Below are 114,083 nucleotides of genomic sequence, written 5' to 3'. Positions count from 1 at the left end.
CCGTCACGAACCCCGGACGAATCAGACGGATCGGCCCGCGAAACGGGACACCACCTGCCAAACGGGACAAGCCCGCCCCACCGCCCACCCCGCCCGCCCTCGCCGCGGGAACGACCCCGATAGACTGGAGGCGCCCCGCCGGCCCCTTCCCTTGGAGTGCGCGTGACCACCCCGAACACCCCCACCGTCCACGTCCCCGACTCGGTCGAGAACGCTGAAGCGACTCCCGAGAAGGAGCAGCCGTACGCGGCGCTCGGGCTCAAGGACGACGAGTACGCGCGCATCCGGGAGATCCTCGGACGCCGTCCCACCAGCGGCGAGCTGGCCATGTACTCGGTGATGTGGTCGGAGCACTGCTCCTACAAGTCGTCGAAGAACTATCTGCGCCGCTTCGGCCAGAAGGTCTCGGACGAGATGAAGCAGCGCCTCATGGTGGGCATGGGGCAGAATGCCGGCGTCATCGACGTGGGCGAGGGGTGGGCGGTCACCTTCAAGGCCGAGTCGCACAACCACCCGTCCTACATCGAGCCGTTCCAGGGCGCCGCCACCGGCGTGGGCGGCATCGTGCGCGACATCATCTCGATGGGCGCCCGCCCGGTCGCCGTCATGGACGCGCTGCGCTTCGGCGCGATCGACCACCCCGACACCCCGCGCGTGGTGCACGGCGTCACCGCGGGCATCAGCTTCTACGGCAACTGCCTCGGCCTGCCCAACATCGGCGGCGAGACCGTGTTCGACGCGGTGTACCAGGCGAACCCCCTCGTCAACGCCCTCGCGGTCGGCGTGCTGCGCCACGAGGACCTCAAGCTCGCGAACGCGACCGGCGTCGGCAACAAGGTCGTGCTGTTCGGCGCCCGCACGGGCGGCGACGGCATCGGCGGCGCCAGCATCCTCGCCTCCGACTCGTTCGACGACGGCGGCCCCACCAAGCGTCCCGCGGTGCAGGTCGGCGACCCCTTCGCCGAGAAGGTGCTCATCGAGTGCTGTCTGGAGCTCTACCGCGGCGAGCTCGTCGAGGCGATCCAGGACCTCGGCGCCGCCGGCATCTCGTGCGCCACGAGCGAGCTCGCCGCCAACGGCGACTCGGGCATGCACGTCTCGCTCGACAACGTGCTGCTCCGCGACCCCACCCTGACCGCTGAGGAGATCCTCATGTCGGAGTCGCAGGAGCGGATGATGGCGATCGTCGCCCCCGAGAAGCTCGACGCCTTCATGGCCGTGGTGGACAAGTGGGAGGTCGAGACCTCCGTGCTCGGCGAGGTCACCGGCGACGGACGCCTGGTGATCGACTGGCAGGGCGAGCGCATCGTCGACGTCGACCCGTCGACCGTCGCCGTCGACGGGCCGGTGTACGACCGTCCGGTCGCCTACCCGGTCTGGATCGACGCGCTGCAGGCCGACGCCGCGGAGGATCTCCCCCGCGACAACAGCCCGGAGGGACTGCGTGCGCAGTTCCTGCAGCTCGTCGCCTCGCCGAACCTCGCCGACACGAGCTGGATCACCAACCAGTACGACTACTACGTGCTCGGCAACACGGCCCTGAGCTTCCCCGACGACGCCGGCATGATCCGCGTCGATGAGGAGTCCGGCCTCGGCTTCGCGATCGCCACCGACGCGAACGGCCGCTACAGCCAGCTCGACCCCTACGCGGGCGCGCAGCTCGCCCTCGCCGAGGCGTACCGCAACGTGGCCGTCACCGGCGCGACCCCCACGGCGATCACCGACTGCCTCAACTTCGGCTCCCCGGAGAACCCCGAGGTCATGTGGCAGTTCGGACAGACCGTCGACGGCCTCGCCGACGGATGCTACGCACTGGGCACGCCCGTCACCGGCGGCAACGTCTCGTTCTACAACCAGACGGGCGACGTGCCGATCCACCCGACCCCCCTGGTCGGCGTGCTCGGCATCATCGACGACGTCGCCCGCCGCATCCCCTCCGGCTGGCAGGACGTCGGCGAGAACATCTACCTCCTCGGCGTGACCTCCACCGAGCTGTCCGGCTCCGCCTGGGCGGGCACGGTGCACGACCACCTCGGCGGACGCCCGCCGGCGGTCGACCTCGACGCCGAGAAGCGCCTCGCGCAGCTGATCGCCGCAGGTGCCGAGGAGTCGCTGATCTCGTCGGCGCACGATCTCTCCGAGGGGGGTCTCGCCCAGTCGCTCGCCGAGGCCGTCATGCGCTTCGGCATCGGAGCCCGTGTGTGGCTCACCGAGCTCATGGAGCGCGACGGCGTCGACGCGGTGTCCGCGCTCTTCTCCGAGTCGACCGGCCGAGTGATCGTCACGGTTCCGCGCGAGGACGACGTGAAGTTCCGCGGCCTGTGCGAGGGCCGCGGTTACCCGGTGCTGCGCATCGGCGTCACGGACAGCGAGCCGACCCTCGAGGTGCAGGACGTGTTCCAGGTCACCGTCGAGGAGTTGAGGGCCACGTCGCAGGCGACCCTGCCCGCCGTCTTCGGCCCGACCGTCGCCGAGCCCGCCGCACGCTGAGCGAGAGCGCACGGCGAGGAGACACATGGCCCAGGACAACGACGACGACTACGGCGATCTCGGCGAGCGCCGTCGCCGACGCATCCGCATGGTCGCATGGGTGACGATCGTGGCGATGCTGCTCGCCGGCGGGGGCTCGGTCGCCGTCTCCCTGCTGCTCGGCTGACCCCCGGGCACCCCGCCGCGCCCTCCCCGCACACCCCGTCTATTCGTCGCAAAGTCCCGCTTTCCGGCCTGGATAACGGGACTTTGCGACGAATAGACGGACCGGAAGCACCGGGATGCGAAGACCGGAAGCACCGGACCGTGAAAAGCACCGGACCCCGAAAGCACGAGCCCCGGAGTCAGAGCGCGTGCACGGCCTCCTCGGCAGTCAGCATCCTCTCGGCGCCGGTGAGCTGATCGGCGAACAGACAGCGCACCGCTCCCGCACCGGCCGCCTCGAGCCCCGGCACCGTGTCGGCGCAGGGCAGCGACGGGTCGAGCCGCGGCAGCGGGCAGCGCGGGTGGAAGCGGCACCCCGACGGCGGGTTCATCGGATCGGCGGTGTCGCCGGCCGGAAGCCAGCTGCCGCTCACGGCGGATCCGCTCACCGCGGTCGGGATCGAGGCGATCAGACCCCGGGTGTAGGGGTGCACGGGCCGCCCGGTGACCGCTTCCGCTGCCCCCTGCTCGACGACCTCTCCGCAGTACATCACCAGCACCCGATCGCTCATGTGCCGCACGACGGCGAGGTCGTGCGAGATGAACAGGATGCTGAGCCCGAGCTCGCGCTGCAGCCGGCGCAGCAGGTTGAGGATCGATCCCTGCACCGAGACGTCGAGCGCCGAGGTGACCTCGTCGGCGAGGATCACCGCCGGTCGCGCGGCGATCGCCCGGGCGATGGCGATGCGCTGCCGCTGACCTCCGGACAGCTCGCCGGGTGCGCGCTCCGCCACCGCGGCGTCGAGCGACACGAGGTCGAGGAGCTCCTCCACCCGGCGGCGGGTCTGCGCCGACCCGATCCTCCCGCCCTCGCCGGCGATCACGCCCTCGCCGATCGACTCGCCGACCGTCATCCGCGGGTCGAGCGAGGCGTACGGGTTCTGGAAGATCATCTGCACGCCGCGACGGCCGTCACCGCCGTCGATCTGCACGGTCCCGCGGGCGGGCCGGACGATCCCGGCGATCGCCCTCGCGAGGGTCGACTTCCCCGACCCCGACTCCCCGACCAGGCCGAGGGTCGTCCCGCGGGGGAGGTCGAGGTCCACGCCGCGGACGGCGAGCAGACGCCCGCGCGGTGTGCGGTACTCCACGTCCAGTCCGCGTACCGACAGCACATCATCGCTCATCGCGCGACCTCCTCGATCGTCACGTCGGTCGTCTCCGCGGAGACGGGATGGTGGCAGGCGACCCGTCGCCCGCCGTCGCCCCCGAGACGAGGCGCCGTGCGGCAGATCTCCGTCGCGAACGGACAGCGCGCCGCGAATGCGCAGCCCTCCACCGCCCCCGGGTCGACGGGCGGCCGCCCAGGGATGGACGCCAGCTCCTCGGTGCGCTCTGCGGCGAGCGACGGCGTGGCCGCGAGCAGCGCCCGCGTGTAGGGGTGCCGGGCGGAGGCCAGGTCGCCGACCGCGAGCTCCTCGACGATCTCCCCCGCATACATGACCAGCACGCGGTCGCACAGCTCGCCGATCACACCGATGTCGTGGGAGATCAGCACGATCGCGACGCCGTCGTCGTCGCGGATGCCGCGCAGGGTGCGCAGCACCTGACTCTGCACGGTGACGTCGAGCGCGGTGGTGGGCTCGTCGGCGATCAGCAGGCGTGGTCGGTTCATCAGCGCCATCGCGATCATCGCGCGCTGGCGCATGCCGCCGGACAGCTCGTGCGGATACTGCCCCGCCCGGCGCGCCGGTGCGCTGATCCCCACCTGGTGCAGCTGGGCCACGGCATCCTTCGAGGCGGCACGGCGGTCGATCCCGCGATGCGCGACCGGCCCCTCGCTCAGCTGGGTGCCGACCCGCAGCGCGGGGTTCATGTAAGACATCGGATCCTGGAACACGTAGGCGACCTCCCGACCGAGCAGGTCGCGCTGCGCCTTCGCGGCGAGCGCGGAGAGCGCCGACCCGGCGAGCGAGATCGATCCGAAGCGCACATCGGCGGCCAGGGGCTGCAGTCCCGTGAGGCTCAGCGCGGTGATGCTCTTCCCCGATCCGCTCTCGCCGACGATGCCGACGATCTCGCGCTCGCGGATGTCGAGGTCGATGCCGCGGACCACCTGCCGCGCGCCGGCCGGGGTCTCGACCGAGACCCTCAGGTCCCGCACCGAGAGCACGGTGTCCCCCTCGACGCGGGTCGCCTCGTCCACCGAGGCGGCGGGCACGATGCCGCGCCGCACGCGGCGGGCGAGCTGAGGCCGGCGGGCGAGCCGCTTCGCCAGGCTCTCGCCGAGGAAGTTGAAGGTCACGCCGGCGAAGACGAGGAAGGCGGCAGGGCCGAGTGCGGCGGCCGGGCTGATGTAGATCGAGTCGAGCCCGGTCGAGAGCAGCTTGCCCCAGTCGTAGTCAGGCTGCTGCACGCCGAGGCCGAGGAAGGAGAGCGCGGCGAACGCGAGCAGCGCGCTGCCGATCGCGGACGCTCCGTTGAGCAACAGCGTCTCCCCGACATTCGGGAACACGTGCCGCGCGAGCAGACGCCAGCGACGGACGCCCAGCATCCGGGACGCGGAGATGTAGTCGGCGTCGGCCACCTGCGAGGCGAGGTTGCGGGCGAGCCGCGCGAAGTACGGCGCGTAGGCGGCGCCGATCGCGATCACCGCCGAGTGCGCGCCGAGCCCGAAGATCACCGCGAGCACGATCGACAGCAGCAACGGCGGGAAGGCCACGAGCGTGTCGATCACGCGGGCCAGGGCTGCCGCGGCCCGCGCGGGGAGCAGAGCCGTCACTGCACCGAGGGGCACGCCGACGCCGAACCCGAGCAGCACGGCCGACACCGCGAGCAGGAGGGAGAGCCGCGTGGCCGTGACCACCCGGGCGAAGATGTCGCGCCCCAGGGCATCGGTGCCGAACCAGTGCTCGGCGGATGCGGCGAGGTTGGCGGCGTGCACGTCCGTCCGGGCGGCCGCGGCGCCGAGCACCATCGGGCCGAGGACCGCGAGCAGCACGAGGACGAGCAGCATCGTCAACGAGACGACGGTCATCGCGGTGCGCCGACGGCGCCGCACCGCAGGCACCGCGCGGGTGCGGGGCGTGAGGATCGTCTGCGTGGTCATGAGAGGCGCGCCTCCGGGTTGAAGCGCGCGATCACCAGGTCGACGGCGAGGTTCACCGTGAGGACGATCGCGCCGAGGGTCAGCACCAGCCCCTGGATGAGCCGGTAGTCGTTCATGAGGATCGAGTTGACGATCGCGGTGCCGAGCCCGGGCAGTGCGAACACGTTCTCGATCACCACCGTGCCGGAGAGCATGCCGCTGAACTGCAGGCCGGCGATCGACAGGGCGGCGGTCAGCACGTTGGGCAGCGCATGCCGCAGATAGATCACCGGGGTCCACAGCCGCTTGGCACGCGCGGTCTTCATGTAGTCCTGGTCGAGCACCCGCAGGGTCTCCACGCGCACCACGCGGGACAGACCGGCGATACCGCCGATGCACAGCGCCGCGATCGGAAGGATCAGGGATGCCGGAGAGGCGGCGCCGGCCACCGGGAGCAGCTTCATGCTCACCGCGAAGGCGAAGACGAGGACGACGCCGAGGACGAACTCGGGGATCGAGTGGATGAACCCCGTGATGGCCGCGAAGACGATCTCCACCCGCGGGCGCTGCCCGCCCTCGGTGAGCGCGGCGACGAGGAAGCCGATCGCGAGCGCGACGGCGAAGACGACGACGATCGACGTGCAGGTGAGCAGGAGCGTCATCGGCGCCCGCTGCACGATCACGTCGAGCACGGGGAGGCGCAGCGTCGACGACTGCCCGAGGTCGCCCCGGAACAGCTCGACGATGAAACGGCCGTACTGCTTCCAGAGCGGGAGGTCGAGACCGAGCTCCGCGCGCCCGGCGGCGATCGCCTCGGGAGAGGCGTGCTCGCCGAGCGCGGTGCGCACGGGATCGCCGGGGATGAGCCGGATCAGCAGGAACGCCGCGGTGGCCAGCACCCAGAGCGAGACGACGAAGGAGAGCAGCCGCCGCCCGGCGTACCGGGCGAGGGCCGCGCCGCGGGAGAGGGCGCGTGCGCCCCCGCCCGCGGCCACGGGCGTCTCGACGGAGGTCGCGACAGCAGTCACTTGGCCATCCTGATGGACCAGGGTGCGATCGAGCCGCGCACGACGTCGGCGGTGACGCCGCGCGTGAAGATCGGCACGCGCGTGGTCTGGAACGGCACGACGTCGACCTGGTCGATCAGCGTCGACTCCGCCTCGTTCCACTCCGGGCATCCCTCGGTGCCGGCCTTCTTCAGAGCGGCGGCGACGAGCGCGTCGTGCTGCTCGTTCTTGATGGAGCCGAAGTTCTGCCCGCCGTCACGCGGGTTCGCGCCGCGCACCAGCGGGGCGAGCAGCCGCGGGTTGTCCATCGTGAACGGGCTCCACGCGATGTCGAAGTCGCCGGTCTTGAAGAGCGTCTCGCTCATCGCCGGGGCGTCGAGTACACGCACCGAGGCATCGACTCCGAAGGCCTTGAGGTTCTCGGTCATCAGCTCGGCGGCATCCGCCATCGGCTGCCCCCACTTGCTCGGATAGACCATGTTGATGCTCAGCGTCTTGCCGTCGCGGGCGTAGACGCCCGACGCGTTCTTCCGCCAGCCCTCCGACTCGAGGGCGGCGGCGGCCGCGGTGAGATCATGCTTCGGCAGCCTGTCGCCGATGACGTCGGCCGGGCAGGCGACGGGCTCGAGGGTGATCATCGACTTCGGGCGGCTGCCCTTGCCGGAGGACACCACGGGGGCGAGCTCGTCGAGGTTCGCCGCCTCGGAGAGGGCTCGGCGCACCTTCTCGGACTGCGCCACCCGGCCCTGGTCCTGGTTGAACCAGAACTCGCCGATCACGACCTCGTAGTCCTGCGAGGGGATCTTGGCCGCCTCGACGCGGGCGCGATCCGGCCCTTGGATCATCGCGATGTTCAGCTCTCCGGAGAGCAGCAGGTTGGCTGCGGTCGTCTCGTTCCCGACGATCCTGAGGACCATGTTCGCGGGGAACCCGTCCACATCGCTGGTCATCCCGCCCGGGCCCCAGGTGTAGCCCTCGCGCTTCACGAGGCGGTACTCGGTGCCCGACACCGTCTTGTCGAGGATGAAGGGACCGGTGCCGAACGACTTCGTCGCGAGCGCCTTGCGGTCTTCCAGTCCGGCCTTGCACACGATCGGCACACCGCCGACGCTGCGGAGGAAGAACGGGTAGTCGGTCTTGGTGGAGAGGATGACGTCCTTGCCCTCGACCTCCACCGTGAGGTCGGCGGGGACCGAGATCCCCTTGAACGGCGACGTGCTGTCCGGGGCCACGAGCTGGCGGTAGTTCTCGGCGACGACGTCGGCGTCGATCACCGACCCGTCGTCGCACTTCGCGTTGCTGTCGATCGTGAACCGGGCGCTGTGCAGGTCTTCCTTCCACGCCGTCGCCAGCCACTTCTCGATGTCGCCGGTCTCGGCGTTCTCGTTGATGAGCCGGTCGTACGTGAGGTTCTTGAACTGCGTGAGGTCGTTCGAGGTCTGGGACTGCGGATCCAGGTTTCCGATGTCCGACGTGATCGCCATCACGACCGTGTCGCCGCCGGCGTCGGCGTCGCCGGTGAACGAGACGCAGCCGGACAGCAGGACCGTGGCGGCGCCCATCGCGCCGATCGCCAAGGGGATGCGTGACTTCATTGCGGGTTTCTCCTCTTCATTGAGTGTGTGGTGCTGCAGGACGGCTCGTCAGGACCGGGTCCAGCCCAGCGGAGCCTGATCGGGGCGGACGCGCAGGGGCGCCCGGTCGATCGCGAGTCGCGCCGTCACGCCGTGGACGAGCGCGGCGGAGGGTGCCGCCGATCCGGACTCGCGGTCGTGCCAGCCGAGCACGTCCCAGATCGGGAAGTTGCTGCCGCCGAGGTACAGCCGCAGCCGGTGACCGGGCGCGAACTCATGCGCGACCGGCCCGAGCGCGACGGTCGCCGTCGACCGCGCGCCGTCGTGGACGATCCGGGAGCCGTTCGCGGACACGCGCACCGGGATGCCCGCCTCATCGACGTCGGCGAGCCAGACGCACCAGTCGCGCGTTCCGTCCGCCTCCGCCTCGATCTCGACCTCGACCACGCCGCTGACCAGCAGCGGCTCCTCCTGCACGTCGCCGGTGAGGGCGAGGACGTGCGGATGCCGGTCCAGGGCCAGCAGGGAGTTCGCCGCCGCGATGTCGGAGTATTCGAGCGTGCGATGCGCGGCCACCGGGTCGGCCGGATCGTGGACGAGCTCCAGCGGGAGGTCGCGCTCGGCCGAGAGCCCGCCGTCCTCGCCGAGCCGCAGCTCGACGATCTCCCCCGCCGCCGGCCACTGCGGATAGGCGGCCCACTGCGAGCGACCGCCGATGAACACCGCGGCGCGATGGTCGTCGCCGACCGCTTCGCCGTCGCCGCGCAGCCATCGGTCGAACCAGGCGAGGTAGACGGCGTGCATGTCGACGACCGCTTCGTCCCCGTGGTCGCGGCCGCGCGTCACCCTCTGGGGGTTGCGCGTGCCCGGATGGTCCCACGGACCGACGAGCAGGTACTGACCGGGGCTGCCGGATGCCACCGCACGGGTGTACACGTCGGTCTGCCCCGGCTCGTCCTCCCAGCCGGAGATGTGCAGGGTCGGCACGTCGATCCGCACCTCCGCGCCCGTGTGCACAGGATCCGAGGCGCGGAGGGCCGGGTCGCCCATCCACTCCCGCCACAGCGCCGCGACCTCGCCGAGATCGTCGCCCGCGGCCTCGAGGGGCTGGCGGCGCAGCACCTCCTCCCAGTCGACGTCGTCGATGGGACGCATGTTGCGATGCGACATCTGATGCAGCCAGGTCAGCGCACGGGGCATCCGGAAGTCCCGATCGCGCCCGTACGCCTGCATGAGCTGCAGGTGCGACGAGGTGACGATCATCGTCGCGAGCGACGGCGGCCTGGTGGACTCCGCGGCGAGCTGCACCCAGCCGCTGTACGACCCGCCGAGCGTGCCCACACGGCCGTCGCTGAACGGCTGGGCCGCCAGCCACTCGATCGTGTCGTACCCGTCGACGGCCTCGGAGGCGTGCGCCCGCCACTCGCCCTCGGAGTCGTTGCGTCCGCGGGTCTCGACGACGACCGCCGCATAGCCCTCGCGGGCCAGCGCGGTCGCCGCGTCGACGTAGCTCGGCCAATTGCGGTCGTAGCAGGTGCGTTGCAGCACGACCGGCTGCGGAGTCGTCCGCGACGGATCGAGCGTGTAGCGGTCGGCGGCGAGGGTGACGCCGTCACGCATCGGGATGCGGAACGGGACCCGGAACACCTTCTTCTGCGTCATGACGGCCTCAGGCCACGAAGTCGCCGAGCAGCCGCTCGACGTGCGCGTAGGGGATGTCGATGCCGTGGTCGTCGACGCCGAGCCCGACCGCTGCGGCGAGGATCTCCTCGCGGCGCTCGGAGGCCGCGGCGACCGCGACGACGTTCTCCTCGATGGTGCCGGGGCGCGTCGCGCCGAAGAGCACCGAGGCGGTGACGTCGTTCGCGAGGCAGAAGGCGAGGGAGAACTGCGCGGGCGTGAGCCCGAGCGATCCGGACGCCTCGACGATCTGCGGCACGCGGGCGCGGATCTGGTCGCGGATGTTCCCCACGTCGATGCCGATGTTCCGCTCGGGGTTGAGGCGTCCGGCCAGGATTCCGCCCTCCATCGTGTCGGAGGCGTGCAGCGAGATCCCGGCCTCACGGAGGATCGGGGCGTAGGCGTCCTCGATGACGTTCCGGCGCACCAGGCTGTACTTCAGCTGCGCGAGCGAGGGGGCGGCCACGCCGAGGTCGGCGGCGAGCGCCACGGCGGCCGCGATGTCCTCGGGCCGCCAGTTGAGCATGCCCCAGGTGCGGGTCTTGCCCGCGGCCACCAGGTCGCCGGCCGCCTGCACGATCGCGGCGACGTCCATGCCTTCGCGGGGGTGCTCGAGGATGATGACGTCGACGTACTCCTCGTCGACGCGGCGCAGCATCGCGTCCATCTGCACGGCGAGGGGCTCGTTCGGGTAGTCGAAGTACCAGAGCTTCTCGGAGAGCAGGTAGTCGTCCCTCTTCAGCCCCGCACCGCGGATGAGGCGGCTCCAGAGCACCTCGGTGTGCGGCTTGTCCCGGTAGTACGCCACGTCGAAGAAGCTGATCCCGGCGTCCACCGCCGTGCGGACCAGGTCGACCCCGGCCTCATACGTCAGGCGCGAGTACGTGTTCCACGATCCCAGCGAAAGTACCGGTACTTCGATCCCACTGCGTCCAAGCTGTCGAAACTCCATCGTTCCCTCTCCGCAGCGCGGCTCCGCACTGCTCCATCGTCGTCCATCGACCGATCTGATGGAATAGACCATATTTGAACTATCGGAATAGTTCAAGCTTGTTCTAAATTGGATCCGAAAGGATCGACGGCCTGTCCTGCGCACATCCCGCGATAGGGCATGATCGATCCGAGGGACGGACGGGGAGCCCATGAACATGCCGACACCGAGGTCGGAGACCGATGAACTCGACTTCTGGACGTTCGCGGCGTTCGCGCACGCCCACACCGGGGAGCTCTGGCCGGGGCTCGACGTCGAGGCGTCCTACCTCGTCATGTCGCTGCACCGCGCGACCGATGTGATGTTCTTCGACGCCCGCCAGTCCGGCGACGAGTTCCGCCTCTCCACCGCCGGGCAGCGCATCATGTTCGTACTCTCCCTCTGCGGACCGCTGCCCATGCTGCGTCTCGCCGAGCTCGCCGGCATGAGCAAGGCGGCCACGTGGTCGGCCGTACGCACGCTCGTCGCCGACGGGTTCGTCGACCGCAACCGGTCGCCCGAGGACCGCCGCTCGAACGTGGTGTCGATCACGGAGGAGGGGGGCGAGGTCTTCGACCGGGCCTTCCGGGCGCGGAACGTCCGCGAGGCGCGCTGGGCGTCGGTGCTCAGCGACGAGGAGAAGTCGCAGCTGCACGCGATCCTCGGCAAGCTCATGGACTACGCCGGCGAGCACGCCCGCCGCCGCGACTCGGTGTCCTGACCGCGCCTCCGTCTCCGCGAGGGCGTCCGCGACGGCGTCTATTCGTCGCAAAGTCCCGTTATCCGGCCTCGATAACGGGACTTTGCGACGAATAGACGGGCCGGGAGCACCGGACTCCACGGGCCGGAAACACCGGACCCCGGAAACACCGGAGCCCGGAAACACCAGACCCCGGAAACACCGGAGGGACGCCGCCTCAGGCGACGCCCCTCCGGTGCGGGCCCGGGCTCAGCCGAGCGCGGCGGCGAGCTTCGGCAACAGCCGCACGAGCGTCTCCGGGCCACGACGGAAGTGGTCCATCGGCAGCCACTCGTTCGGCGCGTGCTTGTTCTCGTCGGGGCATCCGAAACCGAGCAGCAGCGTCGGGAGGCGGAACCTCGACTGCAGCGTGGCGACCGCGGGGATCGTGCCGCCGTCGCGGATCAGATACGGCGTGCTCCGCCAGGTCTCCTCGAGCGCCTCCAGCGCCGCCGTCATCGCGGGGGTGTCGGTCGGCGTCAGCACCGGCTTCGACGCGGTGTCGCTCCAGGTCTCGATCGTCACCGACGGCGGGGCGATCTCCTTCAGGTGCGCGATGAGCAGCTGCGCCACCTCATCGGGGTCCTGGTCCGTGACGAGGCGCATCGACAGCTTCGCGGTCGCCTCCGCGGGGACGATCGTCTTCGGCCCGGGGCCGGTGTGCCCGCCGAACACGCCGTTGACCTCGAGGGTCGGACGACCCCAGGTGCGCTCCAGCGCGGAGAAGCCCTCCTCGCCGACGCCGCACAGCGCGCCGATCGTGGACAGCCACCCCGCCTCGTCGAAGGGCAGCGCGGCGAGGCGCTCGCGCTCCTCCGCGGTGAGCTCCACGACCCGGTCGTAGAACCCTGGCACGGTCACCCGCCCCTCGGCGTCGTGCAGCCCGGCGATCATCCGTGCGAGCAGGTCGGCCGCGTTCGGGACGGCACCGCCGAACTGCCCGGAGTGCAGATCGTTCGAGAGCGCCCGGACGGTCACCTCGACATACGCCATGCCCCGCAGCGAGTATCCGACCGCGGGCAGGTTCAGGCCCAGGGCCGGCGAGTCGCTGACCAGAGCGACCGACGCCTCCGAGAGCCAGGGGTTCGCGTCGAGGACCGCATCGAGACTCGGGGAACCGATCTCCTCCTCGGCGTCGATCAGCACGATGATGTTCACCGGCACCTCTCCCCCGGCGGCGCGCACGGCCTCGACGGCGCGCGTGTACATCAGCACCTGGCCCTTGTCGTCGGTCACGCCGCGGCCCCAGAGGCGATCGTCGCGGCGGTCGACCGAGAACGGCGCCGACTTCCACTGGTCCAGCGGCTCGACCGGCTGCACGTCCACGTGACCGTAGACGAGCACGGTGGGGGCGCCCTCGACGGGCGACGCGTATCGGGCGGTCAGCGCCGGATTGGTGTCGGTCTCGTGGATGCGGATGTCCCCGAATCCCACGCGCTCCAGCTCGTCCTTCATCCACATCACCGACTCGCGGACGGCACCGAGCCGCGCGGGGTCGGATGCCACCGACTCGATGGCCACCAGCTCGGCGAGGCGGTCGATGTCCGCCTCCTCGTTCTCCTGCAGCCAGGCCAGCGCCCCGCTCGTCACGTCGTTCATGTCTCTCCTTGTTCGTAGGGGTCTTCGCGGTCAGGCCGAGGGATCGGGGCGGACCGCGGGGTCGGCACGGACCTCGGCCTCCCACTCATCGACGATGAGCGGGACGAGCGAGAGGGGCGGAGACCCCTGGGCCAGCAGCCGGTCGTGGAAGCCGCGCTGGTCGAAGGCGGTGCCGAGCCGCTTCTCCGCATCGGCCCGGGCACGACGCAGCTCGAGCAGCCCGGTCATGTAGGCGAGGGCCTGACCGGGGTTCCCGATGTAGCGGTCGACCTCGCCCTCGGCGTTCTCGAGCGTGGTCGCGGTGTTCGCCATCAGGTACTCCACCGCGCGGCGCCGGCTCCAGCCCTTGGCATGCAGCCCGGTGTCGACGACGAGCCGGGCGGCCCGCCAGGACTGCGACGACCACATGCCCAGCTGGGACAGCTCGTCGGTGAACAGCCCGAGTCCGGCCGCGTTGCGCTCGCAATACAGCGCCCACCCCTCGATGAACGCGGTGGTCGGCGTGAGGTTGCGGTAGCGCGACTGCCGCACCTCGCGCGCCATCGACCACTGCACGTGGTGCCCGGGCACCGACTCGTGGGCGGCGAGCGTCTCGAGCTCGTACCGCGTCGGTCCGCGGCCCAGGTCGGTGTTCACCCAGAACACCCCCGGCTTGCCGGTCGCGAGATCGCCGGGACGGTAGTAGGCCTGCATCATCTGCGCCGCCTCGACCGCGGGCATCGGATGCACCTCGCACGCGGTCTCGGGCAGGCGGCCGATGAAGCCCGGCAGGATCTCCTGGCCACGCTCGAACGCCGCACGCGCCGCGGCGAGGATGTCCTCGCTGCGCGTGAACCGCAACGAGGGGTCGTCGCGCAGCCGCGTGATCGCGGCGTCGAGGTCGCCGTCCCCGAACGCGCCCGCGGCGAGTGCGCGTCCCTCGTCGGCCAGCTCGGCGACGACCCGGAGGCCGAGGTCGTGCACCTCGTCGGGCGTGAGCGCGGTGGTGGTGTGCTCCGCGACGGATGCCGCGTAGGCGGCCTCCCCGTCGGGGATCCAGCCCATGCCGGGCCGTTCGTCGCTGCGCGCGTGCGGCAGCGCCTCCTCCTCCAGCATCCGGCGCATCTCGCCGAGCGCGGCGCGGACGGGTCCCCCGGTGACGTCGGCGAGGCGCTCGCGCCAGGCCGGGTCCTCGCGGAACGACGGGTCGATCCGGACGGCGCCGAGCGTGGCCTCCGGACCTCCTCTGCCCTCGATGCCGTCGACGAGCGTGAGCACGCCCTCGACGAGACGCCGCACCGGGGTGCGGCCCGAGGACAGACCGCGGCGGAGACCGTCGACGGCCCCGGCGAGCGCGGCGGGAAGCGCACCGCAGCGCTCGAGGTACGCGTCGGCCTCCGCCGCGGTCTGGATCAGGGTCTTCGGCATCACGCTGTTCATCGCGGTCGGCAGCGACCACGCCTTGTAACGCGACACCGTGTACTCCTCACGGCGGCTGTCGAGGATGCGGGGCCACAGCTCCGCATGCCACTGCGCCATCCGCACGGTGAGCCGATCGGAGAAGCCCAGCTCCTCCACGGGGATCGCGGCGAGCGCGGCGCCCACCTCGACGTAGCCGGCGCGCAGCCTCTCGACAGCCTCGGGCGAGTCGTCGGGCACGAGCGGCGCGGCCTCGGGGATGCCGACGGCGCTCGCGAGGAACGGGTCCCAGGCGACGTTGAGCGCGAGCAGGCGGTCGGCGCAGACCGCGACCTGTTCGGCGGCCGTCATGCGATCACCTCCGGAGCGGCGGCACGGGTGTCGAGCCCGCGGAAGGTCTCCACGAACTCCGTGACGTAGTCGGCCATGGCGGCGAACAGCGCTTCGCCCTTCTGGGCCGACGCCTCGGTCGGGTCGGCCCACCCGGCGGTGGGCGACACCTCCTCGAGCTCGAGGTAGAGGTTCACCCTGCTCGCCCCGAAGCGCACCTCGGTGGGGGTGATGACCTCCAGCCCCTGGAAGTCGCTCTTCGGGCGGCGCTCCGCGTGCGTCAGGTCGACGGCGCCGGGGCGGAGGTGCATCAGCAGCGAGACACCGGGTTCGGAGCCGTGCCCGATCGCCGGGTTGCCGCCGTCGAAGAGCGTGCCGCGCAGGTCGCCGGACAGCTGGGCCGGGTTGACGGAGGCGACCAGCACACCCGTGTCGCGGCGGATCCGGCGGCAGGCGTACTCCACCGGGAACTGGTTGGGTCCGTGGTTGGTGACCAGCAGGATGTGGTCGAAGCCGGCGCGGATGAGGGAGCGCACCACGGCGTCCACCTGCACGGCGAGGTGCTCGGGCGGCATCGTGATCGTGCCCGGGAACCCGTCCAGCGCCTCGGAGACGCCATAGGCGAGCGAGGGCAGCCACAGCGATCCGGTGCGCTCCGCGACGGTCTTCGCCAGCTCCTCCGAGACGACGTAGTCGAAGCCCATCGGAGTGAGCGGTCCGTTCGCGTCGACCGTGCCGATCGGCAGGATCGCCACGCGCCCCGCGGCGGCGGCCTCAGCGGCCTCGGTCCAGGTGAGGTCGGGGTAGAAGGTCTTCATCGGTGTCCTCTCTTCGTGCGCGATCACGCCGTGGCGGTGGATCGGGCCCATTCGGTCATGCGCGCGCGCATCGTCGCCAGCGGCATCGCGCCGTCGCGCAGCAGGTGGTCGTGGAAGCGGCCCAGGTCGAAGGCGGCTCCGAGAGCGGCCTCGGCCTCGGCGCGGGCGGCGGCGATCTGACGGCCGCCGAACGCGAAGATCGGCCCCTCGCCCGGCATCGCGATGAGCCGCGAGAGCTCGGTCTCCGCGTCGCGCTGCGAGAGCGCGGTGTGGGCGATCAGGTAGCCGAGCGCGGCGTCGCGCGTCCACCCCTTCGCGTGCACGCCGGTGTCGACCACCTGGCGCGCCGCGTTGACGGCCTGCTTCGCCCAGAACCCGAGCTCTTCGAGGGGATCGGAGAACTGTCCCATCTCGAGCGCCAGCCGGCCGCCGTACGACGCCCAGCCCTTCACGAACGCGGGCACGAACGCCACCCGGCGGAACGCCGGCACGTCGGCCGCGAAGGCGTACGACCAGAACACGTGGGACCCGGGGACGGCGCCGCCGGTGACCATGCCGCGCACCTCGTGGCGGAACCGGGTGCCGGTGGTGTTGATGTAGAACACCCCGGAGCGGCTGCCGTCGGCGGCGCCGGGCATGTACTGCCCGCCGCCGTAGTGCTTCGCGGTCGCCGCGGGCATCGCCGCGACCTCGCAGTGCGGCAGCTCGCGCGCGAAGAACCCCGGCAGGGCCGCCTCGACGTCGGCCATGCTCGCCGCGGCGGCGGCCAGGGCGTCCTCGCCGGAGGTGTAGGCGAGCGACAGGTCGCTGCGCAGCCGTTCGACGATCGCGGCCGGATCGGACTCGCCGAGCACGGCCCTCCCGAGCCGCGACAGCTCGGCGCCGATCTCCGCCATCGTGGCGAGGCCCTCCTCGTGGAGGCGCAGCGGATCGACGGGCAGCGTGATCTCCTCACGGAGGAAGGCCGCGTAGGCCTCCTCCCCCCGCGGGATCCAGCAGAGTCCCGGACGGTCGTCGCCGCGGGCCTCGGGGAGCACCGCCTGCCGCACCCGGCTGGTGAACCGCGCGAGAGCCGGGCGCACGATCTCCGCGACCACGCGCTCGGCCGCGTCGCGCCACGCGGCGGCGCCGTCCCACTCGCCGCGCAGCACGCCCAGCAGCGGGTCGTCCCCGAGCTCCGTGGACAGGTGCCCGTCCAGCTCGGCGAGGGTCACCTCGAGCGGACGCCGCAGCGGAGCGCGCCCCTCGGCGACGCCCCGGTCGAGCAGGCCGAGGTCGGTGTCGAGGAACGCCGGGAGCTGGCGCAGACGGGCGAGGTAGGCGAGCCCGGACTGCTCGTCCACGACCGCGGTCTTGGTCATCCCGCGCACCACCGATGCGGCGCTGAACTCGCGCGGCAGGTTCACCGTGAACACCTCGGTGTCGGCGGCCATCAGCTGCGCGGCCGATTCCGACTGCTCGATGAGGATCTCCCGGGTGAGGCGGCGCTGCGGGTCGAGCCCCTCCTCGCTCACCGCCCGCGCCTGCGCGGCGAGCGAGGTGAGCGCATGCCGCCGGCGCTCCACCGCGGACTCCCCGTACTGGGGGAGCAGCCGGGCCGCCGCGGGGTAGCCGAACGGCGCGGCGCGGAACGGATCGCGCTCCTGCCACAGCTCGAGCATCGACTCGGACAGCAGGTCGACGGCGGCAGCCGCCTCGGTGTGCGAAGGCATGGGGGTACTCCTCGAATGGTCGGACGGGAAATGCGGAGGGGTCAGCGACGGGTCTTCTCGTGCGGATCGAGGCGATCGCGCATCCAGTCGCCGAGCACGTTGACGCTCATGATGAACGCGGCGATCACCACGCCGGGCACGACGACCGGCCACCACACTCCGGCGGTGAGGCCCTCCTGGCCGGCGGAGATCATCGCGCCGAGCGTGGGCGTGGGCGGCGGGACCCCGAGGCCGAGGTATCCCAGGGACGACTCCGCGATGATGAGCGTCGCGATCTCGAACGTGGCGATCACCAGCAGCGGACCGCTGATGTTCGGCAGCAGGTGCCGCAGCAGGATGCGCATGTCGTTCGCCCCGAGGCCCCGCGCCGCGAGGACGACGTCCCGCTCGCGCAGCGACAGCGTCTCGGCGCGGGCGACGCGGGCGAACAGCACCCAGGCCGAGAGCGCGAGCACGAAGATGATCGAGGCGAGGCTCGGCCGCAGCACCGTGACGATGGTCAGCACGAGGAGGATGTTGGGGATCGACATCTGGATGTCGCTGATCCTCATGATGACCTCGTCGACCCAGCCGCGGTAGAAGCCGGCGATCATGCCGACGAGCACCCCGAAGGCGCCGCCGACGAGGGTCGCCACCACGGAGGTGAGCAACGAGGTGCGGATGCCGACGGCCGCCCGTGCGAGCTCGTCGCGGCCGAGGTGGTCGGTGCCCAGGAGGTGCTCGGGCGAGCCGCCCGCCATCCACGCCGGCGGCTGCAGCGCGCTGGACAGCTGCTGCACCGCGGGGTCCGGGAGGAAGAGCGGGCCGATCACGCCGCCGAGCACCAGCAGGATCAGCGTGCCGACAGCGATCGCCGCGGGGACGTTGCGTCCGCGACGCCGCACCGGCGGGATCCGCGAGGGTCCGACGCGCACCGTCGGCCGGCTCTGCGGGTTGGTCACGATGGTCGCCGTGCTGTCGGCGGGAGAAGTACGTCTCATCACTTCAGTCCGATCCGTGGGTCCAGCAGGGAGTAGGCGATGTCGGTGATCAGGTTGATGAGCACCACGCCGGCGGCCGTGATGATCACGATCGTCTGCGCCAGCGCGAAGTCGGAGTTGATCAGGGCGTCCTTCGCGAGGCTGCCGATCCCCGGCCAGCCGAACACGGCCTCCACGATCACCGCGCCGCCGATCATCGACGTCAGCTGCAGGGCGATCACGGTCGCGACCGCGAGCAGCGCGTTGCGGAAGGCATGCCGCATGATCACGACGCCCTCGCGCTGCCCCTTGGCCCGCGCGGTGGTGACGTAGTCGGCGCCGAGCACCTCGATCATGCTGGTGCGCACCAGGCGCATCACCCGCGACATCGGGAACAGCGCGAGCGTCACCGCCGGCAGCACGATCGCCATCGGCGATCCGGCACCGGCGACGGGGAACCAGCGCAGCCCCACCGCGAAGACCAGGATGAGCAGCGGGCCCACCACGAACGAGGGCACCGACTGGCCGAAGGCGGCGAGACCGATGACGATGCGATCGGTCGCCCGGCCGCGGCGGACCGCCGCGAGGATGCCGAGCGGCACCGCGACCACGATCGTGAGCAGCAGCGCGACGCCGGCGAGGGAGAGCGTGTACGGCAGCCGCTGCATGGTGAGGACGAGGCTGTCCTGACCGTATTGCAGGGAGTTGCCGAACCTCCCCTGGAACATCCCGCCGATGAACGAGCCGAACTGCTCCAGGAGCGGGCGGTCGTAGCCGAGCTCGTGCTTGATGCGTGCGATGTCGTCGGCCGAGGCGCCAGAACCGAGCAGGGCGACGCCGATCGGGTCGCCGGTGAGGTGCAGCACGAAGAACACCACCGCGATGACCGCGAGCATCACGAAGAGCGCCAGGCCCGTGCGCCGGAGGAGGAACCGGATCATGACGCGCCGCCTTCCGCGACGCCGCCCGTCGCCGGAGCCTCGCCGGCGCGGATCTCCGCCCAGAAGTGGCAGGCGACCGTGCGTCCGGGCGCCGCCTCCTGCAGCTCGGGGCGGGACGTGCGGCACAGCTCCTGCGCGAACGGGCACCGCGTGCTGAACCGGCAGCCGGACGGCGGGTTCGCCGGGCTCGGCAGGTCGCCGCCGAGCACGATGCGTTCCCGGCCGCGCTCCTCGGCGCGGATCCGCGGCACCGCCGAGATCAGCGCCCGGGTGTAGGGATGCAGCGGATCGGCGACGATCTCGTCGCGCTCCCCCGCCTCGACGATGCCGCCGAGGTACATCACCGCGATGCGGTGCGAGACGTGTCGCACCGCGGCCAGATCGTGTGCGATGAAGAGGTATGCCAGGCCGTAGCGCTCCTGCAGGTCGTCGAAGAGGTTGAGCACCTGGGCCTGCACGGAGACGTCGAGCGCGGAGATCGGCTCGTCACAGATGAGCAGATCGGGGTCGACGGCGAGGGCCCGTGCGATCGCGATGCGCTGCCGCTGCCCTCCGGAGAACTCGTGCGGGTAGCGCTCCGCCGCCGAGGCGGGGAGGCCGACCGAGTCGAGCAGTTCCTTCACCTTCGCGGCGACCGCCGGGCCGGAGGCGAGGCGGTGGATCCGCAGCGGCTCGGCGAGGGCGTCGGCCACCGTCATCCGGGGATCGAGGCTGGAGTAGGGGTCCTGGAAGACCATCTGCATACGCCGCCGGGTGCGGCGCACCTCACGGGCGCCGAGCGCGGTCAGCTCCACCCCGTCGAGGCGCACGGATCCGCCGGTGGGGCGGGTGAGCTGGAGCACGGCGCGACCGGTGGTGCTCTTCCCGCACCCCGATTCGCCGACGAGGCCCAGGGTCTCGCCGCGGTCGAGGGCGAACGAGACGCCGTCGACGGCCTTGACGCGGCTCTTCCCGCCGGCGAACCGGGAGCCGGCGCTGAAGTGCACGCGCAGGTCCTCGACCTCGAGCAGGGGCGTCGTCGCCGTCATCGCAGCGCTCCGATCGTCAGGGGCGCCCGCACGTGGCAGGCGGCTTCGTGTCCGTCGCCGACCGGCGACAGCGCGGGGTTGCTGTCGCGGCAGACGTCCTCGGCGAGCGCGCACCGCTCCCGGAAGGGGCATTCGAGCGCCGGCCCCATCAATGCGGGGGCGGCGCCGGGGATCGCACGGAGGCGTTCGGGGCGGGCGCCGTCGATCTCGGTGCGCGACGCGATGAGCCCCTCGGTGTAGGGGTGGGTGCTGCGATCGAGCACGTCGGCCGTGCGGCCGGTCTCGATCACATAGCCGCCGTAGACGACCATCACCCGGTCGGCGATGCCGGCGACGACGCCGAGGTCGTGGCTGATCAGCACGATCGCCATGCCGAGCTCGTCGCGCAGCCGGGCCAGCAGCTCGACGACCTGGGCCTGCACCGTGACGTCGAGCGCCGTGGTGGGCTCGTCCGCGACGAGCACCGCAGGGTCGCAGCTGATCGCCATCGCGATGCCGGCCCGCTGGCGCATGCCGCCGGAGAGCTGATGAGGGTAGGCGCCGAGGCGGCCGACCGGATCGGGGATGCCGACCAGCCGCAGCAGCTCCGCCGCCCGCGCCTCGGCCTTCCGGCCGCGCAGGCGGGTGTGGATGGTGAGCGACTCGATGATCTGCGCGCCGATCGTCATGACCGGGTTGAGCGAGGACATCGGGTCCTGGAAGATCATGGCGATGCGCCGCCCGCGCAGCGAGCGCATCCGATCGCCCCGCAGCGTGGTGAGTTCCTCGCCCTCGAGGCGGATGGATCCGCCCACGATCCGGCCCGGGTCGGGGACGAGCCCCATCAGCGCCCTGCCGATCGTGGACTTCCCGCATCCGGACTCGCCGACCACGCCCAGGGTCTCACCCCGGTGCAGGTCGAAGGAGACGCCGTTCACGGCGTGCAGCACGCTCCGCGCGCCCGGGAACGCGACCTCGAGGTCGCGCACCCGGAGCAGCGGCTCGGCGTCATTCGCGGCGGGCATCTGCCAGGTACTCCTTCGCCGCGCGACCGAAGAGGCCGCTGTTGCTGCAGGCGATCAGCCGGTGCCCGGCCTCCGCGGAACGACGCGCGCCCGCGGCGTCGCCGACCGATGAGGAGACGATCTTGCCCGCGGCGATGATCGCGTCGGAGGCCGCGGAGACGCGCCGGGTGACCTCGGGGTCGTCGTACCGACCGGGGATCCCCAGCGAGCCGGAGAGGTCTCCGGAGCCGAGGCAGAAGATGTCGAGCCCGTCGATCGCCAGCAGCGCGTCGAGGTCGTCGTAGGCGCTGACGTCTTCGAGGAGCGCGGCGGGGAGCGCGTGCGCACCGTCGGCGAAGTACTGCGAGGGCGTCTGCGTGAGGCCGTAGTTCGCGGCACGGGACCCGGAGCCCAGGCCGCGGGTGCCGCGCGGCGGGTAGCTGAGCGACGACACCAGCGCCTCGCCGGCGGCCGCGGAGTCGACGTGCGGGGCGATGATCGAGTTGGCGCCGGTCTCCGCGTAGGCGAGCAGCAGCTCCGGGCGGTTCGCGGGGGCGCGCACCACGGTGCCGAGGCCCACCGCGTCGGCGGCGATGACCAGCTCGTAGGCCTGGTCGACGGTGAGGCCGTCGTGCTCGGCGTCGAGCAGCACCCAGTCGAATCCGGCGTGACCGACGAACTCCACCTGGCGGGCGGTCGCGAAGTTCATGAAGATCCCGAACAGCGGGCGGTCGCTCTCGGCGAGCATCTCCTTCAGGCGGTTGACTCGCATCACGCATCCTCTCCTTCGAAGCGGCACCCTGCCGCCAGAACCCTGCTCCTGCTGTCGGTGAGGCCGAAGATCTCGCCCCTCGCGACCTCGTCGGCCCAGCCCTCGTGCACGTCGAGCAGCTTCGCCGCCTTGTCGAGCACGACCGGGACCGCGGCCGGCGGGATCGCGACGATGCCGCCCTCGTCGGCGATGATCGCGTCACCGGGCTCCACGACGATGCCGCCGCACGCGACCGGCACGTTCACCTCTCCCGGTGCGGTGAGCGCGGCGCCGTTCGTCGTGGTCGAACGTGCGAACACGGGGAGGCCGTTCTCGCGCATCTCGTGCGCGTCGCGCACCGCGCCGTCCACGACGACCCCGGCGACCCCGCGGTTGACGAGCGCGGTGCTCATGTAGCCGCCGAGCACCGCCTGGGTCGTGATGCCGCGGGCGTTGATGACGAGCACGTCGCCGGGCCCGCAGATCTCCAGGGCCACGCGCAGCATGTCGATGTTGGGCACGCTGACGCTGAGGGTCACGGCCGTGCCGGCGATGCGACGGGTGGACGGGTAGACCGAGCGGATGCCGAACATCGTGCGCGCGTGGCGCATCGTGTCGGCGAGGTCGGCGACGTCGTAGCGGGCGAGCTCGTCGAGCGCCGTCTGGTCGATCCGGGGGGTTCGGGGGAGGACGCGGTAGCCGAGGTCCATGGGGACTCCTTCGTCGTAGGGGTGTGCGGTGCGGGACGAGGGACGTCGCCCCGCACCGGGAGGGGGGTCAGCGGAACGAGGCGTTCTCGAAGTAGAAGCGGTTGTCGGGGACCGGCTTCCAGTCGAGGCCCTCGACCATCGCGTAGCCGTTCTGGTAGTTGAACATCGGCACCCAGAGCGCCTCGTCCATCACCCTCTTGGCCGCCTGCTCGTAGAGGTCCTGGCGCTCCTTCTCGTCCGAGGTGGTCAGCGCCTTGTCGGACAGCGCGGTGAGGGTGTCGTCGGTCTTGGTCCAGACCGTCCCGTAGACGGCGTCGGGGTGGAAGTACGCCTTGTTGAACAGGAAGCTGCTGTCGGGGTAGACCGGGCCGAAGGTCATCGTGTAGATCCCGGACGACTTGCCCGGCTCGCGCCAGGTGGGCTGGAGGGTGGCGAACGCACCGCCCTTCATGTTCACCGTGAAGCCGACGGCCTCGAGCATGGCTTGCAGCGCCTCGCCGACCTTCTGGTCCTGCACCGAGGTGCCGATCGTGTAGTTGAGGTCGATCGCGACGCCGTTCGGGTAGCCCGCCTCGGCGAGCAGCTGCTTCGCCTTCTCGGGGTCGTAGGGGTACTCGTCGAGGTCGGGGTCGTAGCCGAGCTCCCCCTTGACGATCGGGCTGGAGATCGGGGTGGCGTGGCCGCCGAAGAGCGACTTGGCCAGCGACTCCTTGTCGACGGCGTAGTTGATCGCCTGCCGGACCAGGAGGTTGTCGGTCGGCGCCGTGTTGGTGTTGAGGACCAGGGTCGAGCGGGTGTCGCTCGCGCCCCACTTCACGGTGGTGCCGGGGATGCCCTCGGCGCGCTTGATCATGTCGGGCGTGATGTCGGACACGAGGTCGGCGGCGCCGGTCTCGAGCATGCCGACACGGGTGGCGGCGTCGGGGACGGTCTGCACCGTCACCTTCTTGATCGCCGGCTTCTCGCCCCAGTAGTCGGGATTCGCCTTGAGGGTGACCGAGATGCCCTTCTTCCACTCGTCGAGCATGTAGGGGCCGGTGCCGATGGGGGCGTCCCCGAAGGCGGCCTCGGTCATCGACCCGCGGTACTCCGGCGGGAGGACGGCCATCCAGGTCATCTGCACCGGGAGCGATCCGAGGTTCGACTCCTCGGTGACGACGTCGAACGTCATCTCGTCGACGACGTTGATCTGGACGTTCTTCATGATCGTCGTGACCTTGCCCGCCGGATCCTGCCGGTACTGCTCGAGCGTGCTCTTGAAGGCGGCCGCGGTGAGCTTCTCGCCGTTGGTGAACGTGACGTCGGGGCGCACCGTGAAGCGCCAGGTGTGCTCGTCCTTCTGCTCCCACGACTCGGCGAGACCGGGGACGAGCTTCGGCTTGTCGCCGTCGAAGGTGATCTTCACGGCGGCCTCGTTGATCTCGCCGGCGACACGGGACGCGGTGCGCTGAGACGCGATGTTCGTGCTGAGGCTCGCGATGTCCGCCTGCTGGACGACGATGATCGAGTCCTTCTTCTTCCCGCCGTCGGCGTCCGGCGACGCCGCGCAGCCGGCGATCGTCGCGAGCACGGCGGCGGCGAGCCCGATGGCGAGACCGCGGCGCCAGGTGGATTCCTTCACGATTACTCCTTCGTAATGCCTAGAAAGCCGGGATCCGGTGGCCGCGCGATGGTCGGGAACGAACGCGGGGGACGCACCGGGGGGCGGAACTCCTTCGCTCCGCCCTGTGTTTCACTTCGATGTTCTATTTTTGGAAATCTTTATTCAGGAATCAGCCTAGAGGGGCATCCGATGCTCGTCAAGCACCAAATGCCCCTCCACGGGACTCAGCCCGTCACGGCGTCGAGAGCGCCCTGCAGCACGGCCGCATCCTGAGCCCCGGTGCCTCCGCTCGCGCCGATCGCGCCGACGACGACGCCGTCGAGGACGATCGGGAACCCTCCGGGCGCAGGGACGAGGTCCCCCGAGTTCTGCGCGATCAGCGCCGTGGCGAAGAGCGGGGCGCCCGCCCACCGCTCGGCCAGCTCAGCAGTGGAGGAGCCGAAGGCCACGGCCGCCCTGGCCTTGCCCTGCGCGAGCCCGACGGTCACCCACCCCGCACCGGCCAGGCGCTCGAACGACGTCAGATGACCCGCCGTGTCCACGATCGCGAAGCCCATCGGCACCCCGATCCGCGCGGACTGCACCGCGGCCTCCTCGAGCAGCCTCTTCGCGACGTCCGACGGCACACGCGTCTCACTCATGATGTTTCCCCTACTCTGGATGAACTCTCGGTCTCGACGAAGATGTGGAGACTCAGAGGCCATTATTAGATAATCTGATCCAAAAGAGAACCAGTAGACCGGATCAGACGGGGGAGACACGACATGGACGGTGAGACTTCCGCCGTCGCCGCCGAGGCGGCGACCCCTGCGCGCGCCGACGACCTCTCCGACGGCGCGGCGAAGCCCGTGCTCGGCACCAGCGCGCTGCTCCGCTCGTTCTCCGTACTCGAGGTGCTCGCCGACGCCGCCCGCAGCATGACCCTCGACGAGCTCGTCGAGGCGAGCGGACTGCCCAAGGCCACGCTCACGCGCATCGTCGCGACCTTCGCCCGCAAGGGGTACCTCCTCGTCGAGGACGGCGATCGGCTGACCCTCGGACCGCGGCTCATCCACCTCGGCGCCACGGCCAGCCTTCAGCTGCACAGCTGGGCGCGCCCGCATCTGGAGCGCCTCGTCGACGAGACCGGCGTGACCGCGAGCATCGCCGTGCTGGACAGCGACGAGGTGGTCTACCTGGGCCAGGTCGTCTCCGGCCACACCCTGGGGACCTTCGCCGAGGTGGGGCGCCGTGTCGCGCCGCACTCCACCGCGATGGGCAAGGCGCTACTCGGGCAGCTTCCCGACGACAAGGTGCGAGACACCCTGCTGCGCACCGGGATGCCGCAGCAGACCGATCGCACGATCACCGACCTCGAGGCGTTCATGGCGCAGCTCACCGTGGTGCGCCGGCAGAGCTACGCCTTCGACGACGGAGAGCAGGACGTCGGCGTGCGCTGCATCGCCGTGCCGGTGCTCACCGCGCCCCGCGTGCTCTCCATGTCGCTCAGCGCCCCGGAGAGCCGGATGTCGATCTCCGACGCGATCGGCTATCTGCCCGCGCTGGAGCGCACCGCCGCGGAGTTCTCGGCCGCCCTCCGGGCGCGCTGACGGTCACGGAGCGCCCGGCATCGAGGCTCCCGCCCGCCCGCCTCCGCAGGAATCGGGTCGGCGGCGGCTCCGGAGCGCACGCCGCTCGGCATCGGCGCCCCACCCGCCGAGGAGCCGCCCGATGCGAGCGACCTCGGCCGGCTCAGTGGCGGGTGGCCTCGACCTCCAGTCGCGCCACGACGTCCTGCATGGTCGGCACCTGGGCGAGGATGCCCTCGGTGGACAAGCGGGTGTCCGGCCCCGATACCGCGACGGCCATCGGGCGCTCGCCGCGCACCGGCATCGCGAACGCACGGACGCCGAGCTCGTGCTCGCCGTCCTCCACCGCGAAGCCCTTCTCGCGCACCACGGCGAGCTCGTCGACGAACTGCGCCGGGTCGACGATCGTGCGCCGTGTGAGGGGCTCGACGGGATGCCGCGCGAAGAGGTCCGCGACCTGCTCGTCGTCGAGCAGCGAGAGCAGTGCCTTGCCCGCCGCGGTGCTCGCCGCCGGGATGCGCCGGCCGAGCTGGGTGAGCATCCGGAGGTTGTGCGGCGAAGGCACCTGGGCGATGTAGACGATGTCCGCGCCGTCGAGCAGCGAGAGCGTCGCCGTCTCGCCGGTCGCTTCGACGAGGGCGTTGAGGATGGGTCGCGACCAGCTGCCGAGCAGTCGTCCGCTCATGCCTCCGACGCGGATGAGCGTGGGGCCGAGCGCGTAGAGGCGGGTGTCCGGATCCTGCCGGACGTACCCCTGCTGCGCGAGCGCCTGCAGCATGCGGTGCACCGTGCCCAGGGGGATGCCGGTGCGGTCGACGAGCTGGGTGAGGCTGGACTGCCCGCCGGCCGCCGCCAGTCCTTCGAGGACGTCCGACGCGGTGAGCGCGGCCTGCACCGGTTTCGGCGTCCGCGGCGCGGACGCGACGCCCTTCGATGCCTGTCCTGCCATGTGGTCCTCGTCGATCCTGGAATGCGCGTTCCCCCAATTCTGCCCGATCGCCGCGCCTCCGCGTCCCATCCACATCCCTGCGCACCCATCCGCACCCCTGCGTATCCGCGTCTATTCGTCGCAAAGTCTCGGAATTCGACGCGGATAGCGGGACTTTGTGACGAATAGACGCGCGGCGCGGACGCGACCCGCGGTGGATGCGCGGTGGATGCCCACCTTTCGATGGATCCCACGGGCCCACCGGAGGAGCAGAATCTCCCCATGGGCACGGACGACCTCACCGGGATCCCCGCGCTGCTGCGCCGGGTGGACCGCATCGCCGCCGGGCGCCGGCAGCGCGACCTCCGCGCGCCCCGCGACCTGGTCGCGGCGCCGAAGGTGCGGGGCGGGTTCCGGGCGATCCGATGGATCCTCACCGCCGAGATCCTGGTCGGCCTCGCCGCGCTCGTGATCGCACTGGTCAACCTCCTGAGCGGCCGGCCCGACAGCGTCGCGGTGTGGCTGCGCGGCGTCGTCGTACTGGGTCTCACGCTCGGACTCGGCTACTTCGCGCTGCGCGCCGGCGAGGGCTGGTACTGGGCGTACCAGCGGCTGCGGCTGTTCTCGCGGATCTTCCCCACCGTCACGCTGGTGATCGCCGCGATCCCGGGCCTGTATCCGTTCTGGATGGTGATCGAGCAGATCGTCTTCTCCCTCCTCATGATCGGCGTCGGCGACATCGCGACATCGGACGCCATGCGGACGGCCTTCGCGAAGGCGGCCCTGCGACGGGCCGAGCCGTACGAGCGCTGAAGCACGGCCGGATGCGGGAGGCCGGGGCTATGGTGACGGCATGATCGACCAGCGGAGGAGGCGGATGCTGCGCACGCTGCGCGAGGAGGCGGCGACGCGGGCGGACGCGTCCGCTGAGGCACTCGATGCCCTCGTGCACGACCGGGAGGGCTCGAACGACGATGACGAGCACGACCCGGAGGGCGTCACGCTGTCCTCGGAGTGGTCCCGGCTCAGCGGGCTGGCCGAGGCCGCGCGGGCGGAGCTCCGGCAGATCGACGACGCCCTCGCCCGGCTCGAGGCGGGCTCCTACGGCGTGTGCGTCTCGTGCGGCCGGCCGATCCCGGACGGACGCCTCGACGTACGGCCGTTCGCCGACCGCTGCGTCGCGTGCGCTTCCGCCCAGCGGTGAACGCGACGCGGGCTTAGGCTGAGGTCACTATGGATCCGATTCCGCAGGTCCTCTCGTGGTTCGGCGACCACTGGTGGATCATCTTCCCGCTGATGGGTGCCGCCGGCGGGATCGCCAAGGCGTGGGAGCGCGGTGCCCGCCGCCGCCACGAGCGCCGCCTCGAGACGCTGCGCCTGAAGGGCGAGCTGAAGGCCGCCCAGATGGCCGCCCGCGGCGGCCGCGCGCCCCTGCCGAGGACTCCGGCGAAGCAGCAGGCCGCCTCGCAGAAGGAGCTGCTGGAGCGACTCTTCGCCGAGCACGACGAGATCACCGCGCGCTGGCTCGACTACGAGCTCGATGTCGCGAAGCTCATCGCGTTCCCGGCGATGAGCGACGGCCGGCAGCCTCTCACCGCCGCCTTCCTGCGGGCGAAGAAGGCCGCCGATGCGCTGCGGCCCTCCTCCTCCGAAGCCAAGGTCGACGAGCAGCAGATCACCGAGTACCTCGATGCCGTCGGCAACTACGCGGTCGCCTTCGAGGTCGCCGAGAAGGATGCCCGGCGGCTGCGCGACTCGACCTTCACGGAGGCCGAGCGCAAACGGCTCGACCGCGCCCAGCAGCTGCTCAAGGTGGCCGTCGACGAGTCGGCGACGCAGGCCGAGCGCAACGTGGCCTACAAGCGCGTGCGCGAAGAGCTCGACGGCCTCATCGTGCTCTCCGACCAGGCGGTCACGGTGCTGGAGAAGAAGGTCGCGCAGGCCCTCCCGTCCCGGCCCGCCGCGGTCCCGGAGCCCGACCCTGAGCCGGAGCCCGTCGCCGATCCGCAGCCGATGCCCCTCCGTCATCCCGAGCCCTGACCCGGCGCGCCTCCCCTCCTCCCCGCCCCCCTCTCCCGTCTATTCGTCGCAAAGTGCCGGAATCCGGGTCGGATAACGGCACTTTGCGACGAATGGACGGACCGGGAACAGAACGGACCGGGAACAGAACGGACCGGGAACAGAACGGACCGGGAACGGACGAACGGGCCGGAGGGTCAGCCGCGGGTGGTCTCGCGGAGCTCCAGCACGCCCGCGACCTCGATCCGGGTGTCGGCCTCGACCTCGTCCGCGACGATGAGCGCCATCGCAGCCCGCACGCCCTCCGTGAAGGGCAGGCGGATCGTCGACATCCGCGGATGCGTCTGAATCGGGAGGGCATCGTCGCACCCGAGCAGCGACATCTTCTCGGGCACGCGCACGTGCGCGACGAGCAGCCCGTCGAGCACGCCGTGCGCGACCACGTCGTCGAAGGCGATCACCGCATCAGCGCCCGAGGCGAGCACCGACTTCGCGAGCGCCCGCGCCTCGGCATAGGTGCCCGACTCGTCGCGCAGATAGTGGGCCTCGAGGCCCAGAGCGGCCGCGCTCTCGCGCACGGCTCCCCGACGCTCCCCCTCCGACCACGAGCGCGCCGGGCCGCCGACGTAGCAGAGGCGCCGCGCGCCCTGTGCCGCGAGGTGTCCGATGCCCTCGCGCAGGGCGCTGCCGGAGCTGAGCAGCACCCGGGACAGGCCCGGAGTGTCGTTGTTGATGAACACCACCCGCGTGCGCTGCGCGATGAGGCGCAGCTCGTCGTCGGGCAGCCGCGACGACGCCACGATCACACCCTCGGTCTGCGGCGCCATGGTGGCGATCTGCCGCCGCTCCTTCTCGGGGTCGTAGCCGGTCTCGGCGACGAACATCGAGAGGCCGCGCTGCTCGGCCGAGCGCTGGGCGGCGCGGACCAGTTTCGGGAAGAACGGGTTCGTGATGTCGGGCACGATGAGCCCGATCGCCCCGGTGCGTCCGGTGATCAGCGCCCGCGCGTGACGGTTCGGCACGTACCCGAGCCGCTCCGCCGCCTCCTGCACCGCCGCCACGGTCTCGGGACGCAGCCGGTCGGGGTGGTTGAACGCCCGCGACACGGTCGAGGGCGCGATGCCGAGCGCCCGCGCGACGTCGACGACCGAGGCGCGGGCGACGGTCACCGGCGCAGTCCCGCCAGCAGCGTCTCCGCGGCGGACACCACCCGCTCGAGCGATCCCCGGGCGAACGGCGCGGGCATCGCGTAGTAGCGGTGCGCGTCGGCGACCTCGTAGCCGCCGTGGGCGTACTCGGCCTCGTCGGGGAGATAGCCGGGGACGCCGTCGCAGTACCCCAGCACGATCATGGGGCCATCATGACATGCACGCAGCCGGTCGGCCGCCACGAGGAACGGCTCCCCCGGGAGCGCGACGATCCGCAGCGAGCCGCAGGCGATCACCGACACCCGGCCCGTCCACGACGCGGCCGGATCCGCGGGGAGCTCGTCCGCCCAGCGCAGCCACTCTTCCAGCAGCGCGGTCCGCGCGGTGCCCGACGCGAGCTCGGCCCGCCAGGCGCGCACATCGCGGGCGATCCCGCCGGCGGAGACGCGCTCCAGGTCGAGGTGCACCTCCGCGGCGGCGAAGCGCGGCTCGTCGGCCGTCACCGCGACGCCCTCCGCAGCCAGCAGGGCCTCGGCGAGCACGCCGGCCACCCGCGCGGCCTCGTCGAAGGTGCGTCCCTCTCCCCCCGCCACGAACGAGGCCTCCGCGCTGTGCCCGGTGTTCACGTCTCCGGCGGCGCCGGTCAGGAACATGCATACGCCGCCCGCGCGCCCCGCCTCGACACGATCGCGCAGCGGCGCGACGAAGTCGCCGCTGATCAGGGTGTTCGAGGCATCGAGCACGACCGGATGGCAGGGATACGAGACGAGGGTCGCGAGACGACGGCCCTCGTGATCGAAGCCGATCTCCTGCACCGGAGGGTCGATCTCGCGGTCGAGATGCCGCCGGTTGCGGGCGACCCCGGTGCCCCCTGCCTCTGTGAAGGAGAGCGTGCACGGCAGGAGGGCGTCGACGGCCTCGCGCACGGCCTCGAGGATCGCCCGGCCGACGGCCTCGCGCACGGCGGGCGCGTCGATGCCGAGGCGCTCCCGGGAGATGCAGGGCCCGGCATGCGTGTGGGTCGCGTGGAGCACCGTCTCGGCGACGACGCCCTCGGCGCGCAGCCCGGTCCGCACCTCCTCGCAGGTCCGCTCATGCAGTGCGCAGCAGTCCACCGCCACCAGGGCGATGCCGCCGATCACGAGCGCGCGCACGGTGAGCGGGTCGTGCACGCCGGCGCTGCCCGAGGTGCGGGCCGCGAAACCCGACATCGGGGTCCCGTCCGGCACCTCCACTGTGCGGAGCGCGACACCCGCGAGCACCGTGCCGCTCATCCGACCGTCTCCCCCGCGACGATCGCCTCGCGCAGCGCGCCGTCGTCGTCAAGCAGCGCGAGGTCGGCACGCGCACCCGGGGCGATTCGGCCGGCCTCGAAGCCGCCGCCGGTGAGATCGCGGATGATGCGGCCGGGGTTCTCGGTCGCGAGACGCACCGCGGTGTCGAGGCCGAGGGGCGTCCTGGTGGCGACCCAGTGCACGCAGTCGGCGAGGCTCACCGCCGAGCCCGCCAGATACCCCGTGTCGGGGTAGGACAGCCGGCCGTCGTCGGTGAGGATCACCTCCCCGCCCACCGTGGTGCGATAGCGGCCGGGGGCGGACCCGGCCAGCTCGACGGCGTCGGAGACGAGGAAGCCGCGATCCGGACCGAGGGCCCGGGCCATCGCGGTGAAGGTCTCGGGCGGCAGATGATGGCCGTCGCCGATCAGCCCGCAGCGCAGCCGGTCGTCGGCCAGCTGGGTCCAGATCGGGTTGGGATGCCGCGGGAGCTCGGCGGAGATCCCGTTGCCGAGATGCGTCGACAGCGAGGCCCCGGCGTCGACGGCGTGTGCGATCCGCTCCGGGGCGGCGTGGGTGTGCCCGATGGCGACCGCGACGCCTCCGGCGACGATCCGGGCGATCTGCGCGGGGGCGTCGTCGTCGTGCGGCGAGACGGTCACGTAGCCGATCCGCCCGTGAGCGGTCCAGCGACGCACCTCCTCGGCGTCGATCGGACGGATCGCGGCGCGGTCGTGCACGCCCCGCGGCCCGTCGATCGGCGAGAGGAACGGCCCCTCGACGTGCACGAACGGCACCGCGGCGGCCACCGCCGGGTCGCCCAGGGCGGCTGCGGTCACCGCGGCGATCCTGGCGCAGATCTCCTCCTCCGTCCCGGTGATCACCGTGGGCGTCCACGTGGTCACGCCGCGGGCGGCGAGCGCGGCGGTGATCGCCGAGATCCTCTCGGGGGAGGGCTCGGCGGCGTTCACGTCGTCACCCCCGTAGCCGTTGACCTGGAGGTCGACGAGCCCCGGGGCGATCCACGGCCCCTTCCCCTCCCCGTCGCGTTCGACGGCGATGATCCGCGCATCCTCGATCCGCACCCGGATGCCCCCGCCCGTGCGGGGATCGCGGCCTGCGACGACGCGCGCGCCGGTCACAGCCAGGCCACCCGATCCGCAAAGCGCTCGATGAAGCGGGCGTTCGCCTCGTCGCCTCCGGGCGCGTTGCCCGAGCGCCACATCGGCACCTCCTCGCCGGTCGCACCCAGGAGCGCGAGCGTCTCCAGCATGAGCCAGTTGAGGGTGAACGCGTTCGCGAACGTCGAGGTGGCGCCCGAGGGCTCGAGCGCGCCGGGCACCTGGATCACGGCGTCCCCGACCGGCACCTTCGTGTCGATGTGCACGTCGACGACGTCGTGGAGGTCGGATCGGGACGGATGCCGCGCCGGATGCCCCGGGGCGGTCTGCTCGGCATGCGACCGGGACGAGACGCCGATCACGGTGGCGCCGCGCTCGCGGGCCGTGAGGGCGGCGTCGATGAGCGCGGAGTTGATGCCATAGGCGTTCACGAGGATCAGCACGTCCTCGGCGCCGATGCCGGCGCGCTCGATCACGATGCGGCCGTACCCGGGCAGGCGCTCGATCGCCATGGAGCGCAGCGCCCCGGACGACAGCAGAGTGCCCTCGTCGAGGATCGCCGAGACGTGCATGAGCCCTCCGGCGCGGAAGAAGACCTCCTGGCTGGCCAGGTTCGAGTGCCCGCCGGGGCCGTAGACGTGCACCAGGCGGTCCCGTCCGATCTGCGCGGCGAGCACGGCTGCCGCAGCGGCGACGGCCTCCCCCTCCTCCGCGCGGATGCGGGCCATCAGCCCCGTGACGGCGTCGAAGTACTCGTCGGCGAGCTCACTCATCGTCGCGTCCCTCCGGAGCCGAGTCGGCGTCCACGTAGAGATGGACGTCGGGGTGCGTGTGCAGTGCGGTGCCGGGGTGCATCGGGTCGGGGTCGCGCGTCAGCGTGTCGACCACCGCCTGACGCTTCTGCGCCCCCGGCACGCTGCAGATCACGTGACGGGTGTCGAGCAGCCGCGGGATGGTGACCGTGATCGCCTGGGCGGGCACGGCGTCGAAGCCGGGGAAGTGCCCCTCGTCGACCTGCTGCTGCCGCGACGTGTCGTCGAGGTTCACCGGCCGGGCGGCGAGCGGGTCGGCGAAGTCTGCGGGCGGGTCGTTGAACGCGAGATGGCCGTTGACCCCGAGGCCGCAGAGGGTGACGTCGAAGGGCTCGTCGCCCATGACCTCCGCATAGGACGCCGCACTGTCGGCGGCCGGACGCGAAGGGTCGATGCGGTGGAACACCGGCCTCGCCGGCAGGCGGGAGAGGAACCCGGCCTCCAGCCAGTTGCCGAAGCCCTGCGGGGCGTCGGCGGGCAGCCCGATGTAGTCGTCCATGTGGAAGAAGGTCACGCGGGAGAAGTCGAGGTCGGCCTCGGCCAGGCGGTCGAGCGTCGCGGACTGCGAGGGGGCGGCGGCGAGCATCACCCGCGCCGCGCCCCGGGCGGCGACCGCCTCCGCGATCAGCGCGGCGGCATGGGCGCCCGCCGCCCGGCCGAGCTCTGCCGGGTCGGCGTGACGGTGCACGGTGAGGGGGTGAAGGGTCATCTCGGTCATTCTCCTGTGTTCGTTCTCTTCGAGGCGGTGTCCGTGGCGGCGAGGCGGTGGAGCAGCAGCAGGCTGCGGGCGATGTGGAACGGGTCCTTCACCGGCAGCGCGACGACCTCGTCGAGAGGTGCGCCGTCGCGGTCGCGGATCTGCAGCCACTCGGCGCCGCCGGGATCGGGGAAGGTGCGGAAGACGTAGTCGTCGATCCGCTCCGCCGCCGCCCGCAGGGCCTCGTCGCCGGTGCGCTCGGCGAGCAGGGCGCACGCGTACAGCGACTCGACGTGCACCCACCAGAGCTTGGTGTCCCACGTGCGCTCCACCAGTTCCTCGTACCGTTCCGGCCGCGACGACCGGATGCCGTCCGGGCGTCCGCCGTCGCCGTCCACGTAACGGAGGACCCCGCCCCGGTCGCGGTCCTCGCCGATGTCGATCGCCCGCCGCGCGAGGGAGGCGAGCCGATCGGGGGCGAACGGCGGGGTGCCCCCGATGTCGGCCCGGCCGCGCGCCTCGTCCCCGGAGTGCAGCAGCATCCAGGCGAGCTCGAGCAGATGACCGGGCGTGCGGTGGCGCGCGAGCAGCGTCCCGGCGTCGGCCGGGTCGGCGGGACGGAACTCCCACCACGCGTCCGTCTGCAGGAAGTCCGCGTCGAGGCGTGCCCAGGCGCGATCGCGCACCCCACGGGCCATGGCGCTGTCCGGTGCGGCCCGGAGCAGCTCCGAGGCGGTGTGCACCAGGCTCATCGGCGCCGGGAGGTCGGCGTATCCGGCGGGCACCGGATAGGGCTCGCTGAGCGCCGTGCCGGCCTGCGTGGAGTTCTCGGCCGTCTCGAGCAGCAGCTCGGCCTGACGCCGCCACTCCGCGCGGCGAGGGTCCCCCGCGTCCAGCATCCGGATGCCGCCGGCGAGACCGAGAGCCGCGAAGAGATCGGCGAACACGCTGGTCGCGAGCTCGCCGGAGGGGCCGCTCGGCAGCTGCTCTCCCCCGGCGCCCAGCCGGAACGCGACCGTGCCGTCACCGAGCAGGGCATGCTCGTTCACGAGGTCGGCGGTCTCGATCGCGCGGCGCCGCCAGAGAGCCGCGTCGACGTCCAGCCGGCCGGCCTCCGCCTCGGCGGCGAGCTCGGCGGCGAGCCAAGCCCACCGCCCCTGGGACCAGGTGTAGAGGTCGTCGCTCACGCGCACGCCGTCGTTCGAGTAGCAGGTGAACACGCCGCCGCCGGGCCGCACGGCGCGCTCCCACCAGGGGAGCACCGTCGTGACGAGGTGCTCCCCCCAGTGCGCACCGGACTCAGGCATCCGCGGCACCCGCGATCCGCGGCGCCCGCACCGGCGCCTCGTCCGGAGCATCCGTCTCGATCGACGCGATCAGCTCGTCGGTCTCGGCGGATGCCTCCGAGCGGATGAACCCGATCAGGATGAACGAGACGAGGGAGACGACGACCGGGGTCGCGACCGTCCAGGCCTGGCCGTTGACGCCCAGCGACTCGATCCAGCCGGGCCACGCCCAGCGGTTCAGCGCGAAGGTGAGCAGGCCGAGCGCCGTCGAGATCAGCGCCGCGGCCGACCCCGACCGGCGGAACCAGGGCAGCATGCCCAGCAGCATCGGCACGGCGACCGGGCCGACGAGGGCGCCGAACCAGAGGATCAGCAGGCCGAGCACGCCGCCGAACGACTCGCTGGTGAGTGCGATGACCATCGATCCGGTGATGAACAGGAACGTGATGAACCTGCTGAACCAGAGCTCGGTCTTCGAGGGCAGGAAGCTGCGGCCCTTGCGGAACAGCGGGATGATGTCGCGCACCACCACCGAGGCGATCGCGTTGGAGTCGGACGACGTCATCGCCATCGTGTGGCTGAACATGCCGACCAGCACGAGCCCGACGAGGCCCGTGGGGAGCAGGTTGTCCACGAGCAGGGCGTACGACTGGCTCGGATCCTTCAGCCCGGGCAGCAGCAGCGGCGCCGCCCACATCGGGAAGAACAGCACCAGCGGCCACACCAGGTAGAGCACGCCCGAGAAGATCATCGAGCGGCGGGCCTCTCGGCCGTTCGGGGTCGAGATCATCCGCATCGCGAGGTTCCAGGTGCCGCCGTTGTAGGACAGCGTCGAGATGAGGATGTACGCGAGGAAGAACGGCACGGTGAGGGTGCCGGCGAACGGGTCGGAGTGACCGGCGGGGAGGTCCTGCCACATCGTCCAGATCGTGGGGATGCCGTCGAGGTGCACCATCACGGCGACGGCGAGCGCGATCGCGGCGACCAGCTGGATGAGGAACTGCCCGAAGTCGGTGAGCACATCGGCCCAGACCCCGCCGATGGTCGAGTAGATCATCGTGACGCCGCCGACCAGCAGGATGCCCCAGCCGATCGGGACGCCCGCGAAGACCTGCAGCAGGATCGCCGAGGCGCTCCACTTCGCGGCCACGTCGAACACCTTCAGGCCGACGCCCGACCAGGCGAGCACCTGCTCCGTCGGCACGTTGAACCGCTTGGCGACGTACTCCAGCGGGGAGATGATGCCGAGCCGCTGACGCAGGCGCGGCCAGCGGGGTGCGAAGAGCCACGCGCCCAGCCCACACGCGATGGTGATGCTCAGCGCCCACCAGACGTAGACCGAGAAACCGGTCGTATAGGCCAGGGCCGCGTACCCGACGAAGACCGCCGCCGAGTATCCGGACATGTGATGGGAGATCCCGGTGAGCCACCAGGGGATCTTGCCGCCGGCCACGAAGAAGTCGGCGGCGTCTTTGATACGCGATTTGGCGTAGACGCCGATCGCGATCATCACGAGGAAGTACAGCGCGACGACGATCCAGTCGAGCACACCCATGTTCGAGACTCCTTCAGACGCCATTGTGTGAGTTCGGTCACCCGGCGCAGGGATCGCCGGGTTGTCTGGGCGATGCTCGCATGCAAACGTTTGCACTGCAAGGCCTCCGCTCCCTCCCTTCCCACCCCTCGCTTTTCCACGCTTCCCGCAGAGCCCACGCAGGGCGGCCTCGCAGGGTGGTCAGTTTCGGCAGGTTTCCGGGGCACGCCCTGCAGGGTGGTCAGTTTCGGCAGGTTTTCGGGCGAATTCCTGCCGAAACTGACCACCCTGTGCTGTCACACGGGCCAGGGGCACCACAGGGCGCGGGAGCACCGCGGCGCAACCACGCCCCGGCCCCTAGAGGCGGAAGGTGGCGCGCGGGATGTCGTCGACGAGGCGACGGGCGAGGGTGTGCGCGGCGTCCTCGTCGAGGCGATGCTCGGCGACCAGCGTCGCCAGGTAGCCGGCGTCGACGCGGCGGGACATGTCGTGCCGCGCGGGGATCGAGCAGAACGCCCGCGTGTCGTCGATGAACCCGCTCGTCTTCGTGAATCCGGCGCTGTCGGTCACCGCACGGCGGAAGCGCGCGATCGCGTCGGGGGTGTCGATGAACCACCACGGCGCGCCGGCGTACACGCTGGGGTAGAACCCCGCGAGCGGACCGATCTCGCGGCTGAACGAGGTCTCGTCGACGGTGAACAGCACCAGCCGGAACGTCTCGTCGGTGCCGAAGTCGTTGAGGATCGGGGTGAGCGGCCGCGTGTAGGCGGCGACGTCGGGCAGGTCGTGCCCCGAGTCGGGGCCGAACCGCTCGAGGGTGGGGACGTGGTGGTTGCGGATCACCCCGGGATGCAGCTGCATCACCAGCCCGTCCTCCGCGGACATCTCCGCGAGCCGGTAGAGCATGTCGCGGCGGTAGGCCGTCGCGTCGTCGACCGACACCTCGCCGCGCAGCCCCGCGGCGTGGATGCGCTCGGCCTCGGCGGCCGGGAGCGGCTGCGACCCCGCATCGAGCACCCCGGTGTCGGTGGCGGTCCCGCCCGCGGCGCGGAACGCCTCGCGGCGCGCGCACAGGGCGGCCAGGAGACCGGCGCGGTCCCCCGTGTCGATCCCCGCCGTCTCCGCGAGCTCGCCGAGGAAACCCGCCCACCCCGGAGCCGAGGGATCCATGTACCGGTCGGCGCGGAAGGTCGGCAGCACGCGTCCCGAGAACGAGGGGTCGTCGCGCAGGCGGGCGTGCGCCTCCAGGTCGGATGCGGGGTCGTCGGTCGTCGCGAGCACCTCGATGCCGAAGCGGTCGAACAGGGCCCGGGGGCGGAACTCCGGGGTGCGCAGCAGCGCGTCGATGTGGTCGTACAGCTCATCGGCGTTGGCGGCGCTCGGCTGCTCGGTCACGCCGAACACCTCGGAGAGGCTGGTCTCGAACCAGTACCGGACGGGCGTGCCGAGGAACACGTCCCACCCCGCGCAGAACGCCCGCCACACGTCGCGCGGATCCGCCGGGCCCTCGCCCCGGCCGAGCTCGCCGAGCCCCACGCCCGTGGCGTGCAGCAGCCGCAGCACGTAGTGGTCTGGCGTGATGAGGAGGGTGGCCGGATCGGGGAACGGCAGGTCGTCGGCCAGCAGCGCCGCCTCGACGTGGCCGTGCGGCGAGAGGATCGGCGCATCCGCGACCGACCGGTACAGCTCGCGGGCGAGACGCCGCACGCCGGGATCGGCGGGCAGCAGCCGGTCGGGGTGCGGGGCGAGGGGTGCGGGGGTCATGCTTCTCCTTCGAAGGGGGTCATCCGGGGCGGACCGGGCCGGTCGACGCGCGCACGGTCAGGTGGGCGGCGAGCACGGCCACCTTGCGCTGCGCGCTCCCCGGCGCACCGGCTCCACCCGCGCGGTCGTGCTTGATGTGGTCGAGCAGCACCGACACCGACTTCCGCGCCGCCTGCTCGACCGGCGCAGTCAGGGTGGTCAGCGGGGGGCTGCAGAAGTCCGCGCCGAAGATGTCGTCGCATCCGACGATGCTCATGTCGTCGGGCACCCGCACACCGCGCTCGCCGAGCCGCACGAGCATCCCGATCGCGATGAGGTCGTTGAACACCACGCAGGCGGTCGCCCCGGTGTTCAGCGCTGCGTCGGCGGCGGCGGCACCCGCGCTCTTGCGCGGCGCGAACGGCCCCACGCGCACGCATTCCATGCCGAGCCGCTTCGCCGCCGCGGTCACCGCGCGCCAGCGGAGGTTGTCCGCCCAGCTGGTCGGCGGGCCCGCGACGTAGCAGATGCGCTTGTGCCCCAGGGACGCCAGGTGCTCGACCGCCTGGTCGAAGCCGCGGGGCGTGTCGATGAACACCGAGGGGACGCCGGGCACCGCGCGGTTGAGGGCGACGATCGGGATCTCCGCCGACAGCTCGGCCAGACGCTGGTCGGAGAGGCGCGAGGCGGCGAGGATGGCGCCGTCGTACGACCCGCGCAGCTCGGCGAGGGAGCTCTCCTCCATCTCGTCCGACTCCTCCGTGTGCACGAGCAGCTGCGAGTAGCCGGCCACCCGCAGCGCCTGCTGCGTGCCCCGGATGATGCCGAAGTAGAAGGGGTTGGTCACGTCGGAGACGAGCACCGCGACCATGCGGGTGCGCTCGCGCGGCGCACCGTGGGAGGCGGATGCCGGCACGTATCCGAGCCGCTCCGCGATGCGGACGATCCGCTCCCTCGTCTCGCGGTTGCCGCGGCCCGGTGTCGCGAGCGCGCGGGAGACGGTCGACGGCGCGACGCCGGCCGCCTCGGCGACGTCGGCCAGGGTCGCCCGCCGTACGGGCTCGTCGTTGTGCTCGGACATGGCATCAGAGAAGCACAGGTGGCAAATCATGGCAAGTGATTGCAAGGGTTTGCCATTCCTGCCTACCTTTGCCACACCAGCACTCACTTACTCAAGGGAGAGTTCGATGAAGTCCCGACGTATCCTCGGCATCGCCGCGGCGGTCTCGGCCACGGCGATCGTGCTCGCCGGCTGCTCCGGATCCACTGACGACAAAGGCGGCACGGACGGCGGCGCCGTCGACGGCAAGGGCAAGACGCTCACCGTCATGATGGCCGCCAACGGTCTGTACCCCGAGCAGCAGAAGGAGTGGTTCACGAAGGTGTCCGACGCCTTCGAGAAGAAGACCGGGGCGAAGGTCAGCTTCGAGACCTTCGCCACCGCCAACGACGAGCTGACCAAGATCCAGACCTCGGTGCTGTCCAATCAGGGCCCCGACGTCTACGGTCTCGGCACCACGTTCACCCCGACCGCGTATGCGACCGGAGCCTTCGTGAAGCTCACCGACGCCGAGTGGAAGAAGGTCGGCGGACGCGACCGGTTCGTCCCCTCGCTGCTCGGCATCTCCGGACCCAGCGAGAAGGACGAGGTCGGCATCCCGTTCGCCAGCCGCCCGTTCGTGATGGCCTACAACAAGGACCTCCTCGCGGCGGCGGGCGTGACCGACGTCCCCACCACCTGGGACGAGCTGACCGAGGCCGCCAAGAAGACCACCCAGGGCGACGTGCACGGCCTCGCGATCGGCTACGCCGACAACTACGACCCGTGGAAGTTCATCTGGGGCATGTCCGTGCAGGCCGGCAACCCCCTGATCGACGTCAAGGCCAAGAAGTCGGAGCTCGACGACAAGACGGTCACCGCCGCCTACGACACCTACTTCGGGTGGTACCAGCAGGGCCTGGTCGACCCGGCGTCGGTCGGATGGAAGAACGCACAGGCCGTCGCCGCCTTCGCGGAGGGCAAGGCCGCGTTCCTGCCGATGACCTCGGCGGTCTCGAAGGCCACGCTGTCCACCTCCGCGGTGGCGGACAAGTATGCCTACGCCGTGATGCCCACCGTGCCCCCGGGGGAGACCTCGCGTCCCTCCGACGGGAAGGAGGCCGCCAGCATCCTCTCCGGCGACAACCTCGTCGTCGCGCAGTACTCGCCCAACCAGGACCTCGCGTTCGCCCTCATCGAGATGATCACGAGCCCGGAGTGGCAGGCCGACTACTTCGCCACCTTCGGCGAGCTGCCGACCGGCGCCGAGGCCTCGGCGAAGGTCGAGAAGGACAACCCCGAGCTGGCCGCGAACGTGCAGGCCGCGGCCAAGTCGATCGCGACGCCCTTCACCGGCGCCTGGGGGGACACGCAGCTCGCGCTGACCAACGTCGTCGTGCAGTCGCTCCCCGCCCTGCAGTCCGGCAAGCTCACCCCCGACGCCATCGCGAAGGCCGTCAAGGACGCCGCGGCCGCCTCGCAGTCGGCGCTCGACAAGTCGAAGTGACGCGATCACGATGACCACCCTCACCGACAGCGGGAAGGAGGCTCCGGCGCGCATCGCGCACGCCGGGGCCTCCGCCCCGAGCCGGAACGGCACCCCGCCGAGCGAGCGCCCGCGCCCGCTGTGGATGCTGGTGCCCGGCGGCCTGCTGATGACGCTGCTCATCGTCGTGCCGCTGTTCCTCGCCATCTGGATCTCGCTGCTCGACCTCGACCAGTACACGATCCGGCAATGGCTGCAGGCGCCGTTCCTCGCACTCGGGAACTTCGTCGAGGCGATCACGGAGTCGCGCCTCCTGCACGGCGTCTGGCTGAGCGTCAGCTACGCCCTGATCGTCGCGATCGCCTCCGTGCCGATCGGCGTCGTCGCCGCCCTCGCCACGCAGAACGCCTTCCGCGGCCGCGGGCTGGTGCGCTCGGTCTACCTGATCCCCTACGTGCTGCCGGCCTTCGTGGTGGCGACCGTGTTCCGCGCGATGTTCCAGCCCGAGGGCGCCGTCGACGGGTTCTTCGGGCTGTTCGGCGTGAACCCGGGCCTCTGGCTCAACGGGCCGCAGAGCTACTGGACCCTCGTGATCGCGCAGCTCTGGGTGAGCTGGCCGTTCGTCTACCTCCTCACCCTCGCCGGGCTGCAGGCCGTCGACGCCGAGGTGCACGAAGCGGCCGCGCTCGACGGAGCCGGCTGGTGGATCAAGCTGCGCAAGGTCGTCCTCCCCTATCTGCGGGGCTCGATCCTGCTGGCCTTCATCCTCACCTTCCTGCACAGCCTCAACGCCTTCACGATGCCGTTCGTGCTGTTCGGCATCCCCGCGCCGGTCGACGTCGAGGTGCTGCCGGTGCTGACCTACACCACCGCGTTCCAGAGCTTCCGCTTCGGGCTGTCGGCGGCGATGGCGGTCGCCTCGCTGGTCATCGTCGCGATCCCGCTGTTCGTGTACCTGCGCGCCGTGCGCCTCGACACCGGAGAGGACGCGAAGCGATGAGCACCACGACGACGATCACCACCGTCAACCCGCGCCGCCGCACCGCCGGAACCTCCCACATCACGCGGCTGCTGCCCCGGCCGCTGCTGATCGCCATGAACGTGCTGCTGTGCCTGCTCGTCGCGGGGCCGGTCTCGTACATGCTGTTCGCCTCGGTGAACTCCGACGTCGCGGTCGCCAAGGGCGAGTACTGGCCCAGCGAGCTGCGCCTGGACAACTACCTCAAGGTGTGGAGCACGATCGACCTCGGCACCGGGCTGATCAACAGCCTGCTGATCTGCGGCGCCGTCGCGATCGTGTGCGCCGCGGTCGCGGTCTCGATGGCGTGGGTGCTCGTGCGCTTCACCTTCGTCGGACGCGTCACGATCCTGCGCGGCCTGCTGGGCCTGCAGTCGGTGCCCGGCACCCTCATGCTGCTTCCGGTCTTCGTGATGTTCTCCACGCTGTCCGCCACGCTGCGGATCCCCACGATCGGCACGCACTGGTCGGTGTTCATCACCTACCTGACCTTCGCGCTGCCGTTCTCCACCTGGGTGATGGTGACCTACATCCGCGGACTGCCGCGCGAGCTCGAGGAGGCCGCCCGCATGGACGGCGCCTCGAACTTCCGGGTGCTGACCCGCATCGTGCTGCCGCTCAGCTGGCCGGGCATCGTCGTGTCGGCGATCTTCGCCTTCCTGCAGGGCTGGAACGACGTGCTGTTCGCCTCGGTGATGACCAACCGCGAGAGCCGCACCGCGGCCGTCGCACTGCAGATCTTCGGTGCCACGCAGGAGACCGGCACCGTTCCCCTCTACGGGCAGATGATGGCGGCCTCCCTCATCTGCGCCGTACCCGTGGTGGTGCTGTACCTGGTGTTCCAGCGCTACCTCGTCGGAGGCCTGACCGCAGGAGGAGTGAAGTGATGGGACCCGTGTGGACCCTGTCCGGATTCGGCGACGAGATCGACGCCGACCCGATCGTGCAGATCGCGGTGCTGCAGGCGCTCGGCGCCGCGCACATCGAGGTCCGCAGCGCCTGGGGGGTGAACATCGTCGACCTCGACGACGAGCAGCTCGCCCGGCTCGCCGAGATCCTGCGCGATCGGGGGATGGGGACCTCGGCGATCGCGTCGCCCATCGGCAAGGTGGACGTGTCGCTGCCCGTCGAGCACGAGCTCGCCCGGCTCGACCGCGCGATCGCCGCCGCCCGGGCGCTGGAGACGGAGCACATCCGGATCTTCTCCTTCTTCCGCGCCGAGGAGCTCGCCGCGGATGACGTGCGCGACGAGGTGCTCGTGCGCATGGCGGCCCTCGCCCGCGCCGCCGAGGCCGCCGGCGTGACCCTGGTGCACGAGAACGAGAAGGAGATCTACGGCGACACCCCCGAGCGGGTGCTCGACGTGATCGAGTCGGTGGGGTCGGACCGGCTGCGCGTCGCGTGGGACAACGCCAACTTCGTGCAGGTCGGCGTGCGTCCGTTCACCGACGGCTACGGGATGCTGCGCCCGCACCTCGAGTACCTGCAGCTGAAGGACGCGGTCGCCGAGACGGGTGCGGTCGTCCCGGTCGGCGAGGGCGACGGCGAGCTGCGCGAGACGCTCACGGCGCTCCGCGACTCCGGGTACTCCGGCTACGCGTCGCTCGAGCCGCACCTCACCGACTACAACGCGCTGGGCGGATTCTCCGGCCCCGCCGCGTTCGGCCGCGCCGGCCGCGCACTGCGCACGCTCACCGATGAGATCGGAGTCTCGCTGTCATGACCTCCTCCCCCGTCCTGGACGTGGCCGTCGTCGGATGCGGCATCATCGGCGTCAACCATGCACGTGCGATCGCCCGCACCCCCGGGCTGCGCCTCGCCGCGGTCGTCGACGACGTGCCCGAGGCCGCGCAGAGCCTCGCCGACCTCGCCGCCGCGGAGCTCGGCACCCCGCGCCCCGCGGTGCACCCCGACATCGAGTCGCTGCCCGACGGCATCCGGATCGTCGCGATCTGCACGCCGAGCGGCACGCACGTGGAGCTCGCCGAGCGCGCGCTCGCGACCGGCAGGCACGTGGTGCTGGAGAAGCCCCTCGACGTCTCGATGGACCGCGGCCGCCGTCTCGCGGCGATCGCGGAGGACGCCGCGACCCGCGGCCTCAGCGTCTCGGTGATCAGCCAGCACCGCTACGACCCCGGCGCGATGGCGGTGGCCGACGCCGCGCACTCCGGGCGCTTCGGCCGTGTCACCAGCGCGGTCGCCTCGGTGCCGTGGTGGCGCACGCAGGAGTACTACGACTCCGGCGCCTGGCGCGGCACCTGGGAGCTCGACGGCGGCGGCGCCCTGATGAACCAGGGCGTGCACACCGTCGACCTGCTGCTCTGGTATCTCGGCACGCCCGTCGAGCTCTACGCCCAGACCGCGCTGCTCGCGCACGACCGTGTCGAGGTGGAGGACGTGGCCGTCGCCACGCTCCGGTTCGAGTCCGGCGCGCTCGCGGTGCTGCACGCCACGACGGCCGCGAACCCCGACCAGAAGGTACGGCTCGCGGTGTACGGCTCAGCCGGTTCCGGCATCGTGGAGTCCGACCAGCTCGCGCTGCTCGCGGTCGACGGAGACCCCGCCGACCGCCGCGCCGAGGCCGTTCCGGAGGGCCATCGCTTCGGCGACCCCAAGCCCGGGGACGACTTCATCCTCGGGCACGCGCGCCAGTACGCGGACATCGCCGAGGCGGTGACCACCGGGCGCGCCCCGAAGGTCGGCGTGCCGGAGGCCCTGCTCGCCCTCGCGGTCGTGCGCGGCGTCTACGTGTCGGCCAGCACCGGCGCACCGGTGCGGATCGCCGACGTGCTCGACGGCTCCGCCTCGGACGCCGCCGTGCGGACGGGAGGAGCAGCATGAGGTTCTCGGTCTTCACGGCGGCGACGCCGGAGTGGGAGCCCGCGGAGGCCGCGGCGCAGATCGCGGCCATCGGCTGGGACGGTATCGAGTGGCGGATCACCGACCAGGAGCCCGCCGACCCTCCCGGATTCTGGGCCGGGAACCGCGCCACCTGGCCGATGACGGGCCTGGAGGAGCGGATCCCCGAGATCGCGCGGATCACCCGCGAGGCCGGACTGGAGTTCAGCGGCATCGGCGGCTACGCGATGGCCGAGGACCACGACGACGTGCTGCGCACGCTCCGCGCCACCGCCGAGCTCGGTGCCCGGCAGGTGCGGGTGCGGATGCCGGAGCCGGGGGCCGCCGACTACCGCACTCTCGCCGCGCGCACCCGGGAGCACCTCGCGTGGGCCGTCGAGCAGGCGACCGTGCTCGGGGTGAAAGTGCTCGTGGAGCTGCACCATCGCACGATCTCCGCTTCGGCCTCGGCCGCGTTCCGGCTCGTCGACGGACTCGACCCCGCGCACGTCGGGGTGATCCACGACCTCGGCAACCTCGTGATCGAGGGGCAGGAGGACGCGCTCGCGGGCATGCAGATCCTCGGAGAGTACCTCGCCCACGTGCACGTGAAGAACGCCGCCTGGCGGCGCACCGGCGAGGTGGGCCCCGAGGGCGACGTGCGCTGGGAGGCCGTCTGGGCGCCGCTGCGCGACGGCATCGCGAGCGTGCCCGACTACTTCCGCGCCCTCGCGGAGTTCGGCTACGACGGCTGGGTCACCCTGGAGGACTTCTCCACCGAGGTCCCGCTCGCCCAGCGCCTCACCGACGATCTCGCCTATCTGCGTTCCTGCGCCGACGCCGCAGCGGGCGCGTCATGAGCACCGGGCCCGTCCGCACCCAGCATCCCCCCGTACGCGCCGCGCACCTCGGCCTCGGCGCCTTCCACCGCGCCCACCAGGCCTGGTACACGGCGCGCGCGACGCCGGACTGGGGGATCGCCGCCTTCACCGGGCGCTCCCCCGACGCCGCCGTGCGCCTCGCCGCGCAGGACGGGGTCTACACCCTGCTCGAGCGCTCGGCGGCGGGCGACCGGCCGGAGACCGTGCAGTCGATCGTCCGCGCCGTCTCCGGCGCTGACGAGGCGGCCTGGCTCGGCACGCTCTCCGACCCGGCGGTCGCGCTGCTCACGGTCACCGTCACCGAGCCCGGCTATGCGGTCTCCGCCGGGCCGCCGGCGCGCATCGCTGCGGGTCTGTCCGCCCGCCGGGCCGCCGGCGCGGGACCGATCGCCGTCGTCAGCTGCGACAACCTGCTCGGCAACGGCCGGCTGCTGCGCGACGCGGTGCTCGCCGTGGCCGGCGTCGATGCGGGGTGGGTCGCCGAGAACGTCTCTTTCGTCGACACCGTGGTCGACCGGATCACCCCGGCGACGACGGCGGAGGACGTCGCGATCGTGCAGGAGCTGACCGGGGTCGACGATCCGTCGGCGGTGGTCACCGAGCCGTTCTCCGAATGGGTGCTCTCGGGGGACTTCCCCGCCGGACGCCCCGCCTGGGAGGATGCCGGCGCGCGCTTCGCCGACGACCTGCGCCCCTACGAGGAGCGCAAGCTCTGGCTGCTCAACGCCGGACACAGCCTGCTCGCCTCCGCGGGCCGCCTGCGCGGGTTCACCACGATCGCCGAGGCGTTCGCCGACCCGGAGCTGCGCGCGCTGACCGAGGCCCTCTGGCAGGAGCAGCGCGTCGTCGTCGACCTGCCGGACGCCGAGCTGGACCCGTGGCTCGACGCACTGCGCACCCGGTTCGACAACCCCCGCATCGCGCACCGTCTCGACCAGATCCGCCGCGACAGCCCTGCGAAGATCCCGCAGCGCATCCTTGCGGCGGCCCGGCGCCGCGAGGAGTCCGGCCTGGGCCTCGGCGATGCGCAGCGCCGGGCGCTGCAGGCCTGGGTCGACGGCCTGCTCACCCTCGAACCCACCGACGACGCGAGCGCCGCGCTCGCCCGTGCCCTCGACGGCGTCCCCGCCGCCGACCGCGTCGACACGGTGCTCACCAACCTCACCCCGGAAGGAGCCCTGAAATGACCATCGACAAGGCCGAAGTGATCGTCGCCAGCCCCGATCGCAACTTCGTGACCCTGAAGATCACCACCGCCGACGGCGTCAGCGGACTCGGCGATGCGACCCTCAACGGCCGCGAGCTGGCCGTGGTCGCCTATCTCTCCGAGCACGTCGCGCCGCTGCTCATCGGCCGCGACGAGGACCGCATCGAGGACGCCTGGCAGTTCCTCTACCGCTCGGCGTACTGGCGGCGCGGACCGGTGACCATGGCCGCGATCGCCGCGGTCGACATGGCCCTGTGGGACATCAAGGGCAAGAAGGCCGGGATGCCCGTCTACCAGCTGCTCGGAGGCGCCTCCCGCACCGGGCTGCTCGCCTACGGGCACGCGTCGGGCAAGGAGCTGCCCGAGCTGTTCGACTCGGTGCGCTCCCACCTGGAGCAGGGCTACCGGGCCATCCGCATCCAGACCGGCGTGCCGGGGCTCAAGGCGATCTACGGCATCGCCTCGCAGTCGGCCGACACCGGCGGCGGCGAGGCCCGCTACGACCACGAGCCCGCGCGCCGCGGCGCGAGGCCGGTGGAGGAGGATTGGGACACCCGGTCGTATCTGCACCACCTGCCCGGGGTGTTCGAGGCGGTGCGCAACGAGTTCGGCCCGGACATCCCCCTGCTGCACGACGGGCACCACCGGATGACCCCCATCCAGGCGGCCAAGCTCGGCAAGTCGCTCGAGCCGTACGACCTGTTCTGGCTGGAGGACTGCACGCCCGCGGAGAACCAGGAGGCGCTGCGCCTGGTGCGCCAGCACACCACCACGCCGCTCGCGATCGGCGAGATCTTCAACACGGTGTGGGACTTCAAGGACATCATCCGCGACCAGCTCATCGACTACGTGCGCGGGGCCGTCACCCACATGGGCGGCATCTCGGCTCTGAAGAAGACGCTCGACTACGCGGCGATGTATCAGATCAAGTCGGGCATGCACGGACCGACCGACATCTCGCCCGTCGGCATGGCGGCGGCGATGCATCTCGGCCTCGCGATCCACAACTTCGGGATCCAGGAGTACATGCAGCACGGCGCCCGCACGAACGAGGTGTTCCAGCAGTCGTTCACCTGGGGGGACGGGATGCTGCACCCCGGCGACGAGCCCGGCCTCGGCGTCGCGCTCGACCAGGACGAGGCGGGCAAGTACCCCTACGAGCAGGCCTATCTGCCCTACAACCGTCTGGCCGACGGCACCGTCCACGACTGGTGACGCGGAGGGGCCCGCCGGCTCTCCCGGCGGGCCCTGCATCGTTCAGCCCGCGTCGGAGTTGCGCGCCCCGGCCTCCAGCACATCGCCCGCCGGGCGCTCCTGGTGCCCGCCGAACTGCAGGCGCATCGCCGAGAGCACCTGGTTGGCGAAGTGGTCCTCGCCGCGGGAGGCGAAGCGCCCGAACAGCGAGGCCGCCAGCACCGGCGCGGGGACACCCACGTCGACGGCCGCCTTCACGGTCCAGCGCCCCTCCCCAGAGTCGGAGACCCGGCCGGCGAGGCCGTCGAGCGTGGGGTTCTCCTGCAGCGCGGCCGCGGTGAGGTCGAGCAGCCAGGAGGAGATCACCGAGCCGCGGCGCCACAGCTCCGTCACCTTCCCGGTGTCGATCGGGAACTGGTAGAACTCCGGCTCCTCCAGCGGGGCGATCTCGGCGGAGTGCTCCGCCTCGCGCACACCGGCGTCCGCGTTCTCGAGCAGGTTGAGCCCTTCGGCCAGCGCCGCCATGATGCCGTACTCGATGCCGTTGTGCACCATCTTCACGAAGTGCCCGGCGCCCGAGGGTCCGCAGTGCAGGTAGCCCTGCTCCTCGGGGGCGAGCGGTCCGCTGCGGCCCGGGGTGCGCTCCACCTCGCCCGCACCGGGGGCGATCGTCGCGAGCAGCGGCTGGATGTGCGAGACGGCGACGTCGGATCCTCCGACCATGAGGCAGTAGCCGCGCTCCAGGCCGAACACGCCGCCGCTGGTGCCCGCGTCGACGAACTCGATGCCCCGCTCGCGCAGGGCCGCCGCACGCCGCACGTCGTCGCGGTAGTTGGAGTTGCCCCCGTCGATGATGATGTCGCCGGGCTCGAGCACCGCCGCGACGTCGTCGACCACCCTGCCGGTGAGCGATGCCGGAACCATCAGCCACACCACCCGCGGGGTCTGCATCGCCGCCGCGAGCGCGGGGAGGTCGGAGACACCGGTGGCCCCCTCCGCGGCGAGCGCGGAGACGGCATCCGCGTTGACGTCGTAGACCACGCATTCGTGTCCGCCGCGCATCAGCCGGCGCACGATGTTCGCGCCCATCCTGCCCAGTCCGACCATCGCCAGTTGCATCGCATCTCCTCACGCCGCGGAAACGGCCCGTTTGCGGGCCAGGCTCATCGTCGCACTCGTCGCCGAAGGGCCGCAATCGCCGCGCGGAGCGGGCGCGATGCCGCCGTACTCGCTCCGCTCGGCGACGCGCCCGGGGCCCGGGGCTCCGCTGCGTTCCCGCCCCGTCCGGGGATCCGCCGACCCGGTACGCCCTCCGGGATCCCACCGACCCGGTACGATCCCGCCGAGCCGGTGCGCCCCACGCGCACGGTTCCCGCCGCCTCGGCGGGAACACACCGGGAAAGACGAAGACGAGCGGCGGGGCGGGTGGAGACGGGGCGGCCCGCAACGGGCCGGGCGCAGGCTCAGGCGCCGCGGACCACCCTGCCGCCCTGGATCACCGCGGCGATGCGGTCGGCGTAGCCGCCGAAGTCGTAGGGATCGCCGGAGACCACCACGAGGTCGGCCCGCAGCCCGGGCGCGATCCGCCCGCGGTCGGCGAGTCCGAGCAGATCAGCAGACTCCGCGGTGGCGGAGCGGAGCACCTCGCGCGGGGCCATGCCCGCATCCGCCATGAGCTCGAACTCCTCGAGGTTGATCCCGTGCCGGAACACCCCCGCGTCGGTGCCGAACGCCACCCGCACCCCGGCCGCGACCGCGCGGCGCATCATCGCGGCGTGCACGTCCTGCACCTCGTAGGCCTTACGCCTGACCTGCGCGGACACCCGGGTGCCCTGCTCGATCGCCCGCGCGAGCGCGACCGGGGCGAGGAGGGTCGGCACCAGCCAGGCGCCCTTCTCCTTCATGAGCGCGAAGCACTCGTCGTCGGCGAAGATGCCGTGCTCGATCGACCGCACCCCGGCGCGCAGCGCCGCGAGGATCCCGTCCCGTCCCTGCGCGTGCGCCATGACGTGCACGCCGTTCGCGGCCGCGGTGCGCACGCACACGTCGAGCTCGTCGGCGTCGAACTGGCTGTGCCGCGGGTCGTCGTTCTCCGAGGAGACGCCTCCGGTCGTGCAGATCTTGATCACGTCGGCGCCGGCGCGCAGCAGCTCGCGCACCCGGACGCGCATGCCGTCCGGTCCGTCGACGACGCTCTCCGGACGGCCGGGGTGCGCGGGGAAGATGTGGTTCACATTGCCGTTGGTGAGGGTGCCGTCGGAGTGCCCTCCCGTCTGGCCGAGGATGGTCACCGCGATGTGCAGCGCCGGCCCCTCGACCAGCCCCCGCTCCTGCGCGCGCTTGAGTCCGAGGTCGGCGCCGCCCGCGTCGCGCACGGTCGTGATGCCGATGTCGAGCGTGCGGCGCATCGTGTCGAGCGCCCGGTAGAAGGGATAGGAGAACGGCTCCCCCATCATCTCGAGCGCATCGAGGCCGTCGACCATCGTGTGCACGTGGCAGTCGATGAACCCGGGCATCAGCGTGGCCCCGTCGATGCGGCGCTCCTCCGCGTCGATGGATGCGGCGGGGCGGGCGCCATCGCCCACCTCGGCGATCCGTCCGTCGCGCAGCAGCACGTCGGTGCGCACGGGGTCGCGCTCGTCGTCGAGCAGCACGTCTCCGCCGGTGATCAGGAGCTCGGTCATGTAGGTGTCCTCCTTCGCTGGGCGGGCGCCGCGCCGGCGGCCTCCCGCAGAGCCACATCGTCGCAGATCGCGCCGGCGCCGGATCGGTCGTCCCCGATGAAGATCGGGCCCGGACTTGTCCGCCGCCACCCGGCCGGCTCCCCGCCGGCCCCTCCTCCCGGTTCCATCCATCCCCTACACCCGGTGCGTTCCCGACCGCCCTGAGCGCGCCGGGTGCACCGATCCGGCTGCGTCGGCGGGAACGCACCGGGTCGGATGGCCGCCGGGCCAGACAACGCACCGGATCGAACGGCGGACATCACCCCCGCGGGCTGAGCCTCGGGGGACGCGCGGAGAACCGGTCCTCCAGCACCAGGCAGCCCGCGCCGATCGCCGCGACATCCTCGCCGAGGGCGGTGCCGCGGATGCCGATCTCGTGCAGCCGGCGCGTGGAGGAGACCCGCGCGACGATCGGGGCCATGATCGGCAGGAAGCGCGCCGCCGCGCGCTCCCACATCGTGCCGCCCAGGACGACCGCGTCGACGTCCAGCAGATTGGTCACGGTGAGCACGGCGGAGGCCGCGTACCGCGCGGCGCGATCGAGGATGCCGGCGGCCCGTTCGTCTCCCGCATCGGCCGCATCGCAGAGCGCGCCGAACCGCGCCCCGATCCGTGCGGGATCCTCCCCGTCCTCGGCGCTCTCGCCGCCCAGTACACCTGCCGCCACGGCATCGGCGACGAGGGCCCGCGGGGAGCCCACCTCCCAGAACGCGCGGAAGTCCCCGGTGAACCGCTCTCCGATCTCGTCCGCGGTGACGGCGAGCAGTCCGACGTCGCCGGCGTTGCCCGAGATGCCCCGCACGACCGCGCCGTCCATCACGAACCCGATCCCGACGCCGGTCGCCATGTACAGGAAGGCGAAGTCGTGCGCCGCGCCGCCGGCTCCCGCCCACTGCTCCGCGACCGCGCAGGCGATGACGTCCTTCTCGAGCAGCACGGGCCGCCCGGTCGCCGCGCGCAGGCTCTCGCGCAGAGGCACGTGCTGCCACCCCGGCAGGTGCGGCGGATCGAGCACGACCCCGCGCGCGGTGTCCACGGGCCCCGGCGTCGCGACGCCCACGCCGAGGACGCGGTCGGGATCGACCCCGGACTGCGCGATGATCTCGCCGATCCGCGCCGCCAGCAGCGCCGTCACCGATCGGGGGTCTCGCACCGGCGGCGTCGGCCGGCTGCTCTCCGCCACCACGCGTCCGGTGAAGTCGAGCAGCACGAAGGTGATCGCCGCGGGGTCGACATGCACCCCCACCGCGTAGCATCCCGCAGGATCGAGCTCGAGCAGCGTGCGGGGCTTGCGGTGACCGGCGATCCGCTCCTTGCCCGCCTCCCGGAGCAGCCCGGCGTCGAGCAGCCGACGGGAGATGTTCGAGATCGTCTGCGGCACGAGGCCGGTGGCCTCGACGAGGTCGACGCGGGTGCGAGCGCCGCGTCGCACCGCGTCGAGCACGACCGCCTCGTTGTGCTCCGCCCCTCGAGGCCGGTTCGTCCCGGTGCCCGCGGGGTCGTGCGGGCGCCGCTGCGGATCCTCCACGGCACCTCCCGCCGTCCTGCGCCGCGACCGCCTGGCCGCCGGACTCTCACGGTACACGGGCGACGACGGCTCCTCCTACGGCCCCCGCTCCAGCCAATCGTCGAGCGTCGCGGCGAGCGCCTCGTCCGGGACCGCGACCACCGCATGCCGGTGCGGCGACGACGCGTCGCCCTCGGCCCAGTGGTTCGACCCGTCGTCCGCCATCACCATCTCCCCGGGCCTGCTCCACGTCACCAGCGGGGAGTCCGGGAATGCGGCGAGGTACACGGTGAGCAGATCCCAGCTGGGCCGGCCGACCCCCGGGCCGCAGAAGGCCTCGTACGCGACCGCGACCGGGTTCCGCATCCCCAGGCGGTCGGCGAGGCGACGACCGGTGATGACGTCGGCGGTGGTCTCGAAGCCGACGAGGTCGATGCCGCCGGGCCAGTCGCGGAGGAAGGCCCGCGTCTGCGGGAGCTGCTCGGCGACGTTGAACTCCCGGCCACGGGGGAACTCGCCGCCCATCACCACCGTGCGCCCCACCTTCCGCCGCACCAGCTCCGCGCCGTCCAGCGGCGAGTGCGCATCCGGAGCGGAGGCGAGCAGGGCGTTGAGGTTGCCGAAGAACCCGATCGAGACGACCGTGACCGATCCGTCCTCCGCGGCGGCCAGCGCGCGGCGGAGCACCGTCAGGGCCTCCTCGGGCTCGCGATGCGGACGGTCCCCGAACCGCTCGGCGACGGTCCGCGCGTAGTCCTGCTCCCACACGTCGTCCGTGGTGTCGGCGTGCCGGCCGATCGGGGTCTCCGCCCCGTAGTGCGCGCAGACGATCGCCGCCGTGCGCGGCCCCCAGCGACTCGGGGTGTTGATGCCGACCGCGTCGAGCGCGATGACGCCCTCCTTCTCGAGACGCAGGGCGATCGCGAGTGCGCCCACATCGTCGACGTCCGCGAAGAGGTCGCTCTCCAGCACGATCCGTGGTCGGCCCCGGCCCGGCGCGGTCACGGCGCGTCCGCCGGAACGACGACCGCCGAGCGGAACAGCGCGGTGTTCTTCGACGCCTGGCCGATCCCGCCGCCCCACTCGATCCACCCCGAGCGTCCGTCGGTGCCCGCCACGTCGCCATCGGCGTCGTTCACCAGGAAGGAGAGCCCGAAGACCTCCGACGGCGGCCCGTCGAACCCGAGCGAGGACCAGGGCACGGATACGTCGTAGGTCGTGAGGTGCTTCGCCTCGTCCCGGGTGATGCGCGTCTCCGCACCCGGCGTGGGGCCGGCCGCAGCGCCGGGAGGCGCGGCGAACGTGTAGGCGACCGGACCCCCGTCGAGAAGGGCCGCGCCGATCTCCACCCGGTGTCCGCCGATCAGCGACGGGAAGAGGTCGTAGGTGCTGAACTGGATCGAGTCGACCTGCCAGGCCTGCGCGGCGCTCGCCCGCGCGCCGATGTGCGTGTCGTCCGTGATCTCGGCGCGCACGCGCAGCCGATCGGCCGTCGAGGTGAAGCGCACCGTGCCACCCACGTCGTCCGCTCCCGTCCGGGTGCCGGAGCCGTTGGCGCGCCAGACGCCGAGCCGGTTCAGATCGATCGGATCGAGCGTCTCGGCCCCGTCGCGCTCGACCGGCGAGAAGCTGAGCGTGCCGCTGTCGCCGTGTCGATAGCCTCCGGCATCCGCCTGCACCTCGTAGTGCAGCGGGCCGAACAGGGACGGCGACGGCACCGGCACCCGCACGGTCGAGGACGAGCCCGCCGGCACCACCGGCGGCGAGGCGACCGATCCCGAGGCCGAGCCCACGCGCCAGCTCAGCGAGGAGAGTCGCAGCTCCTGTGCGGCGTCGTTGTTCACGATCTTCAGATCGAGCGAATAGCGGTACCCCGTGCCGTCGCGGGTGATGCCCGGCCGGCCCGTCACCTCGTAGCCGTCCACCACCTGCGTGCGGGCCCGCACCTGGGCGAGGGGCTTCTGGCCCTGACCTCCCTGTGCGACCGTCACGGTCACCGCACGCGATCCGAGCCGGGTGGCCGCGGGGAGGGGGAGCTTCACCGACCCGTTCTTCAGGTGGAAGGTGCGCTTCACCCCGTCGGCCGACACGGTGACCGTGCGCGGACGCACGCTCTGGTCCTTCAGCGTCAGCGTCGCGGTGACGTCGCCTCCCGCCACGCTCTGGGCGGGCACGTCGAGAGCGAAGGCCGCCGGAGCCCCTGCGACGGAGACATCGCCCGAGACGAAGACGGGCGAGCCGTCGAGCATGAGCGAGAAGTCACCCGCCGCGACCTGGGTCTTCTTGCCGAACTGGTCGGTGAGCGTGAACCCGTGCGCGGAGGTGACCTTCACATGGTCGGTCGCCGTGCTCCAGAGCACGCGGTTGGTGCGGGTGCCGTCGGTGTAGGGGTAGGAGTACGCGGTGGCGGAGCCGAGGTCCTCCCGCGCCTGCTGCGCGAGTCCGGTCGTCTGACGGATCAGCACGGCCTGCGAGACGAAGGCCGGCTTCGGGCTGATGCCGTGGACGGCGCCGTAGACGTAGCCGGGGGCATCCGGGCAGATCCAGCTCCAGCAGGAGGTCGCGTCGGGACGGTTGAGCAGCCCGAAGCGGTCCTCTCGCTCGGAGGAGTTGAAGCCGGTGTCCATGATCGCGTACCAGATGTACGAGTCGACGCCCGCGGCCTCCGCCAGCACCGGACCGCGGATCGCGAAGTCCGCCTGCTGCGCGTATGTGGAGCCGGCGTCGTGGGTCGCCCAGCCGTTCTCGGTGATCCGGATCGGGAGATTCCTGCCTTTGTCGTTCGCGTGCACCAGATCGACCAGCTGTGGCAGGGCCGTCACCGCCTCGCTCTCCTCGGGCGCCGTCCCCGGTCCGAAGTCCTGCACGCCGTAGTAGTTGACGGCATAGGTGTCGAGCGAGCTCAGACCGCCCCGGGCGATGAAGTCCCTCGCCCAGTCGAGCTGCACGCCCGCGGTGACGGGACCGATCACGTTGGCCTCGGGGTCCGCGGCATGGATGGCAGCAGCGGTCGGCGTCATCAGCGCGATGTAGCACGCCGCGGTGAGGCATCCGGAGCTGTTGAAACCGATCGAGTTGTACTCGTTGTAGATCCCGACGTCGTGCGTCAGCCCTTCCGCCGAGGCGAAGCCGGCGGTCGCCCCCGCGTAGCCGGCGAACGCGGCGATGCCGGTGCTGGTGTGCGGCGTCTGGTTGCCGTCGTAGAGCGGGTTCTTGTAGAGCGCGTTCCACATCGCGTTGATGCCATGGGCCTTCAGCTCGCGCTGCGTGTCGGTCGCGAGGGTGTCGAACGTGTAGTTCCCCGCGGTGGGCTCGATGCCCTCCCAGGTCTGGTCGACGCGGCTGAGACCGTAGCCGGCGAGCGCCATCGCGTCGATGAGCGACGTCGTGTCCTGCGGGCTCTGCCAGCCGCGGTGGATACCGATCCCGTAGAACGCGTCGGGGGCGTTCCACCCCGCGGGCGGCGGGTCGAGCACGGCGAACGACGTGGTCCTCGTCACCGGCGTGCTCAGCGGTGCCGTGACGTCGAGCGTGTAATAGCCGAAGCCGAGGTCGCTCACGTCGATCGTGCCGGCGCCGCCGGAGAGCGCGGTCGTGCCGGTGCGGAGCTGCACGCCGTAGGGATCGCTGACGCGCCAGGTGACGTTCGCGGCGGGGCTGGCCACCTCGATGCGCGCCTGCCCCTCGGGGAAGACGAGCGACGGGCTCATGATCGCGAGCGAGTCGAGGGCGGCCATAGGCGCATCGGTGAAGCGCACCTCGATCTTCGAGAAGCACACCGGCGCCATCCCGCCGTCCGGGGCCTTGACGTTCACGCGGAAGTCCGCGCCGTTCGAGCGGTTCTGGAACCGGATGTCGGTGAGCTCGAAGGAGGTCTTCATCCATCGGTGGCTGTCCGTCATCGGCTGGTTGCGGGATCCGGCCCACGGATTCGACTGCGCGTCGTACTGGATGTCGAACCCGTTGGTCCCGACGTCGTAGTAGTCGACGGTCACGATCGCCCGGCGTGCGCCCTGAGGGATCGCGGAGTCGGCGACGTCGACGTACACGTACCGCACCGGCGGCGAGTTCTGCATCGACCAGCACTGCACGCCGTCGACCGTCGTGGCGACCGCGGCGGGGTCGGTCACCCGGTCGCCGGGACGCGCCCGATCGATGCCGGTCAGCTGCGGCGTCGATCCGAGGACCGCGACGGCGTCGGCGTCGTACGGGGTCGCGCTGGCGAGCGAGGGCACGGAGGCGAGGCCTCCGGCCACGAGCAGGGTGGCGACGATCGCGCTCAGGCGTCGTCGGATCCGAACCCTGCGGGGCTGCGGACTTTCCATGGCATCTCCTTCATTGGATGTCGCCGACGAGGAATAGGAGGAAGAAATCCATCCAATGGATTTATAACGCGTCATCGAAGTTTCGGCAAGTGCTTTCCCGAATCGGGTCGCCGCCCACCCGCATGCGCCGGGCTTTGCCAGGATGGAGTCATGACCTCCCCCGAACTGGACAGGCTCCGCGCCGCGCTGGGCGCCGACGCCCCGCTCACCTGGGTGGTGACCGGAGACTCGATCACCCACGGCCTCGTGCACACCTGCGGCGAGCGCAGCTATCCCGAGCATCTGCACGAGCTGATCCGCGGCGAGCTGGGCCGCGTGCGCGACATCGTGGTCAACTCCGCGATCAGCGGACACCGCATCGTGCAGATCCTCGACGACTTCGAACGGCGCGTCTCGTCGTGGAGTCCCGACGTCGTCACGCTGATGATCGGCACGAACGACTGCTCGACCGCGGGCGTCTGGCCCGTCATCGAGCCCGGGGAGTTCGCCGCGTCGATCACGGAGTTCGTCACGCGCGTGCGCGGCCTGGGGGCGGTGCCGGTGCTGCAGACGCCTCCGTCGGTCGACGTCGCCGCCGCCCCGGAGCGAGCACGCATCTCCGCCTTCGCCGAGGCGATCCGCGAGGTCGCGGCGCGGGAGGACGTGCTCCTCGCCGACCAGTCCGCGCTCTTCGACGAGGAGGGCGGGGGCGGGGTGCCCTGGGGGCTGATGAACGACCCGTTCCATCCGAACGCCGCCGGGCACGCCGCACTCGCTCTCGGGCTGGCCCGCGCGCTCGGTGTCGCCCCTGCGGCGTCGCGCACGCTCCCGCTGCTCACCGCCCGCGTCGCCGCCGCGAGGATCGTCTGATGCGCCCGGAGAACATGACCGGCCCCGTCGCGCATCACGCCGAGGGCCCCGTCTGGTGGCCGGGCTGGGGCGGGCTGCGCTGGGTCGACGGCGGCGCCGGAGACCTGCTGACCCTCGCCGACGACGGCGTGCGGCGGATGCACATCGATGACGAGTACCTCGCGTTCGTGCGACCGCGCAGCCGCGGAGGCTTCGTCGCGGTGGGCGCCCGCGACCTCTACCTCGCCGACGCCGCGGATGACGCCCCCCGACGCGTGGCATCGCTCATCTCCGGCGACGGGGCGCGGATGAACGACGGCGGCGCCGACCCGCAGGGCCGCCTGCTGGCCGGCTCGATGTCGACCGACGACACCGCAGGCGCCGGCGTCCTGCTGCGGATCGGCCCCGACCTGGCATCCACCACGGCGCTGCCGTCGGTGACGGTGTCCAACGGCATCGCGTTCTCCCCGGACGGCACCCGGGCGTACTACGTCGACAGCGCCACGGCCCGGGTCGACGTGTTCGACGTCGTGCACGGCGACCTGGTCGGACGCCGCACGTTCGCCCCGATCCCCGAGGGGCTTCCCGACGGCCTCACCGTCGCCGCGGACGGCAGCGTGTGGGTCGCGATCTGGGGAGGCTCGCAGGTGATCGGCTTCGACGCCGACGGCACGGTGCGGGAACGGATCGCCCTGCCGGTGCCCCAGGTCAGCGCGTGCACCTTCGGCGGCGACGACCTCGCGACCCTCTACATCACGACCTCCGCGCAGGGCCTCCCGCCCGATCACGGCACGGAGGCGGGCAGCCTCTTCGCCGTGCGGACGGGCGTGCGGGGCATGCCCGTCCTCCCCTTCGCCGGCTGAGCCCGGGGCCAGGGTCCGGCCTCAGTCCCGGATCCCGGATCCTGTCCCGAAACCCGGATCCTGTCCCGAAACCCGGACACTTCGGACGGATCTACCCGCAAAACGGGACGCCGTCCGCGAAACGGGACCCGCCCCCGGACGGACGACCACCCGAACCACAGACCTCGTCCCGAACCACGGACCCCGTCCCGAACCACGGACCCCGTCCCGAATCACGGACCCTGTCCCGAATCACGGACCGGCCAGACAGATCCACCCGCAAAACGGGACAGCATCCGCGAAACGAGACACGCCCCCGACGAGACAACCGCCCGAACCACGGATCCCGTCCCGAATCACAGCCCATCCAGACAGATCCACCCGCAAAACGGGACAGCATCCGCGAAACGAGACACGCCCCCGGACGGAACAACCGCCCGAACCACAGACCCTGTCCCGAATCACGGACCCGTCCCGAATCACAGACCCCGTCCCGAATCACGGACCCTGTCCCGAATCACGGACCCTGTCCCGAATCACGGACCGGCCGGACAGATCCACCCGCAAAACAGGACAACATCCGCGAAACGAGACCCGCCCCCGACGGAACAACCACCCGAACCACAAACCCCGTCCCAAACCACGGACCCCGACCCGAATCACAGCCCATCCAGACAGATCCACCCGCAAAACGAGACAGCATCCGCGAAACGGGGCCACAGCCCCTGGGCCCTCAGCTCCGGACAGCCCTCACCGTGCGCTGCCGCTGCGCGCCGAGGCCGTCGATCTCGATCCTCATCTCGTCGCCGTCCTGCAGGTAGGGGAAACGCCCCGACAGCGCGACGCCCTGCGGAGTGCCGGTGTTGATGACGTCGCCGGGCTCGAGCACCATGTACTGGCTGATCTCGTGCACGAGCTGCAGCACGGAGAAGATCATGTCCGCGGTCGAGGAGTCCTGCCGCGGCTCGTCGTTCACGAACGAGCGCAGCCGGAGCGCCTGCGGGTCGATCTCGTCGGCGGGGACGAGCACGGGTCCGAGGGGGTTGAAGGTCTCGGAGCATTTGCCCTTCGACCACTGCCCGCCCGACACGTCGAGCTGAAAGGCGCGCTCCGACACGTCGTTGGAGATCGTGTATCCCGCGATCACGTCGCGAGCCGCGTCCGGCGACGGCAGGTACCGGGCGGTCTTGCCGATCACGACCGCGAGCTCGACCTCCCAGTCCGCCTTCTCCGCGTCCGGCGGCAGCAGCACGGTGTCGAAGGGGCCGACGACCGTGTTGGGGTGCTTGAAGAACAGCACCGGATGCTGCGGCGGCTCCGAGCCCGACTCCGCGGCGTGGGCCGCATAGTTCTGCCCCACACAGACGACCGCGGTCGGGCGGGCGATCGGGGCGCCGATGCGCAGCCCTTCCACGTCGGCCTCGGCGAGGCCGCCCTCGGCGAGCGCGGCGCGCACCCGCGCGATGCCGTCGGCAGCGAGGAAGGCGCCGTCGATCTCGGGGGTCAGCGGCGTGAGGTCGCGCACGATCCCCGCATCGTCGCGGACGAAGGGCCGTTCAGCTCCGGGCCGTCCGAGGCGCATGAGCTCCATGGTGTTCTCCTGATCCGTTCAGCGTGCGGCGTAGTCGCGGTTGACGATCGCCGGGACGGCATCGCCGGCGAGGAAGCGGATGACGTTCTCCGCGGCGTGCACCGGGAGGTCCTCGAGCGCCTGGGGCGAGTACCAGGCGGCGTGCGGGCTCAGCAGCGCGTTCGGCGCCTCACGCAGCGGCGAGTCGGCGGCGAGCGGCTCCGCCTCGAACACGTCGAGCGCGGCGGCGCCGATGCGTCCGGAGTGCAGGGCGTCGACCAGGGCGTCCTCGTCGATGAGCGGACCGCGGCAGGTGTTCACCACGACGGACCCCGGCTTCATCCGCGCGATCGCGGCGGCGTCGATGAGGTGGCGGGTCTCGTCGGTGAGCGGCACGTGCAGGGTGAGGATGTCGGCGGCGGCGATGGCGTCGTCGATGGAGGCGGACTCGCATCCCGCGTCGCGGATCGCCTGCTCGGGCGCGTAGGGATCGGCGACCACCACGCGGAAGCCGAGACCCCGCAGGCCGCGGGCGACCAGGGAGCCGATCCGGCCGAAGCCCAGCACGGAGACCGTCGTGCGAGAGGGACGCACGGCGAAGGGGCGGGCGTCGACGGCCTTCCATGTGCCTTCGCGCATCGCGCGGTCGTAGGCGGGGAGCCCGCGTCCCTGCGCCATGATCATCGCCACGGTGTGGGCGGCCACCTCCTCGATGCAGTAGCTGGGGGTGTTGGCCACCGCGATCCCGCGCTCGGTCGCGGCCGCGACGTCGATCATGTCGTAGCCGATGCCGAGCCGGCTGATCATACGCAGGTTCGGCATCCGGTCCATCAGCGCGCCGTCGATGCGGTGCCACTGCACGATGAGCGCCTCGGCATCGGCGCCGAGGGCGGCGAGGGTGTCGGCGGAGGTCTCGGGGGCCCGCGCCGCGCGCAGGCCGGCCGCACGCAGCGTCCGCTCGGCCGCATCGCCGGGCAGGTCGCAGTCGGTGATGAGGGTCAGGGGCTCAGTCATGTCGAGAATGCTATAGCATCTAGCAACTTGCTCGCCAGAACTTCTCCTGAGCACCAATCTGCTATAGCGTTTTCACATGACTGCTCGCCGCGCCCTCATCACCGGTGCGAGCTCCGGCATCGGAGCCGCCGCCGCCCTGGAACTCGCCCGCCAGGGCGCCGCCCTATGGATCACCTATGCCGGCCGCGCCGCCGAGGCGTCCCGCGTCGCCGACGAATGCCGTGCGGCGGGGGCCCCGGATGTGCACGTGTCGCAGCTCGACCTGCGCGACCCCGCATCGATCGACGCTCTGGTCGCCGAGGTCGCCGATGCCTGGGGCGGCCTCGAGGTGCTCGTCAACAACGGCGGCGTCTGCCCCTACGTCCCCTTCGACGAGATCGAGATCGACGAGTGGGACCTCGTGCTCGAGACCAATGCCCGTGGCACCTTCCTGCTCACCCGCGGCGCTCTCCCCCTGCTGCGCGCCGCGGACGGCGACCGCTCGGTGGTCAACATCTCCTCGATCGCCGGCCAGGTCGGCGCCCTCCAGACCGGCATGCACTACGCCGCGAGCAAGGGCGCGCTCCTCGCGATCACCCGCAGCTTCGCCCGGCTGCTCGCCGGCGAGGGCATCCGCGTCAACGCCGTGACGCCCGGCCCGGTCGCGAGCGCCATCACCGACCAGCTGCAGGGGGAGGGCCGGGAGAAGCTCGCCGGCTCGATCCCGCTCGGCGCCTTCGGCGAGCCCCAGGACGTCGCGTGGATCATCGCCTCGCTGGCATCCGAGCGGGCACGCTTCATCACCGGCGCCACCTACGACGTCAACGGAGGAGTTCGCATTGACTGACATCGCCCGCACCGCCCTCGACACCGTCCGGGCCCAGCTCGACGCCTTCAACGCGCACGACCTCGACGCCTTCGTCGCGACCTACGCCCCGGACGCCGTGATCACCGGAGTCGCCCCGGAGCCGATCGTCGGCGCAGCCGCCGTCCGGGAGTTCTACGAGCCGCGGCTGCAGAACCCCGAGCTGTCGTGCGTGATCGAGACGAGCGTGCTCTTCGGCGACCGCTGGGTCGTCGCGCAGGAGCAGGTCGTCAACGCCGGCGTCGCCACCGAGACGATCGCGACCTTCGACGTGCGCGACGGCCTCATCTCCCGCGCCTCGATGCTGAAGGCCTGACGCTCCGGTCGATCGAACACCCCGCGATTCGTCTCCGCCGCTCCGTGGCTTCCTCAACGACCAGGCACGTCTGGACAACGTTGTCCCAATCCGGTACGTTGTGATTCAGCGGCAGGGGAAAGAGCTTTCCTTGCATCTCGCACCGACGGAACGAAGGAGTTCTGATGAAGGAAAACGAAGTGTCTCGTCGCACGATCCTCGGCGGCGCCGTCACCCTCGCCGCCGCCGGCGCCGTCGCCCTGGCGACCCCCGCACAGGCAGCGACCGCCCCGTCCGCGGCCACAACCCGGCGCCGCAAGGGCAACGCCTTCGGCGTCGTGACCTCCAGCTACGTCGACGCCGTGACCGGGTTCACGGTCACGACGATCGGCAAGCCCGGCAGTCACATGTCGCACCAGTACATGTCCTCGATGAGCTGGGGAGCGCACGACCAGACCATGGCCCTCTGCGCCGACATCAACTTCACGTCGCTGCGATGCACCCTGCTCACCTTCGACCCGCAGCACCTCGACACGACGGTCATCGACACCAACGTCCGGTGGGCCGCGCCCACGGTCGGGAACGACAACCGGATCTACTACAACAAGATCGACAACCAGGTGCTCGCCTACGACATCGACTCGGGGGTGAACACCGTCGTGGTCAACAGCCCCGCCGGGACGTCGATCCGCGAGCCCCTCTCGATCAACGACGCCTGCGACCGCCTCGGGCTCTTCTGGACCACGACCGGAATGGTCAAGGACCTCCAGATCGGCTGGGCCGACGTCTCGGACGGGCTGCTGCACACCAGCGTGCCCGCCGGGTTCTTCGCCGACCCTTATCCGATCGCCAACCACGCGCAGATCAACCCGGCGTACCGCGACCAGATCTTCTTCGCGCACGAAGGACTCACCGAGATGCCCGACCGCATCTGGTCGGTCGACACGGCGACGAACACCGCGACCAACCTCTACCATCAGGCGAAGAAGCCGGACGGATCGGCCGGAGAGTACGTCGGTCATGAGACCTGGTCGCACGACGGCGAGCGCCTCTACTTCGTCAAGTACTGGATGAGCCCGCTGCCTCCGATCGGCGTCTGGTTCGTCAGCCGCGACGGCTCGCAGTCGGGCATGATCAACGGCGACCACCCGTACTGGCACGTCGGCGTCAGCCCCGATGGGCGCTACCTCGCGGCGGACACCCAGGTGATCGGCGGCGTCTCCAAGGTCGTCGTCATCGAGCTCGCCACCGGCCGGTCCAAGGTGATCGCGACCGGCCTCGCGGCCACGAACCACCCGGCGCACCCCCACCCGACCTTCTCACGCAGTTCGGAGATCGTCACGTTCAGCTTCCTCGACGCCACCGGCACCTGCACCGTCGGCACAGTGGACATCAGCGGCATCACGTTCGACTGATCGCGTCTCACGCCCGCACGGGCCATCCGGAAGGACCTGGAATGACCACCGAGACCACGGGCATCCGCCCGCAGGTGCACGAGCCGGAACCGCGGATACGCGCAGCCGGCGGAGAGGCCGGCGCCGCGCCCTCCGCCTCCCCGCCGGACGAACGCCGCACCCGGAAGCGGAGGGAAAGGCCGAGCGACGTCGCCAGGCGGCTGCCGCTCGCCGCCAGAATCCGCCGCGACTGGGTGCTGCTGCTCTTCGCCCTCCCCGGCATGGTGCTTCTGCTGACGTTCCACTACATCCCGCTGCTCGGCAACGTCATCGCCTTCCAGGACTACCTGCCCTTCCTCGGCATCACCGGCAGCCCCTGGGTCGGATTCGACAACTTCGCCGTCTTCATCAACGGCGACCCCGCGTTCCTCAACGCGATGAAGAACACGCTCATCCTCACCCTCATCCAGACGGTGTTCGTGTTCCCGCTCCCCATCGTCCTCGCCCTGATGCTGAACAGCCTCCTGTCCGAGCACGTGAAGAAGTTCGTGCAGTCGGTGCTCTACCTGCCCCACTTCCTGTCGTGGGTGGTCGTGATCGCGATCTTCCAGCAGATCCTCGGCGGCAACGGGCTGGTCAACAACTGGCTGCGGGCACAGGGCGCGGATGCACTGCAGATCTTCGGCAACCCCGACGTCTTCTTCACGCTCCTGACGTCGCAGGTGGTCTGGAAGGACACCGGCTGGGCGACGATCCTCTTCCTCGCCGCCCTCTCCCAGATCGACGCGCAGCTCTACGAGGCGACCAGCGTCGACGGAGCGAACCGCTGGCAGCAGCTCTGGCACGTCACCCTCCCCGGGCTGCGCGGCATCATCCTGCTGCTCCTGATCCTGAAGCTCGGCGACTCCCTCTCCGTCGGATTCGAGCAGATCATCATCCAGCAACCGGCGGTCGGGCAGGCTGCGAGCGAGGTGCTCGACACCTACGTGTACAACAACGCCATCATCAACGGCGCCTGGGGGGTCAGCGCCGCCGTGGGCCTGGCGAAGGGCATCGTCGGGACGGTCCTCGTCTTCGGCGCGAACAAGATCGCCCACATCTTCGGCGAGGCAGGGGTGTACCAGCGATGACCAGCACACTGATCGCCGGACAGCAGAAGCCGGCACTCTGGTCGCGGATCGTGAAGGGTCTCGCCCTCGCATTCCTCTGTTTCCTCGTGCTCTTCCCGTTCCTCGGCATCCTCTCGACGAGCCTCGCGACGAACGCGGACATCACCGACGCCGGCGGATTCGTCGTCTTCCCGCGCAGCATCGACTTCGGCGCCTATGTCTCGATCTTCTCCGGGGGCGTCGTCACCCAGGCCCTGGCCGTCAGCGTCTTCGTGACCGTCGTCGGCACCCTCATCTCACTCGTGGTGACGACCCTGCTCGCCTATGCGCTGAGCCGGCCGGCGATGGTCGGCCGCAACGCGATGCTGCTGCTCGTGCTCATGAGCCTGCTCTTCTCGCCGGGGCTCATCCCGAGCTACCTGATGGTCAAGAACCTGGGCCTGCTCAACAACATCTGGGCGCTCATCCTCCCGGTCGCCCTCGGGGCGTTCAACGTCGTCATCGTGCGCGCATTCTTCATGAACATCCCGCAGGACATCATCGACAGCGCCCGGATCGACGGGGCCGGAGACTTCCGCATCTTCGCGAGGATCGTGCTCCCGCTGTCCAAGGCCGTCCTCGCCGTTGTCGGCCTCTTCTACGCGGTCGGCTACTGGAACTCCTTCTTCACCGGGCTCCTCTATCTCAGCGACACGGAGCTCTGGCCCCTCCAGCTCGTCCTGCGCACCTACGTCGTGAACCAGACGCAACTGGGCGGGGCGGAGCTCAACCTCGAGCAGCTCCCGCCGCAGCCCGCGATGCAGATGGCGATCCTCGTGATCTCCATCGTCCCGATCCTCTGCCTCTACCCGTTCCTGCAGAAGCACTTCGCCAAGGGGATGCTCACCGGCGCGGTCAAGGGCTGACCGCGCCACGACATCCGATCCCACCCGACACCTCCGTCACCTCCAAGGAGAACCACGTATGACCGCTCTCTCCCGCCGCGCCTTCCTCGGCGCGACCGCCCTCGGCATTCTCGGCGCCGGCGCTCTCGCCGGTTGCACCCCCTCCGTCCCCGGCGGCACCGCAGCCTCCGGGAACGCGGGCGCCGCCCTCCCGAAGCGCTTCCCCTTCGCGGGGATCACCCCCGACTTCGTCAGCACGCACGACATGGGGCTCTCCGCGTTCCGGCACTACCCCGTCGACCCCGTGTCGGTCTACAAGGGCGCGCCCGGCGACGGGAAGCCCATCACGGGGCTGACCCAGCTCAACGGCCCGCTCCCCCCGGCGGTCGACGCCAACCCGTACTGGCAGGAGCTCAACCGCCGCGTCGGGTCTCCGATGAAGATCCAGCAGGTCGCCGCGGGCGCGGACTTCAACACCAGGCTGGCCACGATCACGGCGGGCGACGATCTACCCGACATGATGCAGATCAACTCGACCGTGCCCGCCCTCTCGGCGTTCATGACCGCGAAAATGGCAGACCTCACCCCGTACCTGTCCGGCGACAACATCAGGAAGTACCCGGGGCTCGCGAACATCCCCACGCCGTTCTGGCGGGGTTGCGTGTTCGACGGGCGGCTCCGCGCGTTGCCGATCTCCCGTGGCGTGTACTCGGCGAGCGTGATGCTCAACCGGCGCGACCTCCTGGAGGATGCCGGCCTGCCGTCCGATCTCACCAGGTTCTCTGACTTCGAGGACGCGTGCAAGGAGCTGACCTCGTCGTCGCAGAACCGCTGGGCGCTGGGCTCGAACCCCCTGGCGTTCATCCGGCAGATGCAGGGCATCCCCTTCAACTGGAAGGAGAGCGGCGGGAGGTTCACCAGTGCCGTGCAGGACGAGCGCCAGGAGGACGCCCTCGAGGCGGCCCGCTCGCTGATCGCCAAGGGCTACGCGAACCCCGACGTCGCCGCTGCGGCACCCGCCCAGATGTCGCAGTGGATGCTGAAGGGCTCCGCCGCCTTCATGTTCTCCACCTACGCCACCTGGAGCGCCCTCTACGCCCAGCGCACCGACAAGAAGACGACCTTCGGCGTGTACCAGGTGCCCGGCTTCTCCGGGGGGAGCGGAACGGGCTGGGGAGGCGTGGCGAACAACAACATCGTCGGGTTCCCGAAGGCCTCTGAGGCGCGGATCGAGACGCTGCTGAAGACCGCCGACTACTTCGCCTCGCCGTTCGGATCGGAGGAGTACCGCTTCCTCTACTACGGGATCGAGGGCGAGGACTTCACCCTCGACGGGGGCGATCCCGTGCCCGCCTCGGCGGACGTGTCCCACCTCTGGCTCGGCACGCGCTACCTGGGCGCCCCGCCCGTCGCGCTCTACTACTCTCCGCCGCAGAGCGATCTCGTCGAAGAGGTGTGGAATCACACGGAGACCTACCTGAAGACCGCGGTGTTCGACCCGTCGATGTCGCTGTACTCCGAGACGCTCTCCCGCACCGGAGCGTCGATCGGCGCCGCGCTCGTGTCGGTGGAGAACGACATCGTCTTCGGTCGACGGCCGGTCTCGGCGTGGAAGGACGCCGTCAAGACCTTCATGTCAAGCGGCGGGTCGAAGATCGCCGACGAGCTGGCCAAGGCAGCCGAGGCCAACCGGTGACGGCGGCGGAGGGGATCGACGGCTTCTGGGCGGAGTCGCTCCGCCAGCCGGCCCCCGCATCCCCTCCGCGGCTCACGCCGATCGCGGCGGACCTCGATCTCTGCGAGGTCTTCGACGTGGAGTTCGACGGCTGGGCGGGCGACCCCGTCCGGGCGTGGCTTCTGCTCCCCCGGGAGAGGAGCGGACCCGTCCCCGGCCTCGTGCACTTCATCGGCTACGGATCCGGAAGAGGCTTCGCCCACAGCTGGACCCTGTATCCTGCGGCGGGCTTCGCCGTGCTGGTCATGGACAACCGGGGACAGGGCTCCCCGCATCTGCCGGGGTCCACCGTCGACGCCGGCTTCTTCGAGGAGCCTGGCGGGGGCACGGGTTTCGCGACACGCGGCATCACGAGCCCCGAGACCTACTACTACCGCCGGCTGTTCGTCGACGCACATCACGCCGTGGACGCCCTGCGCGCCGCGCCGGGGGTCGACCCGGAACGGACGGGCGTGGTCGGCGGCAGCCAGGGCGGTGCCCTCGCGCTCGCCGCCGCGGCGCTCAACCCGGCGACCGCCTTCGTGGTCGCCGAGGTGCCCTTCCTCGCCGACATCCCGCGCGGCGTGGCACTCGCCGAAGCGGGCCCCTACACCGAGATCGCCGCCTTTCTCGCGACCCATCGCGACGCGCAGGACCAGGTGTTCGACACGCTCTCGCATGTCGACGTCGCGCTGCTCGGGCGTCGTGCCGCCGCTCCGGCACTGTTCACCCTCGGCGGCCGCGACGCGGTCTGCCCGCCGGCCACCGTGCGCGCGGCCTTCGACGGCTACGCGGGCGAGAAGAGTCTCGCTGAATGGGCCTTCAACGGGCACGAGGGCGGCGGGCCTCACCAGACCGCGGACAACCTGCGGTGGCTGCGCAGATGCGCCGGGCTGTCCTCGTGACCGGGGAAACGACGCACGGCCGATGGCTCGGCCGCCCGGGAGAGGCGGCGCGCATCCGCTTCGGCGCCGACTACAACCCCGAGCAGTGGCCTCGGGAGACGTGGCACGAGGACATGCGCCTGATGCGAAGGGCGGGCGTCGACATCGTCTCCCTCGGGATCTTCTCCTGGTCGCTGCTGGAGCCGCGGCCCGGGGAATGGGACTTCTCCTGGCTCGACGATGCGATGGATCTGCTCCACGCGAACGGGATCGACGTCGACCTCGCCACGGCCACCGCCTCCCCTCCGCCGTGGCTCACCGCCCGGCATCCCGAGGTCTTACCGCAGACGGAGACCGGAGCGGCCATGTCCGCCGGATCACGGCAGCACTGGCGCCCGACGTCGCCGGTGTTCCGTGCGTACGCGCTGCGGATGACGCGCGCCATCGCCGAGCGCTACCGCAAGCATCCCGCACTGGTCGCCTGGCACGTCTCCAACGAGCTGGGCTGTCACAACCTCTTCGACCACTCCGACGACGCCGCACGCGCCTTTCGCGCCTGGCTCCGTGAGCGACACGGATCGCTGGACGCCCTCAACGACGCATGGGGCACCGCGGTATGGTCGCAGCGCTACGGCGACTGGGAGGAGGTCCTGCCGCCGCGGACGGCGACCACTGTCCGCAACCCGGGACAGCAGCTCGACTTCGAGCGTTTCTCCTCGGATGCGCTCCGTGAGCACCTGCGGGCGGAGACAGCGGTGCTGCGCGAGCTCACCCCCGACATCCCGGTCACCACGAACTTCATGGTCTGCCAGAACTTCTCGGGCATCGATTACCCCACCTGGACCCGAGACGTGGACTTCGTGTCCAACGACCACTATCTGCGTCCGGGCGAGGCCGGCCGCGACGACCTGTCTTTCTGGGCCAACTACACCGGCAACCTCGCCGGCGGGCAGCCGTGGTTCCTCATGGAGCACGCACCGAGCGCCGTCAACTGGCGCGAGATCAATCCCCCGAAGCGCCCGGGTGAGCTGCTGCGGGACGCGCTGACGCACGTCGCGCACGGAGCGGACGCGATCTGCTTCTTCCAGTGGCGCCAGGCCTCGGCGGGGGCCGAGCGGTATCACTCGGCGATGCTGCCGCACGCGGGCGCCGACAGCCGCGTCTTCCGGGAGGTCGAGGCGCTGGGCGCCGCCCTCCGGGACATCGGCCACATCGCCGGATCGCGACGGGAGAAGGCCCGGGTCGCGCTGCTCTTCGACTACGCCTCGTGGTGGGTCACCGCACGTGAGTCGCACCCGAGCGCCGCGCTCCGCTATGACCAGCAGACACTGGACTGGTACCGCGCGCTCCTCGACCTGGGCGTGCGCGCAGACGTCCTCCCCTCCTCGGCGCCCCTCGACGGCTACGAGGTGCTCCTCGCCCCGATGCTCCATGTGGTCCCCGACGCGTTGCGGATCCGGCTGGAGCAGGCGGTCGCCCGCGGAGCGCATCTCATCGCGACCTGCTTCTCGGGCGTCGTCGACGAGCACGACCGCGTGCGGACGGGAGGCTATCCGGGCGCGTTGCGCGACCTGCTCGACATCGTCGTCGAGGAGTTCGCACCGCTGCTCCCGGGCGAAGGGGCCGCACTGGCCTCCGGCGCGCGAGCGGTCGCGTGGACGGAGCGGATCTCGCACATCGGCGCAGATGTGGAGGTCCTCGACGCGTACGCGGACGGCGACCTGGCCGGCGAGCCGGCAGTGACGCGGAGGAGGACGGGGGCCGGGTCGGCCGCCTATGTCTCCGCCGACCTCGACCGCGCCGACGCGGTGGCGCTGCTGCGCCGGATGGCGGACGACGTCGATGCGCTGCGCGGCGATCCGCGCAGCGCCGGCGGCCGGATCGAGCTCGTCACGCGCATCGGCGGGGGAAAGCGGCACGTCTTCGCCGCCAACCGCACCGATGACGTCATCCCCTGGGCGGGCGGGCGCGGCATCGGCCCGCGCGAGGTCTTCGTCCTCTCCGAGCCGATGCCGCCGGGATGAGCCCCCGCCCCGTCCGCGTTCAGCGGACGAGGATCTCCCACTGGCTGAGCGCGATCGCCTGGTCGAAGACGATCCGGTGGTGCCGCTGCGCCGCCGTGGCGGGGAACGCGAAGGGCCGGGTCTGACACGCCCAGCGGAACTCCTCCGCGGCACGACGATCGACAGCGATCCAGTCCCGTCCGTCGTCGGAACCCTCCACCGTCCAGCCGTAGCTTCCCGCCTGCTGCGGGGTGATCGTATAGAGCTCGGCGGACGCGGCCTCGCTGCCTTCCCAGGAGACCCACCCCCCGTCGGGGAGCTCGAGGGCCTGGGTCGCGGAGTCATCGTCCACGACCGCCCGCGCGTCGCCGGTGCTCGCGGCGACACGCGCCCCTTCTCCGGCCGTGATGTCCCGCAACGGCCGCGGACGCTCCACCGGGGTCGACAGCAAGGAGCCGGCGCCCCAATCGCTCGGCTCCGCACCGAGTGCGATCTCGATGTGCGCGCCGCCGGCGAGCCTCGATCGCGGGATCGACACATCCGTCCAGTCCTCGCCGTCGACCCGGACGCCCTGGATGTAGACGTTCTCCGTGCTGAGCCCCGGCGCCTCGATCACCAGGGCCGCACCGCCCTCCAGGGCGATGCGGGTGCGTGCGTAGGACGGCGCCGTGATGACGAACGAGTCGGATGCCGGCACGAGCGGGTAGATCCCGATCGCCGAGAAGAAGTGCCACATCGACAGCTCCCCGTTGTCCTCGTCCCCGGGATAGCCCTGACCGAGCTCACTGCCGACGAACATCCGAGCGATGCACTCGCGGATGATCCGCTGCGTCTTGTGCGGCGCCCCGGCGGCGAGGTACATGTACGGGATGTGGTGCGCGGGCTGGTTCGAGATGGCCAGCATCCCCATCCGGAGGTCGCGCGCGCACGTCATCTCCTGGATGAGATAGGTGTAGGAGCCCTTCACGGCGTCGCCGCCGGTCTCGGGTGTCGCGAAGAACTGGTCGAGCTTCTCCTCGAGCGCCGTCGCGCCGCCGTGCAGCGCCGCGAGGCCCCGCGGATCGTGGGGCACGGTGAAGGCCGTCCCCCAGCCGTTGGTCTCGGTGTAGTCGTGCCCCCATACGCGGGGGTCGTACTCCTCCGGACTGAGACGCCAGCCGCCGTCCGGTGTCCGCCCCTGGAAGAACCCGATCCGCGGGTCGAAGACCGTGGCGTAGGTCAGCGAGCGCGCCCGGAAGTACTCCTCCGCGACTCGGTGCTCCTCGGCGCGGGGCCCCTCGGGATCGCGTTCGCGCAGGAGCCTGCTCAGCTCGGCGACACCGCGGTCGTTCAGCGCCGCGTCCAGCGTCCAGGACATGCCCTCGTGGGTGTCGGTGTCGACGTACCCGCGGAAGGCCGAGCGGTGCAGGCCTTTCCGGCCCACGCGGGGATCGGGCGACGGGACGCTCGCGTTCCGCAGCGCCGACTCGTGTGCGCCGTCCAGGTCCAGCCCGGGCACCGCGGCGAGCGCCGCGTCGGCGAAGATGACGTCGGTCGTCGTCCCGGTCATGCAGTCGACAGGCCCCGGGGCGCTCCACCGGCTGGTCCAGCCGCCCTCTCGATAGTGCTCGACGAACCCGTTCAGCAGTTCGGCCGAGCGACGAGGCGTCAGCAGGTGGAGGGCCGGCCAGCAGGTGCGATAGGTGTCCCAGAATCCGTTGTTGACGCTCAGAGTCCCGGCGACGATGCGGCAGCCGGTGTGCTCCGGCGTGTGCGGGCGTTCGAGCGCCCCGAACGGACTCGCATACCGCCAGTCCGGATCCTCCTCGGTGCCCAGGTTCTCCGCCCCGTCATTGGGGAACAGATGCACCCGGTACAGGTTCGAGTACAGCGTGGTCAGCTGGTCGGGGGACGCACCGTCCACCGTCACGCGTCCGAGCAGCTCGTCCCATTCGTCCTGGGCGCGGCGGACGTCCTCGTCGAAGTCGCCGAGCTCGCTCCTCGCCACGCGCTCGGCCTGGGCGACGCTGATGAACGAGGTGCCGAGCCGCACCGTGATCGAGCGGTCGCCGCCGTCCTCCGGCAGCGCGAAGGTCGTCCGGGCACGGACGTGCTCCTTGCCCGGGTAGCCGAGTCGCGCGGACGAGAGCGCCGGACGGCTCATGACGCCGAACACGAACATCCGCGGCACGTCGGGCAGATCCGTGCGCGGACCGTCCACATAGCCGGAGAAAGTCCGCCCACCCGGCTCGGGCGGCGTGAAAGCGCCGGGGAGGAAGCCGATCTCGTCGAAGATCAGCGACGCGGAGTCGCCGACCGCGGTGTCGAAGGTGAACCGCAGATGCAGGCTGCTGCGACTCGCGGTCATCTCCGCGCGGATCCCTCCGTCGAGCTCCACACGATAGAGGTGCGGCCGGGCGACCTCACGGCGGTGGTCGAAGGCGAGCGCACGGCGGTGAGGCGCCCCCTGAGGCTCGGCGAGCGGGCTGGGCATGATCTGGAAGGCGCCACGCTCGCCGATCCACGGGCTGGGACTGTGCGAGGTGGAGAAGGCCTGGATCCGGGGCCGGTTGTCCGGGCCGTTGTCCCGGTGCCATGAGTACGGCCACATCCGCTCGTCGGCGTTCGTGACCGGGATCCCGAAGACGAATCCGTGCGGCCGTGCCGTGATCGGCGTCGTGTTGCCGCGGGAGACGACCTCGTTCGAATGGGTCCCTCGGGTCGTCCTGACCCAGTCGCTCGGGCGCGTCGGGAGGGGCTCGGCGGGCACGATCTCCACGTCGTCGAGGAATCCGGCGTACGCCGTCTCGTCCTCGCCGTCCTCTCCCTCCCCCTCGGGCACGAACGCGGACAGCTCGATCGCGACGGCACGACGGCCGACGACGGAGTCCAGCGCGATCCGCTTGAGGTTCCACTGGTTGACGAACGTCGACCGAGAGGCGTACTGCTCCTCGGCGGAGGCCCCGAAGCCGTATTGGTCGGCGGCCGCGGACTGCGAGAGCCGGGAGCCGTCGGCGAAGAGCAGGTCGCAGGAGACGGCGGTGGAGCGGAAGGCATCACGGATGTCGCCCGCCGTCTCGTCGATCTGCGGATGCACCACGTAGCGCAGCTCGTCGCCCTCGGACACCAGGAGGTCGACCTCGGCGAGCACCGTCCGCGCACGCGACCCCGGCACACCGCTCACCGCATAGCGAAGCGGCTCCACCGAGCGATAGCCGAGGCCCGGCCTCCCCGTCGAGGTCTCGTCCTCCGAGGGGCCCTCCGCACGGACGACGGAGAGCGTCGCGGTCATGGTGGCGGACGGCGTGCGGACTGCTGACGGCATTGTCGTGCTCCTCGATCTGAAATAACGTTGTCTAACTATAGATTCCGGGCTTGCACGGGTGCAACCGGCGATCGGTCCGCGAGGCTGATCGACGCTTCCCCCAGAAGGGTGGAAGACTGGCGGGGGAGGAAACAACGATGACCGGAAACCCGACGATGATCGATGTCGCCCGGGAAGCGGACGTCGCCCTCAAGACCGTCTCGCGCTTCGTCAACGGCGAGACCAACATCAACCCCGCCATGGCGGAGCGCATCGCGGCGGCGATCGCCAAGCTCGGCTATCGGCGCAACCTCGCCGCGGCGAGCATCCGACCGGGATGGACGAGCAAGACCATCGGCCTGATCATCAGCGACCTGGCCAATCCCTACTACTCGACACTGGCCCGCGCCATCGAGGGCACCGCCCGCGAGCAGGGCTATCTCGTGATCAGCGCGAGCTCCGACGAGGACGGCGCGCAGCACGACAGGCTGGTCGACCGCCTCCTCGAGCAGCGGGTCGACGCCTTGATCATCGTCCCGCCTCGCGACGCCGGACGCGCCTGGTCGGACCTCCCCCCGCCACTCCCGCCGCTGGTCTTCCTCGACCGCCCGGTCGATTTCGCAAGCTCGAGCGTCATCCTCGCCGACAACATCGGCGGCGCCGGCGACGCCACCTCAGCCCTGCTCGCGGAGGGCGCCCGGCGCATCGCGTTCGTCGGCGACTCGCTCGCGATCCACACGATGGACGAGCGGCACGCCGGCTACCTCACCGCCCTGCGACGGGCCGGCATCCCCGACGAAGCGTCGCTCACGGTCGTGGGCGCGCACAGCAGCGACGAGGCGACCGCCGCGGTCTCCGCCCTGCTACGGGAGGATCCGTCCGTCGACGCGGTCTTCGCGGCGAACAACCGTGCGACGATCGGGGCGCTGCGCGCGTTCCGCGAGGTCGGGCGGCGACCCGCGCTGATCGGCTTCGACGACTTCGAGGCCGCGCAGCTCTATGAACCCGGCGTCTCTGTCGTCACCCACGACGTCTCCGAGATGGGCGCGCTGGCCGCGAGGATCGTCCTCCGATCGCTGAGCGGATCCCCCGCGGAGCCGGAGACGCACGTGCTGCCGACCCGACTGATCTTCCGGGGCTCCGAGAAGCTCTAGACGCCCACGGCGGAGCCGAGGCGGTGCGACTCGAGCGCCGCCTCGTTCAGAGCGTGCGCCCGCGCCGCCTCGGCCGGGGTCGCGCAGCCGAAGCGCCCGTCGAGCGCCCCCTCGCGCTCAGCGAGGTAGGCGGCCCACATCTGCAGGATCGAGTCGGAGAACCCGGTCTCGAAGTTCGCACCCGTCACCGTCGGCCACACCGAGCGGCTCCCCGCATCGATCCGCTGCCAGCTCTGCTCCGATCCGATCCCCGGGATCCGCACCGTGTCGAACACCTCGACCAGCTTCGGGGACTTGGTCGAGAAGCGGACGCCGCCCTCCATCCCGATCGCCTCGAACTCCCAGGAGTTCTTGTGCCCCGGAGCGATGCGCTTCATCTCGACCGACAGCGGGAACCCCGCACCATCCGCCGATGCCTCCACGTGTAGGGTCGCGTTGTCCCAGGTGTCGCACACGACGGGCGCGCCGTCCGGCCCCGGGCGGAAGGGGACGATGTCCTGCAGCACTCCGTGGAGGCTCCGCGGCTCCCATCCGAGGCGCAGCGGCACATGCCAGGCGTGCAGACCCAGATCGTTCATCACACCGGCCTCGCCGCAGAACGCGCTCTGCCGCTTCCAGTTGATCGGCTTGTCCACGTCGAGGTCGCTGGAGTGCAGGAAGGCGCTGCGCGCTTCGATGATCCGCCCGAGAGCCCCCGACCTCACGTAGTCGATCGCCCACTGCGCCCCGGGGAAGAACGGCATCTCGCTGGAGCACCGCACGAAGCTCTCCGGGTGCCGTTCCGCCGCCCGGATGATGGATGCCGCCGCGCGGCCGTCGATCCCGAAGGGCTTCTCGGCCAGCAGGCCCTTGCCCGCCTCGATGACGTCGACGTAGAGGGTCTCATGCAGATCGTGACGCACGGCGACGTAGACCACGTCGACATCGCCGCTCGCGAGCATCTCCCGGTGATCGGTGAAGGTGCCGCGTACGGAGTCGATCTGCTCGAACCATCGCAGCGCGTCGGGGTTGATGTCGCACACCGCCGTGAGCCTCGGACGCACCGGATGGTCGATCAGCGCGGGCCAGCGCTGGATCGCCGCAGCGATCTCCCGGCCCATGAGCCCGGCCCCGATGATGCCGATGTTGACGGCTCTCCCCGCATCGCGCCCGCTCATGCCGCGCTCGCCTCCAGGATCGCCGCGGCGTCGTCGGGCGACGCGTCGTCGTGGAGCATCGCGAGAAGGGCGCGGGTAATCCCGCCCGGCTTCGGATGCTGCACGACGTTGCGTCCGTAGACGATCCCCCGCGCCCCCTGAGCGAGCACCTCCGCCGTGCGTGCGAGCAGTGCATGGTCGTCCACACGCCCTCCTCCGCGGACGAGAACCGGGGTGTCGCCGGCCACCTCCACCACACGGTGGTACTCGGAGAGGTCGTCGGTCGGGTCGGCCTTGATGAGATCGGCGCCCAGCTCCTTCGCCTGGCGGACGAGCGCGACGATCCTCGACGTGTCACCGTCGGTCATGTAGCCGCCCGCGATCGCATTGTCCTGCATCACCAGGGGCTCGATCATCAGCGGCATCCCGAACCGCGTCGCCTTCTCCCGCAGCGCGAGGATCGAGAGGATGCAGGCCTCCCGGATCTCCGGCCGGTCGGGCACCTGCATGAGGTTGACGCAGACGGCGGCGGCGTCGAGGCGCACCGCCTCCTCGATCGCGTTCGGCAGATGGTGACTGAAGACGTGCGGGTCGATCGGGTTCCCGTAGACGTTCGCGACGTCGGCGCGGAGCACCAGCGCCGGCTTGTCCCGCCCCCGACGGTCCTGCAGCAGGGGCGCCTGGCCGGGCGTGAGCTGGATCGCGTCGGGAGACGCGTGCACCAGCGTGTCGACGACCACGCGCATGTCCTCGATGCCGGTGATGAACGACGGCTCACCGAACAGCCCGTGGTCCACCGCGACATCGAGGATGCGCCCCGATCGCGGGTGGAAGAGCCGGTTCAGCCGATGGGAAGACCTGGTCATGTGCCTCTCCTGATGTGAGTGCGATGCGATGTCGAGACGCGCTTGGACGACGACGGCATTGACGCTACTGTAATCAGACAACGTTGTCTAGCTGGACGGCGTCACCTTCGGACTGGGAGCATCGTGCACGACTTCACCGTTGCCGGACACCTCTGCGTCGACCTCACGCCCTGCCTGCCGGGCACCGCCGTGACGGAGCCCGGGATCCTGAGCGAGGTGGGCCCCGTCGGGATCGCGCTGGGCGGAGCGACGGCCAACACCGGCGCAGGGCTCGCCGAGCTCGGCGCCTCCGTCCGCATCTCCGCGGCCATCGGGGACGACCCGCTCGGCGGACTGGCCCGTGCGGAGTTCGCGCGCCGCGGTCTCTCCGCCCAGGGGCTCCAGGTCGCGCCCGCCGCGGGCACGTCCTACAGCGTGATCCTGCAGCCCCCCGGCGACGACCGGACCATCTGGCATCATCCCGGGGCGAACGCCGCGTTCGACCCCGCTCTGGTCGATCTCGCCGGCACGCGGATGCTGCACTTCGGCTATCCCTCCCTCATGGACGGGATGGTCGCCGCCGACGGAGGCCCGCTCGTCGACCTCTTCACCCGCGCCCGGCGGTGCGGTGTCAGCACCTCGCTCGACACCGCCGTCATCGATCCGAGGTCCTCCGCCGCCCGACGCGACTGGTCGCGCATCTTCGCGCGCCTGCTGCCGCATGTCGACGTGTTCACGCCGAGCATCGACGACCTGACGTCGGCGTTCGGCGATGCTCGCGCCCGCTCCCGGACCACAGTGGAGCGATACGCGGATCGGCTCATCGGCGCAGGGGCCGCCATCGTGATGATCTCCGCCGGTGCCGAGGGAATGTTCCTGCGCACCGCGAGTGCATCCGTGCTCGAGAAGCGCGGAGAGACCGTGGCAGCCCTCGCCCCGTCGTGGTCGGACGCCGCCTTCTGGCAGCGGGCCGACCCGATCGACACCCTGGCGACGACGAACGGAGCCGGCGACGCCGCCACCGCCGGACTGCTCCTCGGCGTCGCATCGGGGGCATCCGTCGGCGAGGCCGCGCAGATGGCGGCGACCTGCGCCGCGACGAGGATCTCCGGCCGCCGGCTCGACAGCACGCTCTTCCCCGCGACCACTCTCTGAGGAGGCATCCATGCAACCCATCGTCCTGACGGCGAACCGTCCCGCCGACCGCTTCTACCTGGGCGGCCCCCGGATCGCCGAGTTCCGCGGCTCCCCCGACGACGGGGATCGCGTGCCGGAGGACTGGATCGGCTCCACCACGGAGCTCCGCGGGGGACCGCCCTCCGCGGGCCTCTCCGTGCTGCCCGACGGGAGGATCCTCCGCGACTGCGTCGCCGACGACCCCGTGCGCTGGCTGGGCGAGGCGCACACATCGCGCTACGGCGACGACCCGATGCTGCTGGTCAAGCTTCTCGATGCCGGGCAGCGTCTGCCCGTGCACATCCACCCGGACGCCGGGTTCGCCGATCGTCACCTCGACCGCCCGCACGGGAAGGCGGAGGCGTGGTACATCCTCCGCGGCGGGGACGTCCACGTCGGACTGAAGAGCCCGACGACGCGGGAGCGCCTCGGCGCGCTCGTGCGGGATCAGGACGTGGATGCCCTGCGCGACCTGCTGCACACCGTCGCGGTGCACCCGGGCGACACCGTGTTCGTGCCGCCGGGCACGCTCCACGCGATCGGTGAAGGCGTGCTGCTCATCGAGGTGCAGGAGCCGGAGGACCTGTCGATCCTGCTGGAGTGGCAGGGCTTCGAGATCGACGGGTCACGGGACGGGCATCTCGGCCTGGGGTTCGAGACCGCGCTCGAAGCGGTCGACCTCTCGCCGCGGACCGCCGGCGAGGTCGAGGCTCTCGTCACACGAGGGTTCGAGGGGGCGTCGGTGCTCGCTCCCGGAGCGGAGCGCTACTTCGCTCTCGGACGACACCGCGTCGACGGCGGGTTCGCGCTGGATGCCGGCTTCGCGGTCCTCATCGTCACCGCCGGCATGGTGGAGCTCGACGGCGAGGAGCCCGCGCGACGGCTGGACCGCGGCACCACTCTGCTGGTCCCCGCCGCCGCGGGCCGCGTCTCCCTGCACGGTCACGGCGAGATCGTCGTCTGCCGTCCGCCCTCCGGTCGGTGAGCGAACGCGGCTCCGCTCACCCCCTGCGGGGCGCGTCGGCGAAGCGCGAGCGCAGCGCCTCGGGCACGGCGATGTCACCGAAGGACGCGGTCCATCCGCCGTCCACGGCGATCGACTGCCCGGTCAGGTACGGAGCCCCGTCGGAGAGCAGGAACGATGCGACGGCGGCGACCTCCTCCGCCCGCGCGATGCGGCCCATCGGAGGCCCCTCGGCGAGGGCCCGTTCTTCGGCCTCCGGGTCGGGCGCGGCGGCGATCTGCGCCTCGAGGTGCGGGGTGCGCACGCCGCCCGGCGCGACGGTGTTCGCCCGGATGCCGAGCCCTCCGTAGGTGACGGCGACGCTACGGGTGAGCGCGTCGATGCCGCCCTTCGTGAACTCGTAGGCGGCGTGGCCGGGGTGGCTCGCGCGGCCGTGGATCGAGCCGACGTTCACGATCGCCCCCGGCACGCCCTGATCGATGAACGCGGTGACGGCGACGGAGCACCCCCACAGGTAGCCGAACCCGTTGACGTCGATGATCTCGCGCACGACGTCCTCGTCCAGCTCGTGCAGGGGAGTGTGCTTGGTGATGCCGGCGTTGTTGACCCAACCGGCCAGGGGCGCGCGGGCGATCGCGGCGTCCGCGGCGCGCTGATGCGCCTCCCGCGACGAGGAGTCGCCGAGCACCACCTCGGCGCAGATGCCGGCCTCGACGGTGCCCGACCCCGGCGAGCGTTCCAGTCCGACGACGATCCAGCCGTCGGCGGTGAGCCGTTCGGCGACCGCCCGGCCGATGCCCTTGCCGCTGCCCGTCACGACGACGCTGCGCGCACCGGGGCTCGTCGCCGCGGCGGAGGATTCCGGAGAGGTCATGCCGCGCTCCCGTCGAAGTCGAAGACCGCGGGGTCGAGCTCGAAGCCCAGCCCCGGCGCATCCGATGGTACGACGAGCCCGTCGTAGCGCGGCCCGCCGTGCACGAAGGCCGGCGCGGGGTCGTAGGGGTTGCCGCCACGGGCGAACGTCTCGACGCCGATGCCCAGGTGCGCAGTCACCTCGGAGTACACGTGACCGGAGACCGGGACGCCGCGCTCGGCCGCCCAGGCGATCATCTCCCGCGCCGGGGTCACGCCTCCGATCGCGACGACGTCGAGACGCAGCACGTCGACCGCCTCCTCCTCGACGAGCGCGCGGAGCACGGCGGGGTCGGTGACCTCATCGCCGACCGAGGTGGTCAGCCCCGACTCGCGGCGGATGCGTGCGCATCCCGCCGCGTCCTCGGGAAGCAGCGGATCCTCCAGCCAGGCGAGCTGCGGGTCGCCCCATTGGGCGATCTCGGCGAGGGCCTGGTCGGCGTCGCGCCACCCGAAGCCGACGTCGACGACCAGTCCGGTCCCGGCGGGGAGCTCGCGGCCGAGGATGCCGATCAGCTCGCGCATGTACGCGGGATCGGGCAGGCGGGAGATCTTCACGTTCGTCCACCCGTCGGCCTGGGCCAGCACCTCGTCGGCCACGGCGCGCGGCGTGCGGTCCGGGGTGGGGTAGGCGGCGACGAGCATCGAGGACCGCGGGGCGTCGCCCGCGCCCAGCATCCGCCACAGCGGCTGTCCGGCGCGACGGGCGGCGATGTCCCAGAGCGCGATGTCGACCAGGCCGATCGCACGGCGCACGAGGCCGACCCGTCCGACGATCGCGCTGCCGCGCAGCATCCGCTCCCAGGTCGACGCCGGGTCGTCCGGATCGCCTCCGAGGGCGTGCGCGGCGACGAGCCGGTCGACGATCTCGGCCATCGGGGCCTCTCGGGACAGGCAGTACGCCACGCCGTGGACGCCCTCGGCGTCGGCCGCGCGCACCGCACTGTACTCCCGCCGGGTCACGGTCATCGCGCCGAGCTGCAGGGGCGCGGGGAGGGGCAGCACGGCCGTGGCCGTGTCGATGCGCGCGATGCCGGTCATTCGGGCTTCTTCGCCAGCGGGACGCCGTAGTCGACCATGAACCCGCCGTCGACGTAGAGGGTCTGACCGTTCATGTACGACGCCTGGTCGGACACGAGGAAGCTGACCGCCGCGCCGATCTCGCTCGCATCGGCGAGACGCCGGGCCGGGATGCGGGAGAGGATCGTGTCGAGGCTGAGGGTGCCGGCCTCGACGCCCTGGCGGAAGACGCCGGTGTCGACGTAGCCGGGTGCGACGGCGTTGACCCGCACGCCGCGGGCCGCCCACTCGGCGCCGGCCGTCGAGGTGAGGCCGATGACCGCGGCCTTCGTGGTGGAGTAGGGTGCGCGACCGGCGGAGCCGCGGGCCGACACCGAGGAGATGTTGACGATGCGGCCGCGGCCGCGCTCCAGCATCCTCCGACCTGCAGCCTGCAGGCACGCGAAGACGCCGTGCAGGTTGACGTCGACCACGGCGGACCACTCATCCCAGCTGAGGTCCTCGATGCCACGGTGACGCTGGATGCCGGCGTTGTTGACCAGCACCTCGATCGGTCCGAGCTCGGTCTCGATCTCGCCGAAGACCCGGTCGACGGCGATGTGGTCGGTGACGTCGAGTTCCCGCCAGAGGACGCCTGCGGGGTTGTCGCCGTCGGTGAGCGCGGGCACGCGGTCGGCGGCGACGACGCGGTAGCCGTCGGCGGCGAGGCGCTGGCCGATCTCCCAGCCGATGCCTGCGGCGCCTCCGGTGACGACGGCGACGGGGGTCTGAGCGGTCATGTTTCTCCTCAAACGGCTCTCGATGGATGCGGGTGGACGTCGGTGAAGGGTGGGATGCCGGCTCAGCGGCCGAGGAGGCCGGCGACCAGGCGGCATGCGTGCTCTTCGAGCAGCTCGAGGCTTCCGGGGGCCAGCGGCGTCTGCCAGGACTGATACGCCCCGCGCTCGTAGGCCTCCCGAGTGGGCAGATAGACGAACCCCGGCCCGTTGGTCAGGTTCATCACGACGATCGGCACGTCGGGGAAACGGTCGCGGAGCGTGCGCTGCAGCCGTGAGTACGCCTCGCCCGGATGCCCCACGATCACGGCGTCTCCGAGTCGCCAGGCCCACACCGGATGCGTCACGGCGGGGCCGTCGATGTACCCCTCGCGCAGGTTGCGGGCCCTCCCGAGTCGCTCCTCCCGCGAGCGAGGGTCGATGCCCTTCCACTCCTCGGCGAGCTCGTCGAGCGTGGGCAGCTCGCGCAGCGGCAGCTCGACGCCGGCCACCGCGCCCGCGGCGGAGCCGTCGGCGTCGGCGGGGCGGCCCGTCCAGATGGCGAGCGGGGCGCCCGACTCGACCACCCGGTCGAGGGTGACCTCGTCGCCCGGGGAGGGCAGGCCGTCGAGCGCGGCGAGCACGGCGTGCCCGAGCGAGCGCCCGTGCCGGTCGGCCACCGCCACGTCGCCGGTGTACTGCTCGCGGGGGGCGAGCTCTCCGGAGGCACCCTGCACGAACAGGCAGGGTGCGCCCGTGGCGGTCTCGACGATCTCGCGCATCGCCCCCACGTAGTCGGGCGACACCTCGCGGTTCTGCCACGCGAGCGTCGTGGGGTGACAGGCGTAGTTCACCAGCGTCGCGCACACCCGGCCGTCCACGCTGATCCTTCCGATGACGACGGTGTCGTCCGCGTCGCCGGCGGGGTTGTACCCTACCAGCGCCCGCCCGTCGAGGTCGAGCTCGCGATCGGCGGCCAGGGTGCAGCGCCCGTCGGTCCACTCCACCAGCCCGGGCTCGGCGCCGTCCAAGGCCTCCTGCCCCGCGGCGACACCCGCCGCGGCGAGTGCCTCGAGGTATCCGGGGATCAGCTCGCCGCCGGGCAGATGGGCGTCGGCCGCGCAGAGCACCGCGCCGGCGTGGGTGTGCGAGAGCGAGAGCATCAGCTGATCGGGCTCGAGGCCCAGGCCGTCGAGGATCGCGCCGCGCACGTCCCGCTCATCGGCGACGCGTCGCCACCAGGTCCCGTCGACCGCGAGCAGCAGCCGGGCCCGTCCGTCGTCACCGGTGAGGGCGAGGGCGGTGAGCTCGAAAGGACGATGGGCCCCCTCGGAGCGCTCCCACTCGGCGGGACCCCAGTTCTTCGCACGGATGCCGACCGGCGGGGTCACGTCACGACGGGCGACGCCGACCCTGGCGCGGGTGCGCGGCACGCGGATGCGGTCGCCGATCCTCGTTCGCATGGTCACCTGCTCACCCATCGCCCTTCCTATTTGCTATAGCAAACTGTATCGTGCCCGGCGCAGGATATCCACGCGGGCCGCTCCCCCGATCGCCGAGCGGAGCCGCGCAGCGGCGCGGATGAGACGCGACGCCCGCCCGACGACCGGAGGACTCGTCTACGCGTCGACCGGCGGAGCCTTCGTGAACTCCGGACGCCTGCTGAGCACGAAGCCGATGACGGCCCCCATCACCGTGAGCGCGGCCACCGGGATCAGGCCCCAGACCGCGGAACCCGTGGTCTCGGTGATCCAGCCGATCGCGTAGGGGCCGGCGAAGCCCGCGAGGTTGCCGACCGAGTTGATGAAGGCCAGCCCCGCGGCCGCGGCGGTGCCGGTGAGCACCATCGGCGGGAGGCTCCAGAACAGCGGGGTCGTCGCGAACAGGGCGGACATGCCCACGCACAGCGCCGCGAGCGCGAGCACCGGCACGTCGCGGGCGGCGACGGCGGCGATCAGCGAGAGCGCGGTGATGGTCAGCGTGATGCCGACCTGCAGCGGGATGTTGCCCTGCTTGCGGGCCGCGCGCTCCCAGGGGAGCATCAGCAGCGCCGCGCAGATGTTCGGCACGGCCACCAGCCAGCCGATCGTCGCGGTCGAGAAGTCGCCCATGCCCTTGACGATCGTCGGCAGCCAGAGCCCGAGACCGTACGCACCGAAGACCACACCGAAGAACAGCAGGATGAGGGCCCACAGCCGGCCGTTCGAGAACACCTGCGCGAGGCGCACCCGCCCGTGCGCCTTCTCGGTCGCGGCGGTCTCGAGCGCGACCGTGTCGGAGATCCACCGCTGTTCGGCGGGGTTCAGCCACTTGGCGTCCTGCGGACGGTCGGGCAGCCAGAAGAACACCGCGAACGCGAGCAGCACGGCCGGGATGCCCTCGATGATGAAGACGAGCTGCCAGCCGTCCATGCCGAGGAATCCGTGGAAGCCCATGATCCAGCCCGACAGCGGCGCGGCGATCGCGTTCGCGAGGGGGTTGGACAGCGCGAAGACCGCGAGCACCTGCGTCCGATACTGCCGGGGGAACCACAGGGTGAGGTAGAGGAGCACGCCGGGGAAGAACCCCGCCTCGGCGACGCCGAGCAGGAAGCGCGCGATCGTGAACTGCGTCTGGTCCTGCACGAACGCGGTGAGCACCGCCACGATGCCCCAGGTGATCATGATCCGCGCGATCCACTTGCGGGCGCCGAACTTCTCCAGCAGCAGGTTGCTCGGCACCTCGAAGAGCAGGTAGCCGATGAAGAAGATCCCCGCGGCGAATCCGAAGGCCGCCTCGGTGATCTGCAGGGCCTGCGTCATCTCCAGCTTGGCGAAGCCGGCGTTGTTGCGGTCGATGTACGCCACGAGGTAGAGCAGGCCGAGGAACGGCCCGAGGCGCCAGATCGCCTTCCTCATCGCGCTCCGGCCGATGTCGGCCGATGGATCGGCGAGGGATGCGGGGGAGGACATGGATCTCCTTTGATCGGGGGGAGGGGAGGGCGGACGACCGGAAGGCGCTCCGCACTCATCCGCACCGCTATAGCATCTAGCAAACGGCGGGATTCGTCCAGTCCGATGCAGAATGTGAGATCCTCACGGACGCGGCCGGATGCCATAGCATCGGGAGGACGGATGCCGGAACCCGTCGAGCCACGAGGGGGAAGCATGCGCACCGTATCGGATCAGAACATCGCCGAACAGGTCGCCGACGAGTTGCGCGCGGCGATCCACTCCGGTGAGCTGATGCCGGGCGAGCGGCTGGTCGAGCGCAAGCTCGCCGAGCGGCTGGGCGTGAGCCACATCCCGGTGCGCGAGGCGCTCACCCGGCTGGCCGAGGAGCGGCTCGTCGTGCGGGAGCCGCGCCGCGGGGCCAAGGTCGCAGAGCTCACCGACCGCGATCTCGAGGAGATCTCCAGCCTCCGCATCGTGCTGGAGCAGTTCATGGCGATCCGCGTCCAGGAGCGGTGGAACGAGGCGTCGGCACAGAGGCTGCAGGACATCCTCGCGGCCATGGACGCCGCCCCGACCGGCGACATGACCGAGGTGCTGCGGCAGGACCGTGCGTTCCACGAGGCTCTGGCCGAGCTCTCCGAGCACCGGTTCGTGACCGAGCTGAACGCTCAGCTGCGCGGCCGCATCGCCGGATTCATCCAGGCCGCGAACGCCGCCCTGCCGCCGGCGGAGCAGGCCGAGCACGTGCGCAGCCACCGTCTCATCTACGAGGCGATCGCCAGCGGCGACCCGGAGGCGGCGCGCGAGGCGATCGCCGCCCACGTCACCCAGGCCGTCGACCGCATCGCCCCCCTCACCGGCCCGCACGCCTGACCCCCTCCCCGTCCCCTCCTCCTCCCCGATTCCTCGCCCCTCCCGTTCCGGCGGGCCGAGCACCGGCAGCCGGGAGCGAGCACGGGCACGGATCGTGCAGATCCGGCACGGCACCGTGCGCATCCGGCAGGGCCACGGCCGGCCCTCCGGGCCGAGAGTGGAGGCACGATATCCGCGCGTTCGAGGAGGAACGTCATGCCCGAGTCATCAACCACCGCACAGTACGTCGTCGTCGGCGCCGGATCCGCGGGAAGCGCGCTCGCCCGCCGGCTCGTCGACGCCGGCCACTCGGTCCACGTCATCGAGGCCGGGCAGGGAGACGCGAGCCCCCACATCCACTCTCCGCAGGGATGGCCGGCGCTCCTGATGTCGGAGGACGACTGGGCTGTGATGACGACGCCGCAGGAGCATCTCGGCGGCCGGGTCCTCTACTGGCCGCGCGGCCGGGTGCTGGGCGGCTCGAGTTCCCTCAACGGCATGATCTACATGCGCGGCGACCGGACGGACTACGACGGCTGGGCAGCGGAAGGCGCCGAAGGATGGGGCTGGGACGACGTGCTCCCGCTGTTCCGCAGGTCGGAGGATCACGCCGACGGCGAGGACGACGTCCACGGCGCCGGTGGGCCCCTGCACGTCGAGCGGATCCCGGAGGACGCGCGGCATCCGCTCGCGACCGCGTTCGTCGACGCCGCCGTACACGCGGGGATCGATCCGACCGACGACTTCAACCGCGACCGCCTCGACGGCGCGGGCTTCAACCACACGACCACGAAGGACGGCACGCGCGCCAGCGCCTGGCAGAGCTTCGCCGCCCCGATCCTCGACGATCCGCTGCTCACGGTGACGACCGGCGCCCTCGTCGACCGGGTGATCGTCGAGGACGGACGCGCGGTCGGTGTCGCGTACCGCGTCGACGGGCGGGAGCACCACGCCCTCGCCTCCGCGGAGATCGTGCTGTCGGGCGGCGCGATCGGCTCGCCGGCGATCCTCCTCCGGTCCGGCATCGGCCCCCGGGAGCATCTCGAGGCTCTGGGCATCCCCGTGGTCGCCGACCTCCCCGGCGTCGGCGAGAACCTCCACGACCACCTGCTGGTGAGTGTGCTCTACGAGGCGAAGGAGCCCGTCCCCGCCGGGCGGTGGAACCTCCTCGAGAGCCAGCTCTACGCGCGGTCATCCGTCGCCGACGGACCGGCGCCCGATCTGCAGCCGCTCTTCATCCACGTCCCCTACCCGACCGACGGCGGCGCGGCGCCCGAGAACGGCTACACGATCGCGGCCGGCATCGTCCGTCCGCACTCGCGCGGCACGCTGCGTCTCGCCTCCGCCGATCCGCAGACGCCACCGCTCGTCGATCCGAACGTCTTCGCCGACGAACGGGATCTCGAGGCGATGGTCGACGCGATCGAGCTCGTCCGCGGCATCGGCGCCGACGAGGCGTTCGCCCCCTACCGCGCCGCCGAGTTCGCGCCCGGACCCGAGGTGACGACCCGCGACGCGCTGCGCGACTTCGCCCGGCGCACCGTCGGGACGTATCACCACCAGGTGGGCACCTGCCGCATGGGTGTCGACGAGCGGGCGGTCGTCGGGCCCGACCTCCGCGTGCGCGGGGTCTCCGGGCTGCGCGTGGCCGACGCGTCGGTGATGCCCTTCGTGCCGAGCGCCAACACCAACGCGCCGTCGATCATGGTGGGCGAGAAGGCCTCCGACCTGATCCTCGCCGACACCCGTACCGCGGCGGGCGGGCATACGCTCGGACGGTGAGCCTCTTCGCCTCGACCGCCGACTTCTACGGCCGCTACCGCTCCGGGATCACCGCCGAGGTGGCGGAGCTCCTCAGCGCATCCGCGCCGGCGGGCGCCCCGCGCCGCCTGCTCGATGTCGGCACGGGCACGGGTCTCGTCATCCGGGCCCTGCTCCCGCACTTCGACGAGGCGATCGGCGTCGACCCCGACCCCGATCTCCTCGCCGTCGGCCGCGACCAGCTCCGCGGCGCGCGGCAGGTGCGACTGCTCCCGGGCAGAGCCGAGGACTTCGCGCTCGACCCCGGCTGGCGGGCGCAGCTCGTCACGGTCTGCCGCGCGTTCCACTGGTTCGACCGCCCGGCGTTCCTGTCCCACGTCCGCGGGGCGATGGCGCCCCGGGCGACCCTCGCGATCCTCGGCGACCGGAGCATCTGGGACGGCGGCGACGAGTGGAAGGACCGCGCGCGCCGCGTGGTGCAGGACATGCTCGGACAGGAGCGGCGGGCCGGTGAGGGCACCTACCGCCCGTCCGCACGCAGCTTCGTCGACGATCTGACGGATGCCGGATACACCGGAGCGTCTTCGCACTTCCTGCCCGTCGAGAGGAACCGCACCGTCGAGGAGGTGATCGGACTGCTGCACTCGATGTCGTTCGCCTCCCCCGCGGTGCTCGGGGACGCGATCGGGGAGTTCGATCGCCGCATCCGGGACGAGCTCACCCCGCTCGCTTCCGACGGCGCACTCACCGATCACAACGAGTATTACGTCTACACGGCGACCAGGCCCCGCTGACCTCCCGCCGTCGGCCTCGTGGACGCTCGCCGGACGGGGTGAAGAACGGGTGAGGGGCGGGCGTTCCGCGAGGCATCCGCGCTGGTCGGATTGCTACGTTCGGACGACGGCATCCGCGCCGCGGATCGACGGCGACCGCCGCACGGTCCCGGCGGGCATCGATCCGGGAGGACAGCGTGAACGCACCTCCTCCTCATGCGCGCCGCATCCTGCTGCTCTCGCTGCTCGCGATTCCCGCGATCCTCATCCCCGTCGCGGGGGCCTGGGTCGCCGGCGGAGTCGTCGCCGCCCAGGCGCTGTACATCGGCGTCGTGGTCACGTCGACCGCTGTGCGCACCCTGCCCGAGCCGCGGCAGTGGGCCGGCGCCGGGTGGCTCGCGGCCGCCTCCGCCGCGGGCGTGCTGATCGGTGATCGGCTGCCGCCGCTCCTGCTCGCGGTGGCCCTGTGCTGTGTGGCGCAGCTCCCTTTCATTCGCTCCGATGCGCGGGCGATGGCCGTGACCCCGGCGATCCTCGTGCTGTGGGCCGGCTCTCCTCCGTCGGCCGGCACCCCCGTCGCGGCCGCCCTCGTCGCCGTCGCGACGTTCGTCGGCGGCGCGCTGATGATCGCCGTCGCGCACCTGGCGCGCCTGCCCTCGCAGGGGCGCGCACTCCCCCTCCCCGCGGCGATCCGCCACGGGGCGCTGCTCGCCGTCGGATGCTGTGCGGTGGTGCTCCTCACCAGGCTCCTCGGTTTCGAACGGACGGGATGGGGCCTGATCGCCTTCTGCCTGGTCTTCCTCCCCGCCTCCGACACGCTCCGCACCGCGTTCCGCTACGCGGCGGCGACGGCGTGCGGCGCGGTGATCGCCGTCACCATCGCCGTCGCCGCCCCCGGTGCGGTCCAGCTGACGGCCGCTCTGCTCGGTGCGCTGCTCACGGTGTGGTCGAGCCTGGGGGAACGGTCCGCCTTGTCCGTGGCCGCGATCGCCGCCACCGTCACGTTGCTCGGCTCATTCGCCCCCGAGGCGCAGCCGGCGGCTCTCGGGCTCGAACGCGCGGGTACGGCCCTCCTCGCGGTCGCCGTCGCCCTCGCGCTGACCGCTGCGGACCACGGCGTCGAGAGCCTCCTCACCCGCCGACACCGCGCGAGGGCTACTCGAGCCACTCCGTGACGAAGCGATCGTTCGCGTGGACGTGCGTGGCCTCGTACGTGCCCCCGTCGAGCACCTCGAATCGGTGTGCGACCAGAGCGGGCACCACAAGGACCTGCCCGCCGACGCCCACAAGGCGCTCCTCGCCCACGGTGAACAGCGCCTTCCCCCGGTGGATGACGAACGTCTCCGCATAGGGATGCCGGTGCAGTCGGGGCCCCGCCCCCGGCGTCGTCACATACTCCCGGATGATGCTCACGGGGGATCCGAGCAGATAGCCTTCGAGGTTCTCGTCGCGGGCGACGTCGATCGGTTGGGTCCGGGTCATGATGCCTCCGTCTCCCGCCCGAGGCTACGCCGCACACGCCTCGCGATCTAGCGTCCGCACTCCTGGGTCTGCTCGGTGATGACCCACGACGTCCCCGGGCGGCTCATCGTGACCGTGCCGCAGTCCCCGGAGTCGGCATAGGTGACAAAGAGAACGGCGTCCTGATCGGTCTCTCGCTGCACCGCGACATCGACCTCGGCGCTCTGCCCCAACGCGCGATACAGCTCGGCCGTCGCGGTGATCATCTGCTCGCAGCTCTCGGCGCGAACAGGACTCGTCGCGTTGAGCTCGGTGAGCATCCGGGCCGCGAGCTCCGGCGTGAGCCCGGCGCAGGCCTTCGCGGCATCCGGACGCCGCGAGGAGTCGAGCCACGCGAGGAATCCCTCGGTCGCCGACTCGCGGGGCGCCGACTCCTGAGGATCGGGGGTCGGAGAAGCCGGCGCCTCCGAGCCCGCCGGCGTCGGGACGGTCTCCTCCGCGGCAGGCGTCGAAGCGCAGCCGCCGATCATCAGGATGGCCGCTGCCGCGACCCCCGCCATTCCCGACGCACGTCTGACCCGATGCTCCATCCGTCCATCCTGGCATCTCCGCGGCGGCGCCTGTCGGGGCCTCCTCAGGCCTCCTCGCCGCGGCGCAGCGCGCGGAGGAGGTCGAGCGGCGGGCGGTGCTCTCCGGGCAGCGCGGAGAACGGGCGCACGGCGGCGAGGCCGGCGACCGTGGGGCGCACGGTCTCGCCCTCGCGGCGCACGAAGCCCCGCTGGACCAGCCATTCGAGCCGGCGCCGGAATCGCGCTCCGCGGAGCGTCCCGGAGAACGGCGTCGCCGCGTACAACGACTCCTCGGTCACCGGCGACGGCTGCTGCAGTTCGCGCTCCACGACCGTGTTGAGCATGTCCCAGAGCGCGCGGGGGAGCACCATGCCTTCCAGCTCACCGCGGCGCAGCTCGCGCTCGATGTCGGCGTCGAGCGCGTCGCGACGTGCGGAGCGCGAGGGGAATGCCGGCACGGCGGCGCGTTCGTCGAGGATGGTCACATCAGAGAGACGTGTTCATCGCGCGTCCATCACGCGGCTTTCCGGACCCCGATCGGAAAGGATGATTCGAGGGGTGAAGTTTCGGGAAGAGGCGAGGGAAGAATCACTCATCCGGAAACCGAACAAAGATCTCCCACGCGAGCGACGGGCATGGCGCCCTTCATCCACCATGGTTCCTCATTGAAAAGCCCGACATCAAGGACACCAAGACCTCTCACATCCGGCCACGGCACTCCCCGGGCGTCGATGACCTGGTCCTGAAGGAACGCAGCAATCTCCACTGTGGCGCTCGCCACGCCCCCGGCGTCGATAGCGGTCTCCGATCCTCCGACGGCGAGCACATAGCGGACCGCTCCACGTGGCAAACCGGCTATCCAACCTGCATCCGATGCCGGACCTTCGGAGCGAACCAGTCGGACTGAGGCCTCTCCGATAGGCGGGCCGGATGATTCGATGTCAGCCAGCACACCTTCTAACGCAACCCGCAGATCCTGCAGGAGTATGGCACCCAAATTCGCGCCCTTCACTAGGCGAAAAGCTGCGTTGACGAACATATCGAGGGGGGCATGTCTTGGTACAGATGGCCCCGGGGTGAATTTAGGGGTGAATTCCCTCGAGAGAAAAGCCACGATTCGCTCCGCCCCGCACCCGTGACGAGCACGCACCGCCCGTCGTCGCCATGGGACACTGGAACCGCACCGCGACACCGCAACGGAGGAGGACGGAATGGACTCTCAGACCGTGCCCGCCCTCCTCGGAATCCTCGGCGCCGGCCTCGCCGGGGTCCTCGTCCTCTGGCTCGCATCGGCCTGCCGCCGCGGGACGCTGAAGCGCAATCCCCTTCTCGGCGTCCGCACGCCCAGCACGCTCCGCAGCGACGAGGCCTGGATCGCAGCGCACCGCGCAGGAGCGCCGCAGCTCGCGATCGGGGGGTGGGGCCTGATGGCGGCCGGCGCGGTCGCCGCGGTCTTCCTGATCGTCGGGCGCCCCGTCCCGGGAATCCCGCTGACCGTCGTCCTCGGTTTCGTGTGGATGCTCGGCTGGCTGATCGCCAGTGGCTTCGTCGCCGGCCGCGTGGCGCGACGCATCTGATCGACCCGTTCCACACGCTCCGTCGCTCCGTCACCTTTCCCCTCCCCGCGGCTCCTTCTGTCTGGAGAAGGCCGCATCGGCGTCTCCGACCCGAACCGCAAGAAACTGGGGAACCACATGGAACCGTCGACCCGCGACACACCACAGCCCGGGGCGCTGACCCGCCGCACCATCGTGAAGGGCGCGGCCTGGTCGCTGCCCGTCATCGCGGTCGCGACCGCTCTCCCAAACGCCTCGGCGTCGTCCACCGACGTCGTCACGCCGGGCAACCCGCCCACGGCGACCGGATCGTGCACGCCTCTCAGCGCCATCACGTTCCGCGTCACGATCGATCCCGGCGGCGTCCCCGTCGCGGGCCAGGCGGTCGTCGTCACCCTGCCGGCCGGATTCTCGTGGCCCGGAGGGGCAACGGGGTCACGCATTCTCACCACCGACAGCGACGGGGTCGTCACGATCACCGGCCTCACCGCACCCGAGCTCCCCGGCACGTACGCCGTGCTCGCGCAGGTGGCACCGAACGGCGCGACCGCGTCGGTCCCGGTCACCGTGAACGGTGCCTGGATCGGGGCCGGGGAAGGCTACGGCGGCACCAAGATCTACCCCGTCTACACCTCGGGCCCGATCGACCCGGCGAACCTCGGGACGCCCGACCACTGGGCGTACTGCATCGAGCACAACGTGTCGGCGAAGACCCGGACCACCGGTGTGCTCGGCACCGCATCCGGCTACCTCGGCAGCAACCTCTTCACCGACCCCGCCGTGCAGGCGATGGTCGCCTGGGTGCTCGAGCACAGCTACCCGGCGCTTTCGCTCGCCGACTTCGGCGCCGCGGCGGGTGTCCCCGGCATCTCCCGAAACGATGCGATCGAGGCGACCCAGTATGCGATCTGGCGCTACACCGACCTGGGCTGGGACGCCTCGTGGAACTGGGAGACCCCCGCATCCGAGACCGCATACTGGTACCTCGTGAACGGCGCGAACGCCGCGGACGGGTCGAGCACGCCGGTGAAGGCGGTCTCCGTGCCGACCTCCAGCTGCGGCACGCCGACCACCGGGGACCACGCGCAGTCCCTCGGCCTCGTCTGACAGCCCCCGCGTGTCGCGGATGCCGGGATGATTCCATCGGATCGTCCTGGCATCCGTGCGTTTCCGCCCCGGACGACGCCGGGGCGGATGCCGGGGCGTCCGGCACGACAGCCCGGGCACGGCGTGTCCTCCTGACAGACGTGCCCGGTTCCCGCCATCCGTACCGCCAACCGCAAGGCCCCACGCCCCGCGAACACCCGGCCGCGCCCGCGAAACCGGGCCCTCGCGAAGTGCCCGTGTCTCAGAAGTAGTCGGCGGCCCCGAAGTGCCGGGTGCCGGGGATCCGCGGCTCCCGGCCCACGGGGCGCGTCATTCCCGTCTCGTCCGGGGTCCATGCGGCATGGGGCGCGAACGCCCGCACGGCGGCGAGGTCCTCGGCACGATCCGGCACGGCCAGGTCGCAGCGCTCCACCCCGGCGGCGGCCCAGTCCACGGCGATCGCGTCGAGGAGGGCGACCCGGACGTCCGCGGAATCGGGGGCGGCGAGCTCGGCGAGCACCCCGAGGCCGTCCTGCACGCCGGCCACCGCGTAGCCGTGCGCCACGCCGTCGCGCTCGACCGCATAGCGGCGCAGACCCGCGAGCCGCACCTCGGCCATCGTCCAGTCGCGGGCCGACCGCACGGGCGCCAGCTCCACGCCCTCCCGTGACCGTTCGTAGACCTCGGCGAACGGTGCGAGCGATCCGGGCCCCACAGGCTCCCGGCCCACCTCGCCGAGGCGATCGGAGCCCTCTTCCCGCCCCGGGGCCCAGGGGCCGCTCAGCGCGCGCCGCATCCCGAACACGGTGAACCCGCTCGAGCGGTAGACCTCGGGCGTGCCGGTGAACAGCAGCGCCCAGTCGGCACCGGTCCTCCGCGCCGACTCGAGGGTCGCTGCGACCAGCCGGCGGGCGATGCCCCGGCCGCGGGCCCGATCGGCGACCGCCACGCTGCCGATGCCGTGCACCCGCGCGACCCCGCCGCCGGCCTCGCGCAGCCGCTTGGGGAGTCCGTAGATCGACCCGATCACCCCGTCGCCGTCCTCCGCCACGAGAGTGTGGGCGAACCGCTCGGGGTCGGCGAGCCACTGGCCGGGAGCCAGCGGAGGCGTGAAGGCACGGGCCCAGAGGGCGGCGAGGGGTGCGGCGTCCCCCGCCGCGGCCGGGCGGATGATCGGATCTGCGGACATCTCGTCCTCTCTGGGTGGAAGGGCTCAGGGTCCGGCCCGCCCGGTCGCGAAGGACGTCCGGGCGGACCGGGTGCGGCGTCAGACGACCACGTTGCCGGAGAGCACGACAGCCGCGGCCTCATCCGGCGCGGTGCGCTTCACCGAGGTCTCGACGTTCGCGGAGTGCAGCAGCGTGCTGCCCTTGCCGAAGGCGGCATCGGCGAGCTCGATCGTCCCGCCCTCGAAGCGGCACCCCGTCGCACGGTAGTGGTTCAGCCCCGAGGTCAGCGACACGTGCGTCCCGGCCCCCGTGAACGTGCTGTCGCCCAGCGACACGGTGAGGTCGCCGGCGCCGCTCCGCGAGAGGGCCGCACCCTTCGGCGTGGACACCGTCGAGCCGCCCAGGATCTCGACCGCCTGCGCCTTGGCCGCCGCCGCGTCGATGCGCACCCCGTCGAGGTCGGCACCGTCGATGCGCAGCCGGGAGGACAGCGTGCCGAACGCCTTGTCCCGGTCGCCGCCGAGGAGCCGGCCGCCGCGGAAGGTCACCGCTCCCGCTCCGCCGATCCTCATGCCGTTCACCCCCGACAGCACCGTGTCGACGAAGGTCACCGGTGCGGTCACCGTCGCATTGGTGAGGTCCCCCTCGGCGAGGAAGGAGAACTCCGACGACTCGATCACGGTGGGGCGCTTCGAGGCGCTCGAGGACTGCGAGATGACCAGGGTGTCGGTGGCGGAGCATCCGCGCAGCTGCGCGCCGTCGGCGTTGATCCACAGCATCCCCGAGCCGGCGAGACCGGCCTTGCCGATCACGCGGACGTCCTCGAGGGTGAGATCGGTGACCTTCACGCGCGCCACGAACCAGGAGCACACGTGCTTGCGCACCGTGATCCTCTTCGCCGCCGACCCCCAGGCCGCACCCGAGTTCGCGAACGTCATCAGACCGGAGTTGCCGACGTAGGTGAGGTCGTGCTCGTACTGCCCGTGCGTCACGAACGGGCCCTCGTCGTCGCCGTCGCCGTGACAGTTCTCCACCAGGCAGTAGGCGCTCGCGGTGAAGTCGTTCAGGTGCCGGGCGTTCGACGTGTGGCTGTTCGCGACGTAGCCGTAGAGGCAGTAGATCTGCTGCGTCATGTAGCCCGCGCCGCCCCAGGTGACTGAGGTGGGGTTCTTCAGGTTGCAGCTCTCGGTCGTGTAGTAGGTGTTCCAGCGGCGCATGATCAGCGGCCAGAACGTGCCGGTCCCGTCGATGTGGTCCACGTCGCAGCGCACCGCGTACTCGAACGCGAGCGGATGCGATCCGGTGAACTCGTCCGTGCCCGTGCCCAGGAACCTCAGGTTCGAGACCGTGACGTTCTGCACCGGCTTCACATGCCGCCAGGTGATCGAGCGATCCTTGCCGAGCGGCCATCCGCTCTTGTAATTGACCCGGATGCGCGTGCCGTCGACGATCTGGGTCACCTGCACCAGCCGCTGCAGCTCCCGCTCCCACCGCCCGGACAGCGCGTTCACCTCGGCCGCGTACCACTCCCCGACCGTGAAGAACGACGAGTCGCCCACGGGGAAGACGTCGGAGAGATCGGGCACGACGGCACCGAGCGTCGCCGTGTGCTCCTTGCCGGTCAGCTCGCCGTGGAAGAACATCACCGCGGCGAACGGGTCATCCTTGCCCGCGTTCTCGATCCCCTCGGTGGTCATCAGGTGATTGCCGAAGTCGAGCACGATGTTCGAGCGGGTGAGCTTGTGCCGGCGCACGAAGTTGAGGTCGGTGTGGGCCTCCACCCGGTGGATCGCCGCGTCGGCGAGCATCGCGTCGAGGGCGTCGTCGGCGGGCCTGTCCGGCCCGAAGATCCCGAACGCCCGGAAGTCGAGGGTCCCGGTGTGCACGCGCACCCAGACGTCCTTCTTCTTGCCCGCGACGACCGTGCCGCCGTTCGCCTTCGGCTGGTCCTTGGTGACGCAGCGGAACAGGCCGCCTCCGCCGTCGCCCGGCTTCGCGTACCCCGCCACGGCGACGATGTCGTCGGCCTTCGCCTGCAGGGTCGCGAGGGAGGCGACGGTGGATGCGGATGCGGCGTCGCGCGCCGCGACGACGGGGCCGGCGGCGTTCGCGGGGGCGGCCGCCCCCACTGCGGCGATGCCGCCCAGCGCCGCCGCGCCGAACCCGGCGAGCACCATGCGACGCGAGCGCCGTTCCTGGGTCGCGACCGTCTCGTGCTGGATCGTGTCTGTCATCATTCCTCTGCTTCCGGCTGCATTGCCATCGCGTGCGGGAGGCCCGCACTGTGGGCGCGTCACCGCGCCCGCCTGATCCCCAGTGGTCTATCCCCCGGCGCCCCGGGCCGCCTCGGCGGCGGCGACGGCGTTGCGGTACACCGCGGAGGTGCGCGCCGGGTCGACCGGCAGCTCCCCGCGGGCCAGCGCCAGCACCGCGTCCGCGGTCGCGCCGTAGCCCAGGCCGTCCGGGTCGTCGGGCAGGACGAGCTCGCGGCTCCCCTCGTCCGTCCACGCCCGCACGGCGTAGCGGTCGGGGCCGCCGACACCCGAGATCGTCAAGGTGACCGGCACCGGGCCGACGCGGGCGTGAACGACGCCGAGCAGTTCCGAGGCCGTCGGCGACGCGCCCCGCACGCGGGACGCCGACAGGACCTCCGCCCGGCCCGCGGGAAGCAGCGCGTCGAGCATCTCCCAGGCGTGCACGCCGACGTTCATCAGGGTGCCGCCGGCACCCGCGGGGTCGTCCTGCCAGGTCCGGTCGCCGACGAGGAAGCCGGCGATGTCGTGCTGGGCGTGCACCTGGAGTGCGCGTAGCGCGCCGCCTTCCAGCGCAGCGGCGAAGCGCTGCAGCTCCGGGGCGAACCGCAGCACCGACGACGTGAACCGCGGAGCCTCCGGCAGCGCCTCCCAGCGGGCGAGCCCCGCGGCGTCGGCGGCCACGGTCTTGTTGAAGAACACCGGGATCCCGGCCTCCGCGCAGGTGTGCGCGACCTCGACGGCCCGCGGCGTGCGCGGGGTGGCAACGACAACGTCGGGCCGCTCCGCGAGGAGGCCGCCGAGGGCGGGGAATCGCGCGACCCCGAACCGGGCCGCGAACTCCTCCCGGCGCGCGGGGTCGTCGGCGTCCCACACGCCGACCGCCCGCGCCCCCCGCTGTGCGAGGTTCGCGGCGTCGGCGAACGGATGCGAGTGCGCGACCCCCGCGAAGGCGATGCGCACGGGTCAGGCCATCACGTCGAGCTGCGCGCGGGTGATCACGTGCTGCAGGGGACGACCGGCGGCGAACGCCTCGACCTCGTCCGCGACGATCCGGCCCTGGTCGAGCCTCCCCTCCACGGTGCCGGCGGCCCGGTGCGGGGTGAGCACCACGTTCGGCAGCGTGCGCAGCACGCTGTGCCGGGGCATCGGCTCCTCGTCGAACACGTCGATCGCCGCGGCGATGCGTCCGGTGCGCAGCTCTGCCTCGAGGGCCGCCTCGTCGGTCAGCCACGACCGGGCGGTGTTCACCATCCCCGCGCCGTCGGGCATGAGGGCGAGCTCGCGCGCGCCGATCATGTGGCGCGTGGCGGGAAGCGTCGGCGCGTGCAGGGCGACGATCCGCGCCTGCCGCAGGGCGTCATCGAGCTCGGCCTTCTCCGCGCCCAGCTCGGCGGCCTGCGCGGCGTCGAGCGTCGGGTCCACGAGCAGCGGCCTCGCACCGAGGGCGCGGATCAGCTGCAGATAGGAGCGCCCGGTGCGCGAGGCCCCGACCACGGCGATCGGGGTGCCGAGGATCTGGTGCTGGGCGCCGATCGACGGGGCGTACCAGCCGCCGGGCTCGCGCAGCGCCTCTCCCAGCTCGGCGACACGGTGCAGCAGCATCAGCGTGAACGTCAGCGACACCTCCGCGACGGGGCGGGCCATGGCGAGGCCCGCCTGGGTGATGCGGACGCCCCGGGCGAACAGCTCGTCGGTGGCGAAGAACTTCACGGTCGCGCCGGTGTGCGCCACGAGCTCGAGCCTCGGCAGCCGGGCGAGCAGCGCGGCGTCGAACGGCACCGCGCCCCAGCTGGTCACGACGACGCGGGCGTCCGCGAGGTCGGCGGCGTCGAGGTCGGCCAGACCGTCGACCCGCACCATCCCCCCGCCGAGCGCATCCGCCGTCGCACGCAGCCGGGCGAGGTCGGCGTCCGAGAAGAACTCGGCCATCAGCTCCTCGCTGACGACCACGACGACGGCGGGCGCGCTCATCGCAGCCAGTCCTCGAGGTGCTCGGCGATGAAGGCGTCGTCGCCCAGGTCGGGATAGGCGGCCCGGACGCGGGCGATCTCCTCCGCCTGCCCCGGGGAGAGGCCTTCGGCGGGGTCGAGGCACCAGATGCCGTCGAGCAGGCCCTGCTGACGCAGCATCTCGTGCACCCCGGCGATCACGCCGTGGAAGTCGTGCCCGGGGTCGAACACCGCCTGGTTGACGTCGACCAGGTCGGACGCCATCCGGCCGAGCGCGAGGTAGGCGTCGCGGTCGCCCTCGGCGGCGCGGTGCGACAGGTCGAGCAGCGAGACCGCGGCCCTGGTCCCCACCGCCCACTGGCCGAGGAGGCCCCCGACGAAGCGCAGCGTGCGCGGGCCGCCGGGCGAGTCCACGTGGAACTCGGAGAGCAGGTCGGCGACGATCGCGTCGTCATTCCCCGTGTAGAGCGCGATCTCGTCGGCGCGGCCCGAGGCGGCGACTCCCCGCACCAGCTCCAGGGTGCGGTACCGGTCGAACGGCGCCGCCTTCACCGCGACGACCGACGGGATCGACGCGAACTCGCGCCAGAAGTCCCGGTCGAGCACCGGACCGCCGATCGCGGTCTGCAGGTAGAAGCCGACGAGCGGCAGCACCTCTCCGACGGCCCTCGCCCGTTCGAGCAGGGCGCGGTCGTCGGCACCGGCCACCCGTGGGCTGACCAGCACGGCATCGTACCCGAGGGAGCGGGCCAGCTCGGCCTCGGCGACCGCCTGCGTGGTGTCCCCGGCGACGCCGGCGATGCGCACCAGCGCGGGATCGCCGTGGGCGTCGAGCTCCTCCGCGGCGAGCGCGAGCACCGGCTCGAACAGCGCGTGCTCGGGGTCGCGGATCTCGAACTGCGTGGTGTGCACCCCCACCGCCACCCCGCCGGCTCCGGCCGCGAGGTAGTAGCGGGTGAGGGCGCGCTGCCGGCGCTCGTCGAGCACGCGGTCGGCGGTGAGCGCCAGCGGGTGGGCGGGGATCACGGCGCCGCGACGCAGCGTGCGCGCGGCCTCGGGACGCAGCACGGGTGCCTCCGCCATCAGAACTTCCCGTCCCGGACGGCCCACTTGGTGGGTTTGGCCGACATCGGCAGTCCGGCCTCCACCCAGCCCGCCTGCAGGGCGATGAGGGTGTCGGCGGCGACCTGCGGATAGCCGAACAGGGCCATGCAGCGGCGCGCGTCGTTGAGCAGCGCGGTGGGCTGCGGCTCGTCGACCAGCTGGACCTCCCGTCCGAGCAGCTCGCCGAACCGGCGCGCCACCGCCGCGACGCTGAGCGTCTCCGGTCCGGTGAGGTTGACGGTGAACACGTCGCTCGACGCATGGCCGAGGCTGCGTAGCACGACCTCGTTGGCATAGCCCTGCCACACGACGTTCACGTTGGCGGTCGCGACCGAGACCGGCTGGCCGGCGTGCACCGCGCTGGCGATGTCGGCGAGCACGCCGTAGCGGAGGTCGATCGCGTAGTTCAGGCGGATGATCGACACCTTCGTGCCGCGCTCCTGGGCGCCGAACTCGAACACGCGCTCGCGGCCGAGGCACGACTGCGCGTACTCGCCGATCGGCGCGGGGGCGACGTCCTCCGACGCGCCTCCCGAGGAGGCGGGGACGAACGGGTACACATTGCCCGTCGACATCACCGAGATCGCGCTGTCGCGGTAGCGGCGGGCCACCCGGTCGGGCAGGGCGGCGTTGACCTCCCACGCCCAGGACGGCGCGGTCGCGGCGCCGAACTTCGCACCCACCATGAACACCACGTTGGGGGCATCCGGGAGCGCGGAGAAGTCGTCGTTCTCGATGAGGTCGAAGGGCACGACCTCCACCCCGGCCGCTTCGAGGCGCTCCCGCACCGCGGCGTCGCCGAACCGGGAGACGGCGTGCACGCGATCCCCGGTGCGTCCGGCGGCGTCGAGGCCGCGGCGGGCGAGCACGGCGAGGGTCGGGCCCATCTTGCCGCCGGCGCCGAGGATCACGAGGTCCCCGCTGCCCGTGGCCAGGTCGGCGACGAGCGCCGCACTGGGGGTGGTGAGCACGTCCTCGAGCTCTGTCTCGCTGGCGAATGCCTGAACCGTCACGTGGACGTCCTTTCTGACTTGCTTCTTCGGTGAGGTCTGCGGGGCGTCAGCCCTTGATCCCGGTGCCGGTGACGCCCTCCTGCACGTAGCGCTGAGCGATCAGGTACGCGAGGAAGATCGGGGCGAGGGCGACGACGCTGCCGGCGAGCATCGTGCTGAGCGGCACGTTCTGCTGCTGCAGCGAGGATATGCCGACGGTGAGGGTGAACATGGCGTTGGACTTGCCGATGATGAGCGGCCAGAGGAAGTCGTTCCAGTGCCACAGGAAGACGAAGATGCCGAGCGTCGCGAGGATCGGCTTGCACAGCGGGAGCACGATCCGCAGGAAGATGCGGAACTCCCCCGCCCCGTCGATCCTGGCCGCCTCGAAGAGGTCGTCGGGGAGCCCCTGGATGAACTGACGCATGAGGAACACGGCCTGCGCGTTCGCGAGGGTCGGCAGGATCAGCCCCCAGTAGGTGTCGACCCCTCCGATCCCCGCCATGAGGATGAAGGTCGGGATGAGGGTGACGTGGAAGGGCACCATGACCATGGCCAGGAACGACCAGAACATGACCTCCTTGCCTGCGAAGCGCTTCTTGGCGAACGCATAGCCGGCGAGCGCCGAGAGGAACAGCACGGCGACCACCGACACGAGCGAGTAGATCAGCGTGTTGCCGAGCCAGCCGAGGATGTTCTGCCCCGAGAGCACCTGCTCGTACGAGGAGAAGGAGATGTCGTTCCAGGGGAGCAGCGACCCCGGGAGCTCCACCACCTTGCCGGGCTTCAGGCTCAGCACGATCATCGCGTAGAACGGGAAGAAGCTGAGGATGCCGGCGATGCTGAGCCAGATCCAGCGGACGACGACGCCGAGTCCGGTCGGCTCGAGCGCGCGGTAGGAGCGGCGCTTCCGCTCCGGCTTCGCCGCCGGTGCGGAGGGCGCGGGGGTCTTCGTCACGGTCGTCATTTCTGCTTTCCGATCACGAGGCGCTGGATGAGGGCGACGATGAGGGTCATGACGAACAACGCGACGCCGACGGCGGCCGCGTAGCCGTAGTCGAAGTATTTGAAGCCCTGGTCGTACAGCAGGTAGACGAGGGAGTAGCTCGCGTTCGCCGGGCCTCCCTGGGTCATGACGTAGATCACGTCGAAGACCTGGAACGCCGCGGTGGTCTCGATGACGGCGAGGAAGAAGACCGTGGGGCGCAGGTGCGGGAGGATGATCCACCGGAACCGCTGCCAGGCGCCTGCGCCGTCCATCAGCGACGCCTCCTCCAGCTCGCGGGGGATGTCCTGCATCGCCGCGATCATGATCATCATCCCGTAGCCGAAACGCGACCAGACCCCGACGACGATGATCGCGGGGATCACCAGCACGGTGCTGCCGAGCCACGATCCGCCGAGGCCGAGCGGCGCCATCAGCTTCGACCAGGGGCCGTTGCCCGAGAAGATCCAGACGAAGATCGAGCCGGCCAGCACGAGCGACGTGATGACGGGGAGGAAGAAGATCGAGCGGAAGAAGCGCGAGCCGCGGAAGGCGCGGCGCACGCCGAGCGCCATCACGGTGGACAGCACGAGCGAGATCGGCACCGCGAAGACCGTGTAGATCACGGTGGTGCCCAGGGCCCGCCAGAACAGCGGGTCGGCGACCAGCCTCTGGAAGTGGTCGAGGCCACGCCAGGCGACCTCTCCGGAGATGTCGTAGTCGAAGAAGCTCAGCGCGACGCCGACGATGCTGGGGCCGAATCGGAACGCGATGAAGAGCAGGAAGGCGGGCAGCACGAAGAAGAACGCCACCCGCGCCTCGCGCCGGGCCAACACGCGTCCCACCCGGCCTGCGGGCCGGCGGGACTGAGTCGCCGTCGTCATTGTCATTGCACCTCGGGTCGTGGTGCGGGGGCGCGCGGTTCGGGCCGCGCGCCCCCGCATACGGTCACTTCTTCAGCAGCGGGGCAGCCGCGGCAGCGGCGGCCTTGAGCGCGTCCGACGGGGACTTCTGGCCGAGCAGGGCGGCCTGGATCTCCGGCGAGAGCACGCCCATCAGCGCACGCGAGCTGGTGGCCAGCTGGCCGACGGTGGTGTCGGGGACGTACTTCTCGACCTCGCCGAGCAGCGGGTCGTCGGCGTACAGCGGGTCGGTGCCGCTCAGCGCCGAGAAGAACCCGGCGGCCTTGAGGTAGGGCTTCACCACGTCGGCGCCGGTCGCGTACTCGGCGAACTCCGCGGCGGCCTTCTGCGCCTTCGAGCCCTTCAGCACGGACAGCGAGCCGACGGTGCCGTAGGCGACCGACTTCTTGTCGCTCAGCGGCGGGAGGACCTTGACGTTCTCCTTGCCCCAGAACGACTCCACCTCGGTGACGGCGTTGTTCCAGGTGCAGCCGACCTTGCCCTGGGCGACGGCGGTCTGCTCGAGCGGGACGTTCGTGGTCAGCGCCTCCGGGTCGAGGGCCTTCTCCTTGGCCAGGTCGGTGATGAAGGAGAGCGCCTGCGTGCCGGCCTTGCTGTCGAAGCCGACGCCGCCGTCCTTGTCGTAGACCTCGCCGCCGGCCTGCCAGAGCAGCGGGTAGAACGTGAGGTTGAGGGTGTTCTCCGCGGATGCCGGGTAGTTGAGGGCGTACATGCCCTTCTCCACGAACTTCGGCGCCATCGCGCGCACGTCGTCCCAGGTCTTCGGGTAGTCGGCGACGCCCGCGGCCTGGAAGGCGGCGGCGTTGCAGATCAGCGGCATGGCGCTGGTGAGGATCGGGGCGCCGAGGAGCTTGCCGTCGATCGTGACGGAGTCCTTGACGTTGGGGAGCAGCTCCTTCTGGCGGTCCTTGCTGAGCAGGTCGTCGAGGGGCTGGATCGACTTCTGGTACGCCGCGAGCTGGTCGGGGATGAGGTACACGAGGTCGGGGGCCTTGCCGGCGGCGATCGCGGTCTGCAGCGCCTCGTCGCGGTTCGCCCAGGGGAAGATCTCGTACTTCACCTTGATGTTCTTGTGGTCCTTCTGGAACGCCGCGACGGTCTCATCCCAGAACTGCTTGTGGGCGGCCTCGTCCGGGACGACGGGGTACAGCCAGACGGTGACGCTCTGCTCGCCCGTGGCGGCATCGCCGCCGCCACCACCGGCGGAACAGCCCGCCAGGAGTGCGATCGTGGCGACGCCCGCGGCGAGGCCGGTGAACTTGCTGACGCGCATGGTGCTCCTTTGCTAGAACCGTGCAGGGGGTAGGTGCCCTATTATGACATCAGGATGTGATAATTAGTCAAGCCCGGGTTTCCATCTGGAACAGGATGCTGAATATCAGCGGCACCGGGTACATCGAGCGTCGATCGAATTTCCGCGATCACGCTGTGCTATTTTGTTCGCTACCGACGGCGATGATGACGAGAGGAGGTCGGATGTCCACCCCGACCCAGACCTCGATCGTCGCCCGGTCGGCACTGCAGCTGCGCGACAGCGGCCCCGCGACGGTCAACGAGCTGACGCGCACCCTGGGGCTCTCCCGCACCTCCGTCGAGAACGCGATGACCGCTCTCGGCGACGCCGGCCTGATCGCCGAGGCGACCGCCCCCTCCGGCCGTGGCGCCGGACGTCCCGCGCGGCGCTTCGCCTTCGTCGCCGATGCGGGTGCGGTGGTGGGCGTCGACATCGGCGTCGCGAGCATCCGCGTCGCCGTCGCCGACCTCGCCGGTGTCGTCACGGCCCAGCAGACCTTCGCCGGCGTCTCCGCCGAGCAGGACGGCGCCTCCAAGCTCGCCGCCGTGATCGCCGCGGTGCACCGGACGCTCGCCGGCGCCGATGTCCCGGTCTCGCGGGTCCGGGCGATCGGCGTCGCCCTGCCCGGCATCGTCGACGACCTCGGACGCGTGACCGCGTCGGTCGTGATCCCGGAGTGGTCGGGCATCGACATCGGCTCGCACATCCGCCAGGCGTTCGGATGCCCCGTCGCGGTCGACAACGGCGTGCGCCTCGCCGCCGTCGCCGAGCACCACCTCGGGGTGGCCCAGCTCGTCGACGACGTGCTCTACCTCTCGGTCGGCAACCGCATCGCGATGGGCCTCATCCTGGGCGGGCGGCCGCGGCGCGGCATCCACAACGCGGCCGGCGACATCGGCCGCCTGGCCTTCCGCGGCCTCGACTCCGAGACCGGCCAGATCAGCTGGCGCACCGCGCCCACGGCCGCCGAGGTGTTCGAGCTGGCACGCGAGGGCGACACGGCCGCCGCGGCCGAGCTCGACGCGTTCGTGACCGAGCTCGCGCACGGCATCGCGACCCTGGTGATGACGGTCGACCCGGCCATGATCGTGATCGGCGGCGGCATCTCCGCCGCGCACGGGCAGCTGCTCGATCCGCTGCGCGAGCGCCTGCCCCGGCACATCGGCCTGCCGTTCACCGTGCCGATCGCCGAGGCCCGGCTCGGCGCGGAGGCCGCCGCGCACGGTGCGCTGGTGCACGCCTTCCGCCGTCATGCCGCCGCGGTGTACGGCATCGAGGGCGTTCCGGTGCCCTCCGTCACCCCGATGCCGCACGACCCCGCGGCGGAGGAGGGCACATCCCCCGAGGGATCGGACGCCGATCCCCGACCCCGTGAGGAGAGACAGTGAGCAGGTTGCGAGTCGGGCTCATCGGCGCCGGAGGCATCTCCCGCGTCCACGCCGACGCATGGCGGGCGCTCGGAGCGGACGGACACGTCACGTCGCTGAAGGGCGCCGGAGAGATCGCCGCGGAGTACGGCTTCGCCGAGGTCGCCGACGTCGACGAGCTGATCGGCCGGGTCGACCTGGTCGACATCGTGACGCCGAGCAGCACCCACGCCGACCTCGCCCTGCGCGCGATCGCCGCGGGCAAGCACGTCGTCTGCGAGAAGCCCCTCGCGGCGACCGCGGAGGAGGCCAGGGAGATCGCCGCGGCCGCCGAGGCCGCCGGCGTGCGGTTGTTCCCCGCCCACGTCGTCCGCTACTTCGCCGAGTACCAGCGCATCAAGCAGGCGATCGCGGACGGACGCATCGGCGACGTCGCCGTGCAGCGGTTCAGCCGGGCCGGCTCCGCACCGCAGACCCCCTGGTTCTTCCGGGAGAGCACCGGCGGCGGCGTCATCCGCGACCTGATGATCCACGACATCGACCAGGCGATCTGGTTCGCCGGCCCCGTCGCCTCGGTGTACGCCCTGCAGAACCCGCCGACCGTCGACGACGTCGTGCCCGCACCGGTCACCTCGCACGTGGTGCTCACCCACCGCAACGGGGTGATCAGCCACCTGCACGCCAGCTGGGTCGCACCCGGGATGCCGTTCCGCACCAGCGTCGAGGTCTCCGGCTCGGCCGGCCGCCTCCGGCACGACAGCGCCGAGGACCGCGTGAGCCGCACCGACGCCGTCCTCGCGGCGGGGAGCACCGACTACCTGCCGCCCATGTCTCCGCAGGAGAGCCCCTACTACGCCGAGATCGCCGACTTCGTCGCCGCGCTCGCGGAGGGACGCGAGACCCGCATCTCCCCCGCCGACGGCATCGAGGCGGTCGCCGTCGCCGAAGCGGCCTACGCGTCGATCGCCGCAGGCGCCCCCATCGCCCTCACCCCTCAGGAGGCCGCACGATGACCGCCGTCGCCCCGCTCCGCATCGCGGTGCTGTCCTTCGCGCACACGCACGCCCTCAGCTATGTCGCAGCCCTCAAGGAGATGCCCGGCGTCGAGCTCATCGCGGCCGACCCCGACGGCGCCTCCGCACCGGACGACGCACCCCGCGGGGCCGCCCTCGCCGCCGAGCTCGGCGTCGACTACGTGGACACCTACGAGGAGGCGTTCGCCTGGCGGCCCGACGCCGTGGTGGTCGCCGCGGAGAACTCCCGGCACCGCGTCCTCGTCGAGCGGGCCGCCGCAGCCGGGGCGCATGTGCTGTGCGAGAAGCCCCTGGCGACGACCGTCGAGGACGCCGAGGCGATGCGCGCCGCCTGCGACCGGGCGGGCGTCGTGCTGATGGTCGCCTATCCGGTGCGGTTCGCCCCCTCCTTCCGGGACGCGTTCGCGCAGCTGCGCAGCGGCCGCCTCGGCCGGGTGCTCGGCGTCACCGGCGCCAACAACGGCAAGCTCCCGCAGGATCGCGCCTGGTTCACCGATCCCGAGCTCGCCGGCGGCGGAGCGCTCGTCGACCACGTCGTGCACTGCGCCGACCTGCTGGACGAGCTGCTCGGCGAGCGGGCGCGCACCGTGCGCGCCGTCTCCAACGGCACGCTCTACGCCGACAGGGAGCTCGCCGTCGAGACCGGCGGCGTGGTCACCCTGCAGTATCCGAGCGGCGTGGTCGCGAGCATCGACTGTTCGTGGAGCTGGCCCCTGTCGTCGCCGACCTGGGGAGGGCTCACCCTGCAGATCGTCGCCGAGCGCGGCACGGTCACCGTCAGCCCCTTCGCCCAGGGTGTCGCGGGACACGATGCGCACGGCGAGACCTGGGACCCGGTGGGCGCCGACCTCGACGCCCTGCTGCTGGCGGAGTTCGTCTCCGCCGTGCGGGAGGGCCGCACGCCGCAGCCGGACGCCGGGGTCGGCGTGCGCACGGTCGAGATCGTGAAGGCCGCGCAGGCATCCGCCGCGCGGGGAGGCGAGGTCGTCGCGCTGCACTGAGGCAGCACGACCGGAAGGAAGGTGCGAGGGACGATGGAGATCCGCGCGGACGCCGGATGGCGGGAGCGAGCGCTGGCGGTGATGCCGGTCGGGTCGAGCACGAACTCCAAGGCGCCCGCGCTGCTGCCGGAGGAGCCCGAGGTGATCGTCCGCGGGCTCGGTGCGCGGGTCTGGGACGACCGCGGCCGCGAGTTCATCGACTACCGGTGCGCGCTCGGCCCGATCACGCTCGGCCATGCCGATCCCCGGGTGGACGCCGCGATCCGCGACCAGCTCCGGGACGGCATCCTCTTCGGCCATCCGCATCCCCTCGAGACGACCACGGCGGAGCTGTTCTGCTCCCTCGTGCCGGGCGCGGAGGCGGCGCGGTTCCTGAAGACCGGCGGTGAGGCCCTCGCCGCCGTGATCCGCATCGCACGGGCGCACACCGGCCGCGATCGCGTGGTGCAGATCGGGTACAACGGCTGGCTGAACTCGCTCGCCGCGGGCGCGCGCGTGCTGCCCGGCGCGACGTCGGCATCCGTCCCCGGCGTCCCCGCGGGGCTCGCCGCCCTCCACCACGCGGTGGGCTGGGGGGACGACGAGGCGCTCGACGCGCTCTTCCGCGCGCACGGATCCGAGATCGCGCTCATCCTCGTCGCGGCGGACTATCCGTCGGTGCCCTCCTCCGCCGGCTTCTACCGGCGGCTGCGGGAGCGGGCGGACGCGCACGGCGCCCTGCTCGCCTACGACGAGATGGTCACCGGTTTCCGGGTGGCCCTCGGCGGGATGTCGGAGGCCTCGGGGGTGGTCCCCGATCTCGCCGTGTTCGGCAAGGGTGTCGCCAACGGGATGCCCCTCGCGGTCTACTGCGGACGGCGCGATGTGCTCGGCGTGCTCGACCGCGGCGAGGTGGTGGTGACCTCGACCTACGGCGGGGAGACCCTGTCGCTCGCGGCCGCGACGACGACCATGACGATCATGCGGGACGAGCGGATCCCGGAGCGCCTCCACGAGCGCGGAGCGCAGCTGCAGAACGGGCTGAACGACGCGTTCGCCGATGCCGGCGCGCCGTTCCGGCTGGAGGGACACCCCACCTGTCCGCAGTTCGTCGGGGAGCAGGAGCCGATCGACGGCTTCCTGCGGGCCGCCTTCTCCCACGGGCTCTCCCTCTATCGGGTGGTCTACGTGAACGCCGCGCACACCGCGGAGGACGTCGCCGAGACGATCCGGCGCGCACGCTCCGCCCTCGCCGAGGTGGGGCGATGACGGCGATCGACGTGCACACGCATCTCGACGGCGCGGGCTTCGACCCCCGGGTGCTCGATCTCGGCGACCGGCTCGGCGTCGCCCTCTTCCTCTGCAGCAGCATCGGCGCGTTCGTCGCCCACCCGGGCATCGACGAGGTGCGCGAGATGAACCGGATGCTCGCCGTGCAGCTGCGACGGCACCCCGACCGCCTGCGCGGCTACTGCTACGTCAATCCGCGCTACGGGACGGCGACGCTCGACGACCTGCGCCGCAACGTCGAGGAGGAGGGGATGATCGGCATCAAACTGTGGATCGCCACGCTCGCCGACGACCCGCTGACGGATCCGCTGCTCGAGTACGCGGCGGAGCATCGCCTGATCGTGCTCGCCCATGCCTGGCGCAAGACCGTCGGACGCTTCCCCTACGAGTCGACGGCGGAGCACGTCGCCCGGGCCGCCGCCCGTCATCCGGAGGTGCGGTTCGTGATGGCGCACCTCGGCGGCCAGCCGGAGTCGGCGATCGACGCGGTGCTGCCGCATCCGCACGTCGCGGTGGACACGTCGGGCACGATCATCGGCGCCGGAGAGGTGGCCCTCGCCGTGCGTCGCCTCGGCGCCGAGCGGGTGGCGTTCGGCTCCGACCTGCACCACGTCGACCTGGTCGAGAACGTCGGGAAGATCCTCGGGGCGGGGCTGTCCCCCGACGAGGAGCGGCTCGTCTTCGGCGGCAACGCCGCGCGCTGGCTGGCGGAGGCGGGGCGATGACCGCCCCGGCGCACGGCCTCCTCGACGGTTTCCGCGATCTGCGGGCGATCGACGTCACCTGCCATCTCGGCCAATGGCCGTACCGTCTCGCCGCGGCGGCCTCCGCCGACGACCTGCGCGATCACGCGCGGCGGCACGGCCTGCGCGGCCTGTGGGTCTCGCACCTCGCGACGCTCACCGGCTTCGACACCCGCACCGGCAACGAGGAGCTGCTGCGGGCCTGCGGAGACGATCCGCTCTTCGCGCCCTTCGCCGTGGTCGACCCCGGAGCACCCGGATGGCGGCGCGAGGTCGGCTGGGCCGCGGGGGCCGGGTTCCGCGGCATCCGCCTCGCGCCGGGCGACCACGGCAGCCCGCCGATGTCGCTGCTCCCCGTGCTCGAGGCCGCCGCCGGTCTCGGCCTGCCCGTGCAGGTGCTCGTGCGCCTCGACGACGCCCGTGTGCGGCATCCGCGCTCGCCCGCGCGCGACCCCGAGGTGCACGAGCTCGCCGATCTGGTGCGCCGCGCCCCGGCGCATCCGCTCGTGCTGAGCGGCCTGAACCGCGGCGACTGGCGGGAGCTGAGCAGACACCTCGGCGACGACGTTCCCGCCTGGGTGCGCGCCGACCTCTGGCACGTGAACGGCCCGACGTTCGTGGCGGACGAGTGGGCGGCGGAGCCGGGGCGCCGGCTGTTCGGCAGCGGATACCCGGTGCAGACCCCCGAGGCGACGATGCTGCAGCTCGCCGCGGCAGCGATGCCCGAGGAGACCCGCCGCCGCATCGCCGCCGGCAGCGCCGAGGAGATCGTGCCCCTGCACGGTTGACGCGCAGGACGGATCCCCCTTCCCCTTCCCCTTCCCCTTCCCCTCCCGTCGACCCGGTACCTTCCCGCCCGGACGTCCCGATCCCGACGCACGACACGCACCGGGACGACGGCACCGCACCGGGACCACAGCACACCGGCCCTGCGTGACCACACCGGGACGCGCCGCACCCGCCCCGCACGTGCTAGCGTCGGGCGATCGTGAACAGCACATCCACTCCCACCCGCGCGCTCGTGCTCGGCGGCGGGGGCTCCACCGGCAACGCCTGGCTGATCGGCGTCGTCGCCGGTCTGCAGGGCGCCGGCCTCGACGCGACCGACGCCGACCTGCTCGTCGGGACCTCGGCGGGGTCCACCACGGCGGTCCAGCTCGCCTACGGCGACGCCACGGAACTCTACGCCGCGACCATCGCCGCCCCGCCCGCCCCTCCCCGCGCCGCCGGCGTGCGCCCGGGCGGACCGCCGCCGATCAACCACCTCGAGCGGACGAACCTCATCATCGCCGCCTCCCACGACGCCCCCGACATGCGGCGGCGGATCGCAGCGGCGGCCCTCGAGCTGGATGCCGAGGGCGACGGCTCCGCGCAGGCCCGTTGGCGCGAGATCACGGCCGGGCGGCTTCCTGATCAGCGCTGGCCCGGCCGCCGGCTGCTCATCCCTGTGGTCGACGCGCGCACCGGCGAGCCCACGGCGCTCGACCGGGACAGCGGCATCGACCTCGCCGACGCCGTCGCGGCCAGCACGTCCAGCGGCCTCCCCCATCGGATCGGCGACGCCCGCTACCTCGACGGCGGCTACCGGCGGAACGAGAACGCCGACCTCGCCGCGGGCATGGATCGGGTGCTGGTGCTGTCGCCCTTCCGCGGCCGTACCAGGCATCCGCTCGAGTGGGGCATGCAGCTCTCCGCACAGGTCGACGAGCTGCGCGACGGAGGGAGCCTCGTCGAGACGATCCTCCCGGGCGAAGACCTCGACCACCTCTTCGGCCCGAACGCGATGAACCCGGCGCTCCGCGCCCCGGCCGCCGAGGCCGGATTCGCCCAGGGCGCGGCGCTCGCTCCGAGCCTGCTGCGCTTCTGGGAGTGATCGTTCCGGCGACCCGACGGAGCACGGCCATCGTGTCGCCGGAACGATCCGGGCGACTCACCTCACGGCGACGTCGGCCAGCTGGAAGTAGTAGTTTCCGTGGTCGTCCGCCCTGAGCTTCGTCGCCTCCACCCGCAGGTACCGCGCGTCCAACGCGTGGGTGAAGAAGAACGTCTGCGTCGGATCCGCCCCGCCTCCCGCACCTGCGGGGTCGACGTACGGGTAGTACGCCTGCCCCGGAACCGGTGTCCATGTCACACCGTCGGCACTCGACAGCAGCCTCAGCGCCTCCGGGAAGCCGTAGCCGCTGCGGGGCACGAGGTCGAGCCGCGCAACGGTCCGCGTCGTCCCGAGGTCGAGGTCGAGCCGCTCGACGGCGTTCGCGCTCGCGTGGGCGGCGCTGCTCCAGAACGTCTGCCGGAGCCCGTCCGCCACCCGGCTCACAGGCTGGGTGCTGAGGGCAGATGAAGCGGTGGGGACGAACGGCATGGCGGAGTCCACGGCCATCCCGGCGAGCTGGAGGGCGTAGTAGCCGCTCCCTTCCCCGCCGAGCGTGGTGCCGACGACCCGGACGTAGCGCGCGTTCACCGCAGCGCCCAGGGGGAAAGACTGCGGCGCCGCGCCGGGGTTGGCGTACGCGGTGTAGGTCTGCCCGGGGATCGCCGTCCAGGTCGTTCCGTTCGTGCTCGTCTCGAGACGGAACGCCGACGGGAATCCCCATCCCGACCACCGCGGTGTGAGGATCACCCGCGAGACAGGGCGGGTCTCGCCGAGGTCGAGCGTGAAGGACTCCGTCGATGCCGCCGTCGACCGGAGCGCGCTGGAGGCGAAGGTGGCGGCGTCTCCGTCGAGGAAGAGATGCGGCGCGTAGCCGCCGACGGTCGACGAGCCGCTGGCGACGACCGGTGTGGAGTACAGCGAGAACTCCGCGAGCTGCAGATAGTAGTTCCGGAAGTCATCGAACCCGAGCGACTTCACCGTCAGACGCACGTGCCGAGCGGCGATCGCGGCCGGAAGGTCGATCGTGGTGCTGATCACCCCGCTCGAGGACACGATCTTGCGGATCGACCCGCGGAAGTCCTCGACGGGCGTCCAGGTCACGCCGTCGATGCTCGTCTCGAGGACGGCGTCGTTCAGGCTGGGGCCGGCGAGCAGATCCGGCTGCCTGCTGGTGAACTCGATGCGTCCGATCGACTTCACCGATCCGGCGTCCACGGAGATCCACTCGGTGGCCGTGTTGGTCGAGTGCCCCGCGCTGGAGTACATCGTCGTCACGTCGCCGTCGATGGCTGCCGACGCGGGGTGCGCCCCTCCCGGGAGGGTGGACGATGCGGAGGCGCCGGCGAGCGTCAGCTTCGAGTAGGCGCGCGGTGTCACCACCTCCTCCAGGGACCACGGCCCCGTGCCCGCGGGTCCCACGCCTCGCACCGAGAGGAAGTAACGGGTACCGTTCTGCAGACCGCTCACCGTGTGGATGCTCCCGGTCACGCCGCTGACGACGGTCGAGTGGGTTCCGGCTGCGGTGCTGTAGGAGACCTCGTAGGAGGTCGCCTTGGGATCCTTCTGGAAGTCCAGCCTGACCGTGCCGTCGCCGGGCTGGGCGGAGTAGATCTGCGGCGCCGCCGGCTTGTCGTCGTTCGCGAGCGCGATCGGCGCGATCGCCGTGTTCCAGGTACCCCAGGACGACCCGTACGCGTAGCCGATGTAGTTCTGCGCGGAGACGTCGATGTGCCCCTGCTCCGTACCGCTCACGCCTACGTTGTGCGCGAAGGGGTGCGCGAACTGCCAGTCCATGGTGGCAGGGGTGAAGGTCTTTCCGTCCACGGACTCCCACATCTGGACGTAGGAGCGGTTCGAGAAGCGCCGGATGCTGTTGAACGCGACGTACTTGCCCCAGGCGTCCACGTACTTCACGTCGCTGGAGTCGGTGTCCTGATCGACGCGCTTGCTGAGCACCACCCCCTGATAGGAGAGCGAGGCCGGCCAGTTCGGGTCCGTCGCGGACGCGGTCACGAGCCGGGTCTGCTCGATCGGCTTTCGGGTCCCGTCGTGCGACCACCAGGTGTAGTACATCGACAGCACACCGTCGACGACCACGAGGCTCGGCTCGCCGGCCCCGTAGTCGTAGTCCGTCTCGGTGTAGGTGACGATCGCCTTCGGCGCGCCGCCCCATCCGGCGCCGTTCCACTTCTCGAAGGGACCGGTGAGGGAGGCGGAACGCGCGACGTAGATCGAGTTGGTCGAGCCGTCGGGCGTGGTCGTCGACGTGTAGGCGAGATAGTAGTAGCCGCCCGCCTTCACCACGCTCGGATCGCAGGTGGAGAAGGCGTCGAGCGTGCCGGGGGACGGCTGCAGCACCACCTTCTCGGGATCCCAGGTCGCTCCGCCGTCGGAGGAGTGGTCGTACTGGATCACGTCCCACGAGGAGCTCCCCGTGCCCGTGCCGCACGTGAACACGTGCATCCCGTCGTCGTCGAGGATGATCGACGGACCGTAGCGGTAGCCATAGGACGTCGCCGTGAACATGTCGCCCCCTTCCGCCGGGATCGCGGACGAACTGGCGGAGGCCGCGGAGCCGGACCAGAGCAGCTGTCCGGCGAGGGCGAGCACGGCAAGGGCGCCGACCGCGCGAACGCGCGTCGCAGAGATTCTGCGTGACATGGATGACTTCTTTCTCCGGCGCACCGTCGCACCGGTCTGGAGGGGAGGGATCATTCGAGCCCCGTTCCGACGATCCCCTTGCGGAACGATCGCTGGAACAGCAGGAAGACGACGAGCACCGGCAGCATGCTGATCACCGCGGCGGCCATGCCGACGCCCGGAGGCGTCTGCGAGTAGTCGCTCCGCGCCAGCGGGGCGAGAGCGACCGTGAGGACCCGCAGGTTCTCGCTCGGCGCCACCACCTGCGGCCACACGTACATGTTCCACACGGCGAGGAAGGTGACCACCGAGTACGCGGCGACGATCGGCCCGGAGAGAGGGAGGGCGATGCGTCGGAACGTCTGGAGCCAGCTCGCTCCGTCCAGCCGAGCCGCCTCGAAGAGGCCGCTCGGCATCCCGGCGAAGAACTGCCGGAACATGAGCATGGCCATCGCGGTGCCTCCCGCCACCGGGAGGATGAGGCCCGCGTAGGTGTTGACGATCCCCAACGAGTAGGTGATGACGTAGGTGGGGATGAGCGCCATGTTCGCCGGAAGGAAGACCGACAGCAGCAGCACGGCGACGATCGGCGTGGCGAACCTGAAGGGGATCCTCGCCAGCGCGAAACCGGCGGGGAGCGCGAGGGCGAGCTGCAGCGCGACGACACCTGCCGAGAAGAGGAGGGAATTCAGCACACTCGTCGGGGTGAGATAGGCCGCGGCCGCTCCGAAGTTCTCCCAGACGGGCTCGGAGGGCAGGAGCCGGGGCGGGTAGGCGTTGAGATCCTTCGTCGACATCAGCGATGCCGACATCAGATAGAGGATCGGGAAGGCCATGATCAGGCCCACGGCGAGGACGCCGAGATATCTGCCGAGGTTCGTGAGGCGGCGACGTCGCATCAGGCGTCCCTCCTCAGCCGGCGCAGAGCCCAGCCGATGCCGAGGAGGGCGGCGAGGAGCGCGAACTGCAGCATGGAGAGCGCGCTGGCGTAGCCGA

98 protein-coding genes are annotated in these 114,083 nt (G+C 71.4%); 41 read left to right on the top strand and 57 right to left on the bottom strand.

Features of this window, described 5'->3' with window-relative positions; genetic code table 11:
* Nucleotides 1-162: 162 nt before the first annotated feature.
* A complete protein-coding gene (gene purL / locus ABWO84_RS10385) occupies nucleotides 163-2,490 on the top strand; it encodes a phosphoribosylformylglycinamidine synthase subunit PurL (RefSeq protein ID WP_353114478.1) in 2,328 nt (775 codons plus the stop codon).
* 25 nt (nucleotides 2,491-2,515) lie between these two features.
* Entirely contained in the window at nucleotides 2,516-2,656 is a 141-nt protein-coding gene (locus tag ABWO84_RS10380; protein ID WP_353114477.1) for a hypothetical protein, read from the top strand.
* 178 nt (nucleotides 2,657-2,834) lie between these two features.
* Here the strand turns inward: ABWO84_RS10380 and ABWO84_RS10375 are convergent, their stop codons facing one another.
* The 6 genes from ABWO84_RS10375 to ABWO84_RS10350 are packed head-to-tail and all read right to left on the bottom strand — an operon-like array spanning nucleotide 2,835 to nucleotide 10,935.
* Nucleotides 2,835-3,821 (bottom strand): ABC transporter ATP-binding protein, encoded by a 987-nt coding sequence (locus tag ABWO84_RS10375; RefSeq protein ID WP_353114476.1) that lies wholly within the window; start codon nucleotides 3,819-3,821, stop codon nucleotides 2,835-2,837.
* Entirely contained in the window at nucleotides 3,818-5,743 is a 1,926-nt protein-coding gene (locus tag ABWO84_RS10370; RefSeq protein WP_353114475.1) for a dipeptide/oligopeptide/nickel ABC transporter permease/ATP-binding protein, read from the bottom strand. Before ABWO84_RS10370 ends, ABWO84_RS10375 begins: the two co-directional genes overlap by 4 nt.
* Nucleotides 5,740-6,750, bottom strand: a complete 1,011-nt coding sequence (locus ABWO84_RS10365) for an ABC transporter permease (RefSeq protein ID WP_353114473.1) — start codon at nucleotides 6,748-6,750, stop codon at nucleotides 5,740-5,742. Before ABWO84_RS10365 ends, ABWO84_RS10370 begins: the two co-directional genes overlap by 4 nt.
* Nucleotides 6,747-8,324, bottom strand: a complete 1,578-nt coding sequence (locus ABWO84_RS10360; protein ID WP_353114472.1) for an ABC transporter substrate-binding protein — start codon at nucleotides 8,322-8,324, stop codon at nucleotides 6,747-6,749. The genes ABWO84_RS10365 and ABWO84_RS10360 overlap by 4 nt, the downstream gene beginning before the upstream one ends.
* Before the next feature lie 48 nt (nucleotides 8,325-8,372).
* Nucleotides 8,373-9,965: a CocE/NonD family hydrolase gene (locus ABWO84_RS10355; protein WP_353114471.1), complete on the bottom strand. Its 1,593-nt coding sequence runs from the start codon at nucleotides 9,963-9,965 to the stop codon at nucleotides 8,373-8,375.
* A 7-nt stretch (nucleotides 9,966-9,972) separates the two neighbouring features.
* Entirely contained in the window at nucleotides 9,973-10,935 is a 963-nt protein-coding gene (locus tag ABWO84_RS10350; RefSeq protein ID WP_353114469.1) for an aldo/keto reductase, read from the bottom strand.
* Nucleotides 10,936-11,125: 190 nt separating this feature from the next.
* Here ABWO84_RS10350 and ABWO84_RS10345 point away from each other — a divergent pair, with 190 nt between their 5' ends.
* Nucleotides 11,126-11,674: a MarR family winged helix-turn-helix transcriptional regulator gene (locus ABWO84_RS10345; RefSeq protein WP_353114468.1), complete on the top strand. Its 549-nt coding sequence runs from the start codon at nucleotides 11,126-11,128 to the stop codon at nucleotides 11,672-11,674.
* Nucleotides 11,675-11,902: 228 nt separating this feature from the next.
* Here ABWO84_RS10345 and ABWO84_RS10340 read toward each other — a convergent pair whose 3' ends face one another.
* The 12 genes from ABWO84_RS10340 to ABWO84_RS10285 form a co-directional block, all read right to left on the bottom strand.
* Nucleotides 11,903-13,291: a dipeptidase gene (locus ABWO84_RS10340; protein ID WP_353114467.1), complete on the bottom strand. Its 1,389-nt coding sequence runs from the start codon at nucleotides 13,289-13,291 to the stop codon at nucleotides 11,903-11,905.
* A gap of 30 nt (nucleotides 13,292-13,321) precedes the next feature.
* Nucleotides 13,322-15,040: a DUF885 domain-containing protein gene (locus ABWO84_RS10335; protein WP_353114466.1), complete on the bottom strand. Its 1,719-nt coding sequence runs from the start codon at nucleotides 15,038-15,040 to the stop codon at nucleotides 13,322-13,324.
* The gene (locus tag ABWO84_RS10330; protein WP_353114464.1) at nucleotides 15,037-15,837 is read right to left on the bottom strand and encodes a creatininase family protein; all 801 of its coding nucleotides are present in this window, start codon (nucleotides 15,835-15,837) and stop codon (nucleotides 15,037-15,039) included. Before ABWO84_RS10330 ends, ABWO84_RS10335 begins: the two co-directional genes overlap by 4 nt.
* Before the next feature lie 23 nt (nucleotides 15,838-15,860).
* On the bottom strand, nucleotides 15,861-17,549 hold the full coding sequence (locus ABWO84_RS10325) for a DUF885 domain-containing protein (protein WP_353114463.1): 1,689 nt from the start codon (nucleotides 17,547-17,549) through the stop codon (nucleotides 15,861-15,863).
* A 41-nt stretch (nucleotides 17,550-17,590) separates the two neighbouring features.
* Entirely contained in the window at nucleotides 17,591-18,529 is a 939-nt protein-coding gene (locus ABWO84_RS10320; RefSeq protein WP_353114462.1) for an ABC transporter permease, read from the bottom strand.
* Nucleotides 18,529-19,449 (bottom strand): ABC transporter permease, encoded by a 921-nt coding sequence (locus ABWO84_RS10315; protein WP_353114460.1) that lies wholly within the window; start codon nucleotides 19,447-19,449, stop codon nucleotides 18,529-18,531. The genes ABWO84_RS10320 and ABWO84_RS10315 overlap by 1 nt, the downstream gene beginning before the upstream one ends.
* Complete coding sequence (locus tag ABWO84_RS10310; protein ID WP_353114459.1) at nucleotides 19,446-20,477, bottom strand: ABC transporter ATP-binding protein; 1,032 nt, start codon at nucleotides 20,475-20,477, stop codon at nucleotides 19,446-19,448. The genes ABWO84_RS10315 and ABWO84_RS10310 overlap by 4 nt, the downstream gene beginning before the upstream one ends.
* A complete protein-coding gene (locus ABWO84_RS10305; RefSeq protein WP_353114458.1) occupies nucleotides 20,474-21,481 on the bottom strand; it encodes an ABC transporter ATP-binding protein in 1,008 nt (335 codons plus the stop codon). Before ABWO84_RS10305 ends, ABWO84_RS10310 begins: the two co-directional genes overlap by 4 nt.
* On the bottom strand, nucleotides 21,465-22,232 hold the full coding sequence (locus ABWO84_RS10300; protein ID WP_353114457.1) for an HpcH/HpaI aldolase family protein: 768 nt from the start codon (nucleotides 22,230-22,232) through the stop codon (nucleotides 21,465-21,467). Before ABWO84_RS10300 ends, ABWO84_RS10305 begins: the two co-directional genes overlap by 17 nt.
* Nucleotides 22,232-22,921, bottom strand: coding sequence for an RraA family protein (locus ABWO84_RS10295; protein WP_353114456.1), 690 nt, complete (start codon nucleotides 22,919-22,921; stop codon nucleotides 22,232-22,234). Before ABWO84_RS10295 ends, ABWO84_RS10300 begins: the two co-directional genes overlap by 1 nt.
* A gap of 67 nt (nucleotides 22,922-22,988) precedes the next feature.
* Nucleotides 22,989-24,542: an ABC transporter substrate-binding protein gene (locus ABWO84_RS10290; protein WP_353114454.1), complete on the bottom strand. Its 1,554-nt coding sequence runs from the start codon at nucleotides 24,540-24,542 to the stop codon at nucleotides 22,989-22,991.
* A gap of 206 nt (nucleotides 24,543-24,748) precedes the next feature.
* Entirely contained in the window at nucleotides 24,749-25,165 is a 417-nt protein-coding gene (locus ABWO84_RS10285) for a GlcG/HbpS family heme-binding protein (protein ID WP_353114453.1), read from the bottom strand.
* 123 nt (nucleotides 25,166-25,288) lie between these two features.
* On the opposite strand from ABWO84_RS10285, the gene ABWO84_RS10280 reads away from it, so the two are divergent.
* Entirely contained in the window at nucleotides 25,289-26,113 is an 825-nt protein-coding gene (locus ABWO84_RS10280) for an IclR family transcriptional regulator (RefSeq protein ID WP_353114452.1), read from the top strand.
* 142 nt (nucleotides 26,114-26,255) lie between these two features.
* On the opposite strand, the gene ABWO84_RS10275 is transcribed toward ABWO84_RS10280, so the two are convergent.
* Entirely contained in the window at nucleotides 26,256-27,041 is a 786-nt protein-coding gene (locus tag ABWO84_RS10275; RefSeq protein WP_353114451.1) for an IclR family transcriptional regulator, read from the bottom strand.
* Nucleotides 27,042-27,302: 261 nt separating this feature from the next.
* On the opposite strand from ABWO84_RS10275, the gene ABWO84_RS10270 reads away from it, so the two are divergent.
* The 3 genes from ABWO84_RS10270 to ABWO84_RS10260 are packed head-to-tail and all read left to right on the top strand — an operon-like array spanning nucleotide 27,303 to nucleotide 29,060.
* On the top strand, nucleotides 27,303-27,833 hold the full coding sequence (locus ABWO84_RS10270; RefSeq protein WP_353114449.1) for a hypothetical protein: 531 nt from the start codon (nucleotides 27,303-27,305) through the stop codon (nucleotides 27,831-27,833).
* Nucleotides 27,834-27,873: 40 nt separating this feature from the next.
* On the top strand, nucleotides 27,874-28,224 hold the full coding sequence (locus tag ABWO84_RS10265; protein WP_353114448.1) for a TraR/DksA family transcriptional regulator: 351 nt from the start codon (nucleotides 27,874-27,876) through the stop codon (nucleotides 28,222-28,224).
* Nucleotides 28,225-28,253: 29 nt separating this feature from the next.
* Entirely contained in the window at nucleotides 28,254-29,060 is an 807-nt protein-coding gene (locus ABWO84_RS10260) for a hypothetical protein (protein ID WP_353114446.1), read from the top strand.
* A gap of 176 nt (nucleotides 29,061-29,236) precedes the next feature.
* Here ABWO84_RS10260 and ABWO84_RS10255 read toward each other — a convergent pair whose 3' ends face one another.
* The 9 genes from ABWO84_RS10255 to ABWO84_RS10215 form a co-directional block, all read right to left on the bottom strand.
* On the bottom strand, nucleotides 29,237-30,208 hold the full coding sequence (locus tag ABWO84_RS10255; RefSeq protein WP_353114445.1) for a LacI family DNA-binding transcriptional regulator: 972 nt from the start codon (nucleotides 30,206-30,208) through the stop codon (nucleotides 29,237-29,239).
* The gene (locus ABWO84_RS10250) at nucleotides 30,205-31,461 is read right to left on the bottom strand and encodes a hypothetical protein (RefSeq protein ID WP_353114444.1); all 1,257 of its coding nucleotides are present in this window, start codon (nucleotides 31,459-31,461) and stop codon (nucleotides 30,205-30,207) included. Before ABWO84_RS10250 ends, ABWO84_RS10255 begins: the two co-directional genes overlap by 4 nt.
* Complete coding sequence (locus ABWO84_RS10245; RefSeq protein ID WP_353114443.1) at nucleotides 31,458-32,603, bottom strand: N-acetylglucosamine-6-phosphate deacetylase; 1,146 nt, start codon at nucleotides 32,601-32,603, stop codon at nucleotides 31,458-31,460. The genes ABWO84_RS10250 and ABWO84_RS10245 overlap by 4 nt, the downstream gene beginning before the upstream one ends.
* Entirely contained in the window at nucleotides 32,600-33,355 is a 756-nt protein-coding gene (locus ABWO84_RS10240) for a sugar isomerase domain-containing protein (protein ID WP_353114442.1), read from the bottom strand. Before ABWO84_RS10240 ends, ABWO84_RS10245 begins: the two co-directional genes overlap by 4 nt.
* Complete coding sequence (locus ABWO84_RS10235; protein WP_353114441.1) at nucleotides 33,348-34,103, bottom strand: 6-phosphogluconolactonase; 756 nt, start codon at nucleotides 34,101-34,103, stop codon at nucleotides 33,348-33,350. The genes ABWO84_RS10240 and ABWO84_RS10235 overlap by 8 nt, the downstream gene beginning before the upstream one ends.
* Before the next feature lie 5 nt (nucleotides 34,104-34,108).
* A complete protein-coding gene (locus ABWO84_RS10230) occupies nucleotides 34,109-35,398 on the bottom strand; it encodes an AGE family epimerase/isomerase (RefSeq protein WP_353114440.1) in 1,290 nt (429 codons plus the stop codon).
* On the bottom strand, nucleotides 35,391-36,932 hold the full coding sequence (locus ABWO84_RS10225; RefSeq protein ID WP_353114438.1) for a sodium:solute symporter family protein: 1,542 nt from the start codon (nucleotides 36,930-36,932) through the stop codon (nucleotides 35,391-35,393). The genes ABWO84_RS10230 and ABWO84_RS10225 overlap by 8 nt, the downstream gene beginning before the upstream one ends.
* A 336-nt stretch (nucleotides 36,933-37,268) precedes the next feature.
* On the bottom strand, nucleotides 37,269-38,675 hold the full coding sequence (gene uxaC, locus ABWO84_RS10220) for a glucuronate isomerase (protein ID WP_353114436.1): 1,407 nt from the start codon (nucleotides 38,673-38,675) through the stop codon (nucleotides 37,269-37,271).
* A gap of 19 nt (nucleotides 38,676-38,694) precedes the next feature.
* Nucleotides 38,695-39,735 (bottom strand): LacI family DNA-binding transcriptional regulator, encoded by a 1,041-nt coding sequence (locus ABWO84_RS10215; protein ID WP_353114434.1) that lies wholly within the window; start codon nucleotides 39,733-39,735, stop codon nucleotides 38,695-38,697.
* 106 nt (nucleotides 39,736-39,841) lie between these two features.
* Here ABWO84_RS10215 and ABWO84_RS10210 point away from each other — a divergent pair, with 106 nt between their 5' ends.
* Genes ABWO84_RS10210 through manD form a run of 8 tightly spaced genes read left to right on the top strand, consistent with a single transcriptional unit; the run spans nucleotide 39,842 to nucleotide 48,338 of the window.
* Nucleotides 39,842-41,200: an ABC transporter substrate-binding protein gene (locus ABWO84_RS10210; RefSeq protein ID WP_353114433.1), complete on the top strand. Its 1,359-nt coding sequence runs from the start codon at nucleotides 39,842-39,844 to the stop codon at nucleotides 41,198-41,200.
* Nucleotides 41,201-41,210: 10 nt separating this feature from the next.
* Entirely contained in the window at nucleotides 41,211-42,179 is a 969-nt protein-coding gene (locus ABWO84_RS10205; RefSeq protein ID WP_353114432.1) for a carbohydrate ABC transporter permease, read from the top strand.
* Nucleotides 42,176-43,084 carry a carbohydrate ABC transporter permease gene (locus ABWO84_RS10200; protein ID WP_353114431.1) on the top strand — a complete coding sequence of 303 codons (909 nt, stop codon included), beginning with the start codon at nucleotides 42,176-42,178 and terminating at the stop codon, nucleotides 43,082-43,084. Before ABWO84_RS10205 ends, ABWO84_RS10200 begins: the two co-directional genes overlap by 4 nt.
* Nucleotides 43,084-43,920 carry a sugar phosphate isomerase/epimerase family protein gene (locus ABWO84_RS10195; RefSeq protein WP_353114430.1) on the top strand — a complete coding sequence of 279 codons (837 nt, stop codon included), beginning with the start codon at nucleotides 43,084-43,086 and terminating at the stop codon, nucleotides 43,918-43,920. Before ABWO84_RS10200 ends, ABWO84_RS10195 begins: the two co-directional genes overlap by 1 nt.
* Complete coding sequence (locus ABWO84_RS10190; RefSeq protein ID WP_353114429.1) at nucleotides 43,917-45,038, top strand: Gfo/Idh/MocA family protein; 1,122 nt, start codon at nucleotides 43,917-43,919, stop codon at nucleotides 45,036-45,038. The genes ABWO84_RS10195 and ABWO84_RS10190 overlap by 4 nt, the downstream gene beginning before the upstream one ends.
* A complete protein-coding gene (locus ABWO84_RS10185) occupies nucleotides 45,035-45,895 on the top strand; it encodes a sugar phosphate isomerase/epimerase family protein (protein WP_353114428.1) in 861 nt (286 codons plus the stop codon). Before ABWO84_RS10190 ends, ABWO84_RS10185 begins: the two co-directional genes overlap by 4 nt.
* Nucleotides 45,892-47,103: a mannitol dehydrogenase family protein gene (locus ABWO84_RS10180; protein WP_353114426.1), complete on the top strand. Its 1,212-nt coding sequence runs from the start codon at nucleotides 45,892-45,894 to the stop codon at nucleotides 47,101-47,103. The genes ABWO84_RS10185 and ABWO84_RS10180 overlap by 4 nt, the downstream gene beginning before the upstream one ends.
* Nucleotides 47,100-48,338, top strand: a complete 1,239-nt coding sequence (manD, locus tag ABWO84_RS10175) for a D-mannonate dehydratase ManD (RefSeq protein WP_353114425.1) — start codon at nucleotides 47,100-47,102, stop codon at nucleotides 48,336-48,338. Before ABWO84_RS10180 ends, manD begins: the two co-directional genes overlap by 4 nt.
* Before the next feature lie 42 nt (nucleotides 48,339-48,380).
* Here the strand turns inward: manD and gnd are convergent, their stop codons facing one another.
* The 5 genes from gnd to ABWO84_RS10150 form a co-directional block, all read right to left on the bottom strand.
* A complete protein-coding gene (gnd, locus tag ABWO84_RS10170; RefSeq protein WP_353114424.1) occupies nucleotides 48,381-49,436 on the bottom strand; it encodes a phosphogluconate dehydrogenase (NAD(+)-dependent, decarboxylating) in 1,056 nt (351 codons plus the stop codon).
* A gap of 344 nt (nucleotides 49,437-49,780) precedes the next feature.
* A complete protein-coding gene (locus tag ABWO84_RS10165) occupies nucleotides 49,781-51,001 on the bottom strand; it encodes a metal-dependent hydrolase family protein (protein ID WP_353114423.1) in 1,221 nt (406 codons plus the stop codon).
* Between the two features lie 298 nt (nucleotides 51,002-51,299).
* Nucleotides 51,300-52,568, bottom strand: coding sequence for an ROK family protein (locus tag ABWO84_RS10160; RefSeq protein WP_353114422.1), 1,269 nt, complete (start codon nucleotides 52,566-52,568; stop codon nucleotides 51,300-51,302).
* 75 nt (nucleotides 52,569-52,643) lie between these two features.
* Nucleotides 52,644-53,552, bottom strand: coding sequence for a nucleoside hydrolase (locus ABWO84_RS10155; RefSeq protein WP_353114421.1), 909 nt, complete (start codon nucleotides 53,550-53,552; stop codon nucleotides 52,644-52,646).
* Nucleotides 53,549-56,872 (bottom strand): hypothetical protein, encoded by a 3,324-nt coding sequence (locus ABWO84_RS10150; RefSeq protein WP_353114420.1) that lies wholly within the window; start codon nucleotides 56,870-56,872, stop codon nucleotides 53,549-53,551. Before ABWO84_RS10150 ends, ABWO84_RS10155 begins: the two co-directional genes overlap by 4 nt.
* A gap of 150 nt (nucleotides 56,873-57,022) precedes the next feature.
* Here ABWO84_RS10150 and ABWO84_RS10145 point away from each other — a divergent pair, with 150 nt between their 5' ends.
* Both ABWO84_RS10145 and ABWO84_RS10140 read left to right on the top strand, forming a co-directional pair.
* Nucleotides 57,023-57,721, top strand: a complete 699-nt coding sequence (locus tag ABWO84_RS10145; protein ID WP_353114419.1) for an SGNH/GDSL hydrolase family protein — start codon at nucleotides 57,023-57,025, stop codon at nucleotides 57,719-57,721.
* Nucleotides 57,721-58,563: an SMP-30/gluconolactonase/LRE family protein gene (locus tag ABWO84_RS10140; protein WP_353114418.1), complete on the top strand. Its 843-nt coding sequence runs from the start codon at nucleotides 57,721-57,723 to the stop codon at nucleotides 58,561-58,563. The genes ABWO84_RS10145 and ABWO84_RS10140 overlap by 1 nt, the downstream gene beginning before the upstream one ends.
* A 712-nt stretch (nucleotides 58,564-59,275) precedes the next feature.
* Here ABWO84_RS10140 and ABWO84_RS10135 read toward each other — a convergent pair.
* Together ABWO84_RS10135 and ABWO84_RS10130 are read right to left on the bottom strand one after the other, a co-directional pair.
* Nucleotides 59,276-60,133, bottom strand: a complete 858-nt coding sequence (locus ABWO84_RS10135) for a fumarylacetoacetate hydrolase family protein (protein ID WP_353114417.1) — start codon at nucleotides 60,131-60,133, stop codon at nucleotides 59,276-59,278.
* Between the two features lie 18 nt (nucleotides 60,134-60,151).
* Nucleotides 60,152-61,126: a C-terminal binding protein gene (locus ABWO84_RS10130; protein WP_353114416.1), complete on the bottom strand. Its 975-nt coding sequence runs from the start codon at nucleotides 61,124-61,126 to the stop codon at nucleotides 60,152-60,154.
* A 76-nt stretch (nucleotides 61,127-61,202) separates the two neighbouring features.
* On the opposite strand from ABWO84_RS10130, the gene ABWO84_RS10125 reads away from it, so the two are divergent.
* The 8 genes from ABWO84_RS10125 (at nucleotide 61,203) to ABWO84_RS10090 (ending at nucleotide 70,274) form a co-directional block, all read left to right on the top strand.
* Entirely contained in the window at nucleotides 61,203-61,952 is a 750-nt protein-coding gene (locus tag ABWO84_RS10125; protein ID WP_353114415.1) for an SDR family NAD(P)-dependent oxidoreductase, read from the top strand.
* Nucleotides 61,945-62,286 (top strand): nuclear transport factor 2 family protein, encoded by a 342-nt coding sequence (locus ABWO84_RS10120; protein ID WP_353114414.1) that lies wholly within the window; start codon nucleotides 61,945-61,947, stop codon nucleotides 62,284-62,286. Before ABWO84_RS10125 ends, ABWO84_RS10120 begins: the two co-directional genes overlap by 8 nt.
* Nucleotides 62,287-62,450: 164 nt before the next feature.
* The gene (locus ABWO84_RS10115; RefSeq protein ID WP_353114413.1) at nucleotides 62,451-63,680 is read left to right on the top strand and encodes a TolB family protein; all 1,230 of its coding nucleotides are present in this window, start codon (nucleotides 62,451-62,453) and stop codon (nucleotides 63,678-63,680) included.
* A 41-nt stretch (nucleotides 63,681-63,721) separates the two neighbouring features.
* Entirely contained in the window at nucleotides 63,722-64,789 is a 1,068-nt protein-coding gene (locus ABWO84_RS10110) for an ABC transporter permease (RefSeq protein ID WP_353114412.1), read from the top strand.
* On the top strand, nucleotides 64,786-65,673 hold the full coding sequence (locus tag ABWO84_RS10105; protein WP_353114411.1) for a carbohydrate ABC transporter permease: 888 nt from the start codon (nucleotides 64,786-64,788) through the stop codon (nucleotides 65,671-65,673). The genes ABWO84_RS10110 and ABWO84_RS10105 overlap by 4 nt, the downstream gene beginning before the upstream one ends.
* A gap of 58 nt (nucleotides 65,674-65,731) precedes the next feature.
* Complete coding sequence (locus ABWO84_RS10100) at nucleotides 65,732-67,348, top strand: extracellular solute-binding protein (protein WP_353114410.1); 1,617 nt, start codon at nucleotides 65,732-65,734, stop codon at nucleotides 67,346-67,348.
* Nucleotides 67,345-68,271: an acetylxylan esterase gene (locus tag ABWO84_RS10095; protein ID WP_353114409.1), complete on the top strand. Its 927-nt coding sequence runs from the start codon at nucleotides 67,345-67,347 to the stop codon at nucleotides 68,269-68,271. Before ABWO84_RS10100 ends, ABWO84_RS10095 begins: the two co-directional genes overlap by 4 nt.
* Complete coding sequence (locus ABWO84_RS10090) at nucleotides 68,268-70,274, top strand: beta-galactosidase (RefSeq protein ID WP_353114408.1); 2,007 nt, start codon at nucleotides 68,268-68,270, stop codon at nucleotides 70,272-70,274. Before ABWO84_RS10095 ends, ABWO84_RS10090 begins: the two co-directional genes overlap by 4 nt.
* Nucleotides 70,275-70,293: 19 nt before the next feature.
* On the opposite strand, the gene ABWO84_RS10085 is transcribed toward ABWO84_RS10090, so the two are convergent.
* Complete coding sequence (locus tag ABWO84_RS10085; protein WP_353114407.1) at nucleotides 70,294-73,557, bottom strand: GH92 family glycosyl hydrolase; 3,264 nt, start codon at nucleotides 73,555-73,557, stop codon at nucleotides 70,294-70,296.
* Between the two features lie 137 nt (nucleotides 73,558-73,694).
* Between ABWO84_RS10085 and ABWO84_RS10080 the strand changes: the two genes are divergently transcribed.
* Nucleotides 73,695-74,690 carry a LacI family DNA-binding transcriptional regulator gene (locus tag ABWO84_RS10080; RefSeq protein ID WP_353114406.1) on the top strand — a complete coding sequence of 332 codons (996 nt, stop codon included), beginning with the start codon at nucleotides 73,695-73,697 and terminating at the stop codon, nucleotides 74,688-74,690.
* On the opposite strand, the gene ABWO84_RS10075 is transcribed toward ABWO84_RS10080, so the two are convergent.
* Both ABWO84_RS10075 and ABWO84_RS10070 read right to left on the bottom strand, forming a co-directional pair.
* Entirely contained in the window at nucleotides 74,687-75,847 is a 1,161-nt protein-coding gene (locus ABWO84_RS10075; protein ID WP_353114405.1) for a Gfo/Idh/MocA family protein, read from the bottom strand. The genes ABWO84_RS10080 and ABWO84_RS10075 overlap by 4 nt on opposite strands.
* Nucleotides 75,844-76,692 (bottom strand): class I fructose-bisphosphate aldolase, encoded by an 849-nt coding sequence (locus ABWO84_RS10070; protein WP_353114404.1) that lies wholly within the window; start codon nucleotides 76,690-76,692, stop codon nucleotides 75,844-75,846. The genes ABWO84_RS10075 and ABWO84_RS10070 overlap by 4 nt, the downstream gene beginning before the upstream one ends.
* Nucleotides 76,693-76,815: 123 nt before the next feature.
* Between ABWO84_RS10070 and ABWO84_RS10065 the strand changes: the two genes are divergently transcribed.
* Together ABWO84_RS10065 and ABWO84_RS10060 are read left to right on the top strand one after the other, a co-directional pair.
* Complete coding sequence (locus ABWO84_RS10065) at nucleotides 76,816-77,826, top strand: carbohydrate kinase family protein (protein WP_353114403.1); 1,011 nt, start codon at nucleotides 76,816-76,818, stop codon at nucleotides 77,824-77,826.
* A gap of 10 nt (nucleotides 77,827-77,836) precedes the next feature.
* Complete coding sequence (locus ABWO84_RS10060; RefSeq protein WP_353114402.1) at nucleotides 77,837-78,832, top strand: class I mannose-6-phosphate isomerase; 996 nt, start codon at nucleotides 77,837-77,839, stop codon at nucleotides 78,830-78,832.
* 16 nt (nucleotides 78,833-78,848) lie between these two features.
* On the opposite strand, the gene ABWO84_RS10055 is transcribed toward ABWO84_RS10060, so the two are convergent.
* The 5 genes from ABWO84_RS10055 to ABWO84_RS10035 form a co-directional block, all read right to left on the bottom strand.
* Nucleotides 78,849-79,685: an SDR family NAD(P)-dependent oxidoreductase gene (locus tag ABWO84_RS10055; RefSeq protein ID WP_353114401.1), complete on the bottom strand. Its 837-nt coding sequence runs from the start codon at nucleotides 79,683-79,685 to the stop codon at nucleotides 78,849-78,851.
* Nucleotides 79,682-80,764: a mandelate racemase/muconate lactonizing enzyme family protein gene (locus tag ABWO84_RS10050; protein ID WP_353114400.1), complete on the bottom strand. Its 1,083-nt coding sequence runs from the start codon at nucleotides 80,762-80,764 to the stop codon at nucleotides 79,682-79,684. Before ABWO84_RS10050 ends, ABWO84_RS10055 begins: the two co-directional genes overlap by 4 nt.
* Nucleotides 80,761-81,522 carry an SDR family NAD(P)-dependent oxidoreductase gene (locus ABWO84_RS10045; protein ID WP_353114399.1) on the bottom strand — a complete coding sequence of 254 codons (762 nt, stop codon included), beginning with the start codon at nucleotides 81,520-81,522 and terminating at the stop codon, nucleotides 80,761-80,763. The genes ABWO84_RS10050 and ABWO84_RS10045 overlap by 4 nt, the downstream gene beginning before the upstream one ends.
* A 62-nt stretch (nucleotides 81,523-81,584) precedes the next feature.
* On the bottom strand, nucleotides 81,585-82,979 hold the full coding sequence (locus ABWO84_RS10040) for a hypothetical protein (protein WP_353114398.1): 1,395 nt from the start codon (nucleotides 82,977-82,979) through the stop codon (nucleotides 81,585-81,587).
* Between the two features lie 138 nt (nucleotides 82,980-83,117).
* Complete coding sequence (locus ABWO84_RS10035; RefSeq protein WP_353114397.1) at nucleotides 83,118-84,449, bottom strand: MFS transporter; 1,332 nt, start codon at nucleotides 84,447-84,449, stop codon at nucleotides 83,118-83,120.
* A 195-nt stretch (nucleotides 84,450-84,644) separates the two neighbouring features.
* On the opposite strand from ABWO84_RS10035, the gene ABWO84_RS10030 reads away from it, so the two are divergent.
* The 4 genes from ABWO84_RS10030 (at nucleotide 84,645) to ABWO84_RS10015 (ending at nucleotide 88,992) form a co-directional block, all read left to right on the top strand.
* Nucleotides 84,645-85,304, top strand: a complete 660-nt coding sequence (locus ABWO84_RS10030; RefSeq protein ID WP_353114396.1) for a GntR family transcriptional regulator — start codon at nucleotides 84,645-84,647, stop codon at nucleotides 85,302-85,304.
* 195 nt (nucleotides 85,305-85,499) lie between these two features.
* Nucleotides 85,500-87,065 carry a GMC family oxidoreductase gene (locus ABWO84_RS10025; protein ID WP_353114395.1) on the top strand — a complete coding sequence of 522 codons (1,566 nt, stop codon included), beginning with the start codon at nucleotides 85,500-85,502 and terminating at the stop codon, nucleotides 87,063-87,065.
* A complete protein-coding gene (locus tag ABWO84_RS10020) occupies nucleotides 87,062-87,838 on the top strand; it encodes a class I SAM-dependent methyltransferase (protein WP_353114394.1) in 777 nt (258 codons plus the stop codon). The genes ABWO84_RS10025 and ABWO84_RS10020 overlap by 4 nt, the downstream gene beginning before the upstream one ends.
* Nucleotides 87,839-88,014: 176 nt before the next feature.
* Nucleotides 88,015-88,992 carry an FUSC family protein gene (locus ABWO84_RS10015; RefSeq protein WP_353114393.1) on the top strand — a complete coding sequence of 326 codons (978 nt, stop codon included), beginning with the start codon at nucleotides 88,015-88,017 and terminating at the stop codon, nucleotides 88,990-88,992.
* Here the strand turns inward: ABWO84_RS10015 and ABWO84_RS10010 are convergent.
* Genes ABWO84_RS10010 through ABWO84_RS10000 form a run of 3 tightly spaced genes read right to left on the bottom strand, consistent with a single transcriptional unit; the run spans nucleotide 88,973 to nucleotide 90,332 of the window.
* On the bottom strand, nucleotides 88,973-89,299 hold the full coding sequence (locus ABWO84_RS10010) for a cupin domain-containing protein (protein ID WP_353114392.1): 327 nt from the start codon (nucleotides 89,297-89,299) through the stop codon (nucleotides 88,973-88,975). The two genes, ABWO84_RS10015 and ABWO84_RS10010, sit on opposite strands and share 20 nt — an antisense overlap.
* Nucleotides 89,300-89,346: 47 nt before the next feature.
* On the bottom strand, nucleotides 89,347-89,868 hold the full coding sequence (locus tag ABWO84_RS10005) for a hypothetical protein (protein WP_353114391.1): 522 nt from the start codon (nucleotides 89,866-89,868) through the stop codon (nucleotides 89,347-89,349).
* Nucleotides 89,869-89,912: 44 nt separating this feature from the next.
* Nucleotides 89,913-90,332: a hypothetical protein gene (locus tag ABWO84_RS10000; RefSeq protein WP_353114390.1), complete on the bottom strand. Its 420-nt coding sequence runs from the start codon at nucleotides 90,330-90,332 to the stop codon at nucleotides 89,913-89,915.
* Between the two features lie 726 nt (nucleotides 90,333-91,058).
* Between ABWO84_RS10000 and ABWO84_RS09995 the strand changes: the two genes are divergently transcribed.
* Both ABWO84_RS09995 and ABWO84_RS09990 read left to right on the top strand, forming a co-directional pair.
* Entirely contained in the window at nucleotides 91,059-91,424 is a 366-nt protein-coding gene (locus ABWO84_RS09995; RefSeq protein WP_353114389.1) for an SdpI family protein, read from the top strand.
* 117 nt (nucleotides 91,425-91,541) lie between these two features.
* On the top strand, nucleotides 91,542-92,510 hold the full coding sequence (locus ABWO84_RS09990) for a Cys-Gln thioester bond-forming surface protein (protein WP_353114388.1): 969 nt from the start codon (nucleotides 91,542-91,544) through the stop codon (nucleotides 92,508-92,510).
* Between the two features lie 241 nt (nucleotides 92,511-92,751).
* On the opposite strand, the gene ABWO84_RS09985 is transcribed toward ABWO84_RS09990, so the two are convergent.
* The 9 genes from ABWO84_RS09985 to ABWO84_RS09945 form a co-directional block, all read right to left on the bottom strand.
* On the bottom strand, nucleotides 92,752-93,678 hold the full coding sequence (locus ABWO84_RS09985) for a GNAT family N-acetyltransferase (RefSeq protein WP_353114387.1): 927 nt from the start codon (nucleotides 93,676-93,678) through the stop codon (nucleotides 92,752-92,754).
* Between the two features lie 78 nt (nucleotides 93,679-93,756).
* Nucleotides 93,757-95,892 (bottom strand): putative phage tail protein, encoded by a 2,136-nt coding sequence (locus tag ABWO84_RS09980; RefSeq protein ID WP_353114386.1) that lies wholly within the window; start codon nucleotides 95,890-95,892, stop codon nucleotides 93,757-93,759.
* Nucleotides 95,893-95,979: 87 nt separating this feature from the next.
* Nucleotides 95,980-96,873, bottom strand: a complete 894-nt coding sequence (locus tag ABWO84_RS09975; protein ID WP_353114385.1) for a Gfo/Idh/MocA family oxidoreductase — start codon at nucleotides 96,871-96,873, stop codon at nucleotides 95,980-95,982.
* 3 nt (nucleotides 96,874-96,876) lie between these two features.
* Entirely contained in the window at nucleotides 96,877-97,884 is a 1,008-nt protein-coding gene (locus ABWO84_RS09970; RefSeq protein ID WP_353114384.1) for a hydroxyacid dehydrogenase, read from the bottom strand.
* Nucleotides 97,881-98,945 (bottom strand): dihydrodipicolinate synthase family protein, encoded by a 1,065-nt coding sequence (locus ABWO84_RS09965; RefSeq protein WP_353114383.1) that lies wholly within the window; start codon nucleotides 98,943-98,945, stop codon nucleotides 97,881-97,883. Before ABWO84_RS09965 ends, ABWO84_RS09970 begins: the two co-directional genes overlap by 4 nt.
* On the bottom strand, nucleotides 98,945-99,979 hold the full coding sequence (locus ABWO84_RS09960; RefSeq protein ID WP_353114382.1) for an NAD-dependent epimerase/dehydratase family protein: 1,035 nt from the start codon (nucleotides 99,977-99,979) through the stop codon (nucleotides 98,945-98,947). The genes ABWO84_RS09965 and ABWO84_RS09960 overlap by 1 nt, the downstream gene beginning before the upstream one ends.
* 46 nt (nucleotides 99,980-100,025) lie before the next feature.
* Complete coding sequence (locus ABWO84_RS09955) at nucleotides 100,026-100,925, bottom strand: carbohydrate ABC transporter permease (protein WP_353114381.1); 900 nt, start codon at nucleotides 100,923-100,925, stop codon at nucleotides 100,026-100,028.
* Complete coding sequence (locus ABWO84_RS09950; RefSeq protein WP_353114380.1) at nucleotides 100,922-101,827, bottom strand: carbohydrate ABC transporter permease; 906 nt, start codon at nucleotides 101,825-101,827, stop codon at nucleotides 100,922-100,924. Before ABWO84_RS09950 ends, ABWO84_RS09955 begins: the two co-directional genes overlap by 4 nt.
* Before the next feature lie 64 nt (nucleotides 101,828-101,891).
* Nucleotides 101,892-103,139: an ABC transporter substrate-binding protein gene (locus ABWO84_RS09945; RefSeq protein ID WP_353114379.1), complete on the bottom strand. Its 1,248-nt coding sequence runs from the start codon at nucleotides 103,137-103,139 to the stop codon at nucleotides 101,892-101,894.
* Between the two features lie 203 nt (nucleotides 103,140-103,342).
* On the opposite strand from ABWO84_RS09945, the gene ABWO84_RS09940 reads away from it, so the two are divergent.
* The 7 genes from ABWO84_RS09940 to ABWO84_RS09910 all read left to right on the top strand — a co-directional run bounded on the left by ABWO84_RS09940 (nucleotide 103,343) and on the right by ABWO84_RS09910 (nucleotide 110,447).
* Nucleotides 103,343-104,548: an ROK family transcriptional regulator gene (locus ABWO84_RS09940; RefSeq protein WP_353114378.1), complete on the top strand. Its 1,206-nt coding sequence runs from the start codon at nucleotides 103,343-103,345 to the stop codon at nucleotides 104,546-104,548.
* The gene (locus tag ABWO84_RS09935; RefSeq protein WP_353114377.1) at nucleotides 104,545-105,540 is read left to right on the top strand and encodes a Gfo/Idh/MocA family protein; all 996 of its coding nucleotides are present in this window, start codon (nucleotides 104,545-104,547) and stop codon (nucleotides 105,538-105,540) included. The genes ABWO84_RS09940 and ABWO84_RS09935 overlap by 4 nt, the downstream gene beginning before the upstream one ends.
* The gene (locus tag ABWO84_RS09930; RefSeq protein ID WP_353114376.1) at nucleotides 105,537-106,562 is read left to right on the top strand and encodes a Gfo/Idh/MocA family protein; all 1,026 of its coding nucleotides are present in this window, start codon (nucleotides 105,537-105,539) and stop codon (nucleotides 106,560-106,562) included. The genes ABWO84_RS09935 and ABWO84_RS09930 overlap by 4 nt, the downstream gene beginning before the upstream one ends.
* 33 nt (nucleotides 106,563-106,595) lie before the next feature.
* Nucleotides 106,596-107,810 carry an aspartate aminotransferase family protein gene (locus ABWO84_RS09925; protein WP_353114375.1) on the top strand — a complete coding sequence of 405 codons (1,215 nt, stop codon included), beginning with the start codon at nucleotides 106,596-106,598 and terminating at the stop codon, nucleotides 107,808-107,810.
* Nucleotides 107,807-108,556 carry an amidohydrolase family protein gene (locus ABWO84_RS09920; protein ID WP_353114374.1) on the top strand — a complete coding sequence of 250 codons (750 nt, stop codon included), beginning with the start codon at nucleotides 107,807-107,809 and terminating at the stop codon, nucleotides 108,554-108,556. Before ABWO84_RS09925 ends, ABWO84_RS09920 begins: the two co-directional genes overlap by 4 nt.
* Nucleotides 108,553-109,362, top strand: coding sequence for an amidohydrolase family protein (locus tag ABWO84_RS09915; protein ID WP_353114373.1), 810 nt, complete (start codon nucleotides 108,553-108,555; stop codon nucleotides 109,360-109,362). Before ABWO84_RS09920 ends, ABWO84_RS09915 begins: the two co-directional genes overlap by 4 nt.
* Before the next feature lie 200 nt (nucleotides 109,363-109,562).
* Nucleotides 109,563-110,447 carry a patatin-like phospholipase family protein gene (locus tag ABWO84_RS09910; protein WP_353114372.1) on the top strand — a complete coding sequence of 295 codons (885 nt, stop codon included), beginning with the start codon at nucleotides 109,563-109,565 and terminating at the stop codon, nucleotides 110,445-110,447.
* A 57-nt stretch (nucleotides 110,448-110,504) separates the two neighbouring features.
* On the opposite strand, the gene ABWO84_RS09905 is transcribed toward ABWO84_RS09910, so the two are convergent.
* The gene (locus tag ABWO84_RS09905) at nucleotides 110,505-113,108 is read right to left on the bottom strand and encodes a discoidin domain-containing protein (RefSeq protein ID WP_353114371.1); all 2,604 of its coding nucleotides are present in this window, start codon (nucleotides 113,106-113,108) and stop codon (nucleotides 110,505-110,507) included.
* A gap of 50 nt (nucleotides 113,109-113,158) precedes the next feature.
* Nucleotides 113,159-113,986 carry a carbohydrate ABC transporter permease gene (locus tag ABWO84_RS09900; protein WP_353114370.1) on the bottom strand — a complete coding sequence of 276 codons (828 nt, stop codon included), beginning with the start codon at nucleotides 113,984-113,986 and terminating at the stop codon, nucleotides 113,159-113,161.
* Nucleotides 113,987-114,083 lie beyond the last annotated feature (97 nt).

The organism is Microbacterium sp., assembly GCF_040394595.1.
In the GTDB taxonomy this organism is placed as follows: domain Bacteria; phylum Actinomycetota; class Actinomycetes; order Actinomycetales; family Microbacteriaceae; genus Microbacterium.
The sequence above is the reverse complement of the archived record's forward strand: the minus strand, read 5'-3'. Positions and strand labels throughout refer to the sequence as shown.

Bases quoted from the DNA above. Each gene is read 5' to 3' on its own strand.
- ABWO84_RS10340 (WP_353114467.1), bottom strand. From the start codon at position 13,291: ATGAACGACGTGACGAGCGGGGCGCTGGCCTGGCTGCAGGAGAACGAG.
- ABWO84_RS10210 (WP_353114433.1), top strand. From the start codon at position 39,842: ATGAAGTCCCGACGTATCCTCGGCATCGCCGCGGCGGTCTCGGCCACG.
- ABWO84_RS10360 (WP_353114472.1), bottom strand. From the start codon at position 8,324: ATGAAGTCACGCATCCCCTTGGCGATCGGCGCGATGGGCGCCGCCACG.
- ABWO84_RS09915 (WP_353114373.1), top strand. From the start codon at position 108,553: ATGACCGCCCCGGCGCACGGCCTCCTCGACGGTTTCCGCGATCTGCGG.
- ABWO84_RS09905 (WP_353114371.1), bottom strand. From the start codon at position 113,108: ATGTCACGCAGAATCTCTGCGACGCGCGTTCGCGCGGTCGGCGCCCTT.
- ABWO84_RS10185 (WP_353114428.1), top strand. From the start codon at position 45,035: ATGAGGTTCTCGGTCTTCACGGCGGCGACGCCGGAGTGGGAGCCCGCG.
- ABWO84_RS09965 (WP_353114383.1), bottom strand. From the start codon at position 98,945: ATGGCGGAGGCACCCGTGCTGCGTCCCGAGGCCGCGCGCACGCTGCGT.
- ABWO84_RS10285 (WP_353114453.1), bottom strand. From the start codon at position 25,165: ATGAGTGAGACGCGTGTGCCGTCGGACGTCGCGAAGAGGCTGCTCGAG.
- ABWO84_RS10230 (WP_353114440.1), bottom strand. From the start codon at position 35,398: ATGCCTGAGTCCGGTGCGCACTGGGGGGAGCACCTCGTCACGACGGTG.
- ABWO84_RS10100 (WP_353114410.1), top strand. From the start codon at position 65,732: ATGACCGCTCTCTCCCGCCGCGCCTTCCTCGGCGCGACCGCCCTCGGC.
- ABWO84_RS10145 (WP_353114419.1), top strand. From the start codon at position 57,023: ATGACCTCCCCCGAACTGGACAGGCTCCGCGCCGCGCTGGGCGCCGAC.
- ABWO84_RS10250 (WP_353114444.1), bottom strand. From the start codon at position 31,461: ATGAGCGGCACGGTGCTCGCGGGTGTCGCGCTCCGCACAGTGGAGGTG.
- ABWO84_RS10345 (WP_353114468.1), top strand. From the start codon at position 11,126: ATGAACATGCCGACACCGAGGTCGGAGACCGATGAACTCGACTTCTGG.
- ABWO84_RS10305 (WP_353114458.1), bottom strand. From the start codon at position 21,481: ATGCCCGCCGCGAATGACGCCGAGCCGCTGCTCCGGGTGCGCGACCTC.
- ABWO84_RS10215 (WP_353114434.1), bottom strand. From the start codon at position 39,735: ATGTCCGAGCACAACGACGAGCCCGTACGGCGGGCGACCCTGGCCGAC.
- ABWO84_RS09925 (WP_353114375.1), top strand. From the start codon at position 106,596: ATGGAGATCCGCGCGGACGCCGGATGGCGGGAGCGAGCGCTGGCGGTG.
- ABWO84_RS10110 (WP_353114412.1), top strand. From the start codon at position 63,722: ATGACCACCGAGACCACGGGCATCCGCCCGCAGGTGCACGAGCCGGAA.
- ABWO84_RS10150 (WP_353114420.1), bottom strand. From the start codon at position 56,872: ATGGAAAGTCCGCAGCCCCGCAGGGTTCGGATCCGACGACGCCTGAGC.
- ABWO84_RS10005 (WP_353114391.1), bottom strand. From the start codon at position 89,868: ATGGAGCATCGGGTCAGACGTGCGTCGGGAATGGCGGGGGTCGCGGCA.
- ABWO84_RS10350 (WP_353114469.1), bottom strand. From the start codon at position 10,935: ATGGAGTTTCGACAGCTTGGACGCAGTGGGATCGAAGTACCGGTACTT.
- ABWO84_RS10025 (WP_353114395.1), top strand. From the start codon at position 85,500: ATGCCCGAGTCATCAACCACCGCACAGTACGTCGTCGTCGGCGCCGGA.
- ABWO84_RS10320 (WP_353114462.1), bottom strand. From the start codon at position 18,529: ATGAGACGTACTTCTCCCGCCGACAGCACGGCGACCATCGTGACCAAC.
- ABWO84_RS09985 (WP_353114387.1), bottom strand. From the start codon at position 93,678: ATGTCCGCAGATCCGATCATCCGCCCGGCCGCGGCGGGGGACGCCGCA.
- ABWO84_RS10335 (WP_353114466.1), bottom strand. From the start codon at position 15,040: ATGACGGCCGCCGAACAGGTCGCGGTCTGCGCCGACCGCCTGCTCGCG.
- ABWO84_RS10055 (WP_353114401.1), bottom strand. From the start codon at position 79,685: ATGACCTCTCCGGAATCCTCCGCCGCGGCGACGAGCCCCGGTGCGCGC.
- ABWO84_RS09940 (WP_353114378.1), top strand. From the start codon at position 103,343: ATGTCCACCCCGACCCAGACCTCGATCGTCGCCCGGTCGGCACTGCAG.
- manD (WP_353114425.1), top strand. From the start codon at position 47,100: ATGACCATCGACAAGGCCGAAGTGATCGTCGCCAGCCCCGATCGCAAC.
- ABWO84_RS10355 (WP_353114471.1), bottom strand. From the start codon at position 9,965: ATGACGCAGAAGAAGGTGTTCCGGGTCCCGTTCCGCATCCCGATGCGT.
- ABWO84_RS10275 (WP_353114451.1), bottom strand. From the start codon at position 27,041: ATGGCAGGACAGGCATCGAAGGGCGTCGCGTCCGCGCCGCGGACGCCG.
- ABWO84_RS10370 (WP_353114475.1), bottom strand. From the start codon at position 5,743: ATGACCACGCAGACGATCCTCACGCCCCGCACCCGCGCGGTGCCTGCG.
- ABWO84_RS10265 (WP_353114448.1), top strand. From the start codon at position 27,874: ATGATCGACCAGCGGAGGAGGCGGATGCTGCGCACGCTGCGCGAGGAG.
- ABWO84_RS10375 (WP_353114476.1), bottom strand. From the start codon at position 3,821: ATGAGCGATGATGTGCTGTCGGTACGCGGACTGGACGTGGAGTACCGC.
- ABWO84_RS10030 (WP_353114396.1), top strand. From the start codon at position 84,645: ATGCGCACCGTATCGGATCAGAACATCGCCGAACAGGTCGCCGACGAG.
- ABWO84_RS10135 (WP_353114417.1), bottom strand. From the start codon at position 60,133: ATGGAGCTCATGCGCCTCGGACGGCCCGGAGCTGAACGGCCCTTCGTC.
- ABWO84_RS10125 (WP_353114415.1), top strand. From the start codon at position 61,203: ATGACTGCTCGCCGCGCCCTCATCACCGGTGCGAGCTCCGGCATCGGA.
- ABWO84_RS10310 (WP_353114459.1), bottom strand. From the start codon at position 20,477: ATGACGGCGACGACGCCCCTGCTCGAGGTCGAGGACCTGCGCGTGCAC.
- ABWO84_RS10280 (WP_353114452.1), top strand. From the start codon at position 25,289: ATGGACGGTGAGACTTCCGCCGTCGCCGCCGAGGCGGCGACCCCTGCG.
- ABWO84_RS10295 (WP_353114456.1), bottom strand. From the start codon at position 22,921: ATGGACCTCGGCTACCGCGTCCTCCCCCGAACCCCCCGGATCGACCAG.
- ABWO84_RS10070 (WP_353114404.1), bottom strand. From the start codon at position 76,692: ATGACCAGGTCTTCCCATCGGCTGAACCGGCTCTTCCACCCGCGATCG.
- ABWO84_RS10085 (WP_353114407.1), bottom strand. From the start codon at position 73,557: ATGCCGTCAGCAGTCCGCACGCCGTCCGCCACCATGACCGCGACGCTC.
- ABWO84_RS10010 (WP_353114392.1), bottom strand. From the start codon at position 89,299: ATGACCCGGACCCAACCGATCGACGTCGCCCGCGACGAGAACCTCGAA.
- uxaC (WP_353114436.1), bottom strand. From the start codon at position 38,675: ATGACCCCCGCACCCCTCGCCCCGCACCCCGACCGGCTGCTGCCCGCC.
- ABWO84_RS10380 (WP_353114477.1), top strand. From the start codon at position 2,516: ATGGCCCAGGACAACGACGACGACTACGGCGATCTCGGCGAGCGCCGT.
- ABWO84_RS10225 (WP_353114438.1), bottom strand. From the start codon at position 36,932: ATGGGTGTGCTCGACTGGATCGTCGTCGCGCTGTACTTCCTCGTGATG.
- ABWO84_RS09980 (WP_353114386.1), bottom strand. From the start codon at position 95,892: ATGACAGACACGATCCAGCACGAGACGGTCGCGACCCAGGAACGGCGC.
- ABWO84_RS10325 (WP_353114463.1), bottom strand. From the start codon at position 17,549: ATGCCTTCGCACACCGAGGCGGCTGCCGCCGTCGACCTGCTGTCCGAG.
- ABWO84_RS10075 (WP_353114405.1), bottom strand. From the start codon at position 75,847: ATGAGCGGGCGCGATGCGGGGAGAGCCGTCAACATCGGCATCATCGGG.
- ABWO84_RS09930 (WP_353114376.1), top strand. From the start codon at position 105,537: ATGACCGCCGTCGCCCCGCTCCGCATCGCGGTGCTGTCCTTCGCGCAC.
- ABWO84_RS10045 (WP_353114399.1), bottom strand. From the start codon at position 81,522: ATGACCGCTCAGACCCCCGTCGCCGTCGTCACCGGAGGCGCCGCAGGC.
- ABWO84_RS10270 (WP_353114449.1), top strand. From the start codon at position 27,303: ATGGGCACGGACGACCTCACCGGGATCCCCGCGCTGCTGCGCCGGGTG.
- ABWO84_RS10080 (WP_353114406.1), top strand. From the start codon at position 73,695: ATGACCGGAAACCCGACGATGATCGATGTCGCCCGGGAAGCGGACGTC.
- ABWO84_RS10205 (WP_353114432.1), top strand. From the start codon at position 41,211: ATGACCACCCTCACCGACAGCGGGAAGGAGGCTCCGGCGCGCATCGCG.
- ABWO84_RS09990 (WP_353114388.1), top strand. From the start codon at position 91,542: ATGGAACCGTCGACCCGCGACACACCACAGCCCGGGGCGCTGACCCGC.
- ABWO84_RS10165 (WP_353114423.1), bottom strand. From the start codon at position 51,001: ATGACCGAGCTCCTGATCACCGGCGGAGACGTGCTGCTCGACGACGAG.
- ABWO84_RS09920 (WP_353114374.1), top strand. From the start codon at position 107,807: ATGACGGCGATCGACGTGCACACGCATCTCGACGGCGCGGGCTTCGAC.
- gnd (WP_353114424.1), bottom strand. From the start codon at position 49,436: ATGCAACTGGCGATGGTCGGACTGGGCAGGATGGGCGCGAACATCGTG.
- ABWO84_RS10035 (WP_353114397.1), bottom strand. From the start codon at position 84,449: ATGTCCTCCCCCGCATCCCTCGCCGATCCATCGGCCGACATCGGCCGG.
- ABWO84_RS10040 (WP_353114398.1), bottom strand. From the start codon at position 82,979: ATGGGTGAGCAGGTGACCATGCGAACGAGGATCGGCGACCGCATCCGC.
- ABWO84_RS09945 (WP_353114379.1), bottom strand. From the start codon at position 103,139: ATGCGCGTCAGCAAGTTCACCGGCCTCGCCGCGGGCGTCGCCACGATC.
- ABWO84_RS10060 (WP_353114402.1), top strand. From the start codon at position 77,837: ATGCAACCCATCGTCCTGACGGCGAACCGTCCCGCCGACCGCTTCTAC.
- ABWO84_RS10140 (WP_353114418.1), top strand. From the start codon at position 57,721: ATGCGCCCGGAGAACATGACCGGCCCCGTCGCGCATCACGCCGAGGGC.
- ABWO84_RS09995 (WP_353114389.1), top strand. From the start codon at position 91,059: ATGGACTCTCAGACCGTGCCCGCCCTCCTCGGAATCCTCGGCGCCGGC.
- ABWO84_RS10180 (WP_353114426.1), top strand. From the start codon at position 45,892: ATGAGCACCGGGCCCGTCCGCACCCAGCATCCCCCCGTACGCGCCGCG.
- ABWO84_RS10195 (WP_353114430.1), top strand. From the start codon at position 43,084: ATGGGACCCGTGTGGACCCTGTCCGGATTCGGCGACGAGATCGACGCC.
- ABWO84_RS10235 (WP_353114441.1), bottom strand. From the start codon at position 34,103: ATGACCCTTCACCCCCTCACCGTGCACCGTCACGCCGACCCGGCAGAG.
- ABWO84_RS10130 (WP_353114416.1), bottom strand. From the start codon at position 61,126: ATGACTGAGCCCCTGACCCTCATCACCGACTGCGACCTGCCCGGCGAT.
- ABWO84_RS10105 (WP_353114411.1), top strand. From the start codon at position 64,786: ATGACCAGCACACTGATCGCCGGACAGCAGAAGCCGGCACTCTGGTCG.
- ABWO84_RS10260 (WP_353114446.1), top strand. From the start codon at position 28,254: ATGGATCCGATTCCGCAGGTCCTCTCGTGGTTCGGCGACCACTGGTGG.
- ABWO84_RS10050 (WP_353114400.1), bottom strand. From the start codon at position 80,764: ATGACCGGCATCGCGCGCATCGACACGGCCACGGCCGTGCTGCCCCTC.
- ABWO84_RS09955 (WP_353114381.1), bottom strand. From the start codon at position 100,925: ATGACGACCGTGACGAAGACCCCCGCGCCCTCCGCACCGGCGGCGAAG.
- ABWO84_RS09900 (WP_353114370.1), bottom strand. From the start codon at position 113,986: ATGCGACGTCGCCGCCTCACGAACCTCGGCAGATATCTCGGCGTCCTC.
- ABWO84_RS10190 (WP_353114429.1), top strand. From the start codon at position 43,917: ATGACCTCCTCCCCCGTCCTGGACGTGGCCGTCGTCGGATGCGGCATC.
- ABWO84_RS10200 (WP_353114431.1), top strand. From the start codon at position 42,176: ATGAGCACCACGACGACGATCACCACCGTCAACCCGCGCCGCCGCACC.
- ABWO84_RS10315 (WP_353114460.1), bottom strand. From the start codon at position 19,449: ATGATCCGGTTCCTCCTCCGGCGCACGGGCCTGGCGCTCTTCGTGATG.
- ABWO84_RS09970 (WP_353114384.1), bottom strand. From the start codon at position 97,884: ATGAGCGCGCCCGCCGTCGTCGTGGTCGTCAGCGAGGAGCTGATGGCC.
- ABWO84_RS10115 (WP_353114413.1), top strand. From the start codon at position 62,451: ATGAAGGAAAACGAAGTGTCTCGTCGCACGATCCTCGGCGGCGCCGTC.
- ABWO84_RS09950 (WP_353114380.1), bottom strand. From the start codon at position 101,827: ATGACGACGGCGACTCAGTCCCGCCGGCCCGCAGGCCGGGTGGGACGC.
- ABWO84_RS10300 (WP_353114457.1), bottom strand. From the start codon at position 22,232: ATGCGAGTCAACCGCCTGAAGGAGATGCTCGCCGAGAGCGACCGCCCG.
- ABWO84_RS10240 (WP_353114442.1), bottom strand. From the start codon at position 33,355: ATGAGTGAGCTCGCCGACGAGTACTTCGACGCCGTCACGGGGCTGATG.
- ABWO84_RS10330 (WP_353114464.1), bottom strand. From the start codon at position 15,837: ATGAAGACCTTCTACCCCGACCTCACCTGGACCGAGGCCGCTGAGGCC.